Raw genomic sequence first — 109856 nt, 5'->3', positions numbered from 1 at the left:
GGTGGGGATGGCGAGCGCCGTGCACTCGGCGACGGGTCTGGGGAGCAGGGCGTCCAGGGCCGCGCGGATGGTCGCGTTTCTGACGCCTGCAGACGTGAGCAGCAGCTTCATGACAGGCCTCTCCGGTCGACGGACACCCCTCAGACCGCGGCACCGGCGAAGAATCATCGCCCGCCTCCCGCCGTCCGCGGTGCCTATGGTGTCCGGGTGCGGTGGGTGGTCTCGGTCAAGGGCGTGCTGGTGGTCGAGGGGTCCGTCCTGCTCGGCCTCAACGACCGCGGTGAGTGGGAGCTGCCCGGCGGCCAGCTCGAGGAGGGCGAGCAACCTCGGCAGACCGTCGTGCGCGAGCTCGCCGAGGAGACCTCCCTCGTGGTCGACGCGGGGCGGATCCTGCTCGCCGACACGTTCGACGTCGTGCCCGGGCGGACGGTCCTCGTCGTGGCCTACGAGTGCACCGCCGTGGGCAGCCTCGACGTGCGCGCCTCGGCCGAGCACGAAGCGCTGCGCTGGACGCCGCTCGGCGAGCTCGACGCCATCGCGCTACCCGGCATCTATCGGCGCGCCGTCGCGGCGGCCCTGGTCGACGACGCCGAAGCGCTGCGCGACGCCCGCTGAGCCGCGCGGCTCCGAGCGGGTTGCAGCCACGGGTATTCGGTGGCCCGCCTGCCGGCGCGACCCCAGGATGGGGCGCATGCCGTTGGCCACCCCCACGCTGTCCACCGCTCGCCTACGTCTGCGCCCCGTCACCGACGCCGACGGCGACGACCTGTTCGCCCTGCACAGCGACGCCCGCGTGCTGCGGTACTGGGACTCCCCGCCCTGGACCGACCGGAGCCGTGCCGACCGCTTCGTCGCGATGTGCCGGACGATCGAGGAGGACGGGACCGGTGCCCGGGTGGCCGTCGAGCGCGCGTCCGACGGCGCGTTCGTGGGCTGGTGCGGCCTGTTCGACTGGAACCCCGACTTCCGCAGCGCAACGCTGGGCTACGTCCTCGGCGAGGCGATGTGGGGCAACGGTTACGCGACGGAGACGGCGCACGCGCTGCTGCGGTGGGCCTTCGGCACGCTGCCCCTCAACCGCGTCCAGTCCGAGACCGACACCCGCAACGCGGCGTCCGCCCGCGTCCTGGAGAAGCTGGGGTTCGTGCACGAGGGGACGCTGCGCGAGGACTGCGTCGTCAACGGCGACGTCTCCGACTCGTGGGTGTTCGGGCTGCTCCGGCGGGACTGGGACGCGCTCGACCAGGCGTAGTCCCGGGTGAAGTCTTGTCCGGCGCCCGGTCCGAGGTCCGACGTCCCCTACTGTCGCCGGATGAGGACTCGTGCGTCGACCGTCATGCTCGTCGGCGGCACGTCGCTGGCCCTACTGGGGGCCGTCGTGTCCGTCGTCTTCTTCATGCAGCCGTGGCGCACCTGCCCGGACGACGACGTGCCTGCCGCTTGCCCGATGCTTCCCCTCGATGCGTCGATCATGACGGCGGCGATGGTCGTGACCTTGTTCGCGACGGCGGTCGCCGTCGCCGGTGCTGCGGGCAGGAAGCGCACCCCGTACTGAGCACGGACCGATCGGCGTCGGCCGGTTCACCGTCGCGACGATGCCGGATCGGCCCGCTGCATCGCGCTGCGGCTACGTTGAGGACCATGTCGGGCTTTGCCGAGTTCGAACCCCGGGTGCAGAGCGCGCGGGTACCGGTGCTTGTCCGCGCTGCGGCAGACGCTGACATCGACGACATCGTGCGGATCCAGCAGCGCGCGGGTCGGTCGGTGCGTCCCGACGGCTACCGGCGAGCGATCGCCGACCCGGACCGGTGCGTGCTCACCGCCATGGCGACGGCGCCCGACGGCACCTCGGTCGTCGTCGGGTGGGGACAGACCCACCACCGCACGGTCGCGACCGACCCCGCCCCCGTCGGCCACTACCTGGGCGGCGTCACCGTCGATCCTTCCTGGCGGCGCAGGGGCGTCGCCGCGACGCTCACCCAAGCGCGCATCGAGTGGATCGCCGAGCGGGCGCCCGAGGCCTACTACGTCGTCAACGCCCGGAACCGCGCGTCGATCGAGCTGCACAGACGGTGGGAGTTCGTCGAGGTCGCCCGTGCGGCGCGTCTCGCAGGCACGTCGTTCGACGGCGGAGTCGGCCTGCTCATGCGAGCAGCATGGTGAGCGAGTCGCCGCGGTCCCGCGGCGCCCGGAAACGACGAAGGGCCCCACGTCCACATGATGCTGCGGGTGGGGCCCTTCGGGTGGCGGTAGCGGTGGGATTTGAACCCACGGTGGACTTTCACCCACACACGCTTTCGAGGCGTGCTCCTTAGGCCGCTCGGACACGCTACCTCGCCGGACGAACCGGCCCACCGAGGATACCCAACGAACCGGCAGACTCGAAATCGCGGGTCGGTGCCTGTCGGCCCGGGGCGTCAGGTGCCGTCGTTCCCCGGGTCGAAGACACGCTCGTACAGCGCGGCCGCCTCGTCCACGACGGCGCGGTCGATGGACGCCACGGGCACGGTCGTGTCGAGCAGCGGCTCGGAGTCCGGCCCGCGGCCGACGATCTCGCCGGTGAGCACCCACGGGAAGCGCTCGGGCGTCATGAGGTGCGCGTACTGGCACAGCTGCCGCGCCACCCAGTGCTCCACGGGCCGGTCCCACCAGGGCTCGGGGTCCAGCGGGTTCACGCTGAGGCCCGGGAGCAGGCACCCGCTCTCGTGGTCCCGGCTCTCCGTGCCGGCGTCCGCCACGGGGCCGGCGCTGAACCGCACGTACAGCGGCGTCCCGACGGCGAGCAGCTCGACGACGTCCCCCAGCGCGCGGGCGCGGGGGACGTCGTCGAGCGTGACCGGGCCGGACGGCAGGTGCAGTCCCATGGGGCAGCGCTCAGAACACCGGCTTGCCGCCGGTCACCCCGAGCACGGTGCCCGAGACGTAGCTCGCGTCGCGCGGCGACGCCAGGAAGACGAACGCCGGCGCCAGCTCGGCGGGCTGCCCGGCCCGGCCCAGCGGGGTGTCCTGCCCGAACTTCTGCACCTTCGCCTCCGGCTGCGTGGCCGGCTGCAGGGGTGTCCAGATCGGGCCGGGCGCGACGGCGTTGACGCGGATGCCGCGCGGCCCGAGCTCGGCCGCGAGGTTCACGGTCAGGTTGTTGATCGCCGCCTTCGTCGACGCGTAGTCGAGCAACGACGTCGACGGCTCGTACGCCTGGATGGAGGAGTTGTTGATGATGCTCGCCCCCTCCCCCAGGTGCTTCAGCGCCGCCTGGGTGATCCACAGGAGCGCGTACAGGTTCGTCTTCAGCACGCGGTCGATCTCGTCGGTCGTGATGTCCTCGACCGACTCGCGCCGCGCCATCTGAAACCCGGCGTTGTTCACCAGGACGTCGAGCCCGCCGAGCTGCTTCGCGGCCTGGTCGGGCAGCCCGCGCGCGGTGGCCTCGTCGGTGATGTCGCCCGGCAGCAGCACCGCCGTCCTGCCGGCCTCGCGCACCCACCGGGCGGTCTCCTGCGCGTCCTCCTCCTCGGCGGCCAGGTACCCGATCGCGACGTCGGCGCCCTCGCGCGCGAACGCGATCGCGACGGCCCGCCCGATGCCGGAGTCGCCGCCGGTGACGAGCGCACGCAGCCCGTCGAGCCGGCCGGAGCCGCGATAGCTCTCCTCGCCGTGGTCGGGGACGGGGGTCATCGCGCCGGTCAGCCCGGGCGGGTCCTGCTGCTGGGCGGGGAACGACTGCTGGTCGTCGGCCATGCTGTCCTCCTGCTGTGCGATGTGGGGTGCGAGGCCTCGAGGGCGGGGGTTCGACAATCTCGACGCCGGGTGGCGTCAGGCGGCACGACGGCGCGCGAGCTGCGCCTCGTGCACGTGGGGCCGCTTGGCGGGCTGGACGGCGGCGAACGCGTCGCGCACCGACTCCTTGGCGCGGCGGCCGAAGCCGTCGCCGCGGGACAGGGCCGTCATCGTCTGCGCGGCCGCCTCGCGCAGGGTCGCGCCGGCGGCGCCGGCCGCCTCCGTGAGCATCGCCTCGGCCCCGTCCTCGTCCACGCCGTGCACGGCCATGAGCACGCCCTTGGCCCGCTCGATGGCGGCCGCGGAGACGAACGCGCTGTCGAGGGCGCGACGCACGTCGCGCTGCACCGCCTCACGCTGCACCGGCGTCACGTCCACGACGTAGCCCGCGACCTCCGGCGCGCCGTCGCCGCGGGACCGGCGCGCCTGAGCGGTGAGCAGCAGGGTCCGCGTGCGGCCGTGGGAGTCCACCACCCGGCGTGCGGTCACCACGGGAGCGCCCGAGGCCAGGGCGCGTGGCGCGTCGTGCACGATGCGGTCGCGCTCGTCGGGGTGCAGCCGGGCCTCGAGGGCCTCCGGTCCGGGTTCGATCGCGCCGGGCTGCTGGCCGAGCATCGCGTCGACCTCGTCGGACCACCACCAGCGGCCCGTGGCCGCGTCGGCACGGTAGGTGCCGGTGAGCAGGTGGGTGCCGACCGCGAGCGCCGCGGTGACTCGGTCGGTGTCGGCGGGAGTTGTTGTCGTCATCGAGACCTCCGGACGGGAAGGTCGGTGCCGCTTCCTGACGCCGGGCTCCCACGCTAACGCCACCGCACGACGACGGCCACCGTTCGGGCCTCACCCGGCGTCGAAGCGGTCCTCACCCTCCTCGTCGGGGTCGTCCTTCGGCTTCTCGCCCGGCACGGCCTCGACGTCGGCGGGGCGGCCGTCGTGCACGGCTCGCTCCCGGTCGGCCTGGCGCCGCGGGTCGTCCTCGTCCGGACGCTTCCGGTCGGCGGGGTGGTCGCTCATGCCGGTCCTCCTCGGTCTCGACGGGTCGTCCCAGCCTGGTCCGGGACTCGGCTGCCCGCACCCCGTGCCCGCCCCGGCGAGCGCCCGGCACCCGTCCTACGGTCGAGAGGTCGCGACCCGACCGACACAGCCCCGAGGAGGCACGATGCCCGCGCACGAGCCCGCACGACCGTCCACCGACCGACCGCTGCCGCGCCTCGCCGCCGGCCTCGAGCGCGAGCCGCGGCTCGACCCGCTCGCCGGCCTGTACGACCGCATCTCCAGCGCCGTGGTGCCCTCGCCGGGCGGGGTGCGCGACGAGCTCCGCGGGCGCTCCGTCGGCCATCCCGTGCACTCCGTGCTCACCGACCTGCCGATCGGACTGTGGACGGGGGCGGCGACGCTGGACCTCACCCGGCCGCAGGGGCACGCCGCGGCCGCGCGCCGGCTGGTCGCCCTGGGGCTCCTGGCCGCCCCGCCGACAGCGCTGACCGGGCTCGCGGACTACCGGGCGCTGAGCGCACCCGCCCGCCGGGTCGCCGCGCTGCACGCGACGTGCAACGGGGTCGGCACCCTCCTGGCCCTCGCCTCGTGGCGCGCGCGCCGCCGCGGGCGCGACGGCCTCGGGACGCTGCTGACCCTGGCGGGCCTGGGTGCGGTCGGGGCCGGCGGCTACCTGGGCGGGCACGTCGCGCACGCGATGCGCGAGCCCCGGCACGTCCCGGGCGCGGGGTGAGGGACTAGCGCGGGCCGGGCGGCGCCTCCGGCCGGGGCGCACCGGGCCGTGGCACGAGCAGGTCCACCAGCACCTCGGCGACGTGACGCATGTCCCCGTTGCTGCGGGCCGTGCGCTCCACGATCAGCGCGGCGAGCTCCCGCAGCGGCACGTCGGAGCGGGCCGAGGCCGCCGTCAGCCACTCGACGGCACCGTCGACGTCGGTACGGATCGCGCACATGACGATCCCCTTCGCCTGCTCGATCGTGGCGCGCTGGGCGGCCGAGGCCCGAAAGTTCGCCGTCACGCCCGCGTCCACGATCCGCGCGACCGCGACGGTGACGTCGGTGAAGCAGCCGACGAGCTCGCGCACCCTGCCCGCGGCGTCGGTGCGGCCCTCCCCGACGACCGCCAGGGTCCGCTCGTCGCCGTGCGCGTCCATGATGCGGTGCACGCTGCTGAACGGCTCACCGGTCGCGCTCGCGCGCCGCAGCACCTGGCTCACGTGGTCCCGGTCGTCGGGGTGCTTGTGCGCCAGGATCAGCTCGGTGGTCGGCACGACGTCGCCCGGCTCGAAGCCGTGGATGCGGTACGTCTCGTCCGACCACCACCACCGGCCCGTGCCCAGGTCGTACCGGTAGCGCCCGACCGGGTGGTTGGCACCGAGGGCGAGCGTGCCCTCGACGTCCCAGGACGTGGTCTCGGTCATGCGTGGGACCTCCTGTCGTGGCTCGCGCCGCAAGAGATGAGCCGCGTCATGACTCACCCCCGACCGTAGCGCGTCTCACGTCGTGCCGTGCAGGAATCGGGCTCACCCGGACAGCACGTCGGCGCCGCGGCGCAGCACGACGACGAGCGCCCCGGCCACGAGATGGTCGTCGCCGGTGTCCTCCCGCGCGTCGTGCACCACGTCCTGCAGCCCGTCGAGCGACCGGGCGAACGCCGCACCGGCATCGGGGCCGGCATCCGACCCGGCGTCCTGCAGCGTGCGGGCGAACGACCGCAGGGCCGACGCGAGCTCCGGCCGCAGCCGCGGCCCCAGCGCGACCTCGGCGCGCCCCGACCGCTCCCAGCCGACCAGGAGCCGCACCACCTCGTCGACCACCTCCGCCGACGTCCCGAGCACCTCGGCCTGCCGGGCCTGCGACCGGGCGCGCTCGCCGTGCCGCCGGGCTCGCGGGTTGCCGCGGGAGGCCTCCCCGGACCGTGCGACGGCCGCCCGGGCTCCCTCGATCGTCGGGTAGAGCGCGCGCCGACGGCGCTCCCACTCGGCGGCGTCGAGCGGCCCCTCGTCATCGAGCCAGCCGGCGAGGTCGTCGAGCTGCTCCACGAGGGCGTCGCGCAGGGCGCCGAGCGCCAGCGCCGACGGCGTGAGGAGCAGCGGGGGAAGCAGGAGGTTGACCCCCGTCCCGATGGCGGCCCCCACCACGACCAGTCCCGCGAACGCGCCCACGTAGTCGGCGCTCTCCCCCTGGCCGAGCACGAGCACGAAGATGGCCGCGTTCGCGACCCACGCCCCCATGCCCCCGAACACCCGCCAGCCCGCGCACAGCAGCGCCACCCCGACCACCAGGGCGAGCGACAGCGCACCGGGGACGAGCACGCTGTCGGCCGCGAGCGCGATGCCGGCCCCGAGCAGCAGCGCCGCCACCGTCTGCAACGACTCGCGCACCGACCGGGCCAGGGTGCCGGTGGTGGCGATCACCGCCCCCAGCGGCGCGTAGTAGGGGTAGTCGGAGAAGGGCGCGGGCGCGACCACGCCGACCATCCAGGCGAGCGCCGCGGCGAGGGCGCCACGGACCGCGAGCGACCAGCGCGGGTGCCGCACCCAGGCGTGGTGGACGGCGGCAGGGACGCGGCGCCACCGTCCGGTCATCCCAGCTCCGCGGGCAGCTCCGCGTACCCGGGCGCGAGCCGGACGCGCCCGGCGACCCCGCCGCCCGTGGACGGCTCCAGCGACGCGACGTCCTCCCACCGCACGAGGAACGTGCCGCGATGCCGGCGCCGCACGAGCTGCGGGATCGGCCACGGCGACCGGACGCCGGTGCGCTCGTACCCGTGGAACGACCCTGCGCCGCGCGGGCCCACCAGCAGCCCCACCAGCCGCGCGCCGCCCACCGCGTCACGACGCGCCCACGCGCTCAGCGGGGCGTCGTGCTCCGCCTCCTCCCGGTCCTCGCCCCCGCCCGGCCCGCCCTCGGGCTCGTCCACCACCTCGAGCGCGAGGCGGACGTCGACGACCACGCCGAGCGGGGCGCCGTCCGGCCCGAGGACGCGCGCGTCGAGGAGGTCGCCGACGTTCATCCCCCGGCCTCCGGGTCGTGCCGCCCGCCCGGGACGCGGGCGATCAGCCGGTCGCGCACCCAGCCCTCCACCCAGTCGGCGTCGAGCCGGTCGGACGGCACGGTGAGCTCGATCGCCGTCCCCACGTGCCCGACGTCGTCCCACGCGATGCGCGGCAGCCGCCCGTCGGGCACCCGCCCGCCGAAGAGGCGGGTGGCCAGCACGGGGCCCACGAGGATCGCGGACACGTGCACTTCCTGGCCGGCCGTCACCTCGCCGCCGTCCGGCCCGGCGAGCTCCAGGTCGTCCACCGTGCGCACGGGCTCGCCGTCGACGTCGAGCACCTGCCGGCTCAGCAGGTGCAGCCGGGCGTCGACGAGGCGCACCTCTCCCCCGGTACCGGTCATGAGCCCGCTCCCGTCGCGATCATCAGGGGGATCGCCGCGACGGCTGCGACGACCACGATCACCAGGTACACCGTGCCCAGCGCGTTGACCACCCGCCCGTTGACGTGCTCGCCCATGTACTCCGGGTCGTTGGCGACCACGAGGATCGGCACGTACGTCAGCGGCAGCGCGACGGCGGAGAACACCACCGACATCTCCGTGACCGCCACCGGGTCCACGCTGGTCATGAGGATGCCGATGGCGAGCAGCAGGGCGACGATCATCGTGAGGTGGAAGCGCGCGGCCCGGGCGGGGCGCCGGAACTTGCCCCACGACCAGCCCAGGTACTGGGCCAGCGTGTACCCGCTGGAAAGGGCGGTCTCCAGGGCGGCGCCGAACGTCGCCGCGACGATGCCGAGGATGACGAGGGCGAGCAGCAGCACCCCGCCGGCCTGTGCGACGGGCAGCACGATCTGCGACAGCGACGACACCTCGACCCCCGCCGGCAGCAGCACGACGGCGGCGCACGCCGCGATGGAGAGCGACAGCATGCCGCCCAGGGGGAAGCCGAGCAGCACGTTGAGCCGGTTGGTGCCGAGGTCCTTGCGGGTCCAGCGCTCCTCGACGGCACCGGAGGAGAAGAAGAACACCTCGTACGGCGTCATCGCCGCGCCGAACAGCGCGACCGCGTAGTACCAGTACGACGCCGGGTGCTCGGTGCCCGGCGGGGACGGCGGCACGGCCTGCCGCAGCAGCTCGCCCCAGTCCGGGCCGAGCTGGAACAGCGCCACCGCGAACCCCACGAGCAGCAGCCCCATGAGGCCGGCGACGTTCTCCATGATCTGGAACTTGACCCGCCACAGCACCAGCCACACCGCGAGCGCCGCGACCGGGATCCACAGCCGGGGCTCCACGCTGCTCGCGAGGTGCAGCGCGAGCGCGATGCCGCCGACCTCCGCGGTGAGCGTGAGCAGGTTGATGGCGAACGACGCGAGCAGGTTCGCGCCCGCGGCCCGCGGCCCGAGCCGCTCCCGGATGATCTCGAAGGTGGCGCGACCGCTGACGGCCGCGACGCGGCCCGCCATGCTCGCGAACAGGACGATGCCGACCACGCCGAGCACCACCACCCACGCGAGCGACATGCCGAACCGGGACCCGACGACCGCGTTGGTCACCAGGTCACCGATGTCGACGAAGCCGCCGATGGCGGTGAGCACGCCGAGCGCGACGCCCAGGAGCTTCTTCACGGGCCACCCGCCTCGGCCAGGGCGGCGTCCGTCGCATCGGTGGCGGACGCGAGGTCGGCGAGCAGGTCGTCGGTGGTCGCCGGGACGCCGTCGGCGCCGGCGAGGTCGCCGCCCGACCGCGCCGCCGCCCACGCCCGCGCCGCGACCACGGCGTCCGACACCTCGCCCACGGCCTCCAGCCCCGTGGTCCGGCGGGTGGCCGACGCCGCGTCGGGCGGCACCAGCGTGGTCAGGGCGGACTCCGCGTCGTCCAGCACGCGCAGCTGGTCGAGCAGCGCGGTGTCGGCGACCGGCCCGGTGATCTTGCCCTCGTCGAGCAGGCCGACGGTGATGCGGGACGTCTCGCCCGCGGAGCCCGCCTGCGCGAGCGCGTCCGCCACGGCCGCCGTCGCCTGGCCGGGCTCCTGCCGGCTCGCGACGCACCCCGTCCCGGCGAGCACCGCCGGCAGCACGACGGCGAGCGCGACGGCGCGCGCGGCGAGCCGTCGTCGTCCTGTCGCGTGCGTCACGCCCTGATGTTCACCACGACCCGCCGGTCTTCGCACGTCGGACCTGCGACGTCACGCTCCCAGCCCCCGCCCACCGCACGCAGCGCCTTCCCAGGCCTGGCCCAGGGATCGCCGGAGCACGCCGTGTCCACTGGGTGGCGTCCCCATCAACGGACCGTGAACGGTCCCTCACGACACGGAGCCCGCATGCCTCCCGCCGCCCTGTACGCCGTCGACCTCGTCGCCGTGGCGATCCTGACCTTCGCCCTCTACTTCCCCCGGCACCGGCGCCGCGACCTCGTGGTCGCGTACCTCGGGGTCAACGTGGGCGTGCTGGCCGTGTCCGCGGTGCTGGCGTCCAGCTCGATCGCCGCCGGCCTCGGGCTGGGGCTGTTCGGCGTCCTGTCGATCATCCGGCTGCGGTCGAACGAGCTGTCGCAGCGCGAGGTCGCGTACTACTTCGCCGCGCTCGCGCTGGGCCTGCTCGGCGGGCTCGGCACGTCGGGCGGATGGATGAGCCTGGCGGGCTCCGCCCTGATCCTGCTCGTCATGGCCGTGGCCGACCACCCGCGCCTGCTGGCCCGCCATGCCAGCCAGACGATCGTCCTCGACCGCGCGGTCGCCGACCGCGACGCGCTCACCGCCCACCTCGAGGCGCTGCTCGGCGCCCGCGTGACGTCCCTCAGCGTGCAGGAGCTCGACCTCGCCGACGACACGACGCGCGTCGAGGTCCGCTACGCGCTGCCGCGCGAGGGCGCCCACCCGGCCCCTGCCGCCGTCGCCCACGACGACGCGCTGGCGGTGACGCGATGAGCGCCGCGGCCGCCGTCGCCCGGGGCCTGGAGGGGGCCGCGCCCGTCGGCCTCGCCGAGCTCGACGACGCCGCCGCGCTGCAGACCCGCGTGGACCGCAAGTACGTGCTCGCCCCCGCCGAGGTCCGCGAGCTGCTCGCGACGCTGTCCGCGCTCGGCCCCCGCGTGCTGGAGATCGACGGCGAGCGCGCGTTCACCTACGCCTCCACCTACTACGACACGGCCGACCTGCTGACCTTCCGGCTGGCGGCGCGGCGTCGTCGGCGCCGGTTCAAGGTGCGCACCCGCACCTACGTCGACACGGGGAACACGACGTTCCTCGAGGTCAAGACGCGCGCCGCCCGCGGCGTCACCGTCAAGGAGCGCCGCCCGTGGGACGTCGCCGCCCCGCTGGCGGGCGACGGGCTCGACTTCGTCGACGACCGCCTCGCCGCCGCCCGGCTCGACGCTCCCCCGTCCGCGCAGCTCGCCCCCGTGCTGCGCTCCGCGTACCGCCGCACCACCGTGCTGCTGCCGGACGCCCGCATGACCCTCGACACCGGCCTGCGCTGGCGGCTCGCGGGGCCCGACGGCGCCGCCCGCGGCAGCGGCACCGCCGGCGTCGGCGATCTCGTCGTCGTCGAGACCAAGGCGGGCACCGCGCCGTCGTCCGCTGACCGCGCCCTGTGGCGCGCCGGCCACCGCCCCGACCGCATCTCCAAGTACGCGACCGGGCTCGCCACCCTGCGCCCCGACCTGCCCGACCACCCCTGGCGCCGCCTGCGGCGCGAGCGGCTGGGCGCCGCCTGACCGACGCCCCACCCGATCCCCACCAGCGAAGAGGACCCCGAACCATGCGCATCCCCCGCCCGACCATCCCCTGGACCCGCGCCGCGGCGCTCGCCGCCGCCGGCACCCTCACCGTCGGCGCGCTCGCCGCGTGCGACGCGGGCTCCGGCACCTCTGCGTCGTCCGACGGCTCCGCCACCGCCGCGGAGATCTCCGCGACGGACAACTCCGGCCGGTCCGCGCAGGACGTCCTCGCGGACAACCTGTCGTCCGACGAGACCGCGGCCCTGGCCGACCAGACGTGGGACACGGCCGACGAGACCGCGGTCCCGCTCGACGGCGACACCGTGACCCTCACCGAGCCGGGCACGTACCGGATCTCCGGCACGCTCGACGACGGCCAGATCGTGGTCGACTCGCCCGACGACGGCGTCGTCCGCCTCGTGCTCGACGGCGCGGACGTCACCAGCTCCACCGGCGCCGCGATCGACGTGCAGGACGCGGACCAGGTGTCGGTGGTGCTCGCCGACGGGTCGAAGAACTCGCTCGAGGACGCCGCGACGTACGCGGACACGACGTCGGACGACGCCGCGAACGCCGCGCTGTACTCGACCGCCGACCTGGCGATCTCGGGTACCGGGTCGCTCGACGTCGTCGGCAACTCGAACGACGGCATCACGTCGAAGGACGGCCTCGTCATCGCGGACGGCGACATCACCGTCGACGCCGCCGACGACGCCGTCCGCGGCAAGGACTACCTCGTCGTCTCGGGCGGCACGCTCGACGCGACCGCCGGCGGGGACAGCGGCGACGCCCTGAAGTCGGACAACGACTCCGACGACGGCGCCGGGTACGTCGCGATCACCGGCGGCGACGTGACCGCCTCCGCGAGCTCCCAGGGGGTCAAGGCGTTCAGCGACGTCGCGATCACCGGCGGCACGCTGACGGTCACGGACTCGTCCGAAGGCATCGAGGCGGCGACGATCGCGCAGTCCGGCGGCGACGTCGACGTCACGGCGAGCGACGACGGGCTCAACGCGACCGTCGACGAGCCGGAGGACGACACCGCCACCGACGACGCGACCGCCGACCAGAGCACCGACCAGGGCGACACCGATCAGCAGGGCACCGGCGACCAGCCGCAGAGCGACATGCCCCAGCCGCCCGCGGACGGCGAGATGCCGCAGGGCGGTGCCGGCGGCCCGATGGACCAGGTCGAGGACGGCGCGTCGATCACGATCACCGACGGCACGCTGCACGTGGACGCCGAGGGCGACGGCCTGGACTCCAACGGCGTCACCGTGATCAGCGGCGGCGACGTCGTCGTCGAGGGCCCGACCAACGGCGGCAACGGGGCGCTCGACTCCGCCGGCGGCAGCACGATCTCCGGCGGCACGGTGCTCGCGGTGGGCTCGTCGGGCATGGCGGAGGCGTTCGACGAGGACTCGACGCAGGGCTGGGTGGCGCTCACCGCCGACGCGGCGCTCCAGGCCGGCACCGAGGTGGCGGTCGTGGACGCCGACGGCGCGCAGGTCGCCACGATCACGCTGTCCAAGACGGCCCAGTCCGTCGTCTACTCCGGCCCGGAGATCACCGACGGCGCCACCTCCACGCTCACCGCGGACGGCGAGAAGGTCGGCACCGCCACCGCGGGCGAGGCCCCGGCCGGCGGCATGGGCGGCGGCCCCGGCGGCGGCGGCCGGCCCGACGCCGCGAGCTGACCGCGAGGTAGTTCATCTCCTGCCGAGGTAGTTCATTCCGGGCCGAGGTAGTTCACGGCGGACTACCTCGGCACGGTTCGGACTACCTCGGCAGGGCGGGTGGCGGCGGGTGCGCCGTCGTACGCTCGAAGGCGTGCAACCTGTGCCCCGTCCGCTCGCTCCGACGTACCAGGACCGGCGGTGGGAGCTCCCGCCCGACGCCGTGGTGCACCACGGCACGGTGGACGACGCCGTCCGCCTGCTGCGCGGCCGCACCGTCACCGCGCTGACGGGCGCGGGCGTGTCGACGGACTCGGGCATCCCGGACTACCGCAGCCCGGACTCGCCGAAGCGCGCGCCGATGACGTACCAGCAGTTCGTCGCCGACGAGGCGTTCCGGCGCCACTACTGGGCCCGCAACCACGTGGGCTGGCAGGTGGTGCGCCGCACGGAGCCGAACGCGGGCCACCGGGCCCTGGCGCGGCTGGAGGACCGCGGGGTGGTGCGCGGCGTCATCACCCAGAACGTCGACCTGCTGCACGAGGACGCCGGCTCGCGGCACGTCATCGACCTGCACGGCCGCTACGACCGCGTGATCTGCCTGCAGTGCGGGCGCGTCATCAGCCGCGCGCACCTCGCGGAGCGGCTGGACGCGCTCAACCCGGGGTTCGTGGAGTCGCTGCTCGACGACGGCGCGACGGTCGCGGACATCGAGACGGCCCCGGACGCGGACGCCGTCATCGAGCAGACCAGCCACTTCGTGCCGGCCGCGTGCGAGTTCTGCGGCGGGGTGCTCAAGCCGGAAATCGTGTACTTCGGCGAGAACGTGCCGCGCGAGCGGGTGCAGCGCGCGTACGCGCTGGTGGACGACGCCGACGCGCTGCTCGTGGCCGGCACGTCGCTCACCGTGATGAGCGGCCTCCGGTTCGTGCGGCACGCGGCCAAGGCCGACAAGCCGGTCGTCATCGTCAACCGCGGCGAGACGCGCGGCGACCCGCTCGCCACGCTCAAGGTGGACGACGGCGTCACCGAGACGCTCGTCACGCTCGCCGACCGGCTCTGACGGCGCGGGGCGCCGCTAGGACGCCGAGACGAGGCGGCAGCCCCGGACGCTCTCGGCGTCGAGCAGGCCGCCGTCGCCGCCGGGGACCACGGGCAGCGCCCCGCGCGTCAGCCCGTCGAGGTAGACCGCCGCCTCGGTGCCGGCCTCCGCGACCTCGGCCTTGCGGCGCCGCACGTCGATCCGCGTGACGGTCACGGCGTGCTCACCCGTCGGCAGGTGCAGCACGGCCGACTGGCCGGTGCGCACCCACCCGGACGTCACGGTGCCGGTGAACGCGTGGCCGCGCGTCGGCACGGCGAACACGGTGTCCACGACGAGCTCGAACGGCACGGGCACGTCCGACCCCGCCGGGACGGCGGCAGGCGTCCGTCGCGAGAAGATCCCCATGACCGACGACGATATCCGCCGCCGTGCGGCCAGCAGGGAGGCGACGTCGCCGTGGGACGACCGGATCACCACGGTGCGGTCGGCGGGTCGGCCGCTCCCTCGACGGTCGGGCGCCGGGACGGCGTTCACGGCGTCGCGACGCGCGCCCGTCGCCGGTTCCAGAGCTGCCGGGACCAGAGCTGCCGGGACCAGGGCGGGCGCCACGGCAGGCCGGCCGGCACGGCGACCGCCGCGACGGTGAGGACCCAGGCCGAGTAGTCGAGCCCGAGGCACGCCCAGATGCTCGTGTGCATCACCGCGACGGCGACGGCGAACGGGATCCTGGTCCATGCGACGAGCAGCAGGAGCGGGGCCAGCAGCTCGAGGCACAGGGCCCCGGCGGCGAGGAGCTGCGGGAGCGCGGGCAGGTTCGCGACGGCGAGAGTGAAGCCCTCCCCGAACGGGGACGTCCCCTGCCGCAGCACCCATGCCATGTTGTCGCCCAGCGCCCACCCCGGCCCGCTGTGTCGCAGCTTCTGCACGCCGGTGAGGAGGTAGACGACGCCGACGACGGCGAGCGCGGCCCGGGGCGGCCAGCCCCACCGCAGGTGCCGGGCGTCCGCGGGGACGCCCCGGGCGGGCGGGGACGAGAACAGCAGGAGGGTCGCCACGGTCACCGTGAGGACGTCGTTGTGCATGAACTTCCCCGAGCTGCCCCACAGCCCGCTCAGCACGACGTACGCCGTCCAGGCGACGGCGAAGGCGAGCCGGGGGCGCACGCGACCGATCGCCAGCACCGCCGCCGCGAACCCCACCACCTGCAGCGCGACGAGCGCGACGACGGGCAGGTCGGGCACCCAGCCGACCAGGTTGAGGTGGGTCCGCAGCGCGGGCGGGCGGTCGGCGAGCTGGGTCCAGTCCCGCGTCAGCAGCCGGAGGCCGACGACCGCCGCGACCCCTGCGTGCAGCCAGCGCGCCCGCCATGCCGGGCCCGGCGCGATCAGGCGCGCGTCGAGCACGCGGACCCAGGACGCCGCGGCGGGGCGTCCGGTTCGCGTCGTCGTGCTACTCGCGGGCGCACTGCCCGTCGCCGGCGCGCTCACGGCGTCACCACCGCGACGACGGCGTGGCCCGTCTCGTGCTTCTCGCGGGTCTCCGCGTCCATCCGCCACGTCGTGCGCTCGAGCACCACCTGCGACACGTCGGCGGGCCGCATGCCGGCGAGCCCGAGCCAGGCGTCGACCAGCTCCCGGGCGTGGGCGGGGTCGGCGTCCTCGAGCTGCCGGTAGAGGTGGGTGGTCATGCCGAGCACCTCGCCGGCGGCTGGGCGAAGGTCGGTGCGCGTACCGTCAACACCTTCCGCCCAGAGGGTCAAGCTCACGCCATCGGCCGTACGGACAGAGCTGAAGAGCCGGTAGGCCGTCATGGGCCAGGCGTCGAGCTGCAGGAGGGCCGCGGTGAGGAGCACCACCACCGCCGTATAAGTGACGAGGCGGGCCCGGCGCCGTTCACCGGGCGGGGCGTCGGGGACCTGCTCGGAGGCGAACGGGGCCATGTATTCTCCTTTGCGCACGCCACACTCTTCGTTGGGGCAGCGCAGGGAGGATAGCGCTCCCACACCGCGGCGCCGGGCCGTGACAGGGTGTCCGAGCGGGTGAAAAATCGACAGGACGGCGCGGCGAGGTGCGCCGTCGGCGAAGGAGGACGCGGTGGACGACGCGGTCGTGGTCGGTTCCGGCCCCAACGGGCTCGCCGCCGCCGTCACGCTCGCCCGGGCGGGGCTGTCCGTGACGGTGCTGGAGGCCGACGAGACCATCGGCGGCGGGGCCCGCACCCTCGCGCCCGGCGACGACGGCGACCTGCTCGAGGGCCTGCCCGCCGGCGTCGTGCACGACCTGTGCTCAGCGGTGCACCCGATGGCGTGGGCGTCGCCGTTCTTCCGCGCGTTCGACCTGCGGGCGCACGGCGTCGAGCTCCTCACGCCCGAGGTGTCCTACGCGCAGCCGCTGCCCGGCGGCCGGGCCGCTGTCGCGTACCGCGACCTGGAGCGCACGGCCGAGGGTCTCGGCCCCGACGGCGACGCCTGGCGTTCCCTGCTCGGCCCGCTGGCCGAGCAGTGGGAGGCCGTGGTCGCCGTCGGGCTGGGCGACCGCCGGTCGGTGCCGCCCGGGATCCTGGACGGGGCCGACCCGCTGCGGGCCGGGGCGGGCGCCGTCCGGTTCGCCCTGGCGCTGCTCGAGCAGGGCTCCCGGGCGTGGGACGCCCGGTTCTCCGGCGACGGCGGCGCGCTGCTCACCGGCGTCGCCGCGCACACCATCACCCGGCTGCCGTCGCTGTCGGCGGCGGGCACCTCCCTGCTGCTCGGCGCCCTGGCACACGCCACGCCGGGCGCCGGTCCGGCGGGATTCGATGGCGGGTGGGCGCTCCCGCGCGGCGGGTCCGGGGCGATCGTGGCGGCGCTCGTCGCGGACCTTCAGGCGCACGGGGGCACCGTCGTGACGGAGCACCGGGTGCGCACGCCGGCGGACCTGCCCGCCGCCCGCGTCGTCCTCTTCGACACCACGCCGCGCACGCTGCTCGACGTGCTGGGCCCCGCCGTCGGGCCGGGCCTGCGCCGGGCGCTCGAGGGGTTCCGGCACGGCAACTCCGCCGCCAAGGTGGACTACGTGCTGTCCGGCCCGGTGCCGTGGGCCGACCCGGAGGTCGGCCGCGCGGGCACCGTGCACGTGGGCGGCACGCGCGCCGAGATGGCGCGGGCGGAGAACACCGTCGCCGCCGGCCGGCACGCCGAGCGGCCGGTGTGCCTGGTCAGCGACCCGACCGTCGTCGACGCGTCCCGCCGCGTCGTCACCGGGGGCGCGGAGCTGCGCCCGCTGTGGGCGTACACGCACGTCCCGGCGGGCTCCGACGTCGACGTCACCGAGACCGTCGCCGCCCAGATCGAGCGCTTCGCGCCGGGGTTCCGCGACGTCGTCGTCGGCGCGCGCGCGATCCCCGCCGCCCGCATGGCGGAGCACAACCAGAACTACGTCGGCGGGGACATCTCCGCCGGCGCCGCGACGATGTGGCAGATGCTCGCGCGCCCCACGCTGCGCGCGAACCCCTACCGCGTCGCCGGCGGGGTGTACCTCTGCTCCGCGTCGACCCCGCCCGGGCCCGGCGTGCACGGCATGGGCGGCTGGCACGCCGCCCGCCGCGCGCTGCGCGACGTGTTCGGGCTCCGCGTCGCGGCCCTCTGACCCCGCAGGGTGGGAGCGGTCGTCGTCGTCCGTCTCGTCGTCGGGGTCACGCCTCAGCGGCGGGACTCGAAGAAGTCTCGCAGGATCCGGCCGCAGTCGTCCTCGCGCACCCCGCCGACGACCTCGACGGCGTGGTTGGCACGCTGGTCGCGCACGAGGTCCCAGACGGAGCCGGTGGCGCCGGCCTTCGGGTCCCAGGCGCCGAGGACCAGCCGCCGCACGCGCGCCGCGACGAGCGCGCCCGCGCACATCACGCACGGCTCGAGCGTGACGACGAGCGTGCAGCCCTCGAGCCGCCACTCCCCCCGCGTCAGGGCCGCCTGCCGTAGCGCGAGCACCTCGGCGTGCGCCGTCGGGTCGCCGGTCTCCTCGCGGCGGTTGCGGCCGAGCCCGACGAGCCGCCCGTCGGCGTCGACGACGAGCGCGCCCACCGGCACGTCGTCGCTGGCCAGCGCGTGCGACGCCTCGTGCAGCGCCAGGCCCATGAGCGCGTCCCACACCTTGCGTCGCCCGCCGACCGTGGACGGCGGGAACTCGCCGTCGGCCCAGGGCAGCGCGAGGCCACGAGTTTCGGCGTCCGAGGTCATGGCGCCAGGCTAGGCGGGTTTCGACGGGCTCAACCAGCGGGGGTTCGCGGGTACCGTGGGGCCCATGCGCCTGCACGTCGCCGACCACCCGCTGGTGGACCACAAGCTCACCGTCCTCCGCGACGAGAAGACCCCGTCGGCGACGTTCCGTCTCCTCGTCGACGAGCTCGTCACCCTGCTCGCCTACGAGGCGACGCGCCACGTGCGCACGGAGCCGAAGGAGATCCGCACCCCGGTCACGACGACCACGGGCGTGCGCCTGAGCGACCCGAGCCCCATCGTCATCCCGATCCTGCGCGCCGGGCTGGGGATGCTCGAGGGCATGACCCGCATGATCCCGACGGCGGAGGTCGGCTTCCTCGGCCTGCAGCGCGACGAGACGACCTACGAGGCCGTCACGTACGCGAACCGCCTGCCGGACGACCTCACCGACCGGCAGGTCTTCCTGCTCGACCCGATGCTCGCCACCGGCGGCACGCTGGTCGCGGCGATCGACTACGTGCTGGAGCGCGGCGCCCGCGACGTCACGGCCGTGTGCCTGCTCGCCACGCCCGAGGGGCTGAAGGTGCTCGAGGACGCCATCGGCTCCCGCGTGGACGTGCAGATCGTGGTGGCCGCCGTCGACAAGCGCCTCAACGACCAGAAGTACATCGTCCCCGGCCTCGGCGACGCCGGGGACCGGCTGTACGGCATCGTCTGACACTCCGCTGGTCGAGCCTGTCGGGTTTCGACAAGCTCAACCAGCGGGACGGTACTCGCAGTCCCCGACCCGCTCCCAGGACCGGCCCCAGCGGTGGCCGCGCTGCCCGTCGTCGGCCTGCTGCGCGTCGCGCCCGACGTAGCGGTAGTTCGCCCCGCGCCACGACGCTACGTCGCCCACCTCGTACCCGCCGCCCCAGCGGACCCGGTCCGAGCACCAGCCGGACGTGCCGGTGAACGGCTCGACGGCGAGCTCGGTGGCCCGGTCGCCGGCGCGCACGGTGTAGGTGGCGCCGTCGCGCCCGGTCACGGTGCCGCCGTCGGCGGTCGCGCTCTGCCGGGCGCCGACGGTCACCGAGGCGGACGCGCCGTTGGAGCCCTGCACGGTGAAGTCCTGCGGCACGGACGAGCCGGTGTTGTCCAGCACCACCGTCACCGGCCGGGTGGACGTCGAGCGCCACCGCTGCTTCTCCACCTGCACGGCGCCCGGGTCCAGGCGCGCCTGCGGGTCGACGACGACGCACGACACGGCGTCGTGGTCGACCGTCCGCTCGACGGCGAGCGGTCGCTCCTCGACGGTCCGCGTGAGCCGCACGCTCGCCGAGCCGGCATCCGCCTGGACACCGCCGACCGTCGCCACGAGGGCCGCGGCGGAGCCGGGCTCGACGACCGCGGCGTCGCCGCCGGCGAGCGTTGCCTTCCAGGCGACGGCGCCGCGGTTGCGCACGTCGACGACGACCTGCGCCCGGTCGTCGACGCACCGCGTCGCGACGTCCAGGCGCACGTCCACCGTGCCGGGCCAGCTCGCGGTCGCGCAGCTCTCGAACGCCGGGACGTCGACCCGCGCGAGGTCGCGCCCGTCGGCGGTGAGCGCCAGGGTGCGCGTGCCCCAGGGCACGGACACCGTGATGGACCCGGTGGCGCCGGCGTCGACCGTGGCGGCCCGACCGTCCACGGACTCGCCGCTCACCGCGAACCGCACGGCGTGCGTGGAGCCGGTGTTGTCCACCGGGACCGTCACGGTGCGCCACGACGTGTCGGCGGACTCGTCGAACCGGCACTCGGCGGCGGCGAGCGTCACCGGCCCGCCCGCGGCGGGGGCGAGTGCGGCGGCCGCGTACGACGCCGTCGGCGCGACGGCGGGGACGACGCCCTGCGCGGGCTCGTCGCCGTCGGCGTCCGCCACCCACCGGTACAGCTGGAACTCGGCGGCACCCGCGGCGAGCGAGGTGCGGTCCGTGGCGGCGACGAACGTGGCGCTCTCCCCCGGCGCGAGCCGCTGGGCGTCCGTGGTGACGCCGGCGGCGGCCATCCCGGCGCGCATCGCCTCGTCGCTGGTGTTCGTCAGCGTGCCGCGCACCTGCAGGCGGCCGTCGACGTTCACCGTCTCGACGGACGTCGAGACGGCCCAGCTGGGGTCGTAGCAGTCCGCGGACCCGTGCGCTCCGGCGGGCACGCTGGTGCGGTACGTCTCGCCGCCGAGGGTCGTGGCCACGGTCCAGGCGGCGCTGCCCGCGGGGACGCGGAGACCGTCGGGCACCCGGAGCGTGACCGCCGACCCGGGCGCGACCTCCTGCGCCGCCGCGGCGGTGCTCCCGGCGGCGTCCAGCCGCACGCTCAGGGTCTGGTCGGTGGTGTTGACGTAGGTGCCCTCGACGACGACGGAGGCACTGTTCACGCCCCCGACGGCGGTGCACCGGGCCTGGACGTCGCGCGCGCCCGCGGCGGCGCCCGCCCACGGCTGCGCGACCGTCACCGCGGCGTTCCCGCCCACGGTGTGCGGGGACCCCGGCAGCTGCGGGGCGGCCGCGACCGTCATCGACCCGGGCGTCACCGAGCCGTCCGCCACCACGCGCAGCCGCACCGACCGCTGCTCCCCGGGCGCCAGCGCGGGCGCGCCCGGCGTGGCGACGCAGGTCCAGACGGCGCCGGACGACGGCTCGCCGGCCCCGCCCGGCACGCACACGAGGTCGCCGTCGGACGTGACCGGCCGCAGCCCGGCGGGCACGCCCAGCTCGACCGACCAGGCGGCGGCAGGCTGGTCGCCGGTGTTCCGCACGGTCACGGGCACCCAGGCGGCGCCCGGGTTGGAGACGGGCACGGTGTCGCCGGCGGAGGCCGTGAGCTCGGCGCCGTAGGGCCGCACCGTCGTGGGCGGCAGGCCCGCGTCCTCCCGGCCGACGCCGTCCGCCCAGACGGCGGCCCCGATCGCGTAGCTGCCGCCGGCGTGCATGCGCACCGGCACCGCGACGTCGCGCGACTCGCCCGGCTCGAGCGTGCCGACCGCACAGCGCGCCGACCGGCCGCCGGAGTCCCCTGGCGTGCACGACAGGGCGTCGGCGCCGAGCACGCCGAGCACGCCGCCCACGGCGGCGCCCGCCGGAGCCTGCGGCAGCGCCAGGTCGACGCCGTCCGGGAGCGCGACCTCGACGACCGTCGCGCTCGCCGTCGCCTCGCCCGTGTTGCTGACGGTGAGCACCAGCGGCTGCGCCGTGCGCGGCTCGAGCGGTGCGGGGGCGGCCGTGACCGTGAGGTCCGCGACGGGCGCGAGGAAGGTGGTGCCGACCAGGTTGACCGGGCTCGTCGGGTCGGCTGCGGGGTCGACGGGATCGACGGGGTCGACCGGATCGATGGGGCCGACCGGGTCCTTCTCGGCGGGCTGCACCGCGCCGGTGCCGGGCTGCTCGCCGTCCACCGTCCACGGGGCGCCCTGGACGGCCACGGGAGCGGGCGGGGCGGCCTCCGGCGGCTCCTGGGCGCCGCCGAGCGCGTTGAGCACGGTGGCGACCCCGACCGCCGCGACGGCCACCGCGCCCGCGGCGGCGGCGACGCCCGCCGTGCCGACGGCCGCGCCCGCGGCGGCGGCCGTCCCCGCCGTCGCCGCGACCGTCGTGCCCGCGGTGGCGGCGGTCGCCGCGGTGGCCGTGGCCGCTCCGGCCGCCGTCGTGCCCGCGGTCGCCGCGGCCGTGGTGCCGGCGGTCGCCACCGCCGTCGTGCCCGCCGTGCCGGTGATGCCCGTGGCCGCTCCGGCCGCGCCCGCGGTGGCGCCGACGGTGCCGCTCGCGGCGGTGCTCGTGCCCACGACCGTGCCGACGGTGGCGCCGGTCCCCGCACCCGCCGCGCCCCCGGCGGCGGCGCTTCCGGCCGCGGCCGTGCCCCCCGCGACGGCCGTGCCCCCGGCCACCGCCGCGCCACCGGCGCTCGCCGCACCGCCGAGGATGCCGCCGATCGGAAGCGCTCCCACGACGGCGAGGCCCGCCATCCCGACGATCAGCGGCGCGACCACCGCGCGCATGCCGTGCGCGATGTCGCCGAGCTCGAGCACGAGGGCGCGGCACTCGGCGCAGGTCTCGAGGTGCGCGTCGACCTTCGCGACCTCGCGCTGGGCGAGCCCACCGCGCACGTACGCGCCGAGCAGGGCGTTCACCCCCCGGCAGCCGTCGGTGGGCGCGTGCGTGAGGTGCTCCTGCAGGTAGCCGACCCGCAGCCCCTCGCGGGCCCGGTAGGCGAGCGCGGACACGCCGTTGGGCGTCAGGCCGAGGATCGGCGCCACCTCCGCGGGCGCCCGCCCCTCGATCTCCGTGTACCAGAGCACGGCCTGCCAGCGCTCCGGCAGCGCCTGGTAGGCGTTCTTGACGACGGAGTGCTCGAAGCCCTCCAGCGTGGCGACGTCGGTGGGGTCCACCAGGCCGAGCGCGGCCTCGAACGTGCCGTCGTCGGCCGTCGGCCGGGTGCGCTGCACTCCGCGCGCGAGGTCGGCGGCGAGGCGCCGCACCACGGTGAGCAGGTACGCCCGGAACGTCGCGTCGGGCCCGCCGCCGTGCTGCAGCACGGCGAGCACGCGGTGAAACGCCTCGGCGACGAGGTCGTCGGCGTCGGACGGCGAGCGCACGTACTGCCGCGCCACGGCCCGTGCGGCGGGGACGTGACGGGTGTACAGCGCCCCGAACGCCTCGAGGTCTCCGCCACGCACGTCGAGGATCAGCTCGGCGTCACTGCGCGCCGAGTCGTCCGATCCCACGTAGACGTCCGTCATGGCCGACCTCGCTCCGCAACCGCTGCGCGAGCGCCCCACGCAGACCCCCTGTACCTTACGCGCCCGGAGCAGCGCTCGAGAGGGTGAATTCACCCCGGCGGAACCGCGATATCCCGTGCCTCGGGCAGCCTTCGCGGGGTACGGGCGAATTCGCCCGGTGAAATCCCGCGCATCTGCGTCATGATGGACACCTATGGGGGTCCCTTCATCATGAACCGGTCCACGAGCGGGCCCGCGGGTGCGCCCGGTCACGTCGCCGACGTGATCGATCGTTGGCGCGCCACGAGCCTCGCCGAGGTGTGGCTGCGCCCCGACGACTGGTACCACCCCGCCGTCGACGCCCTCGTCGAGGCCCTCGACGAGGGCCGGTCGCCGCATGCCGCCGCGCACCGCCTCGGCGCCGCGCGGGGACGGGCGGGTGTCGGCCTGGGCGAGACGCTGGACGACGTCGAGTGCCTCTACCGCACCGCCCACCACCCGGCGGACCCGGACGCGATCCGCGCGGTGGCCGTCGGGTGGGTGCGCGGCCGCGACGCCGAGCCGGCCCTCGGCGCCCTGCGCGACCCCTCCTCCGGGCTACCGACCCGCGAGTACCTGGCCGAGCGGCTGCGCGAGACGTACGGCGCCGCGGTCGGCGCCGCCGAGGGCGTGCCGGAGACGCACTGTCTCGTCGTCGTCGACGTCGCCGTCGACGGGCTCGCCCCGTGGGACCGCGCCGCGCGGTCGGCGACCGTGGGTCGCGCCCTCGAACAGGTCTTCGGGGAGGGGCACCCGATGGCCGCCCTCGCGGACGGCGTGTTCATCGTGCTCGCGCGGCGCGACACCGGGGTGCCCGACCTCGCCAAGGCCACGCGCGGGGTCGTGGAGCGCAACGGCGCGCTCATGGGGCTCGGCGACGCGCTGAGGCGCCCCACCCGGGTGTGGGTGGAGCGCCTCCCGACGTCTCACGGCGCCGCGGTCGAGCTGCTGACCCAGCTGGCTCGCTGACGTCTCCGCCGGTCGAGCTTGTCGAGGCCCCGCACGGGTTTCGACAGGCTCAACCAGCGATGTGGTCAGTGCTGCGCGTAGGTCAGGCAGTCGGCGTGCGCGTCGTCGTCCGGGCCGGGCCCGACGCGGATGGCCGACGCCGCGCACTCGAGATCGGTGTTGTGGACGCAGTCCCCGCGCTGGCACGCGCCCACGTGGGCGACGACCTTCTCCAGGCCGCCCTTGGCGCTCAGCGGGATGAAGGTGGCGCACGACGCGTCACCGCTGTGCCCCGCGATCGTCACCGCCCCGGCGTGGCAGCCGTGGTCGTGGTTGTAGCCGCAGCCCTCGACCGTGCACTCGGTGACCTCGGGCATCTCCATCAGCGTGCTCATCGTGCGCTCCTCGCCGCTCGACGCCGGCTCTCGCCGCCTTCGACCACGATATTCCTCTCGCACGGAAATGCACAGCGAATGCGAGATCGAATTCATCGCGCACCGGATAAGGAATACCTTACCTATTGCCTGCGAGAATCAGATCGAGCGAATTAACGAAGAATTGCCTTGCGGAAATCCGCTCAGCCCCGGCGGGTGGGGCGCCAGAGCACGAGCGCGCCCTCCTCGGCCTCCAGGTCGGCACGCTCGGCGCGGCGGACGCGCTGCCCCCGCCGCACGACGACGACGTCGCCCGTCGTCCCGGCCGTGAACACCCGGCCGCCCGGCTGCATCGCGAGCGCCGCGAGCCGCCCCTCGAGCTGGGCCACGTGCTCCTGCAGGTCGAGGATGCGGCGGATGCCGGCGAGGTTGATGCCCTCCACCTGCGCGAGGCGCTGCACCTCGAGCAGCCGCGCCACGTCACGCTGGGAGTAGCGACGGCCGCGCCCCGCGGTGCGGCGGGGCGTGACCAGGCCGAGGCGGTCGTACTGCCGCAGCGTCTGCGGGTGCATCCCCGCGAGCCGGGCCGCCTGCGACACGGTCAGCACCGGTGCGTCCTCGGTGACCATCGCTACCTCCCTCGCCGCTGCTGCTCGACGTGCCGGCGTCACTCCGCCGCGCGCTCGGCGAGCCCCGCCCGCACGTCCTCGTGGTCGCTCTCGGCGGCGAACGCCTCGAGCGCCTCCCTCGCCTTCTTGCTGAGCTTCTGCGGCACGGCCACCTGGACCGTGACCAGCAGGTCGCCCTGCGTCTTCGCGGTCTTCACGCCGCGACCCTTGACCCGCAGCACGCGGCCGGTGGGCGTGCCCGCCGGCACCTTGAGCCTCACCGTGTGCCCGTCGAGCGTCGGCACCTCGACCGTCGTGCCCAGCGCCGCCTCCGCGAACGTCACGGGGACGTTCATGCGCAGGTTCGCGCCGTCGAGCGTGAACACGGGGTGCGGCGCGACGTGCACGGTGACCACGAGGTCGCCGGCCTCGCCGCCGCCCGAGCCGGGTCGGCCCTTGCCGCGGATGCGCAGCTTGCGGCCGTCGTTCACCCCGGCGGGGATCTTGGTCTTGACCTTGCGGCCGTCCACCGTGAACTCCACGGTGGCGCCCTCCACGGCCGTGCGGAACGGCAGCGTGGTCTCGGCCGCGACGTCCGGGCCCTTCTGCGGCGTCGTGAAGCCGGCACGCTGCCGGCCGCCGCGGAAGCCGCCCTGGCCGCCGAGCATCGAGCTGAGGATGTCCTCGAACCCGCCGCCGCCGGCACCCCCCTGGGGGTACTGCTGGTAGCGCACGTTCGGGCCGGCGCCGCCGCCGAACATGGAGCCGAAGACGTCCTCGAAGCCGTTGCCGCCGCCGCCCGGGCCCGCCGCGAAGCGGGCACCGCCGCCGGCCATGGCGCGCACGGCGTCGTACTGCTGGCGCTGCTCGGAGTCGGACAGCACGGCGTACGCCTCGCCGATCTCCTTGAACTTCGCCTCCGCCGACGCGTCGCCCGGGTTCTGGTCCGGGTGGTACTTGCGGGCGAGCTTGCGGTACGCCTTCTTGATGGTCGCGTCGTCCGCGTCCTTGGGGACGCCGAGAGCGGAGTAGAAGTCCTTCTCGATCCAGTCCTGACCTGTCACGACGCCCCCTTCCTGGTCATGCTCGTGATCTCATCATCCTCGGGTTCGAGTCCTGGAGCCGGAGCCCCGCTGGTTGAGCCTGTCGAAACCCGGCGACGGGTTTCGACAAGCTCAACCAGCGGGGGCGGGTGTCACTCCGGTCCGACGACGCCCACGCGGGCGGCGCGGACGACCTTGTCGCCGATGCGGTAGCCGGGCTCGACCACCAGGCTGACCGTGGTGGCCGTGGCGTCGGCGTCGACGTTGTGCATGAGCGCCTCGTGGACGTTCGGGTCGAACTCCTCCCCGACCTGTCCGAACCGCTCGATGCCGAACTTCGCCAGCGACGCGTCGAGCTTCTCCGCGATGGCCGCCATGGGCCCGGAGAGCTCGGCGTGCTGCTTGGCGCGCTCGATGTCGTCGAGCACCGGCAGCAGCGCGGTGAGCACGTCCTGCGTGCCCTGCGTGCGCGCCGCCTCCTGGTCGCGCAGCGACCGGTTGCGGTAGTTCGTGAACGACGCCCGCTCACGCTGCAGCGCGTCCAGGTGCTCGGCCGCCTCCGCCTTGGCCTTGAGCACCTCGGCGCTCTCGGCCGCCTCGCCCTCGGGCTCGAAGTCGAGCGCCGCGAGCGGGTCGGAGGGCTCGCCGGCCTGCTGCTCGGCGTCGCCCGAGCCGCGGGCCTCGCCCGAGGTGGGATCGACCTTGCGCTTGTCGGTGAACTGGAAGGGGGTCTCCCCCGAGCCCTCCGGGTTCTCGGAAGGCTCGGGGGTCCCCTGCGGGTTCTGGTCCGTCACTTCTTGTCGTCCTCGTCGTCGACGATCTCGGCGTCGACCACGTCCTCGTCGGCGGTGGAGCCCTGCGCCGACTCACCCTGGGGGGCGTCGTCGGCCGGAGCGCCCTCGGCGCCCGCCTGCTGCTCGGTGGCGTACAGCGCCTGGCCGATCTTCTGCGAGGACGCGCCGAGCTTCTCGTACGCGGTCTTCACGGCGTCGGCGTCCTCGCCCTCCAGGGCGGTCTTGACGCCGGCGATGTCGGCCTCGACCTCGGTCACGACGTCGGCGGGGAGCTTGTCGCGGTTGTCCGCGATCTGCTTCTCCATCGAGTACGCGAAGGCCTCGGCCTGGTTGCGGGTCTCCGCCTCCTCGCGCCGCTTCTTGTCCTCGGCGGCGTGCTCCTCGGCGTCCTTCACCATGCGGTCGATGTCCTCCTTGGGGAGGGCCGACCCGCCGGTGATCTTCATCGACTGCTCGGTGCCCGTGCCGCGGTCCTTGGCGGACACGTGCACGATGCCGTTCGCGTCGATGTCGAAGGTGACCTCGATCTGCGGGACGCCGCGCGGCGCCGGGGCGATGCCGGTGAGCTCGAACGTGCCCAGCGGCTTGTTGTCGCGGGTGAACTCGCGCTCGCCCTGGAAGACCTGGATCGCCACGGACGGCTGGTTGTCCTCCGCCGTGGAGAAGATCTCGCTGCGCTTGGTCGGGATGGCCGTGTTGCGCTCGATGAGCTTGGTCATCACGCCGCCCTTGGTCTCGATGCCGAGGGACAGCGGGGTGACGTCGATGAGCAGGACGTCCTTGCGCTCGCCGCCGATGACGCCGGCCTGCAGGGCCGCGCCCACGGCGACGACCTCGTCCGGGTTGACGCCCTTGTTGGGCTCCTTGCCGCCGGTGAGCTCCTTGACGACCTCGGTCACGGCCGGCATGCGGGTGGAGCCACCCACGAGCACGACGTGGTCGATGTCGGAGACCGAGATGCCGGCGTCGCGGATGACCGCGTGGAACGGCGCCTTGGTGCGGTCGATGAGGTCCTGCGTCATCTGCTGGAACTGCGCCCGTGTGAGCTTCTCGTCCAGGTGGACCGGGCCGTTCTCGCTCATCGACAGGTACTGCATCGAGACGTTGGTGCTCGTCGCGGACGAGAGCTCCTTCTTGGCCTGCTCGGCCGCCTCGCGCAGACGCTGCAGGGCGATCTTGTCCTTGGACAGGTCGACGCCCGCGCTGTTCTTCACCTGCTTGATGAGGTGGTCCACGATGCGCTGGTCCCAGTCGTCGCCGCCGAGGCGGTTGTCGCCGGACGTCGCGCGCACCTGGATGGTGGAGAAGTCGTCCTCGTCCTTGCCGACCTCGAGGAGCGAGACGTCGAACGTGCCGCCGCCCAGGTCGAAGACCAGGATGAGCTCGTCCTCCTTGCCCTTCTCCAGGCCGTAGGCGAGGGCCGCCGCGGTGGGCTCGTTGACGATGCGCGTCACGTTGAGGCCCGCGATCTGGCCGGCGTCCTTGGTCGCCTGGCGCTCGGCGTCGTTGAAGTACGCCGGGACCGTGATGACCGCGTCGGTGACGGGCTCGCCCAGGTACTCCTCGGCGTCGCGCTTGAGCTTGCCGAGCACGCGCGCGGAGATCTCCTGCGCGGTGTACTTCTTGTCGTCGATCTCGACCGACCAGTCGGTGCCCATGTGGCGCTTGACCGACGAGATGGTGCGGTCGACGTTGGTGACCGCCTGGCGCTTGGCCACCTCACCGACGAGGACCTCGCCGGTCTTGGAGAACGCGACGACGGACGGCGTCGTGCGCGACCCCTCCGCGTTCGCGATGACGGTGGGCTCGCCGCCCTCCAGGACGGCGACCACCGAGTTGGTGGTACCCAGGTCGATACCGACTGCTCGAGCCATGTGTGCTGCCTCCATGCATACGTCCGGGCGCCCGTGCGCCCGAGGTTGAGTCAACTGCACTCAACGTAAATCTCGGCGTCCCTGCCTCGCAAACGGCGGGCGCCAAAGTTGAGTCTGCATGGCTCAACCTTGCTGTCGGCGCGGATATTCCCGCAGGCAGACCCGCCCGTTCGCTCTGAGCGAACAGGCCCCGTCATCCACGGATACCGGTGGCGGCGAACGCCTCCAGCTCGCGGACGAAGGAGCGCGGCCGCGTCATGGGCAGGTAGTGGCCGCCGCGAGGGTCGACGACGACGCTGCCCCGCGTGGCCGCACCCAGGAAGCGGCGCTCGTCGGCGCGGAGATGGTCGAAGCGGCCGTTCACGAACCGCACCGGGCCCGGGTAGGCCGCGAGGCGGTCGAGCGGCCGCTGCGCACGCAGGGCGGCGACGGCGTCAGGGATCACCTCCGACGCGATGCCGGCGCGCGCGACCGCGTCGGCCGTCCGTCGAGGAAGGGCGGCGCGCAGGACGCGGGCGCTCACCCGCTCCCCGCCGTCGGCCCAGCCCGACAGCGCGCGGTGCGCGACCAGGAACGGGGCCGTGCCGCTCCGCGTCGGCACGGCCGTGGCGCCGGCGACGACGAGCGCTGCGACGCGCCGAGGCTCGCGGGCCGCGAACGCCATCGCCGCGTACCCCCCGAGCGAGTGGCCGACGACGAGGGCGCGCCCGCCGACGGAATCGACCGCCTCACCCAGCACGTCCGCGGCCGCCTCGAACGAGAACCGCTCACCGCGGCGAGCGCCGTGGCCCGGGAGATCGACGGCCACCGCGGGCCGCCCGGCGGGCAGGTGCTCGACCACCTCGGTCCAGGCGGCGCGGTTCAGCCTGATGCCGTGGACGAGCACGAGAGGCAGGGACGGGACCACGGGCTTCCCCGTTCGTCGAGAGTGGAGCCGATGCCCGGGCCGGCATCGAATGCAACGCACCGTTGCGTTGTGTGAGTCTGGCACGCGAGGACCCGTATCGCAACGCAACGGTGCGTCGTAGAGTGCGACCGTGAAGAGACCAGCCGCGCAGGGGTCACGCGAGCCGAGGCCAGGCGGTCCGCGGCGGGCGCACGACATCTTCCAGGCGGCGCTCGACCTGCTCGTCGAGCGCGGCTACGAGGGCCTCGCGATGGAGGCGGTGGCGAGCCGCTCCGGCGTGAACAAGACCACGCTCTACCGCTGGTGGCCGTCCAAGGACGCGCTGCTCGCCGCCGCGCTCACCGACAGCGACGCGCTGTCGCTGTCGGTGCCCGACACGGGATCGCTGCGGGGCGACCTGCGTGCGCTCACGGGGCGCATCGCCGAGCTGCTGACCGACCCGGTGACGGCGCCGATCGCCGCGGCGCTGCTGTCCGCCGGCGTCGAACGCCCCGAGCTCGCCGCGCTGTCCCGCGCCTTCTTCGGCGACCGCCTCGTGCGCGAGCAGCCCGTGCTCGAGCGGGCGGCCCAGAGGGGCGACCCCGTCGCGGACGTCGACCTTCGCACCGTCATGGACCTCCTGGCCGGGGCCGTCTGGTTCCGCGTCTTCGTCCGCGGCGGGGAGGCCCCGACCGGAGCGGAGCTCGACGAGATCGTCCGCACGGTGCTCCGCGGGGTCGAGGGGCGCGCCGAGCCCTCGTCGTGAGGCCCGGCGGGAGCGCCCCTCACACGGGGCCGCTCACACCAGGCCGCTCACACCAGCTCGACACCGTCGGCCTGCGGCCCTCGGTCGCTCTGACGGACCTTGAAGCGGACCCGGTCGCCCTCCTCCAGGAACTCGACGTCCCGCACCACCGACACGTGCACGAACAGGTCGTCACCGCCGGCATCGGGGGTGATGAAGCCGAAGCCGCGGTCCGCGTCGTAGCGCGCGACGGTGCCCTCGCCGCCGCGCACCGGCCCGCCGGACGACCGGCCAGACGATCCCGGACGGCCCGGACGGCCGCGGTCAGCGCCCCCGCGCGCGTTCCCACCACGAGAAACATGCCCATCGCGAGAGCCACGCCCCTCACGAGAACCGTGCACGAGCCGGACGTCGCGGGCGTTCGGACCCTTGTCGCCGTCGACGACGTCGAACGTCACGCGCGCCCCCTCGGGCAGCGTCGTCAGCCCGCCGCCGAGCGCCTTGACGTGGACGAAGACGTCGTCGCCGCCCGCGTCGGGCGCGATGAAGCCGAAGCCCCGGACGTCGTCGAACCAGGACACCGTGCCGTCCGCGCCGTCGGACGCCGGCCCCGCGGATCCCGACGGCCCGGCCGCCGCGACGAGCGGGAGCAGGTGGTCCGCCTGCGGCCCCTTCTCGCCGTCGACGACGAGGAACGCCACCCGCTGCCCCTCCGCGATCACGCCGCCGGTGACGATGGCCGAGCTGTGCACGAAGATCTCCGCACCGCCGTCGTCGGGCGTGACGAAGCCGTACCCCTTGGCCGGCTCGTACCAGGCGACGGTGCCGAGCACACCCAGGGGTGTGTCGGCGGCCAGGTCGCCGGTCACACGGACGCGCCGGGCCTGCGGGCCGCGGTCGCCCTCGCCCACCTCGAACTCGACGGTCTGCCCCTCACGGAGCTGCTTCGGGCCGTCGTCGCCGACGATCTCGGACGCGTGCACGAACAGGTCCTCGGCCTCGTTCCCGAGGTCGATGAAACCGAACCCTCGGTCGGCGTCGAACCATCGGACAGTTCCCTGGGGCACCTAGGACTCCTACTCTCGGCAGACATTGCTTCCCCCAGTGTCCCCCGAGAGCGACGGTCCCCCGACAGCGGCGGCGACGGGGCCGCCGTCAGAGGGGCTTGCGCATCTGCTGCGTGACGACGGCGTACCCCGCGGAGTCGTAGAGCGACACCGCGGCGGCGTTGCGGCCGAAGACGTTCAGCTCCAGTGCCGCCGCGCCCGCCTGCCGGGCGGCGTCCTCCGTCGCGGCGAGCAGCGCCCGCCCCAGCCCCTGCCCACGACGGGACTCCACGACCTCGATGTCGTAGAGGAACGCGATCCCGGGCATGCCGTGCGGCGGGTCCAGCGCCACCCAGCTGCGGCCGACGGTCTCGCCGTCGGCGTCCACGGCGACCCGCAGGAGCATCCGCCGCGTGTCCGGCCCCTGGGGCAGCAGCCGCGCCGACTCGTCGCGGGCACGTCGCACAGCGCCCTCGTACGGCCACCGGCCCGACGCGACCTGCTCCGCCGCGTAGTCCTCGGCCAGCGCGTCCTGCCACTCGTCGAACTCGGCCGGGGTCATCGGGCGCAGCGTCACCGTCGTCATGTCGCGCATGCTGGCACAGGCAGGGACCCGCGCACGCCTGGACCGGCCCCGGGTCAGAAGGGCGGCGGGCCAAGATCCGATACCCCCGGAGCGGGGGCGCGGGTCCGAGCGTCGCGACGCTCCGCGCCGGAGCCCTCGATCCGTGGGTGCGTCTTGCGTCGGCCGGTCGGGCGGGTGTCCGGCCGCTCGCCGTCGGTTCGTCGACCCTCCGGTCGCGCGCGATGGTTGCGGCCGGTGGGCGAGGTCCAGGTCAGGACGCCGTCGGGGGCGCGGGCGACGCGCCATCCCGTCTGGTGCTTCACCACGTGATGATGGCGACACAGATGAGTGAGGTTGTCGGCGGTCGTGGTGCCGCCGTCGACCCACGCGCGGACGTGGTCGACGTCGCAGCCCGCCGCGGCGCGGGTGCAGCCCGGGAACGTGCAGGTGAGGTCGCGCGCCTGCAGGAGGGCGCGGAGGGCGGCGGGCACGGCGTACGTGCCCGGGTCGGCGGTCAGCACCGTCCCGTCGACGGGGTCGACGAGGAGCCGGCGCAGCGACGGGGCGTTCGCGGTCAGGCGGAGCGCGGTCTCGGGGTCGACAGGGACCTGCCCGTCGAGCTCCGCCACGCCGCACGTGGCGTCGTCGCCGAGCAGCGTGAGCACGGGAACCGTGACCCGCACCGTCGGGGCGATGCGACGCGCCAGGCCCACCAGGTCCGGTACGCCGCCTGCGGCAACGCCGGAGCCAGCATCGGAGTCGGCGGTGCCGGAGGTGACATCGGACTCGGCCTCATCGGGCGCCGTACCGGCAGGCCCGTCGCCTCCGGCGAGGAGGAGCGCGGCCAGCGCGTCGGCGCGCAGCTGCCCGGTCTCGCGCGGGTCGCCGCCGGATCGGGCGACCCTGGCCGCGCGGGTGAGCCGGTCGTGGATGGCGTGCGCCTGGGCGACGGGCAGGTGCGCGGTGAGCCACGCCATGCCGTCGGCACCGGGGCCGAGGTAGACCGCTCGCTTCTCGACCGCCTCGCGGTGTCGCACGACCAGCGGCACCGGGTGCACGCGGTCGCGGGCGCGTCGCAGACGGCGACGGAACTGCGGCGCCGTGACGTGCCCGGCGACGGGCAGCACGGCCGCTTCGACCCTGCGCCGGGCCTCGGCGTCCGGCAGGTCGGCGAGGGTGTCGGCGAGCGCCCGCGCGTGCGTCGCCGAGAACCGCCCCCGGCACAGCCGCACCAGCGCGGGCTCGGCGGCAGCACCGACGGCGTCGCCCGCGGCGTCCGCCGCGGCCTCGGTCAGGACGCGGGCGGTGTCGACGAGGTGCGACGCCTCCTGCTCGGGCAGCCGCAGGGCCGTCGCGAGGTCCGCCGTGAACGCGCGCACCGCGAGCTCGTGCCGCCGCGCCGACGACGCACGACGCAGCTCGGGGTCGCTCTCGTCGAGCAGGGCTCGCTCGCTGCCGGCGGCCGCCCGCCGCGCCCGCTCGACCGCGAGCAGCTTGGCGCCCTCCAGTGCATCGATCCGCGCCTGGATCGCCACCGCCTCGTCGATCGCCGACGAGATGTCGTGCACCGACGGCCGAGGCCCCGGATCGACGCGGCGCAGCACCTCGGCACCGTCGTCGCCATCCCCCGACTCGTCGTCGAACATGTGTTCGATTCTACCCGTCGCCGATCAGGCCCCGCAAGGGTCTTGTCGCAGGACACGGGCTGGATCGAGGCTTCGGGCAGTCCGTCACGCCGGAACGTGCGAGGGCCGACAGCGCAGCGCCACCGCCCCGGACCGGAACTCCTGGCGCCCCACGAGCTCGAGCTGGATCCGCTCGCGCAGGCCGGCGAGCAGCGTCGGCCCGTGTCCGGCGAGGACCGGCTGCACGAGGAACTCGTACTCGTCGATCAGCCCCAGGTCCGCCAACGCCAGGGGCAGCGTCACGCCGCCCACCCACAGCCCTTCGCCCGCCTCCTGCTTGAGCCGCTGCACCGCCGGACCCAGGTCGCCCCGCACCAGCTCGGCGTTCCAGTCGACCTCACGGAGCGTGCTCGACACGACGTGCTTCTTCGCCCGGTCCAGGCTCTCCGCGAACGGCACCTGCCACGCGTCCACCCGGTCGGGCCACGCGCCCGTGGCCGGCCTCCGCCAGGCCGACTCCATCATCTGGTAGGTCACCCTGCCGAAGAGCAGGGCGTCGGCCCGCTCCATCTGAGCGGTCCAGTAGCGCATCGACTCCTCGTCCGGTGGGAGCCCTGCCTCGTGATGGCAGCAGCCGTCGAGCGTGACGTTGATCGAGTAGCGAAGCGGTCTCATCGATGTTCTCCCTGGCGTGCCCGAGCTCACCGGCCAGTACGTCCGACCACCGTCGGCGCCGTTTCTCATCGGCGCGACCGCCTCGGGGATGACCTACGTTCGGGACATGCCCTCCCGTGCCACCGCCCCCGACCGGACCGGACACCTGCGGCGGGAGGACGGTGTCGAGCTCTACTACGAGGCGGTCGGCAACCCCGACGGACCCGCGGTGCTCTGGCTGCACGGCGGACCGGGGAGCGGGGCGGACGACGGCCACCGGCACCGCATCGACCCCCGCCGGCAGCAGTCGATCACGTTCGACCAGCGCGGCTGCGGACGCAGCCGGCCGCTCGCCACGGCACTGGTCGCGCAGGGCCGCCCGGACCTGCTGGACCGGAACACCACGCCGGCGCAGATCGAGGACATCGAGGCGCTGCGCCGCCACCTCGGCGTCGAGCGGTGGACGGTGACGGGCGCGTCCTGGGGCGCCACCCTCGCCCTCGCCTACGCGCAGGCGCACCCGGACCGGGTGACCGGGATCGCGCTGTTCGCCGTCACGAACACCTCGACCGCCGAGGTCGAGTGGATCACCGAGGCGATGGGCCGCGTCTTCCCCGAGGAGTGGGAGATCTTCGCCGGCGCCGTCGACCGTGCGCCCGGCGAACGGGTCGTGGACGCCTACGCGCGGGCGATGCGCGACCCGGCGCCGGAGGTGCGGGCCCGCGCGGCGGGGGCGTGGGGTCGCTGGGAGGACGTGCACGTCTCCCTCGGTCCCGGCTGGCGACCGGACCCGCGCTGGCAGGACCCGCCGGTCCGGGACACCCTCGCCACCCTCGTCACCCACTACTGGTCGCACTCGGGGTTCGGCGGCGACGAGATGCTGCACCGCGCGGACCGCCTCGCCGGCGTGCCGGGCGTGCTCATCCACGGCCGGCACGACGTCTCCAGCCCGCTGGTGACGGCCTGGCGCCTCCACCGCGCCTGGCCCGGCAGCGAGCTCGTCGTCCTCGGCGACGGGCACGGCGGGACCGACTCGGTCGGCCGGCTCGAGCAGGCGATCGCCCGCCTCGCGGTCGAGGCGTGACGCCCGCGGCCGCAGCCGTGCACACCCGCGCCGGACCGGGCCAGGTCCCGGTGCCTAGACTCGGGCGATGAGTCTTCTTGCTGCCGAGCACGCGCTCCAGGCCGCCCAGCGCGCCGGCGACGTCGCCGCGCTGGAGGCCTTGCTGCATCCTCGCTGCGTCGGCGCCGGCCCCGAGGGGACGGTGTTCTCCAAGGAGGACGACCTCGAGAGCTACCGCTCGGGCTCGTTGCGCATCACCCGCCTGGAGAAGGAGTCGCTGGACGTCCAGGAGGACGGCGCGAGCGGAGTGACCAGGCTGGTCGCCGCCGTGGAGGCGGTCCAGGACGGCACGGCCGTCTCGGCGCGGTTGATCTACACGCGCCTCTGGGTGCGCGCTCACGAGGGATGGGTGGTCCTGGCCGCCACGCTCGCACCGGCCGGCGAGCCTGCCTGACCGGCCCCGGGCCGCGGTCAGTCGACGGGCTCGCCGGTGGGGTCGTGGGCGACGACGGCGTCGAGCCGCGCGCCGCCCACCGGCTCGCGCCGCCAGTCCACGAGCCGCCAGCCCGACGCGGGGTCGCCGTCGACCTCGATGAGGCCGGTGTTGGCGAGCGGGGTGTGCGCCAGCTCCTCGACGTCGAGGCCGCGGACGCGGGCGCCGCACCACGAGCGGATCGCAGCGCCGTGCGAGACGGCGAGGACGACGTCGTGGCCGTCCGCCGCGAGCGCCGCGACGGCGTCGTCGTACCGGGCGAGGAACGCGTCGCCGTCGGGCCCGCCGGGCATGCGGCGCGACCGGTCGCCGCGCGACCAGGCGAACACGGTCTCGAGGTAGGTGTGGTGGTCGGCGAGGTCGGAGGACATCTCGAGGGAGCCGGCCTCGATCTCGCGCAGCCCGTCGAGCACCGCGGGCCGCAGGCCCCGGTCGGCGGCGAGCGGCCCGACCGTGAGCGACGTCCGCACCAGGGACGACGCCGCCAGGGCGTCGATCCGCCGCCCCTCCAGCGCTCCCGGTACGGCGCCGGCCTGCTCCTCGCCCAGCGGGGTCAGCCCGGGGCCGGGGGCGCCGGTGTCGAGCAGCCCCGCCACGTTGGAGGGGGTCTGGCCGTGTCGCAGCAGGAGGAGACGCATGGTCCTAGCCTCCGCCATCGGACGCCTGCCGCGCGCACCGGCTGGGAGGATGTCCGGATGCCGATCGTCGTCGTCCCCTCCTCCCCCGAGTGGCCCGCCGCCTTCGAGCGGGTCGCGGCCGCCCTGCGCGCGGCGCTCGCCGACCTGCCGGGCGCCGCGGTCGAGCACGTCGGGTCGACGGCGGTGCCCGGCCTGGCGGCGAAGCCGATCCTGGACGTCGACGTCATCGTGCCCGCCGACGACGTCCCTGCGGCGCTGCGCGCTCTCGAGGGGGTCGGCTACGTCCACCGCGGCGACCTGGGCCTCGCGGGCCGCGAGGCGCTGGACGCACCGGACGACGACCCCGCCCGCCACGTGTACGTGTGCGCGGCCGGCACGCTGCACGTGCGCAACCACCTCGCGGTCCGCGACGTGCTGCGCCGCCGGCCCGACCTGCGCGACGAGTACGGCGCCGTGAAGCGCGCGCTCGCCGCCGACCCGTCGATGGACATCGACCGCTACCTGGCCGGCAAGTCGGCCGTGCTGCAGCGGGTGCTCGCCGAGTCCGACCTGACGCCGGACGAGCTCGCGCACGTGCTGGCGGTCAACGACCCGGCCTGACCCGCCCGCCGCGCACGGGCCCCGACCCGCCACGCGGCCAGCAGCCCGACGACGGCGGCCACGACCTGCACGGCGCCGGCGAGGACGAGCACCGGCCCGGCGCCCACCCACCCGATGACGGCGCCGCCGACGAGCAGCCCGAGCGAGGCACCGCCCGAGTGGAGCACGGTCTCCGCGGTGAACGCGGCGCGCCGCTCGGCGCCCGACGTCCGCTCGCTGATCAGCGCGTTGAGCGCGGCGATGCCCCACGGCGTCGCCAGGCCGCCGACGGCGGACACGAGCGCGACGCCCGCCACGCTCGGCACGACCGCCGGCAGCGCCGCGAACGACAGGCCCAGCACCGCCCAGGTCCCGACGGCCGTCGGGAGCCGAGGCAGCCGGTCGACCAGCAGGGGTGCGGCCAGCGACGCCGCCACCGACCCCGCGCCGTACCCGCTCATCCCGGCGGCGATCAGCGCACCGGGCATCCCGTGCTCGACGCCGAGCACGGCCAGCCCCAGGCTGAAGGCAAACCAGCACAGGCCGCCGACGCCCGCCGTCGCGATCCCCACCGCGACCTGCGGGTGGGTGCGCAGGACGGCGAGCACGCGGACCGTCGGCCCCGCCTCGCCGCGACCCGCGGCGCGGCCGCCCGCCCGGGGGACCCCGAGCATCGCCGCCGCGGCGGCCAGCACGACGACCGTCTGGCACCACAGCAGCGGCTCCGCGCCCCACGCCACGACCAGCCAGGCCCCGAGCGGCGGCGCGAAGATCATCGACACGCGGTGGGCCAGGTCCTGCCACGCGAGCCAGCGCGCGGCGGGCAGGGCGCCGGCGTCCGCGAGGTCGGCGACGAGCGCGCGCTCCGCGGGGCCGAGCAGCGCTCCGGCGACGCCGGTCACCAGGCCCGACGCGCACAGGCTCACCGCGCCCACCTGGCCGACGAGCGCCGCGACCGGGACGATCGCCAGGCCGGCGACCTGCACCAGCATGACGACGGCGAGCGCCCGCCCGGAGACGAGCCGCTCGCGCAGCCCGCGCCCCCACCACCCGACGGTCAGCAGGGGCAGGCCGGACATGCCGCCCACGAGGCCGGTGGCCCACGCCTCCCCCGTCTCGGCGAGCGCGACGAGCGGCAGCGCGACGGCGGTGACCCGCGCACCGATCCACGTGAGGAAGGTGATCGCGGTGAGGACGAGCAGGGGGCGGCGCATACGTCGATCCTCGGCAGCGGCGGGCGACGCCGGTAGACGCCGTCGCGGGTGCCGCGCTCATACGCTGGGGACATGACCTCCCGTCTGACAGTGGACGACCTGCAGCTCGCCGAGGCGGTCGCACGCCACGGCTCGGTGGGCGCCGCGGCGCGCGAGCTGCTCCTCGCGCAACCGTCGGCGAGCCGGCGCCTGGCCACCCTGGAGCGCCGCCTCGGCACGCCGCTGTTCGACCGCGACACCACCGGCGCCCGGCCCACCCCGGCCGGCCGCGAGCTCGCCCGGCTGGCGGCGCGGCTCCTGGCGGACCTGGACGCCCTGCCCGACCAGGTGCTCGCGGCCGTCGACGCGCCGACCCTGTCGGTCGGCACCATCCAGGCGCTGAGCCCGATGGTGCTCACGGCCGTCGAGCTCGAGCTGCCCGGCGTCACGATCCTGCCCGAGGTCGACCACGGCCCGAACCTCGTGCGGCAGGTGCACGAGGGCGCCCTGGACGCCGCGATCGTCACCGTCGCGGAGCAGATGGCCGTCCCCCGCGGCCTGCAGCGCACTCCGCTGGGCGAGTCGCCACGCGTCGTCGTGCTGCCCGACGGCGCCGCCTCGCTCGCGTCCGGGAGCCGGCCCTTCGCGGGCCGCACCGTCGTCTACAGCCTCATCGACCTGGCCGGCGAGACGACGCACCGGCGGCTGTCCGCGCTGGGCGCCGTCCCGCGCCGCGGCCCCACCACCGAGGCCACGCTACGGATCGCGCGCGAGCTGGGCTGCCCCGCCCTCATGCCCGAGCTCACCGCCCGCTGGTACGCGGCGCCGGGCGACCGCATCGTGGCGTCGCCGGTGCCCGGCGCCGTGCGGGTCACGCTCGTCACCCGCACGCCCGTGCCCGCCGTCCTGACCGACGCGCTGCCGCGGATCATGGCGCGCGTGCTGGGCTCGGCGGGGCCCACGACGTCGGCTCAGCGCAGCCGGTAGCGGCGCTCGGGGCGCCCCGCGGTGCCGTAGTTGAGGCGCACCGCGGCGCGCCCCGTCGTCGCGAAGTGCTCCAGGTAGCGGCGGGCGCTGACCCGGCTGACGCCGACGGCGTCGGCGCACTCGGTGGCGCTGAGCTCGGTCGTGCCGTGCTCGTCGCCGGCCGCGAGCGCGGCGAGCACGGCGTCCGCCGTCTCCTGGCTGAGGCCCTTGGGCAGGGGCTCGCGCGTGCCCACCGCCTGCGGCGGGCGGGCGAAGGCGGCGTCGATGCCGGCCTGGATGTCGGCCGGGCTCCCGGCGACGCCGTCGTCGTCCAGGCCCTCGAGCGCGGCCCGCGCGCGGCGGAACTCCTGGAGGCGCGCCGTCAGGTCGTCGGAGGCGAACGGCTTGACGAGGTAGTGCGCCGCGCCGCCCGCCGCGGCGGCGCGCACGGTGTCGGCCTCGCGGGCCGCGGTGATGACGACGACGCCCAGGTCGTGGCCGGCGGCGCGCAGGCGGCGCAGCACCTCGATGCCGCTCATGTCGGGCAGGTGCACGTCCAGCAGCACGAGGTCGGGGCGCAGGGCCTCGACGGCGGCGAGCGCGTCGGCGCCCGTGTGCGCCTCGCCGACCACCCGGAACCCCGGGACCCGCTCCACGAAGCGGCGGTGGATGGACGCGACCATGAAGTCGTCCTCCACCACCAGCACGTCGAGGCTCACGCCTGCTGCACCCCCAGCTCGTCGTCGGGCCCGGCGGCCCGTCCGCCACCCGTGACGGCCCGCGGCAGCCGTGCGATGAACACGGCGCCGGTGCCTCGACGGTCGCTCTCGCCACCGTCGCGGGCGCCGCCATTGTGCACCGTGACGTGACCGCCGCGGCGCCGCACCAGCACGTGCACCAGCGCCAGACCGACGCCCCGGCCGGTCGCGCCGTGCGGCTTGGTGCTCCACCCGCGCCGGAAGATCGCGTCGGCCTGCTCGGGCGGCACCCCCGGCCCGGTGTCCGCGACCTCCACGAGGACGTCGTGCGCCGGCCCGTCCAGCGCCAGGCGCACCCGCACCATGGCGGGCGACGCGACGCCCTGCGCGTCGGGGCCTGCGGCCCACGCCGCGGCGTCGACGGCGTTGTCGACGAGGTTGCCGAGCACCGTGCCGACGTCGGCCGACAGGTCCGGGTCCAGCCGCGGCAGCGCGCTGGCCGGGTCGACGACGAGCTCCACGTGCCGCTCGTCCGCGAGCGTCGCCTTGGCGATGAGCAGCGCCGCCACCGCGGGGTCGGCGACCCGCGTCGTGACGACGTCGCTGAGGTCCGCGCGCCGCCGCGTGAGCCGCTCCACGAACCGCCCCACCTCGTCGTACTCCCCCAGCTCGATGAGCCCGGACACGGTGTGCAGCTGGTTGCTGAACTCGTGCGTCTGCGCGCGCAGCGTCTCGGTGACGCTCTCGCGGGCGTGCAGCTCGCTCTGCAGCGCCAGCAGCTCGGTGCGGTCGCGCAGCGTCGTCACCGTGCCGGCCGGGCGGCCGTCGTGCAGCACGCGGCGGCGGTTGAGCACCAGCACGGTGTCGCCCGCGACGAGCACCGCGTCGCGCACCTCGTCCGTGCCGCGCAGCAGGTCGAGCACGGCGGGGTCGAGGCCCAGGTCTTCCAGCGGGCGGCCGGCGGGGTCGGGGGCGCCGGGGTCGGTCGCAGGGGGCAGCCCCAGCAGCTCGCGCGCGCTGTCGCTCATCAGGCTCACGCGGCCGTCGTCGCCCACCACGACGACGCCCTCGCGGATCGAGCGCAGCACGCCCTCGCGGTGGTCCGCGAGCGCCGCGATCTGCGCCGGCTCCAGGCCGCGCGTCCGCCGCTTGACCAGGCGCGCCAGCAGCCACGACCCGGCGGCCGCGAGCGCGGTGCCGATGCCGAGCACCACGAGCACGTCGCCGCCGGCGTCCGAGAGCCGCTCCGTCAGCGGCGGGTACGGGTCGGCCAGCACGACGACGGCCACCGGGTGCGGCGTCTCGCCCCCGTAGACCGGCACCCAGGCGGCGATGGACCGGCCGCCGACGTCGGCCACGTCGCCGCTGCCCGCGACCGTGCCCGCGTCGGCGGGCAGGGCCAGTCCCTCGCCGACGCGCGTCGGGTCGGTCGCGGCGACGACGCGGCCGTCGAGGTCGGTGACGTACGCGTTCTTCGCGTCGACGTACGCGGCCCGCGTCTGCAGGTAGGACGCGAGCGCCCGGGTGTCGGGCGCCTCCTGCGTCAGCGCGCCCTGCACCGCCGGGATGCCCGCCAGGCCCTCGGCCGCCACCTCGAGGCGGTCGGCCCGGTCGTCGCGGAACGCCGCGTCGGCCTGCCCGAGGAAGACGACGGCGGCCGCCGCGACCACGACGAGCAGCACGGCGAGCTGCAGCGCCAGCACCTGACCGCCGAGCGTCAAGTGGCGCCGGGCGCCCCGCGAACGTCGTGACCGCAAGTTCCACAACCTCCTTTGGTTGCCCAATGATGACGCGCCCGGCGGTCACCTGTGACCATCGTCGCGGGGCACAGCCGCCCCGCAGCACCGACAGTCTGGAGTACCCGGTGTCGACGACGACATCCCGCCGACGACGCGGCGCGCGCGCCGCGGTCGCCGCCGCCCTCGCCGCGACCCTCGTGGCGGTCACCGCCGCGTGCGGCGTGACGCGCGGCGACGACTCGACCGACCTCGACATGTGGATCCCCAACAGCCCGGGCGGCGGCTACGACCAGACCGGCCGCGCCGCCGTGGGCGTCCTGGACCGCGACGACATCACCGGCGGCGACATCCAGGTCACCAACATCCTGGGCGCGGGCGGCTCGGTCGCCATGTCGCGGCTCATGGGCGAGGCGGGCAACGAGCGGCTCATGATGACGCTCGGGCTCGGCGTGGTGGGGTCCACCTACTCGTTCGGCGTGGACGCCCGCCCGCACGACGCCACCCCCCTCGCGCAGCTCATCGAGGAGCAGGAGGGCGTGCTGGTCCCCGCCGACTCGCCGTTCGAGACCATCGACGACCTGGTCGCCGCGTGGGAGAAGGACCCGGGGTCGGTGGTCGTGGGCGGCGGGTCGTCGCCCGGCGGCCCCGACCACCTGTTCCCCATGCAGCTCGCCAAGGCGACCGGCGTCGACCCGAAGGACGTGCGGTACGTGTCCTACGACGGCGGCGGCCCGCTGACCAGCGCCCTGCTCGGGCACAAGATCCAGGTCGGGTTCTCCGGCCTCGCCGAGTTCGAGGGGCAGATCGAGGCGGGCGAGCTGCGCGTGCTCGCCGTCTCCGGCGAGGAGCGCGTGGCCGGCGACGCCCTCGCCGACGTCCCGACCCTCACCGAGTCCGGCATCGACCTCGTCTTCACCAACTGGCGCGGCGTCGTCGCCCCGCCCGGCATCAGCGACGAGGCCCGCGCCCGGCTCATCGACTACCTCACCCGCATGCACGACTCGCCCGAGTGGGAGCAGGCCCTGGCCGACAACGGCTGGACCGACGCGTTCGCCACCGGCGACGACTTCGAGCAGTTCCTGCGCGAGCAGGACGAGCGGGTGTCGACCACCCTGAAGGAGCTGAACCTGCTGTGAGCGCCGAGACCGAGGCCCCCGACGCGGGGGCTCCCGACCAGCCCGCGCCGCGCGTCGACGCCGCCCAGTACGGGCTGGCGGCCGTGCTCCTCGCCGTCGGCGCGTACACCGTGGTCGACGCCGCGACCCTCGAGGTCGGCTTCGCGGACCCCGTGGGGCCGCGCGTCTTCCCGTTCGTCATCGGCGCCGGCCTCGTCGTCACCAGCGTGCTGCTGGCCGTGGCGACCGCCCGCGGCTCGCGGCCCGAGCCGGAGGCGGGCGAGGACGTCGACGTCACGACGCCCGCCGACTGGCCGACCGTGCTGAAGCTGGTCGGCGTCATCCTCCTGACCGTCGCCACCGTGAGCTGGCTCGGGTGGGCGCTCGCGGGCGCGATCCTCTTCGCGGGCGCGGCGTGGGCGCTGGGCTCCCGCACCCTCATCCGGGACGTCCTCGTGGGCCTCGTGCTCGCCGTGGGCAGCTGGTACGGCTTCGTCGTCGGGCTGGGCATCCCGCTCACCCCCGGCGTCCTCGACGGGATCCTGTGAGGCGATGAGCTGATGGAGAACCTCGGACTGCTGTGGGACGGCCTCGGCGCCGCCCTCACCCCCATGAACCTCCTGTACGCCGCGGTGGGCGTGCTGCTCGGCACGTTCGTCGGCGTCCTGCCCGGCATCGGCCCGGCGATGGCGATCGCACTGCTGCTGCCCGTGACGTTCGGGCTCGAGCCCACGCAGGCGTTCATCATGTTCGCCGGGCTGTACTACGGCGGCATGTACGGCGGGTCGACGACGTCGATCCTGCTCAACACGCCCGGCGAGTCCGCCTCGGTGATGACGGCCCTCGAGGGCAGCCTCATGGCCCGCGCGGGGCGGGGCGCGCAGGCGCTCGCGACGGCGGCCATCGGGTCGTTCGTCGCCGGCACGATCGGCACGCTGCTGGTCGCGATGTTCGCGCCCGCGCTGGCCGACGTCGCCGTCGAGATCGGCGCGCCGTCGTACTTCGCGCTCATGGTGCTGGCGCTGGTCATGACGGCCACCGTGCTGGGCGCGAGCCCGCTGCGCGGCCTGCTCTCCCTGTTCCTGGGCCTGACGATCGGGCTCGTGGGCCTCGACCTCAACACCGGGCAGCCGCGGCTGACGTTCGGCGTCACGCAGCTCGTGGACCGCCTCGACATCGTGGTGGTGGCCGTCGGCATCTTCGCCCTCGGCGAGGCCCTGTGGGTGGCCGCGCACCTGCGTCGCAAGCCGGCGAGCGTCGCGCCCGTCGGGCAGCCGTGGATGGGCCGCGACGACTGGCGCCGCTCCTGGAAGCCCTGGCTGCGCGGCACCGTGTACGGCTTCCCGTTCGGTGCGCTGCCCGCCGGCGGCGCGGAGCTGCCGACGTTCCTGTCGTACGTCACCGAGCGCAGCCTGGCGAAGCGCGGCGTGGCCCGGCGGCGCGCGGACGCCAAGGACGAGTTCGGCCAGGGCGCCATCGAGGGCGTCGCCGGCCCGGAGGCCGCGAACAACGCGTCGGCCGCGGGCATGCTCGTGCCGATGCTCGCGCTCGGCCTGCCCGTGACGGCGACCGCGTCCGTGATGCTGTCCGCGCTGCAGGGGTACGGCATCCAGCCCGGTCCGCAGCTCATGACGGAGCACGCGGACATGGTGTGGACGCTCCTGGCGAGCCTGCTGATCGGCAACCTGCTGCTGCTGGTGCTGAACCTGCCGCTCGCGCCGCTGTGGGCCCGGCTGCTGCGCATCCCGCGGCCCCAGCTGTACGCGGGCATCCTGTTCTTCGCCTGCCTCGGCGCCTACGCCACCAACCTCGACCCGTTCGACATCGCGCTGCTGCTGGTGTTCGGCCTGCTCGGGATGGCGATGCGCCGGTTCGGGCTGCCCGTGCTGCCGCTGATCCTCGGCGTCATCCTCGGCCCGCTCATGGAGACCAAGCTGCGCGAGGCGCTCACCATCTCCGGCGGCGACCCCGCCATCCTGTGGAGCGAGCCGCTGGCCATCGCCATCTACGCGGTGCTGGCGCTGGTGCTCCTGGCCCGGCCGCTGCTGTCGCGGTGGCGGGCGCGGACGGAGTCGCAGGTGGTGGCCGAGGCGCACGAGGCCGAGACCGTGTCGGAAGGAGCACAGCGGTGACGACGGACGAGACGACCCCGGCCGACGGCTGGGTGGTGGTGGCGTGGACGCCGGACGAGTTCGGCGACGCCGCGCTGGAGCACGCGATCGCGTGGGCCCGCGAGGGCGGGCGTGGCGTCGCGGTGGTCAACGGCACCCGCGGCGACGCCCTCGTGGACGAGCGGTACGCCGCCCCCGCCCGGCTGGCTGACCTCGCCGAGCGGTTGCGCGGCACCGGGCTGCCGCACGTCGTGCGGCAGGAGATGGGGCGCGACGTCGCGGAGCAGGTGCTCGACGTCGCCGCCGAGCTGTCTGCGCGCCTCGTCGTCGTGGGGCTGCGGCACCGCAGCCCCGTGGGCAAGCTGCTCATGGGCTCCGTCGCGCAGCGCATCCTGCTCACCGCCGCCTGCCCCGTGCTCGCCGTCAAGCCCGGCACCTCCGCCGGTTGAGCCTGTCGAAACCCCGATCGCCAGGTTTCGACAGGCTCAACCGGCGAAGGGGAGGCGGGTAAGTCCTCGCCCGGCCGGGACACTACGTCGTGTGAGCACCCCCGACGACGCTCCCGACGGCGCTGCCGCACGGCGCGAGCGACTGTCCGCGCTGTGGAGCGCGCACGCCGTCCGCGTCCAGGCGTACCTGTGGCGGCACACCGACCCCGACACCGGCCAGGACGTGCTCTCCGAGACGTTCCTCGTCGCGTGGCGCCGCCTCGACGACGTCCCCGACCCGGCGCTGCCGTGGCTGCTGGTCGTGGCCCGCAACCTCGTGCGCAACGCGCACCGTGCCGCCCGGCGGCGACGCACGCTCGACGACGAGCTCGCCGGCCTCGAGGCCTCCGCGCCCCTGCCCGAGGCCGCCCCCGAGGCCCTCGCCGTCGAGCGCGACGCGCTGCTGCGCGGCCTCGCGCGGCTCAGCGAGCGAGAGCGCGAGGCGATCCTCCTCGTCGCGTGGGACGGCCTCGCACCGGCGGACGCCGCCGACGTCGCCGGCTGCAGCACCGCGACGTTCCACGTCCGCCTGCACCGCGCCCGACGGCGGCTGGCCGGCTACGCGGACAGCACCGTCGACGGTCCCGTCGACAGCCCCGCCGTCCGCTCCGCCGCGCCCTCGAGGAGGTCCGCATGAGCCCCGCAGGCAGCACCTCAGGCATCGACGAGCGGCTCGCCCGCCTCGCCCCCGCCTCGTCGCCCGACCCTGAGCGGCTCGCCGCCGCCCGGACCGCCCTCGACACCGTGCTCGACGAGGCCCTCGACGGGACCGGGCCCTCCCGCAGCCGGCGCGTCGGTGGCGCGCACGTCCTCGACCTCGACGACGCCCGCGCCCGCCGCGGCGACGGCGACGGCGACGGCGACGCCCCGTTCCCCCTGGTCGCCGACGACGTCGTCGTGCCGCTCGGACGCGGTCGCACCGCCCGCGAGCGCCGCCGGCGTCGCGTGCAGCTCGGCGCCGCCGCGGCCGGCGTCGTCGGCGTCGTCGCCGTCGGGCTGGTGCTGGCGCCGCAGCCCGCACCGGGGCCCGCGTCACCCGAGTCGTCGTGCGCCGAGCAGCTCACGGCATCGCTGCCCGAACGGCTCGAGCTCGACCCGGCCTGGTCGTCGCTCGCCCACGAGAGCGCCGGCGGGGCGGACCTGACGCTGCTGCGGTCTCCTGAGGAGCTGACCGGCTTCTGCGCGGACACGAGGGGCGCCGGCGGCTTCACCTCGACGAGCACGCTGTGGACCGATCCCGCGCCCGCGGCGGCAGACGGCGAGGTCACGCTCGGCGGTGTGTCGGACGACGACTGGTACGTCGCCTGGGGGGACGTCGGCCCTGGCGCCCGGGCCGTCCGGCTCCAGGTGGATCCGCCGCACGGCGGCGGTGCTCCCGGTTCTGTGCTCGTCGTCGACGCCGTACAGGACGGCGCCGGCTGGACCGTCATGATGCCCGGCGACCGCGTCCCGGCAGACGCACAGGTCTCGCTCCTCTGGCGGGAGCACGGCGCCGAGCGGTCGCTGCCGCTCGACAGCGCCTGGCCCGAGGACGGGGAGCCGGCCACGGCGCTCACCGAGCGACGGCGGCGGGCGTGCACGGACGGCCCGGACATCCCCGGCCTCCGGCCCCTGTTCGAGAAGCGGTACGGCGACCTCGGGCTCACCGCGATGATGAACGGACGGCGCGAGCTCGTCATGTGCGTCCAGGAGACCGACCCGCCGTACCAGTCCTTCACCATGACGAACGGCAAGGCCGACGCCGCCCCTGCACGGGGTGTGGCGAGGGTGGAGATCGGCACCTCGACGGACGGGGCCCGGATGCTGACGGGCTTCGCGGGCGCGGACGTCGCGAGCGTGGAGCTGGAGACCGAGGACGGCGACGTGATCCCCGCCGAGCTGAGAGACGGGTACTGGGTGGCGTGGAGCACGGACGTGAGCGACGAGACCTGGGACGAGGCGCAGCTGGTCTGGTACCTCCACGACGGCTCGCGGCACGAGGAGTGAGCGCGTCGCGCGCTAGCATGCCCGCCGCCCTCGTCCCGACGCATGGTGCTGGCCGACGCCGGCGGCGCCCGCCGGACGATCCCCTGATCGCCCGGCGGGCGACGCCGGCAGCTCAGCGCGGAGCGGCGAGGCGCTCCTCCCACGGCAGCAGCGTGACGGGGTGCGGCGGGTGGTCGGACGCCCGGAGGGTCAGGTCGACGACGGCCGCGCGCACCCGCGCCCACTCCGTGTCCCCGCCGGCCCCGCCGGTGCCGCCGGAGCCGTCCGGACCCTGCGCGACCTCGAGGATCTGCTGCAGCACAAGCACCGCCCGTGCACGGTCGATCCGGTGCGCGGTCTCGGGCCGGGTGGCGGCCCGCACGACCTGGGCGGCGAGTGCCTCGCCCCGTGACCCGGGCGCGAGCGCCGAGGAGCTCGCGAGCCGCACGGGCACCGGCGCCGCGCGCAGCGACCAGTGCGCACCGGAAGGGTCGTGCGCGACGATCCGCGTCGGACCGCGCAGCAGCGACGCCACCAGCAGCGCGACGGCGACCAGCACCGTCACCCCGCCGACTGCCAGCGCCCAGCCGGCCGTCTGCGGCCCCGAGACGTCGGTGAGCATCAGCATGCCGAGCCACACGACCCAGACCGTGGCGCAGCCGAGCGCCACGAGCGCGAAGATCAGGGGCGCGGAGGCGTCCCCAGGGCGTCGGCGTCGAGTGCTCATACCTCTGAGTTGCCGGCACGAGGGCGATCGCTACCGACCACCGAAGAAAATGCACGGGCTCCGCCCCGCGACCGCACGTAGGGTCCGGCCGTGACCACCCGACGACTGACCACCGCCCGGGCTGCGCCACGGAGGTCGAGGCGGTGGTATTCGTCGCCGAGAGCATCGCCTTCGCCCGCGTCGACTGAGGCCGGTCCCGCGAGACTCGGCGTGTCGTGCGGTGTGTCGTCGTGCCGCAGGAGTTGTCGTTTGGGGCACTGTCGGCGAAGCAGGAGTCACGCCTGCGCGGCAGGAGCCGATTCGGCCCTGACCGCAGCTCCCGCCCACCAGGAGCGGCGCGCGTCATGCGGGCCCGGCTCCCGCCGAGCGAGCGGCGATGGCAGGGACGGACCCGTGCGCGGAAAGCGGCCGCCGCTCCCGACGAGCGGACAGTGCTCGACATGACAACCCGTTCGCGGTGACGACTCGCCGGGGTCGCGACACGCCGCGGCACTACCGCCGGTTCATGGGCGCCAGTCCTGCAGCACCTGGACGAGGAGCGCCTTCTCTGCGGCCTGTACCCGGGCACGCAGGGCGGGCACGTCGTCACCGGCGACCGCCCGGTAGAGTCGCCCGATGCTCAGAACCCTGCGCCGAGCGCTCGCCGGCACGTACTGGCGGCTCAGCCGCTGGACCCTGCGCAGCGAGCCCGTCCCAGCGCAGGCGAGCGTGCTCGTGGGCGCGCCGCACACGTCCAACTGGGACTTCGTGATCATGCTCGCGATCGCGTGGCGCCTCGGCCTGGACGTGCGGTGGCTCGGCAAGCACACACTCTTCGCCGGGTGGCGCGGGCCGATCATGCGCGCGCTCGGCGGCATCCCCGTGGACCGTCGCGACCCCAGCCGCGTGGTCGAGGACGTGCTGTCGCGGGTCCGCGCCGGCGAGGTCTTCCACCTCGTCGTCACGCCCGAGGGCACGCGCTCGGGCGACGGGTGGAAGTCCGGCTTCTACCGCATCGCGCGGGCCGCCGACCTGCCCGTGACGCTCGGGTACGTGGACCGCACCACGATGACCACGGGCCTCGGCCCCACCATCCGTCTCTCCGGCGACGTGCGTGCCGACATGGATGAGATCCGCGCGTTCTACGCGGACAAGGCGGGCCTGCGGCCGGCCCTGCGCACCGAGCCGCGCCTGGCGGACGAGGACCGGCCGGGCTGACGCCCGACCGGCCGCAGCCGCCGTCCGATCTCGTCAGCCGCGCGCCACGTGGTCGTAGGCGCCGGCGGCGAGGTCCTCGAGCAGGGTCGGGCCCGTCGGCACCCACCCGAGACGCTCGCGCGTGCGCTCCGACGAGGCGACGATGTCGGTGCTCCAGAACCCGCCCAGCCAACCGAAGTGGTCCATGGCGTCCGCGGGGTCCACCGACGCGACCGGGAGCCCGAGGGCGTCCCCGATCGCCGCGGCGATGTCCCGCGTCGCGATGCCCTCCTCAGCCACGACGTGCGCGGCTGTCCCGCCGGTGGTGGCCTTGTCGACCGCAAGCGCTACGGCCCGCCCGGCGTCGGAGACGTGGACGGCGGGCCACCGGTGCGTGCCGTCGCCGACGTAGCCGGACACGCCGCGCTCGCGCGCGGTCCGCGCGAGGATGTCGACGAAGCCGTGGTCGCCGGCGCCGTGCACGGAGGCGGCGAACCGCAGGGCGACACCCGCGACGCCACGCTCGCCCGCCGCGAGCACGAGGCCGTCGGAGCCGCCGCGCGGCGCCTCCGGCCCGGTGAACGCGGTGGGGTCGTCCTCGGTGATCACCTGGCCGGGCTTGCCTGCCAGACCGGACGCGAGGAGGAGCGCGCGCCCGCTGTCCGCGAGCTCGTCGAGGAAGCCCTGGACGACGGCGCGCTCGGTGCGCCCCGCCCCCTCGTAATCGGTGAAGTCGTGCTTGAACGCCAGGTGGACCACGGCGTCGGCGTCGCGGGCGGCGGCACGCAGGACGCTCGGGTCGTCGAGGCCGCCCCGGACCGCCGTGGCACCCAGCTCCTCGATCCGGCGGGTGGAGGCGTCGGACCGGGCGAGCCCGACGACGTCGTGCCCCGCCGCCAGCAGGTGCGGGACGGTGTGGGAGCCGATCCATCCGGACGCTCCGGTGACGAACACGCGCATGAGTTCTCCTCTCGGCCCGCGAGACCCGGACCAGGTGATGTCAGTTGCTGACATCACTGACGGTACACCCGGATGTCAGGAACTGTCATCACTAGACTGTCCCGCATGGCCCGATGGGAACCCGACGCGCGCGGGCGCATGACGCGCGCCGCGCTCGACCTCTATGCCGAGCAGGGGTTCGAGCAGACGACGACCGCCCAGATCGCCGAGCGCGCCGGCGTGACCGAGCGCACGTACTTCCGGCACTTCGCCGACAAGCGGGAGGTGCTGTTCGACGGCTCGCACCGGCTCGAGGAGCGCGTGGTCGACGCCGTCGTCGCCGCGCCTGTCGACGCCGCACCGCTCGCCGTCGTCGGCGAGGCCTTCGCGACCGTCGCCGCGTCGCTCGAGGAACGCCGCGAGTTCGCCGCTCGCCGCGCCGCCGTCGTCGCCGCGACCCCCCGCCTGCGGGAGCGGGAGCTCCTGAAGCTCGCCGCGCTGCGCGACGCCGCCGCGGCCGCCCTGCGCGCCCGGGGCGTCCCGGAGCCCGACGCCTCGATGGTGGCCGAGGCCGGCCTCGGCGCCTTCCGCATCGGGTTCGACGCCTGGATCGCGTCGGGGCAGGCGCGCCCGGTCACCGACGAGGTGCGGGCAGCCCTCGCGGCGCTGCGCGACCAGGCCCGAGGCTAGGCTCGCCGTCGTGCCCGCCACCACGTTCCTCCCCGCAGTGCTGCCGGCTGGCGTCACCCTGCGCCCCCTGCGGCACGACGACGGCCCGGCGCTCGCCGCCGCCTACACCCGCAACCGCGCGCACCTGGAGCCGTGGGAGCCCGTGCGGCCGCCCGCGTTCTACGACGCCGAGCGGCAGGCCGACCTGGTCGCCACGGAGCTCGGCGCGCACGAGGCCGGCCGGTCGGTGCCGCTGATCCTGGAGCGGGCCGGCGCGATCGTCGGGCGCGTCAACCTGTCCGACGTCGTGCGCGGGGCGTTCTGCAACGCCCACCTGGGCTACTGGGTCGACGGCGCGCTCGCGGGGCGCGGCGTCATGACCGCCGCGGTCGAGGCCGCGTGCGCACATGCCCGCGACGACCTCGGGCTGCACCGCGTCCAGGCCGCGACGCTGCTGCACAACGCCGCGTCGCAGACGGTGCTCGCGCGCACCGGGTTCGACCGCATCGGCACCGCGCCGTCCTACCTCCGGATCGCCGGACGCTGGCAGGACCACGCCCTGTTCCAGCGCATCCTCCACGACGACTGACACGAGCCGTCCGGGTGCGCGACGTCGTCCCGTGCGGTAGACCGGGACCGTCGGGCCGCGGAGGGGGACGCCATGGGTACTGACAGCACGGACGCCGGGTCGCTGACCATCGCCCTGCTGACGGCGTGCTCGGAGCCGGACCTCGGCATCCGCTCGCGCGTGGTGCAGGAGCTCCTCGACGAGGCAAGCGTCGACCCGCGCCTCGCCCGCGAGGTCATCACCACGATGCTCACGGCGTCGGTGATGTCGCTGCGCGCCTACACGGAGGCCACGGCGCGCGACCCGCACGACGTCCTGCGCGCCCTGGGCGCGAGCTGGTCGCGGCGCTCCCTCAACGCCTGAGGCGTCCTGCCGCCGCGCGCCCGCCGGGGGAGTCGACGGGCGCGCGACCGCAAGTCCTACTCGTGCACCACCGTCACGGCGCACGGCGCGTGCCGCACGAGACGGTCCGGCACGGAGCCGCGCACGCGGCCGACCCGGCGCGCGCGCTCGTGCCCGCCGGTGACCACGAGGTCGTCCGAGCGCAGCACCGCCAGGAGGGCGCCGGGGGCCCCGCGCTGCTCGATCGACCAGCGCACCTCCGGGTACTTCTCCCCCCAGCGCGCGGCCTGCGCCTCCAGGTCCGCCCGGGCCTCTGCACGGAGGCGGCCGAGCCAGGCCAGGTCGCCCTCGGTGACGCCCACGAACATCCCCTCGTCGATCGCGTGCGCCGCGACCAGCGGGAGGCCCGCCCGGTCGGCCTCGTCGAACCCGGCCTCGAACACGCGCTCCGACGGGTCCCGCGGGTCGACGGCCACGACCACGCGCCGCGGGGTCAGGACGCGGGCGGCGCGCGGCACGACCACCACCCGGCCCGGCGCCAGCGCCGCGACGGCGGAGGAGATCGACCCCATGGGGACGCTGTCGAACGTGCCGACACCCCGCCTGCCCACGACCACGGAGGCGCCGCGGCGCGCATGGTGCACCAGGACGGCGGAGGCGTCCCCGCGCACGGCCGCGAACCCGACCGCGGCCGGCCCCGCCGGGAGCGCCCGGGTCCGCGCCGTGCGCTCGTACCGGGCCCGGGCCCGCGCGACCAGCGCCTCGGCCTCGGCGCGCTGCTCCGGCCCGCGGGCCGCGACGACGGCCCCGACGCCCAGGGGCTGGGCGTACGCGTGCACGACGACGAGCCGCGCCGCGAGGCGCTCGGCCTCCCCCGTCGCCCACGCCATCGCGTGGTAACCGCCCTCCGAGCCGTCGACGCCCACGACGACGTCCCGGACCGGCCCTCCGGCGCTGGCGAGCTCCTCGACGTTCCCTGGCACGTCACCAGTCGGCCACGCGAGCGGGGCCGGGCGCGAGTGCCGAACGCCCCGACCCTCGGGCCGGGCGTCCTGCACCCCAGGGCCGAAGGTCCCGATCGGGGCCATCGGCGGCATCCGGGGCATCGGCGGCATGCCGGACGTCCGCGGGCCCGCCGTACTACCGTGAAGAGGTGAGCGCTCGGCAGGACCGCCGGGACCGGGACATGGACGTCCTGCTGGACGCCGTCGTGTCCGTGGGCCGCGGCCTCGAGCTGGAGACGACGCTGCACCGGGTGGTCCGGGCCGCCGCCGCGATGGTCGACGCCCGCTACGCCGCCCTCGGCGTGCTCGGGGAGGACGGCCGCATCGCCCGGTTCCTCACCGTGGGGATGTCCGAGGAGGAGACCCGCGCGGTCGGCCCCTACCCGACGGGGCACGGGCTCCTCGGCGAGCTCGTGCGCGACCGGCGCCCCCTGCGCGTCCCCGACATCACCGCAGACCCGCGCTCGACCGGCTTCCCGCCGCACCACCCGACGATGCACAGCTTCCTCGGGATGCCGCTGCAAGTGCACGGGGAGCCGTTCGGCACCCTCTACCTCACCGAGAAGCGCGGCGGCGGGGAGTTCACCGAGGACGACGAGCGGCTGCTGGAGGCGTTCGCGTCGGCCGCGAGCGTGGCGGTCGAGAACGCCCGACTGTACGAGGAGGCGCGGCTGCGCGAACGCTGGTCGCGCGCGGACGACGAGATCGCCCGCCGGCTGCTCGCCGGCGAGGACCCCGACGCGGTGCTCGACCTCGTCACCACCGGCGCGACCACCGTCGCGGCGGCGGACACCGCGGGGATCGCCGTCCCGTCGGACGACGGGCCGGCGGGCGGTGTCCCGATCCTCACCGTCCGGGCGGCCGTCGGGATCCGGGCGGAGTCGCTGCGGGGCCGGGCGCTGCGCACCGCAGGGTCCTTCCTCACGATGGCGTTCGTCGAGGGGCGGTCGATCATCTCCGCCGACGCCTCGGCGGACGACCGGGCACAGCTCGTGCTGCACCCCGTCGGCACCGTCGGCCCACTCGCCGTGTTCCCTCTGGTCGGGCGGGGGCGGCGCGTGCTCGGCGTCCTGGCCGTCGGGAGGGTCCGGGGGGCGGAGCCGTTCCGCGACGTCGTGATCGAGGCGCTCGGCGCGTTCGCGAACCAGGCCGCGGTGACGCTCGAGCTGGCGGAGCGGCGCGCGGACGCCGCCCGGCTGGCCGTGGTGCGCGACCGGGACCGCATCGCCCGGGACCTGCACGACCTGGCCGTGCAGCGCCTGTACGCGACGGGCCTCTCCCTGCAGTCCGTGGACCGGCGCCTCGGGGACGCCCAGCCCCTCGACCTGGACGACAGGCAGGAGCTGGGGTCGCGGGTGGGCGAGGCGATCGACCAGGTCGACGAGACGATCGACCTGATCCGCACCACCATCCGGGACCTGCGCGACCCGGGGAGCGACGCCCCGCGCCGGGTCGCCACCCGGTCGCTGCTGCTCGCCGAGGTGGAGGCGGCGGCGCACACCCTCGGCTTCACCCCGACCGTCCGCCTGGACGGGCCGATCGACTCGCACGTGCCCTCGACGACGACGGCGCACCTCGTCGCGGTGCTGCGCGAGACGCTGTCGAACACGGCGCGCCACGCGCGGGCCACGCGGGCCCACGTACGGCTGCGGGTCGCGGACGACCTGGTGCTCACCGTGTCGGACGACGGCACCGGGATCACCCCCGACGCCCCGCGCAGCGGCCTCGCCAACCTCTCCCGGCGGGCCACGGAGCTGGGCGGGTCGTTCGAGGTCGGGCCCGGGCCCGCCGGGGGCACCACGGTGCACTGGCGCGTCCCTCTCCCGACGACGAGCAGCTGACGCCTCCGCCCGGGCCCCTCAGAGCGGGGGCGCCGGGTGGTCCGCCTCGCCGGGCCGGCCGGTCTGCTCGAGCCGCGCCGCGAGCACGGCGGCCTGCACCCGCCGCTCGAGCCCGAGCTTGGACAGCAGGCTCGACACGTAGTTCTTCACGGTCTTCTCCGCGAGGAACAGCTCGGCGCCGATCTGCCGGTTCGTCATGCCCTCGCCCACCAGCCCGAGGATGCGCCGCTCCTGCGGCGTGAGGTCGCCCAGCGGGTCCTCGTCCTCGCCCTGGTGGCGCAGGCGCGCCATCACCCGGCTCGCGGCGCGCGGGTCGAGCATGGACCCGCCCGCCGCCACCGTCCGGATCCCGGAGACCAGGTCGCTGCCGCGCACCTGCTTGAGCACGTAGCCCGACGCGCCGGCGAGGATCGCGTCGAACAGCGACTCGTCGTCGTCGAACGAGGTCAGGATGAGGACCGCGGCGTCCGTGCGCGACCGCAGCTCCCGGCACACCGTGACGCCGTCGCCGTCGGGCAGCCGCACGTCGAGGACGACGACGTCCGGACGCACGGCCGGCACCCGGGCGAGGGCCTCGGCCGCCGTGCCCGCCGTGCCGACCACCTCGAGGTCGTCCTCCATCCCGAGCAGGTCGGCGACGCCGCGGCGGACCACCTCGTGGTCGTCGACGAGGAACACCCGCACGGGCGCGCCGGTCATGACCTCACGCTAGACCCCCCGCGCCCCGCACGGGCGGCCGTCAGCCGTCGAGGTCCGCGATGCGCGCGACGCTCGGCTCCCGCTCCGCCTGCAGCCGGGCCGCGACGTCCTCCGCGCCGCGCAGCGCGCGCAGCACGTTGCCGCTCGTGAGGCCCGCCAGGTCGGCGTCCGACCAGCCACGGTCCGCGAGCGCCGCCAGCAGGTTCGGGTAGCCGGAGACGTCCCGCAGCTCCTCGGCGAAGCCGCCCGCGCCGTCGTAGTCGCCGCCGAGACCGACGTGCGCGGCGCCCGCGACCTCGCGCACGTGCTCGACGTGGGCGACGACGTCGTCGAGCGTCGTCGGCGGCTGGGGGTGGGCCTTCGCCCACTCGGTCGAGAACGCGGCGAACTCCGCGTAGTCGTTCGGCGCGATCCCGGCCGCCCTCGCCGCCTCCCCGGCCTGCGCGCGCCATTCCCCGATCGCGGGGGTGACGAAGCTCGGCACGAAGGTCACCATGCACACCCCGCCGTTGTCGGCGAGGCGCGCGAGCACGTCGTCGGGCACGTTGCGCGGCACGTCGCAGACGGCGCGGGCGGAGCTGTGCGAGAAGATCACCGGCGCCTCGGCGACGTCGAGCGCGGCGCGCATCGTGCCCGCCGACACGTGCGACAGGTCGACGAGCATCCCGAGCCGGTTCATCTCGCGCACCACCTCGCGGCCGAACGCCGTCAGGCCGCCGTGCTCGAACCGGCCGTCCGCGGGCGGCTCGTCCGTCGCGGACTCCGCCCACGGGGTGTGGTGGTTGTGGGTGAGCGTCATGTAGCGCACGCCCAGCTCGTACAGCATGCGCAGCGCGCCCATCGACGAGTCGATCGACTGCCCGCCCTCGGCGCCCATGAGCGACGCGATCTTGCCCTCCGCCCAGGCGGCGACGACGTCGTCGGCGCTCGTCGCGAGCCGGAAGTGCTCCGGCCAGCGCGCCACCATGCGCCGGACGGCGTCCACCTGCTCGAGGGTCGCGGTGACCGCCCCGCTGCCGGGCAGGTTGGACGGCACGTACACCGACCAGAACTGGGCCCCCACTCCCCCGGCGCGCAGCCGCGGCACGTCCGTGTGCGTTCGGCCCTCCGTGCCGGCCTCGAGGTCCAGCCGGGACCAGTCGTACGCGACCTGGTCGCGCGCCTCCCACGGCAGGTCGTTGTGCCCGTCCCAGACGGGGTGGTCGTGCAGGAGGGCGGCGACGCGCTCGGCGGTGCTGGTCATGCCGGCGAGCCTATCCAGCGCGGTCAGCCCCGGCGCGCGCCGGGCCGCACCGCCACCGCGACCCGCCCCGTGCGCAGCGACGTCGTGGTCGCGCCGGGGACGCCGAGGTCGGCGGCGGGCCCGGACAGGTCGCCGTCCGCGACGACGTCGAATCCGTGGGAGCGCAGCAGCGCCGCCATCCGTCGCGGCGCCCAGGCCGCGCGCCAGGGCTCGCCGGCGGTCATCGGCCGGTGCCCGCCCGCCGCGGCGAGCACCCCGGCGACGCGGCGCCCCACCGTCGCCCGCAGCGAGGGCGCCTGGTAGTTGACGACGAGGGCGCTGCCGGGGGCGGACAGCGCGGCGACCTGCCGCACGGTGTCGGCGGCCTGGGCGCGGGTGAGGTACGGGACGACGCCCTCCCACACCCAGGTGGTCGGCTCGCCCGCCCGGTGCCCCGCGGCGGCGAGCCCGTCGGCGAGACGGTCGCGCGCCAGGTCGACGGGCGCGTACGCCAGCCGCACCGGCGGCACCGCGTCGCCCACCCGGCGGCGCTTGTCCCGCTGCGACGCCGGGTGGTCGACCTCGAGCACGTCGACGTCCGCGAGCTCCGGCATCCGCCAGGCACGGGAGTCCAGGCCGGCGCCCAGCAGCACGACCTGCGGGTTCGCGTGGGCGCGCACGGCCTCGTCGATCACGACCGTCCGGGCAGCCATGAGGTCGGCGCACGCCCGCACCTGCTCGTACGCCGTGCGCGGCCCCCACCCCTCGGGCGGCCGGCCCTCGCGGACCTGGCGCACGGGCACCAGCTCCTCGGCGTCGAGCAGCCGCTGCGCCATCGGGTCGTCGAAGCGGCCGGGGCCGAGCCGTCCCTGCGCGGCGGCGCGGCCCTGGCAGACGAGGACGGCGGTCCGGCTCGCCGCGCGGGAGGTGTCGGTCATGGGGACAAGCCAAGCACGCCGGCGGACCGTTTCACCTGCCGCGACGGGTGCCGCGCAGCCGGTCGATCTCGCGGCGCTCGCGCTTGGTGGGGCGGCCGGCGCCACGGTCGCGGACGCCGACGGCCTCCCGCTCCTGGCGCGTGGGCATCGGCGGGCTCTCGTCGCGGTACGCCTTGACCGCCAGCGGCGCGCCCACGCGCTTGGGCAGCAGCTCGACGACGACGACCTTGCGGTCGCGCAGCGGGTCGCGCCAGGTGATCGTGTCGCCCACCGCGACGGACGTGGCGGGCTTCGCCACCGTGCCGTTCACCCGCACCCGGCCCGACCGGAGCAGGGCGGCCGACGACGACCGGCTCTTGAAGAGCCGCACCGCCCACAGCCACACGTCCGCTCGCACGACGTCAGCCTCTCACGACGCCCCCGGCGCCCGGCGTGCTCGCGCGGTGGCTACTTGGCCGACGCCGGGTCGCTGTCGCCGATGTGCCCGGGCGCGGTGACGGCGAGCACCCGCTGCACGAACGCGCAGTACTCGTCCATGTAGTGGCGCAGGAAGCCGGCCGTGCTCTCGTTCGTCACCTCGCCGTCGGCGCCGAAGTCGTCGGCGACGTAGGTGATGTACGCCTCCGGGGAGTTGAGCTGCGGCGCGTCGAGGAAGCTCAGGACGGCGCGCATCGACGACTGCATGACGGCGGTGCCGATGCCGCCCGGGGAGGCGCCGATGATGCCGACGGGCTTGCGGGCGAAGGAGTTCTGGCCCCACGGGCGCGAGCCCCAGTCGATGGCGTTCTTCAGGGCGCCCGGGATCGACCGGTTGTACTCCGGGGAGACGACGAGCAGCCCGTCGGACGCCTCGACCGCCGCCTTGAAGGCCCGCCCCTCGGGCGGGTAGTCGGCGTCGTAGTCCCAGCTGTAGAGCGGGAGGTCCCCGATGGGGATCTCCGTGAACTCGAGGTCCGCGGGCGCCAGCCGGACGAGCGCCCGGGACAGCGTCCGGTTGATGGAGCCCTTCGCGAGGCTCCCGACGATGTAGCCGATCTGGTACGTCATGACGACTCCCTGCTCCTCCGGTCCGACGACGGCACCTGTTCCAGGATCGCCTCTGCCGCGGCCAGGTCGCGACCGAGAGCCGGGTCGGGCCGACGCCGCCCCGACCCGAGGGCCGGCGGGTCGCGGTCCACGCGGACGCGGACGACGGGCGCCGCCCGCACGTTCGGGGACGAGCCGGGGGGCGGGTCCACGGACGGCAGGTCGCCGTCGCTGATCGCGACGACCCCCTCCACCCGCAGCAGGCGGATCCTCAGCAGCCGCGCGAGGAGCTGGATCCGGACGATCATCCCGGCCCCCGGCTAGCCGCCGAGGCGGATGTCGCCGTACGGGTCGGCGTCCGCACGCGACGACCGCCGCCGCCCGTCCCCGCCGTCGGCGCCGCCGTCGCTCACGCCGTCCATCCGCGCGCGCAGGCCCGCGACGACGGCCCGCGCGCCGGCCTCGATCTGCGCGTACCGCTCCCGCCCGGCCCGCGTGCCGACGACGTATCCCAGCCCGAAGAACAGCGCGCGGCCGAGCGTCCTACGACCGAACATCCTGGCCCCCTCCTCCAGCCGAGCCCTGCCGCGTGCGGATCGCCGACGCGACCGCGCTCGCGGCCGTCACGCCGGCGACCGACCCGAGCGCGATCAGCCCGGACCGCACCGCCGTGCCGCCCGACCGCCGCGGCCTGCGCCCCAGCGCCTCCGCGACCCGGTCGGTGAACGTCTTCCTGCGCCACCACGTCATCGTCGTGCTCCCGTCTCTCCCGGTCGTGCTCTACCGGTCGTGCTCGTCCTGGTGCCTGCGGATCCTCGTGACGATCTGCTCCTTGCGGAGGGACGTCGGCAGGTCGAGGCCCATCTCCACCCCGAGCGCGCGCAGCTCGTCCTTCGTCATCTCCTCGAGGTCCAGCGGGCCGGTGTCGGCGTCCGCGCCGAGCTGCCGCCCCTCGGACGCCACCTCCTGCCGGCGCCTGTCGGCCTCCTCGACCCGCCGGCGGGCCTGCTTCGCCTCCTCCTCGGCCTCCCCGGCCAGCCGGTCGGCCCGGGCCCGCGCCTCCTCGGCCGCGCGCCGGGCGTCCTCCGCCGCCGCCTCGGCCAGCTCCCGCGCCCGGGTCATCTGCCGGCGTGCCTGCTCGACCGCCTCCTCGGCCCGGGCGCGCGCCCGGTCGGCCTGCTCCCGGGCGTGTTCCACCCGCTTGCCGACGTCGGCCTCCGTCTCCTCCACCTGCCGGGCGGCGAGCTCGGTCGCCCGGCCCCGTTTCGCCGCGACGTACTCGTCCGCCTCGCGCTGCGCCTCGGTGGTGACCCGCTCCACCTCGCGCTCGCCCTCCGCGCGGGCCTCGGCGACCCGGCGGTCGCCCTCCGCCTCGGCCGCGGCCACGGCGTCCGCCTGCTCCTTCGCGTGGCGGGCCTCGTCGTGGGCGCGCACCTCGAGCTCGTGCGCCCGCTCCATCGCCGCGTCCACGCGGTTCAGCCGGCGGTCCCCGCCGCCGTCGCCCGAGAGGGGGTTGGCGTCCGCCAGGGTGGCGACCGCCTGCTGCCCGGCGGACTGCACGGTGCGGCCGGCCGACCGGGCCGGGTTCTTCACCCCCGCGTCCAGCACCCACTGGACGTTGCGCGGCAGGTCGGTCACGCCGCGACGCGCCTGCCTCCCCAACCACGTCATCGGGTTGGTCCTCGTCATGGGCTCCTCCTCGGGTCGGGCAGCCGAACGACCACCGGTGGCGCCCCCTGACTCCTCCTGCCCCCTCAGCACACGCCCGACTCCCGATGCACGCATCCGCACCCCACCGGGTGCCCGACCGCCCGCGTTGCTAGCGTCAGGCCCATGGCTGACCCCATGGCTGACGTGCGCGTCGAGGAAGACCTGCTCGGACCGAAAGAGGTCCCTGCGCAGGCGTACTACGGGATCCACACCGTCCGGGCGATCGAGAACTTCCCCATCTCCGGGACGACCATCAACGACGTGCCGGAGATGATCCGCGGCATGGTGATGGTGAAGAAGGCGGCGGCGCTCGCGAACCGGGAGCTGCGCGCCATCCAGCGGGACGTCGCGGACGCCATCATCGGCGCCTGCGACGAGGTGCTGGTCAAGGGGCGGTGCATGGACCAGTTCCCGATCGACGTGTTCCAGGGCGGCGCGGGCACCAGCGTCAACATGAACACCAACGAGGTGGTGGCGAACCTCGCGCTCGAGCTGTCCGGCTTTCCCCGAGGCCGCTACGACGTCATCAACCCGAACGACCACGTCAACAAGTCCCAGTCCACCAACGACGCCTACCCCACCGGCTTCCGCCTGGCCGTGCACGCGCTCGTCGACGCGCTGATCGTCGCCGTGCGCCGCCTGTCGCGGGCGCTGGACGAGAAGGCGTCGGAGTTCGCGGACCTGCCGAAGATGGGCCGCACCCAGCTGCAGGACGCGGTGCCGATGAGCCTGGGCCAGGAGTTCGCCGGCTTCTCCGTCAACGTCGCGGAGGAGATCAAGCGCCTGCGGAACGCGGCCGACCTGCTGCTCGAGGTGAACCTGGGCGCGACGGCGATCGGCACCGGCCTCAACACCCCGCCCGGCTACCCGAAGGTCGCGGCGCGGCGGCTCGCGGAGGTGTCCGGGCTCGGCACGGTGCCGGCGGAGAACCTCGTCGAGGCCACCTACGACAACGGCGCCTACCTGGCCGTGCACTCCGCGGTGAAGCGGCTCGCGACCAAGCTGTCGAAGATCTGCAACGACCTGCGCCTGCTGTCCTCCGGGCCGCGCGCCGGCCTCAACGAGATCAACCTGCCCGAGCTGCAGGCGGGGTCGTCGATCATGCCCGCCAAGGTGAACCCGGTGATCCCCGAGGTGGTCAACCAGGTCTGCTTCAAGGTGATGGGCAACGACGTCACCATCACGCACGCCGCCGAGGCCGGGCAGCTGCAGCTCAACGTCATGGAGCCCGTGCTCGCGCAGTCGCTGTTCGAGTCGACCCGCCTGCTCACCAACGCGTGCGACGCCCTGCGCACCAAGTGCGTCGTCGGGATCACCGCGAACGCCGAGGTGATGCGCGAGCACGTGCTCGGCTCCATCGGCATCGTCACCTACCTCAACGAGGTGATCGGGCACCACAACGGCGACCTCGTGGGCAAGGAGGCGGCCCGCACCGGCGCCTCGGTGCGGGACGTCGTCGTCGCGCGCGGCCTGCTCACCGCCGAGGACGTCGACCGGATCCTCACCACCGAGAACTTCCTGCACCCGCGCTACAGCGGGCGGTTCTACGCCCCGGACGAGCGCGGCATCCCGCCGCTGGGCGAGGAGGGCGACGCGTCGCGCGTCGTGGAGTCCGACGACGCGACGGGCGCCCCGTCCGACCCCGAGCACGAGCACGACGACGCCGACGAGGAGGGTGAGGCCACCCGGTGATCGTCGTCCAGTTCGCCGTCGTCCTGGTCTTCGTCTTCATCGGCGCGCGCCTCGGCGGGATCGGGATCGGGCTGGCGGGCGGGGCCGGCGTCATCGTCCTCGGGCTGCTGGGCCTCGAGGTCGATCCGGCGACGGGCGTCCCCTGGGACGTGCTGGGCATCATCATGTGCGTCATCGCGGCCATCGCCGCGATGCAGGCCGCCGGCGGGCTGGACTACCTCGTCGCGAAGACGGAGGTGCTGCTGCGCGCCCGCCCGCGCAGCATCACCTTCCTCGCGCCGCTCGTCACCTACGTGATGACGGTGTTCTCCGGCACCGGGCAGGTCGCCTTCTCCACGCTCCCGGTGATCGCGGAGGTGGCGAAGGAGTCGAACGTGCGGCCGTCGCGGCCGCTGTCCATCGCGGTCGTGGCGTCGCAGATGGCGATCGCCGCGTCACCCATCTCGGCCGCGGTGGTGGCGATGGCCGCCGTCGTCGAACCGCTGGGCGTCGACTACCTCACGCTGCTCACCGTGGCGGGCGTCTCGACCCTGGTGGGCTGCATGGTCGGCGCCGTCGTCGCGTCCCGGCAGGGCGTGGAGCTGCAGGACGACCCGGTGTACCAGGAGCGGCTCGCCAAGGGGCTGGTGAAGCGGCGCGAGCGCACCGCGTTCGTCGCGAAGCCGAGGGCGCTGCTGTCGCTGCTCATCTTCGCGGCGGCGCTGCTCGTCGTCGTGCTCTACTCCACCGCGGTGTCCGACTCGGTGGGCCTCATCGAGAACCCGACCATCACCCGCAGCGGCGCCATCATGACGTTCATGCTGCTGGCGGGGCTGCTCATCGCCGTCTTCTGCAAGATCGACGTGAGCACCGTCATCACGCAGCAGACGTTCCGCAGCGGCATGAGCGCCGCCGTCTGCATCATCGGCGTCGCGTGGCTGGGCAACACGTTCGTGCAGGGCCACACCGCCGAGATCGAGGAGCTGGGCGGCGACATCATCCAGCGCTACCCGTGGATGCTCGCCGTCGTGCTGCTGCTCGCCTCCGCGCTGCTGTACTCGCAGGCCGCGACGACGATCGCCCTCATGCCGGTGGCCGCCGGCATGGGCGTGGCGGCGACGACGATGGTCGCGTCGTTCCCCGCCGTCACCGGCCTGTTCCTGCTGCCGACCTACACGACCGTGGTCGCCGCCATCGAGCTCGACGACACCGGCACCACCCGCATCGGGAAGTACCTGTTCAACCACTCGTTCATGGTGCCCGGGCTGGTGTCCGTCGCGACCGCCGTCGCCATCGGCTTCGGCCTGGCGCCGCTGCTGATCTGAGCAGGTGGGCGGTCAGACGTCGAGCCACGGCGCGCGGGCGTACTCCTCGTCCGTGACGTGCTCCAGCCAGGTGGTCGTGGTCGCCGGGTCGTCGGCGTTCTCGAGCATCGCCAGGTGCTCCATGAAGTCGTCCGGCGACGCGCCGTGCCAGTGCTCCTCCCCCGGCGGGCAGTACACCGTCTCGCCGGGCCGCGCCTCGACGACGACGCCGTCGCGCGTGCCGACCAGCGCCACGCCGGAGACCACGTGCAGCGTCTGGCCGCGGGCGTGCGAGTGCCAGGCCGTGCGCGCCGCGGGGGCGAACCGCACGAGCGCGACGACCATCCGCTGGTCGGCCTCCTGCGGCGCCGCGATCGGGTCGAGCCACACGTCGCCGCGGAACTGCTCGGGCGGGTTCTTCGTGGTCGCGGGGCGGGGAAGCTTCTTCATCGGTCGGTGACTCCTTCTCGGGTCGGGTCGTTCGCCGCGGGGGCGGCGGCGGGGGCCGCGAGCGTGGTCGCCGCCCACGACGCGAGCAGCTTGAGCCCGTCGTCGGACGGCGAGCCGGGCGGGGCCGTGTACACGTTGAGCTGCAGCCCGGCGTCCGCGGGCAGCACGAGCGCCTCGAAGTCCAGCTCGAGCAGCCCGACCACGGGATGGTGGAAGACCTTCGTGCCGCTGCGGTGCAGCCGCACGTCGTGGGAGGCCCACAGGGTGCGGAAGCGCTCGCTGCGGGTGGACAGCTCGCCCACCAGGTCGGTCAGCCCCTTGTCGTACGGGTTGCGGCCGGCGTCCGCGCGCACGATCGCGACGGCGTCGTGCGCCATCCGCTCCGCCCTGTCGCCCCACAGCTCGCGGGCGCCGTCCGGGTCGAGGAAGTGGAACCGCGCCAGGTTGACCGGCTTGTGCGGGTCGCGCCGCGGCGAGTCGTACACCGGCGCGTACAGCGCCCGGGCCATGAGGTTCGCGCCCAGGATGTCGAGGCGGCCGTTGCGCACGAACGCCGGCGTGTCGCCCATCGCGTCGAGGATGCGCTGCACGGCGGGCCGCAGCCGGCCGGGTGGGGTGCGCTTCGCGCGCGACCGGGCCGCGCCGGACGCGTTCGCGGCGCGCGCGAGGTCGAACAGGTGGGTCCGCTCGGCGTCGTCGAGCTGCAACGCCTCCGCGAGCGCCTCGAGCACCTCCTCGGACACGCCGCCGAGGTTCCCGCGCTCCAGCCGCGTGTAGTAGTCGACGCTGACGCCCGCGAGCATCGCCACCTCCTCGCGGCGCAGCCCCGGCACGCGCCGGTTGCCGCCGTACGCGGGCAGGCCGGCCTTGTCCGGCGTGATCCGCGCCCGGCGGGTGGCCAGGAACTCGCGCGTCTCGGCTTTCAGGTCCATACCCTCGAAGGTACGTCCGGCCTCCGCGGCGCGGGAGGTACTGCCGTTACCCGGGACGCCCGGGGCTCCCCCCGCCCGCCGCGGCAGCATGCCGTGCAAGAACGGGTCAGGCCGTCCAGAGCACGTCCATGGGCACGGCGCTGACTCGGTCGCCGAACGGCCCGCTCGTCCCGCCGGTGTGCAGGATGACTCCGGCGACGAACCGGTCGCCGAGCTTGTCGCGAAGCTTGAGCAGCCACTTCGCGTCGCGCAGCCCGATGGAGGCAGATGCTTTCACCTCGATTCCTGCGACGCGGCCGTCGTCGGACTCGATGATCAGGTCGACCTCGTCACCGGCCCGGTCGCGGTAGTGGCTGATGCGCGCGGACTCCGCCGACCAACCGAGCTGACGACGGAGCTCGCCGGCGACGAAACCTTCGAGCAGGTGGCCGGCCGCTTCGCCGTTCTTCGACGGAGAGACGCCCGCCGCGGACACGTTGAGCAGACGCGCGGCCAGCCCGGAGTCGAGCAGCGCCGTCTTCGGACGTGACACGACCCGCTTGGAAAGACTGGTCGACCAGGCGGGGATCCGCTGGATCAGATACAGCGTCTCCAGGAGCTCGAGGTGCGGGACCAGTGTGCTCGCAGGGATCCCCGTGTCGCTGGCGACCTTGGCGATATTGAGCTCGCCACCGTCCCGGGCAGCCAGGACTCGCAAGATCAGCGGGAGCTCCCCGAGCCGCTGAAGGTTCGAGACGTCCGGGGCATCCCGTTCCACGATGCGTGCCAGATAGTTCTCCAGCCACAGGTTGCGACGGCGTCCAGCCGGACGACCGAGAGCTTCCGGATAGGCGCCCGCGACCGCCCGCTCGAGATAGTCGTTGCGGGCCAGATCGCTGGTTGCCCCGAGGAAGGTGTCACCAGCCAGGAGGCGGTCGACGAACTGCTCCTTGTGACCGACGATCTCGCCCTGGCTGAACCCGTGCAGCTCGATCGATTCCGCACGTCCGGCGAGACTGTCCTCCGTCGCCGGCAGCCGCAAGAGATTGGCGGATCCGGTCAGGAGGAAGCGTCCAGGTCGGGGATCGCTGTCGACGACGAGCTTGAGGGCCAGCACCAGCTCCGGAACGCGCTGGACCTCGTCGATGGCAAGCAGGCCGTCAGACGTCTGGCGCAGGAATCCCACGGGGTCCGCCTGCGCTGAGGCACGGGTGAGGTCGTCGTCGAAAGTGACCAGGCGACCTCGGTTCTCCGCGACGACCTCACGCAGCAGGGTCGTCTTTCCCACCTGACGCGCGCCCTGGACGACGACGACTCGTGTGTCGCTCAAGGCCTCGAGCACTCGCGGCCTCACGTGTCGGGACACAGTTGTCATGGTGAACGACGATAGCCTCTGCTCGTGGATTCGCCGCGTCCAGCTCGTGGATTCGCCGGATGATGCTCGCGGATCCGCCGCATGAGGCTCACTGATCCGCCATCGATGCCAGGTTGCGCCGAGCGGGGTACCAGCAGGGCCTCCCGCGCGGCCGGGACTGCTCGTAGCGTGGACGGCATGACGAACCCCGTCCCCACCCTCACCCTGAACAACGGCGTCACCATGCCGGCCCTCGGGTACGGCGTCTTCCAGACCCCGCCGGACGAGACGGTCGCGGCGACCGCTGAGGCGCTGCGCGTCGGCTACCGGCACATCGACACCGCGGCCGCGTACGGCAACGAGCGCGAGGTCGGCGAGGCGATCCGCCGCTCCGGCGTCGACCGCTCCGACGTCTTCCTGGAGACCAAGGTCTGGATCAGCGACTACGGCTACGACACGACCCTGCACGCGTTCGACAAGAGCGCCGGCAAGCTCGGCGTCGACACCATCGACCTGCTGATCCTGCACCAGGCGCTGCCCAGCCGCTTCGACCTCACCGTCGACGCCTACAGGGCCCTCGAGACCCTCCTCGCCGACGGGAAGGTCCGCGCCGTCGGCGTCAGCAACTTCATGCCCGACCACCTCGACCGGCTCCTGGCCGAGACGTCCGTGGTGCCCGCCGTCAACCAGGTCGAGGTGCACCCCTACTTCCGTCAGCCCGACGTCCTGGCCGCCGACGCGAAGCACGGCATCCTCTCCCAGGCGTGGTCGCCCATCGGCGGCATCACGTTCTACCGCGACGGCGAGCACACCAGCACCCTGCAAGACCCTGCGATCCTGCGCATCGGCGAGGCGCACGGCAAGAGCGCCGCCCAGGTCATGCTGCGCTGGCACCTGCAGCAGGGCCGCTCCGCCATCCCCAAGTCCGTCACCCCGCACCGCATCGCCGAGAACTTCGACGTGCTCGACTTCGAGCTCACCGCCGACGAGCTCGCCGCGATCGACGCCCTCGACACCGGCGTGCGCGGCGGCCCCGAGCCCGACGCCATCACGCTCGAGACCTTCGGCCGCGACATCCCGGAGGCCTGAGCCATGCCCCTCGCCGCCACCCACCTGGCCGCCACCGACCCGGAGCTGGTGTCCGTCGTCGACCGGTTCGCCGACGACGTCGAGCGCGACGCGCCGCTCGACCCCCGTGTCCGGTCGCTGGTCCGGCTCGCCGGGCTCGTCGCCACGGGCGGCACGGCCGCCTACCGGGTCGAGCTCGAGGACGCCCTCGCCGCCGGCGTGACGCCCGTCCAGCTGAAGGAGCTGCTGTACCAGGCCGTGCCGTACGTGGGGCTCGGGCGCGCGGTCGACGCCGTCGTCGTGGCGAACGAGCTGCTCGCCGACCGCGAGATCGAGCTGCCCCTGCCCGGGCAGGCCACCGTGACCCGCGAGACGCGGGCCGACGACGGGCTCGCCGTGCAGAAGCGGCTCGTCGGCGGCGACGCCGTCGACGCGATGTACGCGAACGCGCCGGCCGACGAACAGCACGTGCAGCGCTACCTCTCGGCCCACTGCTTCGGGGACCACTACACGCGGGGCGGTCTCGACCTGCCCGCCCGCGAGCTGATCACCCTCGCGTTCCTCACCGCGCTGGGCGGCGCCGACCCGCAGGTGGTCGGCCACATCCGCATGAACCTCACCGTGGGCAACGACCGCGCCACCCTGGTCGCGGTGCTCACGCAGCTGCTGCCCGTCGTCGGCTACCCGCGCACGCTCAACGCGCTGCGCGACCTCGACGACGTCATCCCTCCCACCACCACCGAGCCCACCACCGAGGAGGAGTCATGACCGACTGGAACCTCGCCGACCTGGCCGCGATCGACGGCGACGGCGAGCTGCGCGTCGCCGCCCACCGCCCGGACGGCTCGCTGCGCACGCCCCGGATCGTGTGGCACGTCGTCGTCGACGGCGCGCTGTTCCTGCGCTCGGTCCGCGGGGAGGAGGGCGCCTGGTACCGCGGCGTGCAGCGCACCGGCACCGGCGAGATCGACGCGGGCGGCGTGCGCGCCGAGGTGACCTTCACCCGCGACGACGGCCACGACGCCGCGATCGACCGCGCGTACCACGCCAAGTACGGCGACGGCCCGGCGGTCCGGTCCATCACCACCGCGCAGGCCACCGCGACGACGCTGCGCGTCGAGCCCCGCTGAGACGACAGGAGAGCACCGTGCACACCCGCACCCTCGGACAGGGTCTCGAGGTCTCGGCCGTCGGCCTCGGCGCCATGGGCATGTCCCAGAGCTACGGCCCCAACCCGGGCAGCCGCGACGACATGATCGGCGTCCTGCGCGGCGCCGTCGAGCGCGGCGTCACGTTCGTCGACACGGCCGAGGTGTACGGCCCGTACGTCAACGAGGAGCTCGTCGGCGAGGCCCTCGAGCCCGTGCGCGACCAGGTCGTGATCGCCACCAAGTTCGGCTTCGACATCGAGGGCGGCCAGGGCGGGCTGAACAGCCGGCCCGAGCAGATCCGCCGCGTCGCCGACGCGTCGCTGCGGCGGCTGCGCACCGACCGGATCGACCTGTTCTACCAGCACCGCGTCGACCCGGACGTCCCGATCGAGGACGTCGCCGGCACGGTCGGCGAGCTGGTCGCGGAGGGCAAGGTGCGACACCTGGGCCTCTCGGAGCCGTCGGCCGCCACGGTCCGCCGGGCGCACGCCGTGCACCCCGTGACCGCCGTGCAGAGCGAGTACTCGCTGTGGACGCGGGACCCGGAGGCCGAGGTGCTGCCCACGCTCGCCGAGCTCGGCATCGGGTTCGTCCCGTTCAGCCCGCTCGGCAAGGGCTTCCTCACCGGCACCGTGGACACGGCGACGGCGTTCGCCGAGGGCGACATCCGCCGTCGCGTCCCCCGCTTCGAGCCGGAGAACCTCGCCGCCAACCAGGCGCTCGTCGACCAGGTGCGGGCGCTCGCGGCGGGCAAGGGCGTCAACCCCGGCCAGGTCGCGCTGGCGTGGCTGCTCGCGCAGCAGCCGTGGGTCGTGCCCATCCCCGGCACCCGGCGGCTGGAGCGGGTCGAGGAGAACGCCGCGGCGACCGCCGTCGCGCTGTCCGCGGACGAGCGCGCCGACCTCGACGCCCTCGCCACCCGGGTGGGCGTGCGCGGCGACCGCTACGACGCCCAGCACATGCGGCTCGTCGGGCGCTGACCCCGCCGATGCGCGGCGCGGGCGGCTACTCGAGGTAGCGCTCGACGACGTCTGCGGGCCGGGCCTTCGCCTGGTCCGGGTCGCCGCCGAACTCCCGCGCCGCCTGCCGCTGCCGCAGCAGGTCCCAGCACTGGTCGAGGCTCGTCTCCGCGGCGGCGAGCTCCTCGTGCTCGGTGCTAGCGTCGATCTCGCCCCGGGCCAGGCGTTCGCGCAGCTCGCGCTCGCGGTCGATGAGGTCGCTGATGGTCTGGTGGATGTCGCCGTCGGTCGTCATGCCGGCCTCCCGTCGCTCTCCCGGGTGCCCTACCCGGGGGACTCGATCGTCTCGCGAGCGGGTCGAGCCGGCAGCGCAGGCTGCGCTCAGGCCGGCTCCTCCGCCGACGGCGGCGCCGCGGCGCGCACGGGGTCGCGGGGCAGGTCGGGGCCGCCGTCGTCCAGCACCGGCCGGGGGTTCCGTGCCGCGGGAGCCAGGAACGCGGCCGCGGCGACGAGCACGAGCACGACGACGAGCGCGGCGCGCAGCCCGTAGTGCTCGCCGAGGAAGCCGAGCACCGGCGGCCCGACGAGGAACGCGACGTAGCCGAGGGTGGCCGCGAGCGAGACGCGGGCGGCGGGGTTCTCGCCCGAGTCGCCGGCCGCCGAGATCGCGACGGGGAAGCCGAGCGAGGCGCCCAGGCCCCACAGCACGGCCGCGCCGGCGGCCACCCACTGGTGGTCGACGAAGACGACGAGCGCGAGGCCCGCGGCGCTGACGAGCGAGCTCGCGCACAGCACGGCCGCGCGCCCGTACCGGTCCACGAACCGGCCGCCGACGAACCGCCCGACCGTCATCGAGGCGGCGAAGACCGCGTACACCGCGGAGCCGAGCGCGGCGTCGAACCCGTGCCCGTCCACCATGACCAGCGGCAGCCAGTCGTTGGCCGTGCCCTCCGCCATCGCGAGCGCCAGGATGATGCCGCCGATGAGCAGCAGCCGCGTGTCCTTCCAGACGGCGGGCGCGCGCTCCCCGCCCGCGTCGTGCGCGTCGCGGGCGGCGTCGGCCGCGCGCCGGCCGACGCCCGACGGTACCGCCCGGATCGCGACCGCGAGCCCGGCGAGCATCACGGCGGCGGCGATCACCAGGTGCGCGACCACGGGGAACGCGACGGCGGTGAGCGCCATCCCCGCGACGGCGCCGACGACGGTGCCGAAGCTGAAGAAGCCGTGCATGGTCGGCATCGCCGAGCGGCCGAGGAGGCGCTCCACCTCGGCCCCCTCGATGTTCAGGGCGATCTCGCCGCCGCCCATGCCGCAGCCCACCAGCCCGAGCCCCAGGGCGACGACGGGCCCCGAGCCGGCGGCGGCGCCCAGCCCGACCACGGCGACGCCGACCGCCATCGCGGCCACCCCCACGGCCATGACGGGCCGGGTGCCCCACCGCGACACGAGCGGGCCGGACACGAGGATGCCGATCATCGACCCGACGGACAGCCCGAAGAGGATGAGCCCCATCTGCCCGGTGGAGGCGCCGACGAGGTCGCGCACGTCGGGGGTGCGCGTCACCCAGGACGAGATGGCGATGCCGTTGAGGAAGAACAGCGCGAACAGGGCGTTGCGGCGCGCGCGCAGGCTGGCGGTCACGAGGGGAGGGCTCCGGCGGAACGACGGGACGGGGCTCCCCGAGCCTACGGGGTGCGCGTCACCGCTCCGGTGCGGGGTCCTCCGCCGTCAGCACCACGCGCGCCACGCGGACGACGTCGACCGCGGCGACGGTGATGCCGTCGGGGATGTCGCGCACGGACGGGTCGACCCAGACGCCGGTGTCGCGGCGCCATGGGAGCAGCTCGAGCGTGAGGCCGTCGCGGGCGACGGCGTCGCGGTGCGGGGTGAGGTCGACGTCCCAGTCGCGGCCGTGCCAGAAGTGGTCGCTCACCACATGCTCGCCGACCAGCGCACGGCCGACGTCGCCGGTCCAGGAGACGCGCAGCAGGGCGCGGTCGACGCCGGCGAGCGCGTCGGCGGGCACGTCGAGGCGCACGCGCGCGGCGCCGGAGAAGTCGGTCGGCGCGCTGAGGCGGCCCATCGGGCCGCCCGTGGTCGGCTCCGGCGGAGCCGAGGCGGTCGGGTGCAGGTCGGCCGCGACGCGGCGGGCCCCGGCGCCCGGGACGGACAGCGTCCACGAGGTCCACAGCGCGCCCTCCCCGGCGGTGGGCGCGACGTCGGCGCCGTCGGTCGACGCCCGTAGTGCCGCCGGCGCGGGCAGCAGGGACACCGTCGCCCTCGGGTGCTCCGTGTGCGCGACCAGCGCACCGTCGAGCGAGAACACCGGCACGTCCGAGAGCACCAGCCGCTCGCGGCCGAAGACGTCGAGGCGGTACAGGCGGTTCGCGGTCGCCTCGTCGAGCACCAGGACGTCGACGCCTCCCGATGCACGGCGAAGCCCCACCATCGTGTCCGGGCCGGGTGTCGCCGTCAGGTCGAGGACGGTCGTGCCGTCCTCCCGCCGGGCGGCGACCGGGCCCGTCGCGTCGACGTCGCCCTCCAGGACGAGCTCGACGGGGACGCCGTCGGTCGCGACGAGCACCACCACGTCGCTGCCGCCCGACCCGCCGTCGATCCGGGTGAGCAGCTGCGCCGTCGCGCTGCGCAGCACCAGCCCGTCGGCGAGCGGGTACCGCACCGGCCACGCGACCGAGACCCCGGCGGGCAGGTCCACCGGCCGCGACGGCACGACGACGACCCCGTCGTCGAGCCCGACCTCCAGCTGCACGCCCGGCTGCGCCGGCAGCGGGCGGCGTGCCGGCTGGTAGGTGGTGGCGAAGACGTACCCGCGGCGGCCGTCGGAGCGCACCGCCCAGCGCAGCTCCGCGGAGTCGTCGCTGCCGCCGCCCACGGTCGTCGTCATCGCCGCCAACGCCGCGCCGTCGGCCTGGAGCCACAGGTGCTGGCGCCGCAGCAGGTGATGATGCGCCCGCACCTGCCCGTGCTCGCCCACCGGCGCCCCGAAGTCGTACGTCCGCGTGGGCACGTCGTTCGGGTACCCCGTGGCGTGCGACTCCTGCTCCGTGCCGTGCGGCCCCACCCGCTGCGTGCCGCCCGCGTACATGTAGTACCCCTGCCACACCGACCCGCTGCCCACCTTCGCCAACGCCAGCGCGGCCACGTCCCGCGGCGTCACCAGCGGACGCCGGTGGTAGGCCACGTGCATCCCGCCGCCCAGCTCGCACGTCGCGTACGGCAGCGCGTCGTCATCCGCCGGCACGGGTCCGGAGCCGTCGTCGTCGAGCACGATCCCGTCCAACGCCTCGCGCAGGTCCGCACCCACCGACAGGTCGTCACGCACCGTGGAGTACCGGAAGTGCACCGGCGAGAACGCCGGCCACTCGACGTCGGAGTCCTCCCAGAACCCGTCCGCGTACGCGCTGTACACCGGCAGCAGGGAGGGCGGCACCTGCGCCCCGCCCCAGCCCGTCGCCGTCCACACCGGCACCCGCAGCCCCAGCCCCTCCGCCATCGTGCGCAGCGTCGCCAGGTGCTCCGGCTGGTCGTACAGCTCGTTCTCGATCTGCACGCCCACCACCGGCCCGCCCTCGGCGTGCGTGAGCCCGGCCAGCTGCGCCACCGCCTGCCCGTAGAACGCCCGCACGAGATCCAGGTAGGCCGGGTCGTTCGTCCGCGTGGCGACCCCGCGCCCCACCAGCCAGTCCGGGAACCCGCCGTAGCGCGCCTCCCCGTGCGCCCACGGCCCCATCCGCACCACCACGTCCAGCCCGTGCCGCCCGGCCAGCTCCACGAACGCCCGCAGGTCCAGGTTCTCGCCCCACCGGAAGTCCCCGGGCGCCGGCTCGTGCGCCTGCCAGAACACGTACGTCGCCACGGAGTCCAGCCCGCCGGCCTTCGCGTGGCCCAGCACCTCCGACCACCGCTCGCGCGGGATCCGCGCGTAGTGCACCTCCCCCGTCACCGGGAACCAGGGGCGCCCCCCGCGCTGGAGGTACCGGCTGGTGACCTCGACCCGGTCGGCGGAATCGACGGGGTCGTTCACTTCGGGGTGACCCTGCCGGGGCGCGCGCGGGCAAGAATGGACGACGGACGGCCGACGGCTCGACAAGACATGCCTCCTTCGGGGAACAGCTACGCGGTAGCGTCGCCGCGGAGCAGCCGACGGTTCCACACCTGCTGCCAGGCGACGTTCTGCCATCCCGGGTGGTGGGGGGCCGAGTTCGACCCGACAACGGCCCCCCAGGCTCCCTGCTCGATGCATCGCACGAGGGCATGCTCCGCGAGTGACTGTCCCACGGGCCCGTCCTCGAACTCAGCAAGCAACGGTGTGTAGCCGATCCAGCCCTCGCCGATGACGAGCGGCGCACCATGACGCTGTCCGAGGCGCGCGAGGACGTCGATCCGGTCGTCGATCGCCTGAAGCATCGCCTCACGCCACTGGCCGTAGTTCTCGTAGAGCCACCGGTCCCAGCGCGCGGTGTCCACCCAGTCGTAGCTATAGAACATCGTGGTGGACACGCCGGTCGCTGCCAGCCGCCATGGTTCGACCTTGCCCTCGTACGTCGCGACGTCGGGTGCGTCGTCCCGCAGCAGGGAGCGTAGTTCGGCGGTCGGGAACCCTTCGGTCTCACGGACCCCGGCCCAGCGCTCGAGGGCTCCGAGCACCCCGTAGACGTAGACGTGGAAGTGGGCGACGTCGCCGTTGCCGGCCATGGAGTCCGTGTCGAGATGCGGTGGGATCCCATAGCAGCTGGCGGCCATGATGTCGGGATGACGCTCTCGCATGCGGCGTACGGCGTCTTCGACGAAGGGCTTCTGCGGCCGATAGGGGTCGTCCTGGGTGCCGCCGCCCGCGAGCACGAGGCGGCTGAGGTCGACCTCGTTGTGGACCTCGGCGTAGGCGATGCGGCCGGCCAGGTCGTGGTCCTTGAGGTACTGCACGAGGTCGGACATCGCGTCGGCGAGAACTGCGTGGCGGTCGTCGGGAGCGACGGCCATGAGCGCGTCGTACCACTCCGGCCCCGCCAGGAACGCGGGGCTCTGCTGGTACTCCCAGGACGACAGGATGATGTAGCAGTTGTGACGCTCGGCTGCGCGGAACAGCTCCAGCAGGTGGGCCCTGCCGTCGATGACGGCGCCGCCCGCGACGTCGTACCAGCGGGTCCTGACGCCGACGTCGCCGCCAAGTTTCGTGAACTGCAGCGCCGTGGTGTCGATCCCGTGGTCCCCGAAGAGCAGGAACGGCATCGCGCAGATGCGCACGGTGTTGTAGCCGCGCTCGACCGCCTCGGAAAAGGCGACGTCAAGGTCGGCGAACGGCTCGCCCGGCATGGTCTGGGTGTACCAGGTGAAGTCCCACAGCGAGATGGTCAGGCGCGGTGGGAGGTGCGTGGGGACTCCCGGAGGGTGCTGGACGGACGGCGTGTCGATCACGGTGCTGCCTTTCGGTCGGAGGGTGCGGGGTCGTGTGTCTTGCTGACGTCGCGGTAGACGTCGTAGGCCAGGCGGCGAGTGGTCGAGTCCCAGCCCAGCAGCCCCATGACGGAGATGCCGTTCAGGTCGGCGTTGTACCCGGCGCGCTGCTTGTAGTCCTTCAGGACCCAGTAGGTGTACCCGGCGACAAAGGGCCTCTCCGTCGCCTGGTCCCAGTGGGACTCGAGATTGGCCGCCTGCCAGTCCTCGGTGCCCTCGTCGAGAGCGCTGCCGCGTCTGCCCAGGTATGACCACGACCCGTTCTCGGTGATGAGGAGCGGCGTGTCGGGATGCCGGGCGTGCACGCCGTCGAGAGCAGGTCCGAGGTCCTCGTTGGCGCCATAGAAGTACCCGAAGTACTCGTTGAAACCGATGACGTCCGCGATGTCGAAGGCTGGGTCGTCCGTGGTGCTGGACGCCCAGGTGACCGGGCGGTGCTGCAGGTCGAGCGCGAGGATCGCGTCCTTCATGTCGCGCAACCACGCCCGGTAGACAGGTGCGCCGTCGGGATCGATCTCCGACTCGTTCTGCAGTCCCCACAGGATGACCGACGGGTGGTTGTGCTGGTTCCACGCCATGCTCGCCGCGAGGGCGCGGGACAGACCGTAGCTCGCGGTCTGCAACCGTTGCTGGTCGGTGTTGAGCCACATGTTGTCGGTGTCGTCCATCATGAACACGCCGTGGCGGTCAGCCCAGTCGTACGCGTAGGGATGCCGGTTGTAGACGGAGTTGCGTAGGAGATTCACTCCGAGGTCGAGCGCATGACCCAGTTCGTGGTCGTACTCGTCGAGGGTGAGCGACCGGCCGCCGCGACCTGTCTCCTCGTGCCAGTTCAGCCCTTTGAGGAAGACCTCGTCGCCGTTGACCTGCAGCAACGCGCCGGCGATGTCGACGGACCGCATCCCGTAACCGGTCGACAGCTGGTCGACGGTCTGCCGCCGTGACGTTCCTGGCCCGGTGCGCAGCTCGGCTGTGGTCGTGTAGGTGCGTGGGTCGTCGGTGCTCCACCGGACGGCACGGGGAATGCGCATCACGGCGCGCACCACGCGGGTCTCACCGGGCCCGACCGTGACGGGTCGGGACGTGACGGACCCGCCGGTCGGGCGTCCGGGATCCCACCGGACCGACCCTCTGAACGGGCGGCTGCCCGTGTTCTCGACCACGGCACGGGCGTCGAGCACGCCGTCAGCAGCCGCGACCAGGACCTTGGCGACGCTGACCCGGGGAACCGCCTCCAGCCAGGCCGACCGGGTGAGGCCGGCATAGGGCCAGTAGTCCACGGGCTTCCAGGGCACCGCGTAGCGGTCGGTCACGGGACCCGTGCCGCCGACGTAGTCCTCGAACGACGCTCGACGATCCACGCGCACGGCGATGGTCGCCTCCGTGCCTGGGCGCAGCAGGTCGTCCACCGGGAGCGCGAACGGGGTCTGCCCGCCCTCGTGTGCCCCGGCGTGGACGCCGTCGATCCAGACGTCGGACCGGTAGTTCACCGCGAGGAACGACAGGCGCACGTGCTCGTCGTTCCACGACCGGGGCACCGTGATCGTCTTGCGGTACCACGCGTACCCGTCCTGGAACGCAGTCCCCTCGCCGAAGTCGGTGCCGTCGTACCCGTCGAAGCCGGGCGTGTCCTTGAGGTCCCAGGACGAGGGCACCCGGATCGTGTCCCACCCTTCCAGCGGACGATCTGGGCGCGCCCAGCCGTCGGAGAGCCCTCGCCCCTCGGGGTCGAAGCGGAACGACCACGTACCGTCGAGCGAGATCCTGTCACGTGTGGGTTCCGCCGCGTCCCAGTCGTCGAACGACGGGACGACGTGGTCGTACTGGAACAGCACACCCGTACCGTCGACTGTCTCGATGCGCGTGCCGGCCGGTTCGGCCCGGAGCGCGTCCGGCGTCCGGGGGTCGTCCACGGCGGACGCAGGAGGCGAGGCGACAGCTGGCGCGGCGAGCAGGACGACGGAGGCGGCGAGGGCGCCGAGTCTTCTCATCAGCTTCTTTCGCGATGCGTAGAGGTCGGGAGACGAGTCCGGTCAGCCCTTGACGCTGCCCTCGGCGAGCCCCCCGCGCCAGAACCGCTGCAGCACGACGATCGCGATCATCAGGGGGATGACGGAGAGGAACGCGCCGCCGACCGTGAGCTGGTAGAGGTCCGGCTCGCGGTCAGCGAACGACTGCCATGAGGTCAGCCCGAGGGTGATCGGGTACAGCTTCGGGTCCGAGAGCATGACCAGCGGGAGGAAGTAGTTGTTCCAGATCCCGACGAACTGGAAGAGGAACACGGTGACCAGCGCGGGAGTCATGAGCCGCATGACCAGGGTGCGGAAGATGCGCGCCTCGCTCGCACCGTCGATCCGCGCGGCTTCGAGAACCGAGTCGGGCACTCCGGCGGACGCGTAGATGCGGCAGAGGTACAGCCCGAACGGGCTGACGAGAGAAGGGAGCAGGACCGCGAGATAGGTGTTGGCGAGCCCCCACTGGCTGAAGAGCAGGAACAAGGGCAGCGCAAGCGCGGTGCCCGGGATCATCACCCCTGCCAGCACGGTGTTGAAGATCGCCTCGCGCCCACGGAACTCAAACTTTCCGAGGGCGTACCCGCCCCACGCGGCGAGCAGGGTCGCCGCCGCCGCGCCCACACCCGCGTAGAGGACGCTGTTCAGCACCCAACGCACGTAGATTCCGTCGTCGTAGGTCAGCACGTGCTGCAGGTTCTGCAGCAGCTGGGGGTCGGAGAACCAGAACCCGAACGTGCCGAAGAGGTCGCCGGTGGACTTCGTCGCAGCGACGAGCAACCAGTAGACCGGCACCAGGAAGTACAGGGCGAAGACGACCAGCAGGCCGACCGTCACAATCCGCCAGGTACGGGACGATCTCGAGTTCCCCCGGTCGGGCCGGCCTCGGCCTCGTCTGCCATGTCCTTCCTGCCTGACATCACCTCGAGCCGACGACTCGGGCGGTTGGGTGGATGGATCCGTGGTGACTCGCACGGTGCTCATGCGTCGGGCCCCTTTCGTCCGACGATTCGCAGGAAGCCGAACGAGAGCACGCACGCCAGGAGCGCGAGCAGCACGGACTGCGCAGCCGCCAGGCTGTAGTTGTTGTTGACGAACGCCTCCGTGTAGGCGGCGAGGTTCGGCGTGTACGTCATGCTGATCGCGTTGGAGATCGGCCGGAGCACGAGCGGCTCGGCGAAGAGCTGCAGGCTGCCGATGATCGTGAAGACCGCCGTCAAGGTGAGCGCCGGCCGGATGAGCGGGAGCTTGATGTGCCGCACCGTGTGCCAGGCGTTCGCCCCGTCGATCCTCGCCGCCTCGTACAGGTCGCGGTCGAGGGACTTCAGCTGCGCCACGATGATCAGCACGTTGTAGCCCGCGAACTGCCAGGTGACGATGTTGAGGATCGACCACAGGACGGAGGACCCGTCGAGGAAGTTCACGTCGATCCCCACGGCACCGAGCATGTCGACGATCGGGCTCACACCGGGGACGTAGAGGAACCCCCACAAGATCGACGCGATGACACCGGGCACGCCGTACGGCAGGAAGTACGAGCTGCGGAAGAAGTGGACGCCACGGGCCGAGGCGGAGTCCAGCATGAGCGCGAGGAGCGTGGCCAGGCCCAGCATCACCGGGACCTGCACGAGTCCGAAGACGGTGACCCGCACGATGCTGTCGACGAACGCGTGGTCGCTCAGAACGGCCTGGTAGTTGCTCAGGCCGGCGAAGACGCGCTCGGAACCACCCATTCCCAAGGGACCCGAGCGCACTGTCGTGATCAGGCTCTGGTACAGCGCGTATGCGATCGGCAGCAGGAAGAACGCTGCGTAGAGCACGAGGAAGGGAGCGAGGAACCAGAGCGCCGTGCGCCCTTTGCGCTTGCCGGGTGTGGCGCTCATGGCGCACTCACCGGCAGGCCCTTGGCCTTGAGGTCGGCGACCGTCTTGGCCTGGGCGTCCTCGACTGCCTCGACGAAGGTCCCGTCGCCGGCGATCGCGCTCTGGAAGCCGTCGTTGAGGCTCTGGTATGTCGCCGCTGTGGTCGGGATCCATGACCAGTCGCGGTCGATCGCCGCGTCGGCGTCGGCGAAGACGTCGTTGATGCGCTGACCACCGAAGAACTCGTTCTTCTTGTCCAGCGCAGAACCGTCGAAAGCGTCGGCGGCCGCGGGCCATCCATAGCCCCCACCGATCAGCAGGTCGATGCTCTCAGGGTCGGTGTTCAGCCAGACGGCGAAGTCCTTGGCCTCGGCCGGATGCTCCGATCCGGTCAGCACGGCGGTCGACGAGCCACCCCAGTTGGCCGACCGGAAGTCGCCACCCTCGTCCCATTGCGGCATCGGCGCCACCCTCCACTTGCCCGCTGTGTCCGGCGCGTTGCCGGAGATGATCGCGTCGCCCCACTGGGCGCCGACCCATGCGGTGATCCGTCCGTCCTGCAGGTCGCTGTACCAGCCGTTCGCGAAGTCGGGCTCGGTCTTCACCAGGTCGTCGGCGACCATCTGGTCCCAGTACCGGGCGACCTCTCGCGTCTGCTCGTTGTCGATGTCCACCGTCCACGAGCCCGAGTCGGTGCCGAACCAGCTACCTCCGTTCTGCCAGGCCAGTGAGGCGAACCATGCGGAGTTGCCCGGCGGGAACGTGGAGATGTAGGCGTCCGGGTCAGCCTCACGGACCTCCTGAGCGGCGGTGCGGAACTCGACCCACGTGGTGGGCACGTCGATCCCCCACTTCGTGAATAGATCCTCGCGATAGAACAGCGCCATCGGCCCGGAGGCTTGCGGCACGGCGTACACGCCGTCCCCGAAGACCCCCTGTTGCCACTGCCAGTCGACGAACTTGTCCCTGTCCTTCTGGACCCCGTACTGCGTGAGGTCGACCAGGCCGCCGTCGAGCAGGAATCCAGGGATCTCCTGGTACTCGATCTGAGCGAGGTCCGGCGCGCCCGTCCCGGCCTCGAGGGCCGAGTGCATCTTGGCGTAACCGCCGGCGCTGCCCGAGGGGATCTGCTCGAGGGTGACCTGGACATCCGGGTTCTCGGAGTTCCACAGGTCCACGGCCTTGTCGACTCCTGGCACCCAGGACCAGAACGTGAGCTCGACCTTCTCACCCGGAGCCTTCGACGGGACGGCGTGGGCGGCCGAGACTGCTGCCTGGTCACCGCCCGATCCGCCGCTGCAGGCAGCGATCAACCCCGTCAGGACCATCCCCGCGACGAACGTCACCGCTCGTCGTCGGCCTCGCCGCAGGGGCGGCCCGCCGGTGGGTCGTTCCGTCATCGGAATCTCCTCTCGGTCCGCCGGGCTCCCTCACCCGGGCAGGACATCTGTCGCGAACCTGTGGTCGACGCAGGTTCGGCCACGGGTTCGCCGTCAACCCTCAGCGCGCGGACCCCGCCGAAAGACCGGCGAGCTCGCGTCGCATGTCCAGCGCCCGTACCTGGCTGGGATCACGGTCGAGGACGTCGTCGATCAAGGCTCCGGCCGTAGCCCTGTCGCCAGCCAGCAGCGCGACCTGCGCCTCCAGCAGCAGCACCGTCGTGTCGCGCGTGGCCTGGACGTCCTCGGTGAAGAGCAGCATCGTCGGCAGCGAGGTGGCGAAGTAGTCGACCACGGCAGGCTCCTCACGCAGCGTCCGGACGAACGACTCGAGCCCGGCGACCAGGTCCGCTTCTCTCTCGGTATCACCGAGGCGCCGGCTCGCCAGCACGGAGAAGTAGGTCATCTCCGAATACGGCAACGTGTTCATCGACTGGAAGTCGCCCGCGGACGTCGCCGCTCGAGTCCACGCCTCGCGAGCACCGTCGGCGTCCCCGTCCTGCTGCCGAGCATCGCCGAGCGCGAGCAGCAGGTGCGAGAAGTTGGCGAGCGGGTGCCGTGCCTCACCGAGATTCCGCGGAGGAGACAAGGCCTCGTCCAGGAACCCGACGGCTGCGCGGGCATCACCGACGGCCATGGCGTCGCGCGAGCGGGAAAGCAGCGCCTCGTCCCGCGCGTTGATCACGCGTCCCTCGCCGCCTTCCCATGGCTGGAAGCGACGCTCGCGGAGAATCTCCAGAGCCTCTGCCGCCCGGTCGGTCGCGGTCAGCAGCTCGACCAGCTCGACGGTGAGGTCGTCCCGGTGGTCGACGACATCGCGGAACTCCGTCATCCGGTCCAGGCGCACCGTCGGCGGAACTCCGATCCGCTTGGCCAGCTGGTCGGACTCGTAGACCAGTCTCGGGTCACGGGGAGACGCCTCGAGAGCGCGCTCGTACCAGGCCGCTGCCTCGGCAGGGCGGCCGAGCACGTTGAACTCGGCGACAGCGAGGTTGCGCCGCACCACAGCATCGCCTCCGTCGATGTCGACGGCGGACCGCCACAGGGCGATGGCCTCGTCGTAGCGCCGCTCGAAGTACATCCAGTGCCCGAGCAGGGCCCGAGCCCGCGAGTCCTCGGGATGATCCGCGACGATGCGAGTCAGCATGTCGACGTCATCCAGCCTGGACGCCAGGCAGTACGTGAGGTCAGCCTCCCGTGCGTCTTGAAGGGCAAGCGCCGCCGCGTCCGTCCGCCCGGCCCGCAGCAGAAGGTCGGCGCGGTGATAGTGCGCCAGCGGCGCCACCGCCACCTGCCCGGGCACCGTCGGTAGTGCGGCGGCGCGCTCGAGCATCCGCACGGCGTCGTCCAGCTCCCCGAGGGAGGCGTACTCGAGAGCCACGTCGACGAGGATCGGGGCGTCGGCGTCCACCTCGTCGCCGGCAAGGTCACGCATCCACCAGTCCAAGGGATCGGCTTCCAACGTCGAGCGCAGCACGTCCTTCGCCTCGGCCTCCGTCCCGAGGCGTCGCAGCATCAGCACGACGATCGCTCGTGCCTGCAGCTGACCCGGCTCGGCCGCGAGCACGTCGCGAGCCCTGCCGAGCGCGTCGAGGTCACGACCACGCGCAGCGTCGAGACGGGCCATGGCGAGCCATGCAGGAGCGCGCCAGGCCGCAGCCCAGGCCGCCTTGCCATAGGTGTCGTACGCCTCGTCGCTGCGACTCGTCCGCTCCAGCACGCGTGCGAGCTGGTAGGAGACCTCGCCGTCCGCAGGGTTCGGATTGAGCCGCGTCTGCCGGGACAGTGCGGTACGCAGAAACCTCTCCGCCTCCTGGTATCGACCGGCGCGCAGGCGTCGGACGCCGAGCGCGAGGTTGGCACGGCTGTCCTCAGAGTCTCGTCGCAGCACCTCTTCCCAATAGGGTTCGGGCGACCTGGTCGCGTGCCGGTACTGCTCGAGGTGCACGGCGGTGAGATGGAGCTCGTCCGTCGACGCGATGGACTGCGGTGCCGAGGGCTCCCTTGCCGGATCGGGGACGACGACGTCGGCCGGTGCCTCCCGATGGGTCCAGCGGATGAGCTCTGCACTGTCGTGCACGACCACCAGGGTCAGGTCCGTCACGCCGTAGGAACCGTCGAGCTCCACCGACTGCTCGATCGGGTGCGCAGGATCGACATCGGCGCGCACGCTCCACAGCACCTCGCCGTTTCGGTCGATGAGGCGGGCCTCCACGTCCCTGCGCGCGGCGGTGAACGCAGACCCGACGCCGACCCGGGTGGACGGGGCGGTGTCGGTGTCAGGTCGGCCCACGGGGACGTCGGCGCGGCTCACGTCGAGGCGCACGGCGACGTCCAGGTTCGCCTGGTGCACCGGGCCGATCTGCCGGAAGGGATACCAGTACTGGCTGAACGACTTCGTCTCGCCCGGTGCCAGGAAGGTGAAGTCGGGCTGGTTGTCCGTGTACACACCGGCCATGAGCTCCACGTATGGCCCGTCGCCGTCCGTCAGGTTGTCGTCCCACGCCCATCCGAACGGGGAGTTGCCCCAGGTCCACTGCTTCTTCCCCGGCGCGATGCGATGGTCGGCCCAGTGCACGAAGCCGGCGCGGACCCCGTGGTCGTAGCCGCCAAAGAAGTCGTCCTGCGTCCCCAGGCACATGTACGACGTCGGCACAGGAATGTTGCGGTACCAGTCGAGGCCGTCCGCATCCGGGGCGTCAGGACCCACCCGGCCGGGGTAGTCGATGCCGTAGTAGGGCCGGTCGGCCCGCGGGAACGCGGTGACGGCCCGCTTGGCGTGGTCGGCAACGAAGTGCACGTCGGTGGGGAAGAACGACTGGTAGTCGTCGTTCACGAGCGCCGCGGCGTTCGCCCACCACAGGAAGGTCTGCACGTCCTCGGTGCGGTTGAAGAGCCGCACCCGTAGCTCGATCAGGTTGCTTGCTGGCCTCAGCCGGATACCGTGCATGCCCTTCATGCGGGCGAACGGGTCGAGGTCCGCACACCACACGGTCACGGAGCCGTCGGCCTCGTGCTCGATGTGGGTCTCGACGGGCAGGAAGGTCGCCGGGCGATGGTGTTGGGGCCAGTTGAACTCGACACCGCCAGAGATCCACGGGCCGGCAAGGCCTACCAGGGCGGGCTTGATGACGTTGTTGCGGTAGAAGAAGTCGTAGCCGTTGGACTTGTCGAGGCCGACGTGGATGCGGCCGCCGAGCTCTGGGAGCACCATCAGCCGGACCCACTCGTTCTCGATGTGGATCGCGTCCCACTGACGGGGGCGCTTGGACTGCTCGATCCGCTCGTGGAAGGGCAACGGGTAGATGCGGCCCGACGAGCCCTGGTAGACGCGGTTCTCGAGGTATGCGGGATACCGGTCCGGTGCGGCCGGCAGGTACGTGTCGATCGTGACGGCTTCACGCCACGCGGCGACGGCGTCACCTGCCTGAGCGGCGGGGACGGCGGGCAGTCGCAGGAAGGACTCTTCGTCGAGCATGCGCATCAACCTACGAGCGCTCGCTAGGCTCTGAGAATGTCCGATCCTGCGGAGTATATGGACGATTCTATGGGAAGCATCGAACGTCAGCGGATCCGTCTCCGCGACGGGTTTCCAGGGCAGCGGATGCGGGTCCTGCCCTCACCGTTGGTCGCGCACGCGCAAGACCGGCCGGCGACGGCGCAGATACTGGTCACCGACGTGGGCTACTTCCCGAAGGCCGCGATGCACGGGCGCGCGCGGCCGAAGGGCGCGCTGCAGGACATCGTCATGATCTGCGTGGCCGGGAGGGGCATCTGCTCCACCCCGTCGGGCGATCACCAGGTCCGCGCCGGGGACGCCCTGATCATCCCTGCCGGCACGCCCCACCGGTACGAGGCACATCCCACCGACCCCTGGACGATCTGGTGGATGCACATCACGGGCCTGGCGGTGGGCGCCCTGCTCATGGCGGCGGGTGCCACCGCACGGCGCCCGGTCGTGCCGCTCAGCGACACGTCGCGCGTCGTCGCCCTGATGGAGACCGTGCTGCGCCGGATGGGACGCGACGAGACGGAGTCGTCCCTCGTCGCCGCGTCAGGAGCGGCATGGCATGCGCTGGCCCTGATCGCCGCGGACCCGCACACCGCGCACACCCGCGGGGCGAACCCGATCGAGGCCACCCTTGAGTTCTTGCAGACCAACTTCGCGGAGCACGTCTCGGTTCCGGAGCTGGCCAGGATGGCGGGGCTCAGCCAGTCCCACTTTGCGGCACTGTTTCGCAAAGCGACCGGGTTCGGGGTAATCGAATACCAGACCAGGCTGTGCATGGCGAGCGCCCGCGAGCTGCTCGACACCACCGACCGAAACATCGCGTCGATCGCCCAGCAGGTCGGCTACTCAGACCCTCTCTACTTCTCACGCCAGTTCCGGCGCATCCACTCCCTCAGCCCGAGCGAGTATCGAACCCGCGAGAGTCGATGGGCGGCCCGCGCGAACGGTCCTCAGCAGGCATCGCCCGCCCGCTCCAGCCGGAACAGCCGCACCACGCGCCCCGACTCCCGCTCGTAGGCGCGGTACCCCGGCCACTGCGCCTCGATGCGCGCCCACAGCGCGTCGCGCTCGGCGTCGTCCCGGACCGGGGTCGCGCGGACGTCGAACCGCCGGCCGCGGATGCTCACGGCGGCGTCGGGGTGCGCGAGCAGGTTGTACGTCCACGCCGGGTGGCGGCCGCGCGCGAACGACGTGCCCGCCACCACCAACCGCCCGCCCCCGACAGGCGTGTACATGAGGTACGTGTCGCGCGGCTCCCCCGACCGGGCGCCCCTGGTGTGCAGCACCAGCGACGGCACCAGGACCGCGGAGAGCTGGAACCGGCCGCGCGTCAGCCACGCCAGCGCACGCTCCACCGGCGGCAGCGCGACCGGGGCCACGGCGCGGAACGCGCGCGTGCGGGTCACGGGGGCGACGACGGACCTGATCACGTGCAGCGCGCTGGCCATCCTTCATTCTGAGGGTCTCGTACGATCGGCGCGTGGACACCGCCGCGGCCCCCGGGTCGACCGCCCCCGCCCCGCCCGCACGACCGCGCCGACGGCGCGCGATCCTCGCCGCCGCGGGGGTGCTCGTCCTGGCGGCGGCCGTCGCGGTGCCGTGGACGATGTCGCAACGGTCGGCCGCCCGCGAGGCCGCCACGTCGGCCGCGGTGGAGGAGTGTCTCGCGGTCCAGACCGCCGACGACCCTGCCGACAACACTGGCAGCGCTGCCGGTCAGATGCAGGTCATCGCCTCCGAGGTGCGCGGCGACGCCGTGCTGACGCTCGCCGCCGCCGGGTCCTCTCCCGACCGCGCGGCGCTCTGCGAGCACGACCTCTCCGGCCCTGTCTCGCAGGGCGGCATCGGCTTCGGCGAGGTGGGCGCGGCCGAGCGGCCCGGCGCCGGCGAGGCCGTCTGGCTGGGCATCGGCGGTGGTGGCGTGAACGCGTGGACCGGCGTCTGGGGGTACGCCGGCGAGGACGTCGTGGCCGTCACCGTCACGACCGACGCCGGGACGGATGCGAAGGCCACGCTCGCCGACGGCTACTGGGTGGCCTGGTGGCCGAGCGACGAGGGCGACGAGCTCGCGGCGGCGAGCGCACGCACCCGCGACGGCGGCACCGTCGCCGTCGACCTCGGGGCCTGACTCCCGCGGCCCTGTCGCGCGCAGCCGGGCCCGAGGTGCTCCCCGGGCCCGGCTCGCGCTCACGCGACGACCGACGTCACCACCCGCGGGTCGGCCACCGTCACCTCGTAGGTGTCGCCGGTGACGACGAGCGTCGCGCGCGACGTCGCCGTGCCGGGCAGGTCGCGCTTCTCGGAGCGCCGGGCGCTGGTGATGGCGCCGCCGGTGGCGTCCTGCACGTCCTCGGCCTCGGCGTCGGGCGTGGCGGCGACGTGCGACCCGACCCATACCTCGACGTCGCCCGGCTCGACGACGCGCACCAGGCGCCGGTCGGCGAACGCGAGCCGCGTCGTCGGCACCGCGAACGTCACGACGGCCGACTCCCCCGGCTCCAGCGCGACCCGCCGGTAGGCGAGGAGCTGGGCCACGGGCCGGGTGACGGACCCGACGAGGTCGCGCCCGTACAGCTGCACGACGTCGGAGCCGGCGACGGTCCCGGTGTTGGTCACGCGGACGGCGGCGCTGAAGGTGCCGCCCGCGGCCGCCTCGGCGTCGACGGCCAGGTCCGTGTACGCGAACGTCGTGTACGACAGCCCGAAGCCGAACGGCCGCAGCGGCGTCGAGTCCGTCGACGTCACGTCGGACGGGCCGCCCAGCACGGGGTGCAGGTACGAGTACGGCTGCGCCCCCGCCGACCGCGGCATCGACACGGGCAGCCGGCCCGACGGGTTCATCGCGCCCGCGATCGCCTCGGCGACGGCGGTGCCGCCCTCCTCGCCGGGGAAGAACGCCTGCAGCACGGCGCCGGGGCGCCGGTCGTCGGAGTCGCCCGCGACGTCCAGCGCCCAGTCGATCGCGTACGGCCGGCCGCTGAGCACCACCATGACCACCGGGGTGCCGGTCGCCAGCACGGCCTCCACGAGCCCGCGCTGCACACCGGGCAGCTCCAGCGACTCGGCGTCGTTGCCCTCGCCGACGGTGCCACGGCCGAACAGGCCCGCGTGGTCGCCCACGACGACGACGGCGACGTCGGCCGACGACGCGGCGGCGACCGCCTCCGCGAAGCCGGACGTGTCCTCGCCCTCGACGTCGCACCCGGCGGCGTGCACGAGCTCGGGCTGCGGCAGGCCCGCCGCCCGGAACGCGCCGCCGAGCGACTCGAAGACGGTGGGGATGTGGAACCCCTTGGGCACCTCGGGGTGGTGCGCCAGCACGTGGTTGGCGAACGAGTAGCAGCCCATGAGGGCGTCGCTGCGGTGCGCGTTCGGCCCGACGACGGCGACGCGCGCCGGTGCGGCGCTCCACCGCGTCAGCGGCAGCAGGTCGTCGTTGGTGAGCAGGACGAGCGACTCCTGAGCGAGCCGGCGGGCCACGTCGCGGTGGGCCGGCGAGTCCAGGTCGACGACCGCGGGCGGCTCGCCGGCGAACGCGTCGTCGTCGAGCAGCCCCAAGTCCTCCTTCTGCGCGAGGGCGCGCAGCACGGCGCGGTCCACGAACCGCTCGTCCAACCGGCCCTCGCGGACCAGCTCCGCGAGCGGCTCGAGGAACGCGTCGCCCGACGGGAGCTCGATGTCGAGCCCCGCCTCGAGCGCCCGGGCGGCCGCCTCGCCGCGGTCGGCCGCGACCCGGTGCATCACCTCGAGGAACGCGACGCCGAAGTAGTCGGCCACGACCGTGCCGTCGAAGCCCCACTCGTCGCGCAGGATCCGCGTGAGGTACTCCTGGCTGGCGTGCATCGGCTCGCCGTCCACGTCCACGTAGGTGGCCATCACCGACCGCACGCCGCCGTCGCGCACCGCCATCTCGAACGGCGGCAGGAAGACGTCGGCCATCTCGCGCGGCCCGGCCGAGACGGGCGCGTGGTTGCGCCCGGCGCGCGACGCCGAGTACCCGGCGAAGTGCTTGAGCGTCGCGTGCACGCCCGCGTCCTGCAGCCCGCGCACGTACGCCGTGCCGACCGTGCCGACCAGGTACGGGTCCTCGCCGATGCACTCGTCCACACGGCCCCAGCGGGGGTCGCGCACGACGTCGAGCACGGGTGCGAGGCCCTGGTGGACGCCCAGCTCGCGCATCGACGAGCCGATGACGGCACCCATCTCCTCGACGAGGTCGGGGTCGAACGACGCGCCCCAGGCCAGCGGCGTGGGGAACGTCGCGGCCTTCCAGGCGGACAGCCCGGTGAGGCACTCCTCGTGCACGAGGGCCGGGATGCCGAGCCGCGTCTCGCGGCGCAGGCGCTGCTGCTCCGCCCACAGCCACGCGGCGCGCTCCGCGGGGTCGACGGGCCGCGTGCCGTACACCCGGGTGTAGTGGCCGATGCCGTGCCGGGTGACCTCCTCGAGCCGCCCGCCGCCGCCGGCGGCCATCTCGCCCTGCATGGGGGCGACGACGTCGCCGCCCTGGTCGAGCCAGTAGCCGACCAGCTGCGCGAGCTTCTCGTCGAGGGTCATGCGGGCGTGCAGCGCGCGGACGCGCTCGGACACCACGGGCATCGCAGGGACCTGGGTCACGGACTCTCCTTCGGTCATCCCTTCACGGCTCCCTGCAGGCCGTTGACGATGCGCTTCTGCATCGCCAGGAAGAACACCAGCGCAGGGATCATCGCCAGCGTCGTGAACGCGAACACGCCCGCGGTGTCGGCCGAGTGCTCCGAGGAGAAGTCGGCGACGCCCAGCGGCAGCGTCCGCATGTCGCCCTGCAGCAGCAGCAGCGGGAGGAGGTAGGCGTTCCAGGACCCGACGAACGCGAGCACGCCCACGGTCACCATGCCCGGCCCCGACAGGGGCAGCAGGATCCGCCAGAAGAACCCGATCCGGCTGGCGCCGTCGAGCTGCGCCGCCTCCTCGAGCTCGGTGGGCAGGGCCTGCAGGAACGGACGCAGGATGACGACCGTCATCGGCAGCGCGAACGCGGCCTGCGGCAGCGCGACGCCCCACCAGGTGTTGCCCATCTGGTAGTTCTGCGTGATGAGGATGAACAGCGGGATGATCGCGACCGTGGCGGGGAACAGCAGCCCGATGACGAACACCATGAACAGCGCCTCGCGGCCCTTGAACCGGTACCGCGCGAGGGGGTAGGCGGCCATGATGCCGAACACCACGACGACGGCGGTCGTGACCACGGCGATGATCGTCGAGTTGAGGAAGTAGCCCCAGAACGGCGAGTCCGCCGCGAGCACGCCGGCGTAGTTGTCCCACACCCACGGGCTGGGCAGCCCCGCCGGGTCGTCCGCGAGCTGGGCGTTGGTGCGGAAGCCGCCGAGCACGCCGTACAGCACCGGGCCCAGGGTCACCACCACCACCACGAGGGCGATCGCGTAGACCAGCGGGCTCCCGCCGGAGAACGACCTCTTGGTCTTCCGCTGGTCGAGCCCGTCGGCCCCCTGGCTCCGGCCGACGGCCCTGTCCGTGACGGCGCTCATCGCCCGCCCTCCTTGCTGTCCCGGCTCAGGATGAACTTCTGGTACGCCAGCGCGAGCACCAGCGCGATGACGAAGAGCACCACGGAGGCGGCGCCGGCGATGCCGAAGTTCTGCCGCTTGGTGCCCTCGTTGACGAGGAAGGTCGCCATCGTCGTGGTGGCGTTGGCGGGCCCGCCTCCGGTGAGGATCCAGACCATGTCGAAGAGCTGGAGCGAGCCGATCATGGACAGGAAGCCCCAGGTGCGCATCGTCGGGCCCAGCAGCGGGATCGTGATCCTGCGCTGCACCTGCCACCAGGAGGCGCCGTCGAGCTGGGCCGCCTCGTACAGCTCGTCGGGCACGCCCTGCAGGCCTGCGAGGAAGAGGATCACGGCCAGGCCCAGGTACTTCCAGGTGAGCACCACGAGCACGGTCCACAGCGCGTACTCGGGTGTACCGAGGAAGCCCTGCTCGGGCCCGTGCAGGCCGACGGCGGCGAGCATCGTGTCGATGACGCCGTACTGCGGCTGCAGCAGCTGGAACCAGACGACGCCGGCGATGACCTCGGCCAGCACGTACGGGACGAAGATGATCGTGCGCAGCAGGCCCTGGCCCCACATCTTGCGGTTGAGCAGCAGCGCGATCGCGAGCCCGATCGGCAGCTGCAGCACGATCGACCCGACGACGATGATCAGGTTGTGCACGACGGCGTCCGTGAAGACCTCGTTGGTCAGCACGGAGACGTAGTTCCGCAGGCCGACGAAGTCGACCATCGGGCCGAAGCCCTTCCACTTGTACAACGACATCTGCACGGCGGTGGCGACCGGGACCACGACGAACGCGACCAGCAGCGCGAGGGCCGGCGCCACGAAGAAGGCGATCTCCGCCCGCTTGCGCCACGCCCCTGCTCGGCCGCGACGCTCCGGACGGCGGTCCGCCGACCGTGCCTGGGCACGGTCGGCGGACCGGACTGCGATATCCGTCATCGGTCGGTCACTGGTCCGCTTCCGCGGCGGACTGCACCGCGTCGACGACGTCCTGCGGGGTCGCCTTGCCGGCGAACTGGAGGGCGATCGCGTCGTTCATCGCTCCGCCCACGGAGGCCCCGAGCAGCGTGTCGAGGTAGAGCTGGATCTCGGGGGCGTTGTCGCGCACGTCGAGCAGCTCGGCCAGCGACGGGTCGGTCACCGACGCGGACGCCGACGGGTTGGTCGGCAGGCCCATGTCCCGCTCGGCGAAGCCCTGCTGGACCTTGTCGCTCAGGAGGTACTGCGCGAACTCGACCGCGACGTCGGGCGCGTCCTGCGACACGGCCCACGCGTCACCGCCGCCCATCTGGGCGCCCTCGGTGCCCTGCTGGCCGTCGATGGACGGGTACGGGAACCAGCCGGCGTCCTCGCCCAGCCCCTTGCCGTCCTCGGTGAGGCCCTGCATGACGCCGGGCTCCCAGTGGCCGGCGAGCTCCATCGCGACCTTGCCGGAGGCGAGCAGGCCGGACGCCGACGTCGGGCCGGTCTGCGACGGGGTGGTGAGGAAGCCCTTGTTGAAGGGCTTCGTGGCGATCGTCTCGTCGAGGGTCTCGCCCGCCTTGACGAAGCACGGGTCGGAGTAGTCGACGTCCGCGATCGCGGCATCCAGGGTGTCCGCGGAGCACTGACGGACCACGTTGTAGTACCAGTAGTGCGCGGCCGGCCACTTGTCGCCGGCGCCCACGGACGCCGGCGTGATGCCCGCGGCCTCGAGCTTGTCGAAGACGTCGTACAGCTCGTCCATCGTGGTGGGAGTCTTGGTGATCCCCGCCTTCTCGAAGAGCGACTTGTTGTACCAGAAGCCGACGACGCCGATCGAGAACGGCAGCGCGTACGACGCGCCGTCCACCTGGAAGCCCGGCATGTACGCGTCGAGCTTGCCGATGGTGTCGGCCGCGGGCTGGGAGATGTCCTTGAGCAGGCCGGCCTCGACGTGGTCGGCGAGCTCGCCGCCGCCGCGCTCCATGAACACGTCCGGCGCGTCGCCGCTCTGGAACGCGGCGTCGAGCTTGGTGAGCATGTCCTCGTGGGCCATGGCGCTGACCTCGACGGTCACGCCGGGGTGGTTCTTCTCGAAGTCGGCGGCGACCTGGTCGTAGTACTTCTTGCCCTCGCCGGTGTTGGAGTTGTGCCACCAGGTGATCGTCTTGGCGTCTCCGCTGTCGCCGCCGTCGCTGCCGCCCTGGGAGCCGGTCCCCTGGCCCGCGCAGGCGGCGCCCAGGAGCGCCACGGTGGTCGCGAGCGCGACCGCGGTGGCGCCGCGCATGATCCTCGTCCTCGTCATCATCGATCCCTTGTCCTCGTCGACGGGCACGGCAGCGGCGCTGCCGCGAGGTGGTGAGTGCCTGGGCACGAGAGTGGCAGGCGACCGCACCGTTCGTCAATCGTTGTCGATAACGATTTCGACATCTCACCCGCAAGGGCGCTCGACGGCGGGACCGGCGCGTGACGGGTGGCGGCATGGCGCATACTGTCGACTCGTGAGCACCGCCGCCGACCCGCCCGCCGCGGGCCCCTCCGTCCCCGTCGGGCGCGTCACCATCTCGGACGTCGCGCGCGTCGCCGGCGTCTCGGTGGCCACCGTCTCGAAGGTGGTCAACAACCGGTACGGCGTCGCCGCCGGCACCTCGGAGCGCGTGCTGGCGGTCGTCGAGGAGCTCGGCTACGAGTCGTCCCTGGTGGCCCGCAGCCTGCGCCGCACCAGCACCAACGTCATCGGCGTGCTCGTCGCCGAGTTCGAGCCGTACTCCACCGAGCTGCTCAAGGGCATCTCCGCCGCCGTCGACGGCACGGGCTACGAGCTGCTCGCCTACGCCGGGCGCACGGACGGCGGCGCGCAGGCCGGCTGGGAGCGGCGGTCGCTGTCCCGGCTCGCCGGCACCCTGGTCGACGCGGCCATCGTCGTGACGCCCACGATGGTGATGTCCCCGGACTCCCCGGTGCCCGTGGTCGCCGTCGACCCGCACACCGGCCCCGAGGGCACGCCCACCGTCGACTCCGACAACACCACCGGCGCCCGCGAGGCCGTGGAGCACCTCATCGCGCTCGGCCACCGGCGCATCGCGCACCTGGGCGGCCGCGCCGACCTGGAGTCCGCCCGTCTCCGCGAGCTCGGCTACCGGCAGGCGCTCGAGGGGGCCGGGATCGCCGTCGACCCCCTGCTCATCAAGGTGGGCGGCTACCGCCCCGACCTGGCCGACGCGCCGGTCCGCACCCTGCTCGACCGGCCCGACCGACCCACCGCCGTCTTCGCCGCGAACGACCTCTCCGCCATCCACGTGCTCGAGGTGGCCGCCGAGCTCGGCCTGCGCGTGCCCGAGGACCTGTCCGTCGTCGGCTTCGACAACATCCCCGAGTCGTGGGGCAGCGCTCCCCCGCTGACCACCGTCGCGCAGCCTCTGCACCGTATGGGCGCCGAGGCCCTGCGCATGGTGCTCGACCTCCTCGAGGGCACCGCCCGCGAGCGGCACCTGCGCCTGCCGACGTCGCTCGTCGTCCGCGCGTCGACGGCGCCCCCGCCGAGGTAGTCCGAACCCCCGCGAGGTAGTCCAGGTCCCCGCGAGGTAGTCCAGGTCCCCGCGAGGTAGTTCAGGTCCCCGCGAGGTAGTTCAGATCCCCGCGAGGTAGTTCAGGTCCCCGCGAGGTAGTTCAGATCCCCGCGAGGTAGTTCAGGTCCCCGCGAGGTAGTTCAGGTCCCCGCGAGGTAGTTCAGGTCCCCGCGAGGTAGTTCAGGTCCCCGCGAGGTAGTTCGAAGTCTCGCGAGGTAGTTCGAAGTCCCGCGGGGTAGTTCTGTCGACGGCGAACACCTCAGCATCCGGAATCTCACGGGTGGCGCGTCGACGACGACGGCGAGGCAGCGGCCCTTCGGAGCGGCCGCAGCGCGTGGCACGACGGACGGGCTCGTCGTGGAGGTAGCGCCTAAGCTCCGCGCCCGTCACGGGAACGCAGGCCTGACATGCCCCGTGGTCACGCCGCACGGCCTCACAAGATCGGGAACTACCTCGGCGTGGCTCGAACTACCTCGCCGAGACCTGGACTACCTCGGCACGATTGGTACCTCCCGGGTCAGCGCTGGCGACCGTGCCGGCGCTCGGGCTCGCGGGGGCCGCGGCGGGCGAGATAGCGCTGCCGCAGCCGCACCACGACGAACCACAGCACGAGCAGGCCGATGACCACGAGGACGGCGTCGGAGATGATGCCGCTCCACTGCTCCAGCACGGGCTCGATGGCGGGGCCGAACGCGTAGCCGAGCCCCACCCAGATGCCGTTCCACACGCCGGAGCCGATGGCGGTGTACATCGTGAACGACCAGAACGGCATGCGTTCGATGCCCGCGGGGATGGAGATGAAGCTGCGCACCAGGGGCACGCAGCGCCCCACGAGCACGGCGACGCGGCCCCACTTCGCGAAGAACGCCTCGGCCTTGTCGAAGTCGGAGCCGTCCATGAGGGGGATGGCGTCGACGATGGCGCGGGTGCGGTCGCGCCCGAGCAGCCACCCCAGGTACCACCAGATCCAGGCGCCGACGACGGCGCCCGCGGTGGCCGCGAGGATCGCGAGCCAGGCGTTCATCTGCCCGTCGTAGGCGAGGAAGCCCGCGGCGGGCAGCACGGCCTCGGACGGGATGGGCGGGATGAACGTCTCGAACAGCACCGCGGCGCCCACGCCGACCTCGCCCAGCGTGACCATCAGGTGCAGCACCCAGCCGATGAAGCCGTCGTACCCCGCGGCCGGGTCGGTGGCCGAGGCGGCCGCGGCGACGGCCGTGCCGGTCGACGACGCGAGGCCGGTCATGCGCCGGCCCCGGCGTCGAGGGCGGCACGGGTCGCGGCGACGACGTGCGGGTCGGTGACGTCGTAGCCGCCGGTGCCGCCGCCACCGGGGCCGCCGTCGGCGACCACGGTGCGCCGGGCGGAGAGGTGCACGGCGTGCACCCCTGCGCCGACGAGCGCGGGCACGTCCTCGACCCGGACGCCGCCGCCCGCCATGATCTCGACGCCGAGCTCGCGGCCGCGGGCCGCGAGCGCCGCCAGCACGTCGAGGGCCTCCCCGGCGCGCGGGGCGCCGCCGGAGGTGAGCACGCGGCGCACGCCCGCGGCCGCGAGCGTGTCGAGGACGGCGACCGGGTCGGGCACCTGGTCGATCGCGCGGTGGAACGTGACGTCGGCGCCGCCTGCCGCGGCGACGAACGCCGCGAGCGCCGCGGTGTCGACCACCCCGTCCGCCGTCATGGCGCCGACGACGACGCCGTCCGCGCCCGCGTCGAGCGCCGAGCGCACGTCGCGCACCTGCACGTCGACCTCGTCGTCGGCGAAGACGAAGCCGCCGGCCCGCGGGCGCACGAGGACGTGGACGCCGACGCCCGCGCCGCGCAGCGCGTCCGCGACGGCGGCGACCATGCCGGTCGACGGCGTGAGGCCGCCGGTGCCGGCGAGCGCCGCGCACAGCTCGAGCCGGTCCGCGCCGCCCGCCGCGGCGACCCGCGCGCCCGCGACGTCCTGCACGGCGATCTCGAGGGCGACACCCCGCTGCGCGGGGGCGACGGGCGCCAGGACAGGCTCGGGGACGGGGTCTGTCGCGGGGCCGACGGACGCCGGAACGGGCACGTCGTCTTGCAGGCGATCGGTCACGGCCGCGAGTCTACGGGGGCGCAGGTGTGCACCACCGGGGCGACCTGTGACGGGACCGTGCCCGTCGAGGTGCCCGTCGACGTGTCCGTCCGGGATGGCAGGATCGCCCGGTGCCCTCCTACCGCGTGAGCCTCGCCGTCGGCCTGCTGCAACCGGGCGTCGACCCCGCCGACGTGCTGCCCGCCGCGGCGGACGCGGCCCGCGAGCTGGTCACCGTCGAGGCGTACGACGTCGGCGTCGTGCGCGGCCGGGCCCGCATCACGGTCCGCTTCACCGCGGACGACGACGCCGCCGCGCACCGCGTGGCGGACGCCGTGCACGACAGGGTCGACGCGCTCGCCGACACCTTCGGCGCCACGCTCACCCGGCGGTGGGGCGGCCGCTGGCAGCCCGCCTGACACGGCCGAGAGCACGGCCGAGCCCGCCGGCCCCGGCAGGGCGGCGGGCTCGTCGTGCGGGCGGTGCCGGGTCTCCCCGGTGCTCACTGCCCGAAGGCCTCCAGCAGGTTCCGGCGCTCGGCGTCCGTGAGGTTGGTGCTGACCAGGGTCGCGTCGACCCCGTGCAGCCGCTCCGCCAGCCGGTCGGGGTCGATCGGCTCGGTGACGACGAACAGCGCCGACGTGCCGGGCACGATCTCCTTCTTCATCGTCTCGAGGTCCTTCGCGGTGATGCCCACGTCGGACAGGGACTTCGAGATGCCGGCGATGGCGGCGCCGGCGGCGGCGCCCAGGATCGGCAGGAAGAACAGGGCCCCGAGGAGCAGACCCCAGAACGCGCCCCACCCCGACGCCTTCGCCGTGTCGTCGTGGTCGCCGTGGGTGCTCGGCTTCTTCGCGTCCTCGGGCCAGCTCACGACCGCGTGGTCGATGATCTTCACCAGGCCGTCCGCCTCGCCGCCCTTGACCGCCTGGAAGGCGCGGTCGGCCGCACCCGGGTCGTCGAACTTCCAGACCGTGAAATTCGCCATGCGTTCCTCCCCAACCCAGTCCGGGCCCGTTCCCGGCTGGTGGTCATCCTGGCAGCGTGAGCAGGCCGCGCAACCGGGCCGGGCGGTCAGTACCGTGGGCCCATGACCTCCTCCCCCGTCGATCCCACCACCACGACGTCCTGGGGCGACCTGTACGCCCACTACCAGGAGTTCCGGGGCGACCTGCGCGGCTGGTTCGCCGACGACCCGGGCCGCGCCGAGCGCATGACCCACGTCGCCGGCGACCTGCACGTGGACCTCTCCAAGAACCTCGCGACCGACGAGACGCTCGGCCTGCTGGTCCGCCTCGCCCAGGAGGTGCGCCTGCCCGAGCGCATCGAGGCGATGTTCGCCGGCGAGCACATCAACGCCACCGAGGACCGCGCCGTCCTGCACACCGCCCTGCGCCGCGCGCCCGGCACGCAGCCGCCGCTGGTCGTGGACGGCCAGGACGTCGACGCCGACGTGCAGGCCGAGCTCGACAAGGTGAGCGCGTTCGCCGACCAGGTCCGCGACGGGTCGTGGACGGGCGTCACGGGCAAGCCCGTGCGCACCGTGGTGAACATCGGCATCGGCGGCTCGGACCTGGGCCCGGTCATGGTGTACGAGGCGCTGAAGCCGTACGGCCGCACGGGCAGCGACGCCCTCGAGGTGCGCTTCGTCTCCAACATCGACCCCACCGACGTCGCGCAGAAGACGGCGGACCTCGACCCCGAGACCACGCTGTTCATCGTCGCGTCCAAGACGTTCGGCACGCTGGAGACCCTGACCAACGCGCGCCTCGCCCGGGCGTGGCTCTGGGAGCGCCTCATCGCGGCCGGCGTCATCGAGGACGACCCCGACGCCAAGCAGGCCGCCGTCAAGGCGCACTTCGTGGCCGTGTCCACGGCCCTGGACAAGGTCGCCGACTTCGGCATCGACCCCGCCAACGCGTTCGGCTTCTGGGACTGGGTGGGCGGCCGCTACTCGGTCGACTCCGCGATCGGCACCTCGCTGGCGATCGCCTTCGGCCCGGACGTCTTCCGCGACCTGCTGGCCGGGTTCCGCGCCGTCGACGAGCACTTCCGCAGCACCCCGTTCGAGGCGAACGTCCCCGTCCTCATGGGCATGCTGAACGTCTGGTACGTCAACTTCCTCGGCGCCCACACGCACGCCGTGCTGCCGTACGCGCAGCAGCTGCACCGCTTCCCGGCGTACCTGCAGCAGCTCACGATGGAGTCGAACGGCAAGTCGGTGCGCTGGGACGGCTCCGCCGTCACCACGCAGACGGGCGAGGTCTTCTGGGGCGAGCCGGGCACCAACGGCCAGCACGCCTTCTACCAGCTCATCCACCAGGGCACGCGGCTCATCCCGGCCGACTTCATCGCCGTCGCCACCCCGGCCTACCCGCTCGCGGACGGCGGCACGGACGTGCACGAGCTGTTCCTCGCCAACTTCTTCGCCCAGACCAAGGCGCTCGCCTTCGGCAAGACGGCGGACGAGGTGCGCGCCGAGGGCACGGCCGAGGAGATCGTGCCCGCCCGCGTGTTCTCCGGGAACCGGCCGACGACGTCGATCATCGCGCCGGCGCTCACGCCGTCGGTGCTCGGCCAGCTCGTCGCGCTGTACGAGCACATCACCTTCGTGCAGGGCGCGGTGTGGGGCATCGACAGCTTCGACCAGTGGGGCGTGGAGCTGGGCAAGAAGCTGGCGCTGGAGGTCGCGCCCGCCGTGTCGGGCGACGACGCCGCCCTGGCCGCGCAGGACTCCTCCACGCAGGCCCTCATCCGCTACTACCGGGAGCACCGCGCCTGACCGCGGCGGTCGAGCCTGTCGAAACCCCCGCGGCAGGTTTCGACGGGCTCAACCAGCGGGGACCTGGCACCGCACGTCGTCGTAGCTTGCCTGGTTGGGCAGCTCGCCCGGCGCGTAGACCAGCCGGACGACGCCGGTCGGGAAGGCCTCGGAGGCCAGCAGGGTGAGCGGGTAGATCGGCTCGCCCTCGTCGAAGAGGCGCTCGCCGTGGCGGGCGGCGACGGGGTGCACCAGCAGGCGCAGCTCGTCGAGCAGGCCGGCGGCCAGGAGCTGCCGCACGACCGACAGCGAGCCGGGCACGAGGATCTTGTTCACCCCGTCCTCGGACTTCAGCGCCTCGACGGCGGCCGCGAGGTCGCCGTCGAGGCGTTCGACGTGGCGCCAGCCCAGGTCGTGGTCGGACCGGGTGACCACCACCTTGCGCATGTTCCCGAGCCGCTTCGCGAACGCCGCGTCCTCCTCGCCCGCCTCCTCCCGCTCGGGCCAGGCGCCGGCGAAGCTGTCGTACGTGACCCGGCCGATCAGCAGCACGTCGGTGCCGGCGTAGTCGTCGTCGACGGCGCGCGACATGTGGTCGTCGAAGTACGGGAAGTGCCACGCGGGATCGATCTCCGCGACGCCGTCGAGCGAGATGAAGAGGGTCGAGACGACCGTGGCCATGGGGGTGCCCTTCCGACGACTCCGGCGGAGGGACGACCTCCGGCCCTGGGGACATCATCGAGGCGGCGCCCGCCGCCCGCACCTAGGATCAGGGGCCATGCCCGCCCTGGACCCCCGCGCGATCCTGGACGCGCGTCCCACGGGTCGCCCGTCGGTGGGCGTCATCGTGGCGATCGCCGTCTCGTCGGTGTGCCTCCTCGTCGCGCTCGTCGTGACCTCGGCGGAGGGACCGACGTTCGTCGAGGGCCTGCTCCTCGCCCTGCTGCCGCTCCCGCTGCTCCTGGCGGGCGTGCTCGCCCTCGACCGCCTCGAGCCGGAGCCGCCGGACGCCCTGGTACTCGCGTTCCTGTGGGGCGCGGGCGTGTCCGTGCTGGTCGCGATGGGCATCAACACCGCCGGGCTCACCCTGCTGTGGACGCCGCTGCTCGGCCAGGAGGAGGGGTTCGTCGCGACCGCGGTGCTCACCGCGCCCGTCGTCGAGGAGACCCTCAAGGCGCTGGTGCTCGTGGGGATGCTGTGGTTCCGCCGGCACGAGCTCAACGGGCCCACCGACGGCATCATCTACGGCTCGCTGGTGGGCCTCGGGTTCGCCACGGTCGAGAACATCCACTACTACACGACCGCGGGCCCCGACGGCCTGGCCGCGACGTTCGTCGTGCGCGGCCTCCTGTCGCCGCTGGTCCACCCGCTGTGCACGTCGCTCACCGGCCTGGGGATCGCGACGGCGGCGCTCGCCCCGCGCGGCTGGGCCCGCGTCCGGCCGGTGCTGCTCGGCCTCCTCGGCGCGATGACCTACCACGCGCTGTGGAACGGTGCCGCGTCGCTCGGCCTCGCGGCCGTCGTCGCCGTGTACCTGCTGGGCCTGGGGATCGTGGTCGGGCTGCTCGTCGTCGTGCGCCGCGACCGTGCCCGCATCGTGGCGCTCATCGGCCAGCACCTGCCGCAGTACGGGCCGCTCGGCGCCGTCGCGCTGCCGGACGTCGTGATGCTCACGTCGCTGGCGCGGCGCCGCCGCGCCCGCGCCCAGGTCCGCGCCGCGGGCGGCCCCGGCCCGGCCCGCGCGATGCGGGACTACCAGCAGGCCGCGACCGAGCTGGCGATGCTGCACCGCCGCCTCGACCGCGGGGCGGTGGACCGGGCCGCGTTCGAGCGGCAGCGCGGCACCCTGGTCGCGCTCATGCTCGCGGCACGCACCGTCGTCACGCCGCTCTGGCGCCCCGACGCTCCGCCCCGCTGAGACCCAGCATGATCACGCCGCCCACGGCGAGGTGCTCGGCCAGGAGCAGCACCGTCGCGCCGGCGTTCGCCGCCCCCAGCGGCCCCAGGAGGGACACCAGGAGGACGGCGCCGCTCAGCCACAGCCAGGCGGCACGACCGCCGTGCGGGCGGCGCAGCAGGAGGGCGCGCACGCCCCAGCCGCCCAGGGCCGCCGTGAGGCTCGTGGCGATCACCAGGGAGATCGTGACCTCGAGCGTGCCGGACCCGGCCCGCACCTGCGGGTCGACGCCGGCCAGCGTGCCGACCAGGAACACCACCGCCCCGGTCAGCACCGCTCCCACGACGACGGTCCGCGGGCGGTTCCACCAGGACCGGTCGCGCCACGTGCGCCCGGCCGGCCCGCCCGGCGTGCGGCCCTGCGTCGTCCGGCCGTCGGTCGTGCTCCGCGTCGCGTCCATGTCGTCCCCTCCTCGGCGCCGGCACCCTGCCGACACCCCGACGCTCCCGCACGCCGGGCCCCGCGCGCGCCCTGCCGTGGTCGGTCGTGCCCGGGACGTCGGGCGGCCGCACCCCCGACTTTTGTCGGTGTCGCGGCACGACGGCCCGCCGTAGCGTCCCGGTCATGACCACCACCGCCACCGCATCGCACGCCGCCGGGCCGCCGCCCGACCAGGGCCCGCCGCCGGTCCCGCGCGGCGTCCTCGCGACCGCCTGGGGGCTCGTCGCCGTCCTCACCGCCGCCGCGACGGCGGCCGTCGTGACCGCCACGCCGGACACAGGCTCCGTCGTGGGCACGACGCCGCAGGTGCCGGCGGCCGTCGACGTCGCCGTCGCCCTCGCGGCGGTCGCGCTGGTCCCGCTGCTCATGACGCGCCGCAGCGTGGCCGCCGCGCTCGCCCTCGCCGCCCTGGCCGCCGTCTCGGGGGCGGCGACGCCCGCCTCCACGGTCGCGACGCTGCAGGTCGCGCGCTGGTACCCGGTGCGCACGGCGGCGTGGGTGGCGGGCGCGGGGGTGCTGGGGCACGCCGTCCAGGCGCTGTGGCGGCCGGTGAGCCTGCCTCTCGGCTGGTGGCTGCTCTGCGACGTCGCGGTGCACGCGGCCCTGTTCGGGTGGGGCGCGTACGGTCGCGAGCGCGCCCTGGTGCTGTGGTCGCTGCGCGACCGGGCGCGGCGCGCCGAGGCGGAGCAGGAGCGGCGCGTCGCGGAGGCGCGGACGGCCGAGCGCACCCGCATCGCCCGCGAGATGCACGACACCCTCGCGCACCGCCTCTCCCTGCTGGCCGCGACCGCCGGCGCGATGGAGTACCGCCCGGACGCCGACCCGGCGCAGCTCGCCGCCGCCGCGGGGCGGGTCAGGGCCGGCGTGAGCGACGCCCTCGAGGACTTGCGGCAGGTGATCCGCCTGCTCCGCGCCGGCCCGGAGGACCTCGGCCCGGTGCCGGTGCTCGACGACGTGCGCCGCCTCGTCGACGACGCCCGAGCCGCCGGGAACGACGTGACCTACGAGCGCGTGGGGGACGACACCCCGCCCCCGGCCGTCGCGACGGCCGTGTTCCGCGTGGTCCAGGAGGCGCTGACCAACGCGCGACGGCACGCGCCGGGCGCCGCCGTGCGGGTGTCGGTCACGACGGGGTCGGGCGAGGCCCGCGTCCGGGTCGTCGACGACGGCGCCGCGCCGGGCGCCGTCGCCCCGGACGGGGTCGGCACGGGCACGGGGCTGGTCGGCCTGCGGGAGCGGGCCACGCTGTTGGGCGGCACCTTGTCCACGGGCCCGGACGCCGGCCCCGACTCGGGCTCCGAGGTGTCGCGCGGCTTCGCGGTGGAGGCGTGGCTACCGTGGGACGCGTGACGACGACGCCCGGTCCAGGCCCGCTCCCCGCCGCCGGCCCGGCGGACGGTGCCGCAGCGGGGGCCGCTCCCGTGCGGATCGTGCTGGTGGACGACGACGCCCTGGTGCGCGCGGGCCTGCGGCTCATGCTCGACGGCGCGCACGGGATGCGGGTCGTGGCGGAGGCGGCCGACGGCGCCGACGTCCCCGCCGTGCTGGACGCGCACCCGGCCGACGTCGTGCTCATGGACCTGCGGATGCCCGGCGTGGACGGCATCGCGGCCACCCGGCGCGTCCGCGCCCGCCCGTCGCCGCCCGCCGTCGTCGTGCTCACCACCTTCGACACCGCCGAGGAGGTCGGCGGCGCGCTGCGCGCCGGGGCCGCGGGCTACCTGCTCAAGGACATGCCGCCGGCCCGCATCGCCGCCGCCGTGCACGCCGCCGCCTCGGGCGAGCCGGTCCTGGCGCCCGACGTCGCGCGCCGCCTCATGGCCGCCGTCGCCGGGTCGGACGGGTCGCGCGACCGCGCCCGCGCCGCCCTGGACGCCCTCACCGCGCGCGAGCGCGACGTCGCCGTCGAGCTGGGCCGTGGAGCGTCGAACGCCGACATCGCCGCCACGCTGTACCTCAGCGTGCCCACCGTGAAGGCGCACGTGTCGAGCGTGCTCGAGAAGCTGGGGCTGGAGAACCGCACGCAGGTCGCCCTGCTCGTGCACGACGCCGGCGAGGCCTGACGATCAGCCCGCGGTCGTCCGCTCCGCGCGGGCGAGCCCGTCGGCCTCCGGCGCGAGTCCGAGGAACTCCGCGACGCGCGGGCCGGCAGGCGCGCGCAGGAGCACGTCGGGCGCGTCCACCTGCAGCAGGCGCCCGGCGTCCATGACGGCGACGCGGTCGGCGACGGTGAACGCCTCGTCGTGGTCGTGCGTCACGAAGACGGCGGTGGTGCCGGTGGCCTTGAGGGTGTCGCGGACGTCGACGGCGAGCCGCTCGCGCAGGCGGCGGTCGAGCGCGGACAGCGGCTCGTCGAGCAGCAGCAGCCGCGGCCGCGGCGCGAGCGCGCGGGCCAGGGCGACGCGCTGCTTCTCGCCCCCGGAGAGCGTCGCGACGGAGCGTCCCTGGTAGCCGGCCAGGCCCACGTCGTCGAGCAGCGCCGCGACCCGTGCGGACCGCTCCGCACGCGACAAGCCCTGCGTCTCGAGCCCGTAGGCGACGTTGCGCCCGACGTCGCGGTGCGGGAACAGCTGGCCGTCCTGGAAGAGCAGCCCGAAGCCGCGCCGGTGCACGGGCACCCCCGCGAGGTCCTCGCCGTCGAAGGCGACGGTGCCGCCCGCCAGCGGCTCCAGCCCGGCGACGGCGCGCAGCAGCGACGACTTGCCGCAGCCGCTGGGCCCGAGCAGCGCGACGATCTCGCCGGCGGCGACGTCGAGCGACACCCCGTCCACCGCGACCGACCCCGGCCGGCGGCGCGTGGCGCCGTACCGGACGACGGCGTCGCGCACGGCGAGCCCCGCAGTCTCGCGGACCTGCTCCATCAGAACTCCCCTCCGGGCCGGTCGCCGCGCAGGCGCTCGGCCACCATCATGACGGTCGCGGTGAGCACGGCCAGCACCACGGACGCCGCGAGCGCCATGCCGTAGTTCTCGGCCCCGGGCCGCCCGATGAGCCGGTAGATCACCACGGGCAGCGTCGCGGTGTCGGGGCGGGCGAGGAACGACGTCGCGCCGAACTCCCCCAGCGAGACGGCGAACGCGAACCCGATCGCCAGCCCGAGCGACCGCGCGCCCAGCGGCCCGTCCACCGTGCGCAGCACGCGCCCCGGCGCGGCGCCCAGCGTGGCGGCGGCCTCGCGCAGGCGCGGGTCGATGGCCCGCAGCACGGGCAGCATCGTGCGCACCACGAGCGGGATCGCCACCACGGCCTGCGCGATCGGCACCAGCGCGCCCGACGTGCGCAGGTCGACGTCGAGCCCCAGCGGACGGTCCAGGGTGATGAGGAAGCCGAAGCCCACCGTCACCGCGGAGACGCCGAGCGGCAGCATGAACGCGGCGTCGAGCACGCCGACGGCGCGCCGCAGCCCCGCCCGGCGCGGGCGGCGCGACACGACGAGCGCCACGAGCCCGCCCACCACGACGGCGATCACCGCCGCCCACGCGGCGGTGCGCAGCGAGTTGCCGAGCGCCTCCCACACCGTGACGGTCAGCGCGTTGCGCCCGCCGGTGGTGCCCAGCGCCACGTAGTTGTCCAGGCCCCAGGACCCGTCGGGCGCCCGCAGCGACCGCGAGACGAGCCCCGCCATGGGCAGCACGAGCAGCCCCGCCACCACGACGGCGGTGGCGAGCGCGGGCCAGAGGTCCCCGCCGGCCCGCAGCCGCAGCCGGTGCGCGGACGCGCGGTCGCCGGTCAGCTGCAGCGCGCGCTCCCGCCGCGCCCGGGCGCGGGAGCTGACCAGCAGCGCCCCGGCGACGACGACGAGCTGCAGCACGGACAGCACCGCCGCCGAGCGCAGGTCGAGGAACTGGGTGGTGCGGGTCCAGATCTCCGTCTCGATGGTGCCGTAGCGCAGGCCGCCGAGCACCAGGACGACGCCGAACGCCGTCGCGCAGAACAGGAACACCACCGCCGCGGCGGACGCGATCGCCGGGCCGAGCGCCGGCAGCGTCACGGTGCGGAACGCGCGCCACGGCGTCGCGCCGAGCGCGCGGGCCGCCTGCTCGGCCCGCGGGTCCAGGCGCTCCCACATGCTGCCCACGGTGCGGACCACCACGGCGTAGTTGAAGAACACCAGCGCGAGCACGATGCCGGCGAAGCTCTCCTCCAGGTGTGCCCAGCCGAGCAGGCCGCCGGGCGCGAAGAGCGCGCGGAACGCGACGCCGACGACGACGCTCGGCAGCACGAACGGCACGGTCACCAGGCCGCGCACCAGCGTGCGGCCGGGGAACCGGCACCGGTACAGCACGTACGCGCCGGGCAGCCCCAGCAGCACCGACAGCACCGTGCCGGCGAGCGCCTGGGCGAGCGTCTGCCCGACGATCCGCCACGTGCGCTCCTGGGACAGCACCTCGGCGAACCCGGACAGGTCGAGCGTCCGCCCCGCCGCTGTCTCGGTGAAGAACCCCTGCAGGACCAGCGACACCACCGGCCACGCGAAGAAGACCGCCAGGAAGCCCAGCGGGAGCGCGACGGCCGCGCCCCAGCCGAGCCACGCGCCCCAGCGGCCCGCGCGGACCCCGCGCGTCAGCCGACGACGGTCGACGTCCACTGCTCGATCCACTCGTCACGGTGCGCGGCGACGTCCGCGGGCGCCACCTCGAACGGCTCGTCGGCCAGGGGCGCGAACTGCTGCCAGTCGGCGGGCAGCTCGACGTCGGGGTCGGCCGGGTACATGTACATCTGGCCGGGGACGTCGGCCTGGAACTCGGGCGAGGTGAGGAAGTCGACGAGCTGCTTCGCGCCGTCGACGTTGTCGGAGCCGGCGAGGACCCCCGCGTACTCGACCTGCCGGAAGCAGGTGTCGAGCATCGCGCTCGTCGTGGAGGACTTCCCGTCGTCGCTCAGCGTGAACGCGGGCGAGGTGGCGTACGACAGGGCGATCGGCCGCTGACCGCCCTCGCCGGCCCCGGAGAAGTCCACGTAGTACGCGTCCTCCCAGCTCTCCGCCACCTTCACGCCGTTGTCGCGCAGGTCGGCCCAGTAGGCCTCCCAGCCGTCCGTGCCGAAGGCGCCGACCGTCGCGAGCAGGAAGGCGAGGCCGGGCGACGACGTCGCCGGGTTGGTGACCACGGTCAGGTCCTTGTACTCCGGCTTCGCGAGGTCCTCGAGCGTCACCGGCGGGGCGACGTCGTGCTTCTCGAACCACCCGTCGTCGAGGTTCATGCAGACGTCGCCCATGTCGATCGGCGTCAGCGTGCCGGCCAGGTCGTCCGGGGCGTACGCGGCGACCGCCGGGTCCAGGTCCGCCGGCTGGTACGCCTCGAACACGCCCGCGTCCACGGCGCGCGACGCGTACGTGTTGTCGACGCCGAAGACGACGTCGCCCAGCGGCGCGTCCTTGGTGAGGACGAGCTGGTTGACCAGCGTGCCGGCGTCCCCCGGGGCCACCTGCTCGACCGTCAGGCCCGACTCCTTCTCGAACGCGGCCAGCACGTCGTCCGAGACGGCGAACGAGTCGTGCGTGACGAGCGTCAGCGTCGACGACGCCGTCGCGCTCCCGTCCGGCGACGCCCCGCCGCCGCACGCCGCCAGCAGCGGCAGCAGGGCGACGGCTCCGGCGGCCGCGGCCACCCGGGTGGTCCTGTGGATCATGCTGTCCTCCTCACGGTGCGAGAAGGGGGTCCTGCGGGCGCCCGGCACCGTCGTGGTGCGGCCTCCCGCAGGGAACGAGATTCCCGACTTCCTCCACCGGTGCTAACCGGGTCAGGTTCGAGGGTCTGCGGCGGTCCGCACTCTCAGCGCCGGTGGCGCTCCCCTGTCGTATCAGCACGAGCCTACCCGTCGACGCCGCGCTACCGTGGTCCCGTCCTCGGCTCCGGGGTGTGACGTGCCTGACGTGCCGTGACACCGCCCGACGGCCGTGGGCGCCGTACGACGCGCGGGCCACACCGTGGCCGCGTGGGGACCGACCGAGGGAGAGCACGTGACGGACACCGAGCAGCCGCTGGGCGTGAAGGTCGGCACGGTGGTGCTGACCATCGCCGCCGGATGGGTCGCGCAGAAGCTCATCGGCGTGGTCTGGGAGAAGGCGACGGGCAACGCTGCCCCCACCAACGTGGACGACGACGAGCTCTCCGTCGTGCAGGCCGTCACCTTCGCCGCGGTGTCGGGCGGCGTCGCGGTGCTCGCGAAGCGCCTCGCCCGCCAGGGAGCCGTGCGCGCGGCGGCGCGGTTCGTCCCCGGTCGCTGACCGACGGCGGCCCCGGCCGCCGGCCGAGCCCTCCCCGCTGGTCGAGCCTGTCGAGACCCGTCAGTGGCTCGCGCGGGGCCGCCGACGGGCGAGCTGCGCGTCGTGGCCGTGCGGCCGGTCCACCGGCCGGACGGCGGCGAGCGCCGCGCTGAGCCGGTCCGCCGCGTCCTTCGCGGGCGGCGCCGCGCGCACCACCTCGGCGGCGGTGAGCGGTGCGTCACGGTCCCCGACGGGCCGCGCGAGCATCTTCATCACCTGTTCCCCCGCCGACTGGGCGGAGACGCCGACCTGTGCGCCGACGTCGCCGAGCACCTCGGTGGCGACGGACTCGTCCACGCCGCAGACCGCCATGATGGCGCCCTTGGCCTGCTCGGAGGCCGCGGCGGCGACGAACGCGCGGGAGACGGCGCGGTGCGCCTCCCGTTCCAACGCGTCCCGGACGACCGGGCTGGCGTCGATGACGTAGCCGACGATCTGCGACGACGCGCCGTCGGCCCCGTGCCGGGCCTGGCCGGTCACGACGACGGTGTGGGTCCGGCCGTGGTCGTCGACCACGCGGTGCGCCCCGGAGAACGGTCGCCCGGCCCCGAGCGCGACGGCTGCCGTCCGGGAGAGCCGTTCGCGGTCGTCGGGGTGCAGGTGAGCGCGCAGCACTTCCGGCCCGGGCGTGACGGTGCCGGGCTCGCGGCCGAAGATCCGGAAGACCTCGTCGGACCACCACCACTCGCCCGTGCCGACGTCGACCCGGTACTGGCCCACGAGCAGCTGGCTCCCGGCACCGAGCAGCTCCGCGAAGGCGACGAGCTCGCGGCGCGGTGCGTCGTTCGGCGTGGACATCGAGGCTCACCTCCCAGTGCCGTGCAGCTGGGTCGGGGGCGCGATGCTCCCGGCTTCACCACGGTACCGGGACGGCACGACGATGCCACCCCACGGTGCACGTCGGCGCGGGTGGAATCGTGGCCGCACCCCGGCGGGGTCCGTGCCGCGGTCCCACCCGCGCCGGCGGGCGTCGACCTCCGCGCCTGATCAGGCGGGGGTCGCGGCCGCCGCCTCCCGCTCGCCCGCGAGCTCGGCCTTCTCGGCCGCGACCGCCTTGCGGTGCTGCCCGAACGAGTACACGACGGCGGCCGCCCAGGCGACCGCGACGATCCCGAGCACGAGGGTGCGCACGCCGTCGCTCACCGGGAAGGAGTCGAGGCTCAGCAGGGTCCGCACGTTGGTGAGCACGATGATCCCGCCGACGGCGGAGCCGAGGACGCGCGGCGGCACCAGGCGCACGAGCCACGCGGCGATCGGCGCGGCGATGAGGCCGCCGATGAGCAGCGCCAGGGCCCAGGTCGGGTTGATGCCCGCCGTGCCGAGCCCGAAGAGGAAGCCGAGGCTGGCGGCGACCGCCACGAAGAACTCGCTGGTGTCGATGGATCCGATCACCTTGCGCGGCTCCATGCGGCCGCTCGCGAGGATGGCGGGCGTGCCCACCGGGCCCCAGCCGCCACCGCCCGTGGCGTCCATGAACCCGGCGACCAGGCCGAGGGGGGTGAGGAACCGCTTGCGCAGCGGCTGCCCGAGGCGGTCCGTGCGCAGCCCGCGGAGCGTGAACCGCAGCAGCACGTACAGGCCCAGCCCCAGCAGCAGGATCGACATCAGCGGCTTCGCGATCTCGGTCGAGAGCCACGACAGGAACGTCGCGCCGGCGAACGCGCCGACGGCGCCGGGGATGCCGATCTTGGTCACGACCTTCCAGTCGACGTTCCCGAACCGCCAGTGGGAGACGCCCGACGCCAGGGTCGTGCCGACCTCGGCGAGGTGGACGGTCGCGGACGCGGCCGCGGGGTTCGTGCCGATCGCGAGCAGCAGGGTCGTCGAGGTGACGCCGTAGGCCATGCCCAGGCTGCCGTCGACGAGCTGCGCACCGAGGCCCACGAGGGCAAGGAGGACGAGTGTCCGCACGGGTGTTCCCTCCGTTTCGGCGCGGCAGCGGGTCCGCCGCGACTGAGACGAAGTTACCCGATCGGCTCTATCGGATTCAACGGTCTCACGAAACTGCCCGCATGCCGAGACGAGGATCTGGACGGCGTTCGCTCCGGCGTGGAGCGTCAGGCCTCGAGCGTGCCCGTCAGGGGTTGAGCCACGCCGACTCCTGCTCGGTGAGCCGTCGCACGACGTCGGGGATGTTCCCGGCGGCCAGGTCCGCCAGGGTCACCTGCTCCAGCACGGCCCGGACGTTCACGCGCAGCGCCACCCACACGTGCAGCAGCGACGCCGCCGCGCCGGTGTACTCGAGGTCGGACGGCCGCGCGTCGCGCACGAAGACGAGGGGCCCGTCCACGGCGCGGACGACGTCGGCGACGGTCACGCGGTCGGCCGGCCGGGCGAGGACGTAGCCGCCTCCGGCCCCGCGGCGGCTCGCGACGATGCCCTCGCGCCGCAGGTCGCTGAGGATCGCCTCCAGGAACCGGTGGGGAACCTGCTGCGCGCGGGCGAGCGCCTCGGCCGGGACCGGACCCTCGTCAGACGCGGCGAGCTCGGCGGCCGCGCGCACCGCGTAGTCCGCCTTCGCGGAGATCCTCACGGCGTCGCCTCCGCGGCCGCCAGGCTCGAGCCCGCGAGCAACGGCCCGGCGGCGCGGGCGGAGGCCGCGAACGACCCGGTCAGCGGCAGGTCCGGAAGAATGACGGCCTGGGCCGCGTGGTAGACGTCGGGCTTGCCGATCCACGTCCGGCCGGAGGGGGCGTTGTCCGTGTCGAGCTCGTGGAACCAGGAGCCGCGCTCGTGGTCCACCAGGTGGGCGTCGATCCAGGCCCACCACTCGCCGGCGAGCTCGGCATAGCGCCCCTCGTCCGTCGTGCGGTGCAGGACGTCGGCAGCGGCCGCGGCCTCGGCGGCGACCCAGTGGAAACGGCGGGCCTCCACAGGAGCGCCCGACCAGTCCGTGGTGTAGACGAAGCCGCCCTGGGGCCCGTCCCAGCCGTCGTCCACCGCCTGCGCGAACAGCTGCCGTGCCGCCTCGGTGCGCTGCCCCTCGGTCCCGCCGGCGACGTCCACCTGCAGCAGCAGGCGTGCCCACTCCAGGCCGTGCCCTGGCGTGGCGCCGTACGGCTTGAACGGGTCGTGCGGGCGGTCGGCGTTGTACTCGAGCTGCGGCTGCCAGGCCGTGTCGAAGTGCTCCGGGATGCGCCAGCCGTTGCCCGACGCCCACCCGATCACCCGGTCCGCGACCGCGGCGGCGCGGTCGAGCCAGCGGCGCTCCCCCGTGGCGTCGTGCGCCGCGAGCAGCGCCTCGACGGAGTGCATGTTGGCGTTGACCCCGCGATACGGGTCCACGTCGGACCAGTCCCGCGACCGCTCGTCGAGGTGCAGCTGGTGCTCAGCCTCCCAGAAGCGCCGGTCCAGGACGGAGAGGGCCGCCTCCAGCAGCGTCACCGCGCCCGGCGTACGCGCGACCGTGCCGGTCGAGCCGGCGAGCACGACGAACGCGTGCCCGTACGCCTGCTTCGTCCCGTCGACCGCGCCGCCCGGGCCCCGGGCGGCGAGCCAACCGCCGTGCTCGGCGTCCGCAAGGGTGCGCGTCAGGCCGCGGATCCCCCGCTCCAGCAGCTCCCCAGCTCCCTCGACGCCCAGCAGGTGCCCCAGGCCGAAGGAGTGCGTCATGCGGCACGTGATCCACAGGTGCGCGGGCTGCGTCGGGTCGACGGCGCCGTCGTCGTCGAGCCACCCTGCGGCGCCGTCCGCGCCGAGAGAGGGCCGCGCAAAGTCGAGCAGGCTCACGAAGTGTCGGGCGCGCCACGAGGGCGTGGGCCCGGTGGCAGGAAGGTGCGGTGCTCCAGTCACCCGACGAGCCTATCGGCACCGCCCCCGCAGGAGCACGGACGGCATCCCCGGGAGGACACGCGGGCCCGGCGCAGCGGTGT

Annotated in this window: 113 protein-coding genes, 1 tRNA gene and 1 riboswitch (1 of these 115 running past the window's edge); of the genes, 43 read left to right on the top strand and 71 right to left on the bottom strand. The window is 74.2% G+C overall.

Translation table 11 applies throughout. The features are described 5' to 3' along the window. A protein-coding gene (locus AAG589_RS11040) for a Type 1 glutamine amidotransferase-like domain-containing protein (RefSeq protein WP_430567310.1) crosses the window boundary here: on the bottom strand, window positions 1-111 show its start. The gene continues 558 nt to the left of window position 1, outside the view; 111 of the gene's 669 nt are visible here — the first part of the coding sequence; its start codon is at window positions 109-111; its stop codon lies beyond the left edge, outside the window. Window positions 112-207: 96 nt separating this feature from the next. Here AAG589_RS11040 and AAG589_RS11035 point away from each other — a divergent pair, with 96 nt between their 5' ends. The 4 genes from AAG589_RS11035 to AAG589_RS11020 all read left to right on the top strand — a co-directional run bounded on the left by AAG589_RS11035 (window position 208) and on the right by AAG589_RS11020 (window position 2163). After that, complete coding sequence (locus tag AAG589_RS11035; protein WP_430567309.1) at window positions 208-615, top strand: NUDIX domain-containing protein; 408 nt, start codon at window positions 208-210, stop codon at window positions 613-615. Window positions 616-691: 76 nt separating this feature from the next. Further along, window positions 692-1252, top strand: a complete 561-nt coding sequence (locus AAG589_RS11030) for a GNAT family N-acetyltransferase (RefSeq protein WP_430567308.1) — start codon at window positions 692-694, stop codon at window positions 1250-1252. A gap of 60 nt (window positions 1253-1312) precedes the next feature. Beyond that, entirely contained in the window at window positions 1313-1555 is a 243-nt protein-coding gene (locus AAG589_RS11025) for a hypothetical protein (protein WP_430567307.1), read from the top strand. Between the two features lie 86 nt (window positions 1556-1641). Beyond that, a complete protein-coding gene (locus AAG589_RS11020; RefSeq protein ID WP_430567306.1) occupies window positions 1642-2163 on the top strand; it encodes a GNAT family N-acetyltransferase in 522 nt (173 codons plus the stop codon). 81 nt (window positions 2164-2244) lie between these two features. Here AAG589_RS11020 and AAG589_RS11015 read toward each other — a convergent pair. From AAG589_RS11015 to AAG589_RS10995, 5 genes are all read right to left on the bottom strand, one after another. Further along, window positions 2245-2334: transfer RNA gene (locus tag AAG589_RS11015), tRNA-Ser, on the bottom strand. A gap of 83 nt (window positions 2335-2417) precedes the next feature. Next, complete coding sequence (locus AAG589_RS11010) at window positions 2418-2864, bottom strand: DUF6098 family protein (RefSeq protein WP_430567305.1); 447 nt, start codon at window positions 2862-2864, stop codon at window positions 2418-2420. A gap of 10 nt (window positions 2865-2874) precedes the next feature. Then, a complete protein-coding gene (locus AAG589_RS11005; RefSeq protein WP_430567304.1) occupies window positions 2875-3738 on the bottom strand; it encodes an SDR family oxidoreductase in 864 nt (287 codons plus the stop codon). Window positions 3739-3813: 75 nt separating this feature from the next. Then, the gene (locus AAG589_RS11000) at window positions 3814-4524 is read right to left on the bottom strand and encodes a PAS and ANTAR domain-containing protein (RefSeq protein WP_430567303.1); all 711 of its coding nucleotides are present in this window, start codon (window positions 4522-4524) and stop codon (window positions 3814-3816) included. Window positions 4525-4614: 90 nt separating this feature from the next. Continuing rightward, the gene (locus AAG589_RS10995) at window positions 4615-4788 is read right to left on the bottom strand and encodes a hypothetical protein (RefSeq protein WP_430567302.1); all 174 of its coding nucleotides are present in this window, start codon (window positions 4786-4788) and stop codon (window positions 4615-4617) included. 145 nt (window positions 4789-4933) lie between these two features. Between AAG589_RS10995 and AAG589_RS10990 the strand changes: the two genes are divergently transcribed. Further along, the gene (locus tag AAG589_RS10990) at window positions 4934-5503 is read left to right on the top strand and encodes a DUF2231 domain-containing protein (protein ID WP_430567301.1); all 570 of its coding nucleotides are present in this window, start codon (window positions 4934-4936) and stop codon (window positions 5501-5503) included. Between the two features lie 4 nt (window positions 5504-5507). Here the strand turns inward: AAG589_RS10990 and AAG589_RS10985 are convergent, their stop codons facing one another. From AAG589_RS10985 to AAG589_RS10960, 6 genes are all read right to left on the bottom strand, one after another. Beyond that, on the bottom strand, window positions 5508-6191 hold the full coding sequence (locus AAG589_RS10985) for a PAS and ANTAR domain-containing protein (protein ID WP_430567300.1): 684 nt from the start codon (window positions 6189-6191) through the stop codon (window positions 5508-5510). A 102-nt stretch (window positions 6192-6293) separates the two neighbouring features. Continuing rightward, complete coding sequence (locus tag AAG589_RS10980; RefSeq protein ID WP_430567299.1) at window positions 6294-7358, bottom strand: FUSC family protein; 1065 nt, start codon at window positions 7356-7358, stop codon at window positions 6294-6296. Further along, window positions 7355-7786, bottom strand: a complete 432-nt coding sequence (locus tag AAG589_RS10975; protein ID WP_430567298.1) for a hypothetical protein — start codon at window positions 7784-7786, stop codon at window positions 7355-7357. Before AAG589_RS10975 ends, AAG589_RS10980 begins: the two co-directional genes overlap by 4 nt. After that, a complete protein-coding gene (locus AAG589_RS10970; RefSeq protein WP_430567297.1) occupies window positions 7783-8172 on the bottom strand; it encodes a hypothetical protein in 390 nt (129 codons plus the stop codon). Before AAG589_RS10970 ends, AAG589_RS10975 begins: the two co-directional genes overlap by 4 nt. Further along, window positions 8169-9398: an NRAMP family divalent metal transporter gene (locus tag AAG589_RS10965; protein WP_430567296.1), complete on the bottom strand. Its 1230-nt coding sequence runs from the start codon at window positions 9396-9398 to the stop codon at window positions 8169-8171. The genes AAG589_RS10970 and AAG589_RS10965 overlap by 4 nt, the downstream gene beginning before the upstream one ends. Continuing rightward, entirely contained in the window at window positions 9395-9907 is a 513-nt protein-coding gene (locus AAG589_RS10960; protein WP_430567295.1) for a hypothetical protein, read from the bottom strand. Before AAG589_RS10960 ends, AAG589_RS10965 begins: the two co-directional genes overlap by 4 nt. A gap of 186 nt (window positions 9908-10093) precedes the next feature. Between AAG589_RS10960 and AAG589_RS10955 the strand changes: the two genes are divergently transcribed. From AAG589_RS10955 to AAG589_RS10940, 4 genes are all read left to right on the top strand, one after another. Continuing rightward, window positions 10094-10699, top strand: a complete 606-nt coding sequence (locus AAG589_RS10955) for a DUF4956 domain-containing protein (protein ID WP_430567294.1) — start codon at window positions 10094-10096, stop codon at window positions 10697-10699. Next, on the top strand, window positions 10696-11487 hold the full coding sequence (locus AAG589_RS10950; RefSeq protein ID WP_430567293.1) for a polyphosphate polymerase domain-containing protein: 792 nt from the start codon (window positions 10696-10698) through the stop codon (window positions 11485-11487). The genes AAG589_RS10955 and AAG589_RS10950 overlap by 4 nt, the downstream gene beginning before the upstream one ends. A gap of 44 nt (window positions 11488-11531) precedes the next feature. Further along, window positions 11532-13187, top strand: coding sequence for a carbohydrate-binding domain-containing protein (locus tag AAG589_RS10945; RefSeq protein WP_430567292.1), 1656 nt, complete (start codon window positions 11532-11534; stop codon window positions 13185-13187). 133 nt (window positions 13188-13320) lie between these two features. After that, a complete protein-coding gene (locus AAG589_RS10940) occupies window positions 13321-14229 on the top strand; it encodes an NAD-dependent protein deacetylase (protein ID WP_430567291.1) in 909 nt (302 codons plus the stop codon). A gap of 15 nt (window positions 14230-14244) precedes the next feature. On the opposite strand, the gene AAG589_RS10935 is transcribed toward AAG589_RS10940, so the two are convergent. The 3 genes from AAG589_RS10935 to AAG589_RS10925 form a co-directional block, all read right to left on the bottom strand. Then, on the bottom strand, window positions 14245-14616 hold the full coding sequence (locus tag AAG589_RS10935) for a hypothetical protein (protein WP_430567290.1): 372 nt from the start codon (window positions 14614-14616) through the stop codon (window positions 14245-14247). 125 nt (window positions 14617-14741) lie between these two features. Next, window positions 14742-15614: a hypothetical protein gene (locus tag AAG589_RS10930; RefSeq protein ID WP_430567289.1), complete on the bottom strand. Its 873-nt coding sequence runs from the start codon at window positions 15612-15614 to the stop codon at window positions 14742-14744. 80 nt (window positions 15615-15694) lie between these two features. Further along, a complete protein-coding gene (locus tag AAG589_RS10925; RefSeq protein ID WP_430567288.1) occupies window positions 15695-16150 on the bottom strand; it encodes a hypothetical protein in 456 nt (151 codons plus the stop codon). A gap of 154 nt (window positions 16151-16304) precedes the next feature. Between AAG589_RS10925 and AAG589_RS10920 the strand changes: the two genes are divergently transcribed. Continuing rightward, window positions 16305-17834 (top strand): phytoene desaturase family protein, encoded by a 1530-nt coding sequence (locus AAG589_RS10920; RefSeq protein ID WP_430567287.1) that lies wholly within the window; start codon window positions 16305-16307, stop codon window positions 17832-17834. A gap of 53 nt (window positions 17835-17887) precedes the next feature. Here AAG589_RS10920 and AAG589_RS10915 read toward each other — a convergent pair whose 3' ends face one another. Next, on the bottom strand, window positions 17888-18319 hold the full coding sequence (locus tag AAG589_RS10915) for a nucleoside deaminase (RefSeq protein ID WP_430568007.1): 432 nt from the start codon (window positions 18317-18319) through the stop codon (window positions 17888-17890). Between the two features lie 166 nt (window positions 18320-18485). On the opposite strand from AAG589_RS10915, the gene upp reads away from it, so the two are divergent. After that, the gene (gene upp, locus AAG589_RS10910) at window positions 18486-19121 is read left to right on the top strand and encodes a uracil phosphoribosyltransferase (protein ID WP_430567286.1); all 636 of its coding nucleotides are present in this window, start codon (window positions 18486-18488) and stop codon (window positions 19119-19121) included. 36 nt (window positions 19122-19157) lie between these two features. On the opposite strand, the gene AAG589_RS10905 is transcribed toward upp, so the two are convergent. Beyond that, window positions 19158-23156 carry a sigma-70 family RNA polymerase sigma factor gene (locus tag AAG589_RS10905; RefSeq protein ID WP_430567285.1) on the bottom strand — a complete coding sequence of 1333 codons (3999 nt, stop codon included), beginning with the start codon at window positions 23154-23156 and terminating at the stop codon, window positions 19158-19160. Between the two features lie 261 nt (window positions 23157-23417). Between AAG589_RS10905 and AAG589_RS10900 the strand changes: the two genes are divergently transcribed. Further along, entirely contained in the window at window positions 23418-24143 is a 726-nt protein-coding gene (locus AAG589_RS10900; protein ID WP_430567284.1) for a hypothetical protein, read from the top strand. Between the two features lie 65 nt (window positions 24144-24208). On the opposite strand, the gene AAG589_RS10895 is transcribed toward AAG589_RS10900, so the two are convergent. The 6 genes from AAG589_RS10895 to AAG589_RS10870 form a co-directional block, all read right to left on the bottom strand. Beyond that, the gene (locus AAG589_RS10895) at window positions 24209-24517 is read right to left on the bottom strand and encodes a DUF1540 domain-containing protein (RefSeq protein WP_430567283.1); all 309 of its coding nucleotides are present in this window, start codon (window positions 24515-24517) and stop codon (window positions 24209-24211) included. A 182-nt stretch (window positions 24518-24699) separates the two neighbouring features. Continuing rightward, window positions 24700-25125, bottom strand: a complete 426-nt coding sequence (locus AAG589_RS10890) for a heat shock protein transcriptional repressor HspR (protein WP_430567282.1) — start codon at window positions 25123-25125, stop codon at window positions 24700-24702. A 38-nt stretch (window positions 25126-25163) separates the two neighbouring features. Next, window positions 25164-26168, bottom strand: a complete 1005-nt coding sequence (locus tag AAG589_RS10885) for a DnaJ C-terminal domain-containing protein (protein ID WP_430567281.1) — start codon at window positions 26166-26168, stop codon at window positions 25164-25166. A gap of 131 nt (window positions 26169-26299) precedes the next feature. After that, window positions 26300-26941 carry a nucleotide exchange factor GrpE gene (gene grpE / locus AAG589_RS10880; RefSeq protein ID WP_430567280.1) on the bottom strand — a complete coding sequence of 214 codons (642 nt, stop codon included), beginning with the start codon at window positions 26939-26941 and terminating at the stop codon, window positions 26300-26302. Then, a complete protein-coding gene (gene dnaK, locus AAG589_RS10875) occupies window positions 26938-28815 on the bottom strand; it encodes a molecular chaperone DnaK (protein WP_430567279.1) in 1878 nt (625 codons plus the stop codon). The genes grpE and dnaK overlap by 4 nt, the downstream gene beginning before the upstream one ends. A 193-nt stretch (window positions 28816-29008) precedes the next feature. Further along, window positions 29009-29722 carry an alpha/beta fold hydrolase gene (locus AAG589_RS10870; protein ID WP_430567278.1) on the bottom strand — a complete coding sequence of 238 codons (714 nt, stop codon included), beginning with the start codon at window positions 29720-29722 and terminating at the stop codon, window positions 29009-29011. Window positions 29723-29852: 130 nt separating this feature from the next. Between AAG589_RS10870 and AAG589_RS10865 the strand changes: the two genes are divergently transcribed. Beyond that, window positions 29853-30467, top strand: a complete 615-nt coding sequence (locus AAG589_RS10865; RefSeq protein WP_430567277.1) for a TetR/AcrR family transcriptional regulator — start codon at window positions 29853-29855, stop codon at window positions 30465-30467. Window positions 30468-30514: 47 nt separating this feature from the next. On the opposite strand, the gene AAG589_RS10860 is transcribed toward AAG589_RS10865, so the two are convergent. The 4 genes from AAG589_RS10860 to AAG589_RS10845 form a co-directional block, all read right to left on the bottom strand. Further along, complete coding sequence (locus tag AAG589_RS10860; protein ID WP_430567276.1) at window positions 30515-31513, bottom strand: cold-shock protein; 999 nt, start codon at window positions 31511-31513, stop codon at window positions 30515-30517. An 88-nt stretch (window positions 31514-31601) separates the two neighbouring features. Then, window positions 31602-32078 (bottom strand): GNAT family N-acetyltransferase, encoded by a 477-nt coding sequence (locus AAG589_RS10855; RefSeq protein ID WP_430567275.1) that lies wholly within the window; start codon window positions 32076-32078, stop codon window positions 31602-31604. Window positions 32079-32131: 53 nt separating this feature from the next. After that, complete coding sequence (locus tag AAG589_RS10850) at window positions 32132-33703, bottom strand: HNH endonuclease signature motif containing protein (RefSeq protein ID WP_430567274.1); 1572 nt, start codon at window positions 33701-33703, stop codon at window positions 32132-32134. Window positions 33704-33787: 84 nt separating this feature from the next. Continuing rightward, complete coding sequence (locus tag AAG589_RS10845; RefSeq protein ID WP_430567273.1) at window positions 33788-34357, bottom strand: dihydrofolate reductase family protein; 570 nt, start codon at window positions 34355-34357, stop codon at window positions 33788-33790. 106 nt (window positions 34358-34463) lie between these two features. Here AAG589_RS10845 and AAG589_RS10840 point away from each other — a divergent pair, with 106 nt between their 5' ends. Further along, on the top strand, window positions 34464-35420 hold the full coding sequence (locus tag AAG589_RS10840; RefSeq protein WP_430567272.1) for an alpha/beta fold hydrolase: 957 nt from the start codon (window positions 34464-34466) through the stop codon (window positions 35418-35420). Window positions 35421-35487: 67 nt separating this feature from the next. Next, entirely contained in the window at window positions 35488-35853 is a 366-nt protein-coding gene (locus tag AAG589_RS10835; protein ID WP_430567271.1) for a nuclear transport factor 2 family protein, read from the top strand. A 17-nt stretch (window positions 35854-35870) separates the two neighbouring features. On the opposite strand, the gene AAG589_RS10830 is transcribed toward AAG589_RS10835, so the two are convergent. Beyond that, a complete protein-coding gene (locus AAG589_RS10830; protein ID WP_430567270.1) occupies window positions 35871-36530 on the bottom strand; it encodes a histidine phosphatase family protein in 660 nt (219 codons plus the stop codon). A gap of 57 nt (window positions 36531-36587) precedes the next feature. Here AAG589_RS10830 and AAG589_RS10825 point away from each other — a divergent pair, with 57 nt between their 5' ends. Further along, the gene (locus AAG589_RS10825) at window positions 36588-37130 is read left to right on the top strand and encodes a GrpB family protein (protein ID WP_430567269.1); all 543 of its coding nucleotides are present in this window, start codon (window positions 36588-36590) and stop codon (window positions 37128-37130) included. Here AAG589_RS10825 and AAG589_RS10820 read toward each other — a convergent pair. Further along, a complete protein-coding gene (locus AAG589_RS10820) occupies window positions 37028-38323 on the bottom strand; it encodes an MFS transporter (RefSeq protein ID WP_430567268.1) in 1296 nt (431 codons plus the stop codon). The genes AAG589_RS10825 and AAG589_RS10820 overlap by 103 nt on opposite strands. A 72-nt stretch (window positions 38324-38395) precedes the next feature. On the opposite strand from AAG589_RS10820, the gene AAG589_RS10815 reads away from it, so the two are divergent. Next, window positions 38396-39289: a LysR family transcriptional regulator gene (locus tag AAG589_RS10815; protein WP_430567267.1), complete on the top strand. Its 894-nt coding sequence runs from the start codon at window positions 38396-38398 to the stop codon at window positions 39287-39289. Here AAG589_RS10815 and AAG589_RS10810 read toward each other — a convergent pair. Together AAG589_RS10810 and AAG589_RS10805 are read right to left on the bottom strand one after the other, a co-directional pair. Continuing rightward, a complete protein-coding gene (locus AAG589_RS10810; RefSeq protein ID WP_430567266.1) occupies window positions 39274-39987 on the bottom strand; it encodes a response regulator in 714 nt (237 codons plus the stop codon). The two genes, AAG589_RS10815 and AAG589_RS10810, sit on opposite strands and share 16 nt — an antisense overlap. Then, the gene (locus AAG589_RS10805; RefSeq protein WP_430567265.1) at window positions 39984-41669 is read right to left on the bottom strand and encodes a sensor histidine kinase; all 1686 of its coding nucleotides are present in this window, start codon (window positions 41667-41669) and stop codon (window positions 39984-39986) included. The genes AAG589_RS10810 and AAG589_RS10805 overlap by 4 nt, the downstream gene beginning before the upstream one ends. Window positions 41670-41830: 161 nt before the next feature. Here AAG589_RS10805 and AAG589_RS10800 point away from each other — a divergent pair, with 161 nt between their 5' ends. The 6 genes from AAG589_RS10800 to AAG589_RS10775 all read left to right on the top strand — a co-directional run bounded on the left by AAG589_RS10800 (window position 41831) and on the right by AAG589_RS10775 (window position 47405). Next, the gene (locus AAG589_RS10800) at window positions 41831-42841 is read left to right on the top strand and encodes a Bug family tripartite tricarboxylate transporter substrate binding protein (RefSeq protein WP_430567264.1); all 1011 of its coding nucleotides are present in this window, start codon (window positions 41831-41833) and stop codon (window positions 42839-42841) included. Beyond that, a complete protein-coding gene (locus AAG589_RS10795; RefSeq protein WP_430567263.1) occupies window positions 42838-43368 on the top strand; it encodes a tripartite tricarboxylate transporter TctB family protein in 531 nt (176 codons plus the stop codon). Before AAG589_RS10800 ends, AAG589_RS10795 begins: the two co-directional genes overlap by 4 nt. A 12-nt stretch (window positions 43369-43380) precedes the next feature. Further along, window positions 43381-44952, top strand: coding sequence for a tripartite tricarboxylate transporter permease (locus AAG589_RS10790; protein ID WP_430567262.1), 1572 nt, complete (start codon window positions 43381-43383; stop codon window positions 44950-44952). Beyond that, window positions 44949-45380, top strand: coding sequence for a universal stress protein (locus AAG589_RS10785; protein WP_430567261.1), 432 nt, complete (start codon window positions 44949-44951; stop codon window positions 45378-45380). Before AAG589_RS10790 ends, AAG589_RS10785 begins: the two co-directional genes overlap by 4 nt. A 91-nt stretch (window positions 45381-45471) precedes the next feature. Then, window positions 45472-46056: an RNA polymerase sigma factor gene (locus AAG589_RS10780; protein ID WP_430567260.1), complete on the top strand. Its 585-nt coding sequence runs from the start codon at window positions 45472-45474 to the stop codon at window positions 46054-46056. Then, entirely contained in the window at window positions 46053-47405 is a 1353-nt protein-coding gene (locus AAG589_RS10775) for a hypothetical protein (RefSeq protein WP_430567259.1), read from the top strand. Before AAG589_RS10780 ends, AAG589_RS10775 begins: the two co-directional genes overlap by 4 nt. 112 nt (window positions 47406-47517) lie before the next feature. On the opposite strand, the gene AAG589_RS10770 is transcribed toward AAG589_RS10775, so the two are convergent. Continuing rightward, entirely contained in the window at window positions 47518-48111 is a 594-nt protein-coding gene (locus AAG589_RS10770; RefSeq protein WP_430567258.1) for a hypothetical protein, read from the bottom strand. A gap of 615 nt (window positions 48112-48726) precedes the next feature. Between AAG589_RS10770 and AAG589_RS10765 the strand changes: the two genes are divergently transcribed. Continuing rightward, window positions 48727-49308, top strand: coding sequence for a 1-acyl-sn-glycerol-3-phosphate acyltransferase (locus tag AAG589_RS10765; protein ID WP_430567257.1), 582 nt, complete (start codon window positions 48727-48729; stop codon window positions 49306-49308). Window positions 49309-49341: 33 nt separating this feature from the next. On the opposite strand, the gene AAG589_RS10760 is transcribed toward AAG589_RS10765, so the two are convergent. Beyond that, the gene (locus AAG589_RS10760; protein ID WP_430567256.1) at window positions 49342-50247 is read right to left on the bottom strand and encodes an NAD-dependent epimerase/dehydratase family protein; all 906 of its coding nucleotides are present in this window, start codon (window positions 50245-50247) and stop codon (window positions 49342-49344) included. Between the two features lie 105 nt (window positions 50248-50352). Between AAG589_RS10760 and AAG589_RS10755 the strand changes: the two genes are divergently transcribed. The 3 genes from AAG589_RS10755 (at window position 50353) to AAG589_RS10745 (ending at window position 51826) form a co-directional block, all read left to right on the top strand. After that, window positions 50353-50916, top strand: a complete 564-nt coding sequence (locus AAG589_RS10755; RefSeq protein ID WP_430567255.1) for a TetR/AcrR family transcriptional regulator — start codon at window positions 50353-50355, stop codon at window positions 50914-50916. A 10-nt stretch (window positions 50917-50926) separates the two neighbouring features. After that, a complete protein-coding gene (locus AAG589_RS10750; RefSeq protein ID WP_430567254.1) occupies window positions 50927-51484 on the top strand; it encodes a GNAT family N-acetyltransferase in 558 nt (185 codons plus the stop codon). 72 nt (window positions 51485-51556) lie between these two features. Continuing rightward, window positions 51557-51826 carry a hypothetical protein gene (locus tag AAG589_RS10745; protein ID WP_430567253.1) on the top strand — a complete coding sequence of 90 codons (270 nt, stop codon included), beginning with the start codon at window positions 51557-51559 and terminating at the stop codon, window positions 51824-51826. A gap of 56 nt (window positions 51827-51882) precedes the next feature. On the opposite strand, the gene AAG589_RS10740 is transcribed toward AAG589_RS10745, so the two are convergent. Beyond that, window positions 51883-52788: a universal stress protein gene (locus tag AAG589_RS10740; protein WP_430567252.1), complete on the bottom strand. Its 906-nt coding sequence runs from the start codon at window positions 52786-52788 to the stop codon at window positions 51883-51885. Between the two features lie 170 nt (window positions 52789-52958). Here AAG589_RS10740 and AAG589_RS10735 point away from each other — a divergent pair, with 170 nt between their 5' ends. Further along, window positions 52959-54650, top strand: a complete 1692-nt coding sequence (locus AAG589_RS10735; protein ID WP_430567251.1) for a GAF domain-containing sensor histidine kinase — start codon at window positions 52959-52961, stop codon at window positions 54648-54650. A gap of 18 nt (window positions 54651-54668) precedes the next feature. Here AAG589_RS10735 and AAG589_RS10730 read toward each other — a convergent pair whose 3' ends face one another. From AAG589_RS10730 to AAG589_RS10695, 8 genes are all read right to left on the bottom strand, one after another. Continuing rightward, the gene (locus tag AAG589_RS10730; protein ID WP_430567250.1) at window positions 54669-55349 is read right to left on the bottom strand and encodes a response regulator transcription factor; all 681 of its coding nucleotides are present in this window, start codon (window positions 55347-55349) and stop codon (window positions 54669-54671) included. 40 nt (window positions 55350-55389) lie between these two features. Next, window positions 55390-56592 carry a dipeptidase gene (locus AAG589_RS10725; RefSeq protein ID WP_430567249.1) on the bottom strand — a complete coding sequence of 401 codons (1203 nt, stop codon included), beginning with the start codon at window positions 56590-56592 and terminating at the stop codon, window positions 55390-55392. 23 nt (window positions 56593-56615) lie between these two features. After that, the gene (locus tag AAG589_RS10720; RefSeq protein WP_430567248.1) at window positions 56616-57509 is read right to left on the bottom strand and encodes a class I SAM-dependent methyltransferase; all 894 of its coding nucleotides are present in this window, start codon (window positions 57507-57509) and stop codon (window positions 56616-56618) included. 31 nt (window positions 57510-57540) lie between these two features. Next, window positions 57541-57906, bottom strand: coding sequence for an RNA-binding S4 domain-containing protein (locus AAG589_RS10715; RefSeq protein ID WP_430567247.1), 366 nt, complete (start codon window positions 57904-57906; stop codon window positions 57541-57543). 50 nt (window positions 57907-57956) lie between these two features. Then, a complete protein-coding gene (locus tag AAG589_RS10710) occupies window positions 57957-58556 on the bottom strand; it encodes an NADPH-dependent FMN reductase (protein WP_430567246.1) in 600 nt (199 codons plus the stop codon). Further along, window positions 58553-58843 (bottom strand): hypothetical protein, encoded by a 291-nt coding sequence (locus AAG589_RS10705; RefSeq protein ID WP_430567245.1) that lies wholly within the window; start codon window positions 58841-58843, stop codon window positions 58553-58555. The genes AAG589_RS10710 and AAG589_RS10705 overlap by 4 nt, the downstream gene beginning before the upstream one ends. Before the next feature lie 12 nt (window positions 58844-58855). Further along, the gene (locus tag AAG589_RS10700) at window positions 58856-59092 is read right to left on the bottom strand and encodes a hypothetical protein (RefSeq protein ID WP_430567244.1); all 237 of its coding nucleotides are present in this window, start codon (window positions 59090-59092) and stop codon (window positions 58856-58858) included. Between the two features lie 223 nt (window positions 59093-59315). Beyond that, window positions 59316-60224: a Rho termination factor N-terminal domain-containing protein gene (locus AAG589_RS10695; RefSeq protein WP_430567243.1), complete on the bottom strand. Its 909-nt coding sequence runs from the start codon at window positions 60222-60224 to the stop codon at window positions 59316-59318. A gap of 144 nt (window positions 60225-60368) precedes the next feature. On the opposite strand from AAG589_RS10695, the gene aspA reads away from it, so the two are divergent. Together aspA and AAG589_RS10685 are read left to right on the top strand one after the other, a co-directional pair. Further along, a complete protein-coding gene (gene aspA, locus AAG589_RS10690; protein ID WP_430567242.1) occupies window positions 60369-61937 on the top strand; it encodes an aspartate ammonia-lyase in 1569 nt (522 codons plus the stop codon). Next, entirely contained in the window at window positions 61934-63241 is a 1308-nt protein-coding gene (locus AAG589_RS10685) for an anaerobic C4-dicarboxylate transporter (protein ID WP_430567241.1), read from the top strand. Before aspA ends, AAG589_RS10685 begins: the two co-directional genes overlap by 4 nt. A 12-nt stretch (window positions 63242-63253) precedes the next feature. On the opposite strand, the gene AAG589_RS10680 is transcribed toward AAG589_RS10685, so the two are convergent. The 3 genes from AAG589_RS10680 to AAG589_RS10670 all read right to left on the bottom strand — a co-directional run bounded on the left by AAG589_RS10680 (window position 63254) and on the right by AAG589_RS10670 (window position 65956). Then, window positions 63254-63670, bottom strand: coding sequence for a (R)-mandelonitrile lyase (locus tag AAG589_RS10680; protein WP_430567240.1), 417 nt, complete (start codon window positions 63668-63670; stop codon window positions 63254-63256). Further along, window positions 63667-64602, bottom strand: a complete 936-nt coding sequence (locus tag AAG589_RS10675) for a helix-turn-helix transcriptional regulator (protein ID WP_430567239.1) — start codon at window positions 64600-64602, stop codon at window positions 63667-63669. The genes AAG589_RS10680 and AAG589_RS10675 overlap by 4 nt, the downstream gene beginning before the upstream one ends. Window positions 64603-64708: 106 nt before the next feature. Next, on the bottom strand, window positions 64709-65956 hold the full coding sequence (locus tag AAG589_RS10670) for an ATP-binding protein (protein ID WP_430567238.1): 1248 nt from the start codon (window positions 65954-65956) through the stop codon (window positions 64709-64711). A gap of 177 nt (window positions 65957-66133) precedes the next feature. Here AAG589_RS10670 and AAG589_RS10665 point away from each other — a divergent pair, with 177 nt between their 5' ends. From AAG589_RS10665 to AAG589_RS10650, 4 genes are read left to right on the top strand one after another with little or no spacing between them, the layout of a single operon-like run. After that, window positions 66134-67024, top strand: a complete 891-nt coding sequence (locus AAG589_RS10665) for an aldo/keto reductase (protein WP_430567237.1) — start codon at window positions 66134-66136, stop codon at window positions 67022-67024. Window positions 67025-67027: 3 nt separating this feature from the next. Continuing rightward, entirely contained in the window at window positions 67028-67771 is a 744-nt protein-coding gene (locus AAG589_RS10660; protein ID WP_430567236.1) for a carboxymuconolactone decarboxylase family protein, read from the top strand. After that, window positions 67768-68133: a DUF2255 family protein gene (locus AAG589_RS10655; protein ID WP_430567235.1), complete on the top strand. Its 366-nt coding sequence runs from the start codon at window positions 67768-67770 to the stop codon at window positions 68131-68133. The genes AAG589_RS10660 and AAG589_RS10655 overlap by 4 nt, the downstream gene beginning before the upstream one ends. A gap of 17 nt (window positions 68134-68150) precedes the next feature. Then, window positions 68151-69134 (top strand): aldo/keto reductase, encoded by a 984-nt coding sequence (locus AAG589_RS10650; protein WP_430567234.1) that lies wholly within the window; start codon window positions 68151-68153, stop codon window positions 69132-69134. A 25-nt stretch (window positions 69135-69159) separates the two neighbouring features. Here AAG589_RS10650 and AAG589_RS10645 read toward each other — a convergent pair whose 3' ends face one another. The 9 genes from AAG589_RS10645 to AAG589_RS10605 form a co-directional block, all read right to left on the bottom strand. Then, window positions 69160-69408, bottom strand: a complete 249-nt coding sequence (locus tag AAG589_RS10645; protein WP_430567233.1) for a DUF2630 family protein — start codon at window positions 69406-69408, stop codon at window positions 69160-69162. 86 nt (window positions 69409-69494) lie between these two features. Next, complete coding sequence (locus tag AAG589_RS10640) at window positions 69495-70754, bottom strand: MFS transporter (RefSeq protein ID WP_446719726.1); 1260 nt, start codon at window positions 70752-70754, stop codon at window positions 69495-69497. A 58-nt stretch (window positions 70755-70812) separates the two neighbouring features. Then, complete coding sequence (locus tag AAG589_RS10635; RefSeq protein WP_430567232.1) at window positions 70813-73158, bottom strand: beta-galactosidase; 2346 nt, start codon at window positions 73156-73158, stop codon at window positions 70813-70815. An 89-nt stretch (window positions 73159-73247) separates the two neighbouring features. Beyond that, window positions 73248-74549 (bottom strand): cellulase-like family protein, encoded by a 1302-nt coding sequence (locus tag AAG589_RS10630; RefSeq protein ID WP_430567231.1) that lies wholly within the window; start codon window positions 74547-74549, stop codon window positions 73248-73250. Further along, window positions 74546-76579 carry a glycoside hydrolase family 2 protein gene (locus AAG589_RS10625; RefSeq protein ID WP_430567230.1) on the bottom strand — a complete coding sequence of 678 codons (2034 nt, stop codon included), beginning with the start codon at window positions 76577-76579 and terminating at the stop codon, window positions 74546-74548. The genes AAG589_RS10630 and AAG589_RS10625 overlap by 4 nt, the downstream gene beginning before the upstream one ends. 42 nt (window positions 76580-76621) lie before the next feature. Beyond that, a complete protein-coding gene (locus AAG589_RS10620) occupies window positions 76622-77584 on the bottom strand; it encodes a carbohydrate ABC transporter permease (protein WP_446719725.1) in 963 nt (320 codons plus the stop codon). Continuing rightward, the gene (locus AAG589_RS10615) at window positions 77581-78483 is read right to left on the bottom strand and encodes a carbohydrate ABC transporter permease (protein ID WP_430567229.1); all 903 of its coding nucleotides are present in this window, start codon (window positions 78481-78483) and stop codon (window positions 77581-77583) included. The genes AAG589_RS10620 and AAG589_RS10615 overlap by 4 nt, the downstream gene beginning before the upstream one ends. Further along, a complete protein-coding gene (locus tag AAG589_RS10610; protein WP_430567228.1) occupies window positions 78480-79808 on the bottom strand; it encodes an ABC transporter substrate-binding protein in 1329 nt (442 codons plus the stop codon). The genes AAG589_RS10615 and AAG589_RS10610 overlap by 4 nt, the downstream gene beginning before the upstream one ends. A 154-nt stretch (window positions 79809-79962) precedes the next feature. Further along, window positions 79963-83379, bottom strand: a complete 3417-nt coding sequence (locus AAG589_RS10605) for a DUF5107 domain-containing protein (protein WP_430567227.1) — start codon at window positions 83377-83379, stop codon at window positions 79963-79965. Window positions 83380-83415: 36 nt separating this feature from the next. Between AAG589_RS10605 and AAG589_RS10600 the strand changes: the two genes are divergently transcribed. Further along, on the top strand, window positions 83416-84429 hold the full coding sequence (locus tag AAG589_RS10600) for a helix-turn-helix domain-containing protein (RefSeq protein ID WP_430567226.1): 1014 nt from the start codon (window positions 83416-83418) through the stop codon (window positions 84427-84429). On the opposite strand, the gene AAG589_RS10595 is transcribed toward AAG589_RS10600, so the two are convergent. Next, window positions 84363-84860, bottom strand: a complete 498-nt coding sequence (locus tag AAG589_RS10595) for a nitroreductase family deazaflavin-dependent oxidoreductase (protein WP_430567225.1) — start codon at window positions 84858-84860, stop codon at window positions 84363-84365. The two genes, AAG589_RS10600 and AAG589_RS10595, sit on opposite strands and share 67 nt — an antisense overlap. 32 nt (window positions 84861-84892) lie before the next feature. Between AAG589_RS10595 and AAG589_RS10590 the strand changes: the two genes are divergently transcribed. Further along, window positions 84893-85540 carry a hypothetical protein gene (locus AAG589_RS10590; RefSeq protein WP_430567224.1) on the top strand — a complete coding sequence of 216 codons (648 nt, stop codon included), beginning with the start codon at window positions 84893-84895 and terminating at the stop codon, window positions 85538-85540. Window positions 85541-85599: 59 nt separating this feature from the next. Here AAG589_RS10590 and AAG589_RS10585 read toward each other — a convergent pair whose 3' ends face one another. Genes AAG589_RS10585 through AAG589_RS10570 form a run of 4 tightly spaced genes read right to left on the bottom strand, consistent with a single transcriptional unit; the run spans window position 85600 to window position 91232 of the window. After that, window positions 85600-88047: a beta-xylosidase/alpha-l-arabinosidase gene (locus AAG589_RS10585; protein WP_446719724.1), complete on the bottom strand. Its 2448-nt coding sequence runs from the start codon at window positions 88045-88047 to the stop codon at window positions 85600-85602. Beyond that, window positions 88044-88940, bottom strand: a complete 897-nt coding sequence (locus tag AAG589_RS10580) for a carbohydrate ABC transporter permease (RefSeq protein ID WP_430567223.1) — start codon at window positions 88938-88940, stop codon at window positions 88044-88046. Before AAG589_RS10580 ends, AAG589_RS10585 begins: the two co-directional genes overlap by 4 nt. Beyond that, window positions 88937-89905 carry a carbohydrate ABC transporter permease gene (locus tag AAG589_RS10575; protein ID WP_430567222.1) on the bottom strand — a complete coding sequence of 323 codons (969 nt, stop codon included), beginning with the start codon at window positions 89903-89905 and terminating at the stop codon, window positions 88937-88939. The genes AAG589_RS10580 and AAG589_RS10575 overlap by 4 nt, the downstream gene beginning before the upstream one ends. 7 nt (window positions 89906-89912) lie before the next feature. Beyond that, the gene (locus AAG589_RS10570) at window positions 89913-91232 is read right to left on the bottom strand and encodes an ABC transporter substrate-binding protein (protein ID WP_430567221.1); all 1320 of its coding nucleotides are present in this window, start codon (window positions 91230-91232) and stop codon (window positions 89913-89915) included. A gap of 196 nt (window positions 91233-91428) precedes the next feature. Here AAG589_RS10570 and AAG589_RS10565 point away from each other — a divergent pair, with 196 nt between their 5' ends. Then, entirely contained in the window at window positions 91429-92475 is a 1047-nt protein-coding gene (locus tag AAG589_RS10565; protein ID WP_430567220.1) for a LacI family DNA-binding transcriptional regulator, read from the top strand. 538 nt (window positions 92476-93013) lie between these two features. Here AAG589_RS10565 and AAG589_RS10560 read toward each other — a convergent pair. Further along, on the bottom strand, window positions 93014-93742 hold the full coding sequence (locus AAG589_RS10560; protein ID WP_430567219.1) for a DedA family protein: 729 nt from the start codon (window positions 93740-93742) through the stop codon (window positions 93014-93016). After that, complete coding sequence (locus tag AAG589_RS10555; RefSeq protein ID WP_430568004.1) at window positions 93739-94500, bottom strand: copper homeostasis protein CutC; 762 nt, start codon at window positions 94498-94500, stop codon at window positions 93739-93741. Before AAG589_RS10555 ends, AAG589_RS10560 begins: the two co-directional genes overlap by 4 nt. Window positions 94501-94688: 188 nt before the next feature. On the opposite strand from AAG589_RS10555, the gene AAG589_RS10550 reads away from it, so the two are divergent. After that, window positions 94689-94976 (top strand): hypothetical protein, encoded by a 288-nt coding sequence (locus AAG589_RS10550; protein ID WP_430567218.1) that lies wholly within the window; start codon window positions 94689-94691, stop codon window positions 94974-94976. An 83-nt stretch (window positions 94977-95059) separates the two neighbouring features. On the opposite strand, the gene AAG589_RS10545 is transcribed toward AAG589_RS10550, so the two are convergent. Next, window positions 95060-95545, bottom strand: a complete 486-nt coding sequence (locus AAG589_RS10545; protein ID WP_430567217.1) for a DUF1269 domain-containing protein — start codon at window positions 95543-95545, stop codon at window positions 95060-95062. Between the two features lie 102 nt (window positions 95546-95647). Here AAG589_RS10545 and pgi point away from each other — a divergent pair, with 102 nt between their 5' ends. Further along, a complete protein-coding gene (gene pgi, locus AAG589_RS10540; RefSeq protein ID WP_430567216.1) occupies window positions 95648-97339 on the top strand; it encodes a glucose-6-phosphate isomerase in 1692 nt (563 codons plus the stop codon). 48 nt (window positions 97340-97387) lie between these two features. On the opposite strand, the gene AAG589_RS10535 is transcribed toward pgi, so the two are convergent. Continuing rightward, window positions 97388-97999, bottom strand: a complete 612-nt coding sequence (locus AAG589_RS10535) for a dihydrofolate reductase family protein (RefSeq protein ID WP_430567215.1) — start codon at window positions 97997-97999, stop codon at window positions 97388-97390. 97 nt (window positions 98000-98096) lie between these two features. Here AAG589_RS10535 and AAG589_RS10530 point away from each other — a divergent pair, with 97 nt between their 5' ends. After that, a complete protein-coding gene (locus AAG589_RS10530) occupies window positions 98097-99236 on the top strand; it encodes a PrsW family intramembrane metalloprotease (protein WP_430567214.1) in 1140 nt (379 codons plus the stop codon). On the opposite strand, the gene AAG589_RS10525 is transcribed toward AAG589_RS10530, so the two are convergent. Then, window positions 99199-99675, bottom strand: coding sequence for a DUF6069 family protein (locus AAG589_RS10525; RefSeq protein WP_430567213.1), 477 nt, complete (start codon window positions 99673-99675; stop codon window positions 99199-99201). The genes AAG589_RS10530 and AAG589_RS10525 overlap by 38 nt on opposite strands. Before the next feature lie 164 nt (window positions 99676-99839). On the opposite strand from AAG589_RS10525, the gene AAG589_RS10520 reads away from it, so the two are divergent. Next, window positions 99840-101066 carry a sensor histidine kinase gene (locus tag AAG589_RS10520; protein WP_430567212.1) on the top strand — a complete coding sequence of 409 codons (1227 nt, stop codon included), beginning with the start codon at window positions 99840-99842 and terminating at the stop codon, window positions 101064-101066. Continuing rightward, the gene (locus AAG589_RS10515; RefSeq protein WP_446719723.1) at window positions 101063-101779 is read left to right on the top strand and encodes a response regulator; all 717 of its coding nucleotides are present in this window, start codon (window positions 101063-101065) and stop codon (window positions 101777-101779) included. The genes AAG589_RS10520 and AAG589_RS10515 overlap by 4 nt, the downstream gene beginning before the upstream one ends. 3 nt (window positions 101780-101782) lie before the next feature. Here the strand turns inward: AAG589_RS10515 and AAG589_RS10510 are convergent, their stop codons facing one another. Genes AAG589_RS10510 through AAG589_RS10500 form a run of 3 tightly spaced genes read right to left on the bottom strand, consistent with a single transcriptional unit; the run spans window position 101783 to window position 105347 of the window. Next, the gene (locus AAG589_RS10510) at window positions 101783-102577 is read right to left on the bottom strand and encodes an ABC transporter ATP-binding protein (protein ID WP_430567211.1); all 795 of its coding nucleotides are present in this window, start codon (window positions 102575-102577) and stop codon (window positions 101783-101785) included. After that, entirely contained in the window at window positions 102577-104304 is a 1728-nt protein-coding gene (locus AAG589_RS10505; protein WP_446719722.1) for an ABC transporter permease, read from the bottom strand. The genes AAG589_RS10510 and AAG589_RS10505 overlap by 1 nt, the downstream gene beginning before the upstream one ends. Further along, window positions 104280-105347: a thiamine ABC transporter substrate-binding protein gene (locus AAG589_RS10500; RefSeq protein ID WP_430567210.1), complete on the bottom strand. Its 1068-nt coding sequence runs from the start codon at window positions 105345-105347 to the stop codon at window positions 104280-104282. The genes AAG589_RS10505 and AAG589_RS10500 overlap by 25 nt, the downstream gene beginning before the upstream one ends. 71 nt (window positions 105348-105418) lie before the next feature. Beyond that, window positions 105419-105522: riboswitch (TPP riboswitch) on the bottom strand. 156 nt (window positions 105523-105678) lie between these two features. Between AAG589_RS10500 and AAG589_RS10495 the strand changes: the two genes are divergently transcribed. After that, entirely contained in the window at window positions 105679-105945 is a 267-nt protein-coding gene (locus AAG589_RS10495) for a DUF4235 domain-containing protein (protein ID WP_430567209.1), read from the top strand. A 60-nt stretch (window positions 105946-106005) separates the two neighbouring features. Here the strand turns inward: AAG589_RS10495 and AAG589_RS10490 are convergent, their stop codons facing one another. From AAG589_RS10490 to AAG589_RS10475, 4 genes are all read right to left on the bottom strand, one after another. Beyond that, on the bottom strand, window positions 106006-106782 hold the full coding sequence (locus AAG589_RS10490; protein ID WP_430567208.1) for a PAS domain-containing protein: 777 nt from the start codon (window positions 106780-106782) through the stop codon (window positions 106006-106008). A 189-nt stretch (window positions 106783-106971) separates the two neighbouring features. Beyond that, on the bottom strand, window positions 106972-107895 hold the full coding sequence (locus tag AAG589_RS10485; protein ID WP_430567207.1) for a sulfite exporter TauE/SafE family protein: 924 nt from the start codon (window positions 107893-107895) through the stop codon (window positions 106972-106974). A 166-nt stretch (window positions 107896-108061) separates the two neighbouring features. Then, window positions 108062-108517, bottom strand: coding sequence for an RrF2 family transcriptional regulator (locus AAG589_RS10480; RefSeq protein ID WP_430567206.1), 456 nt, complete (start codon window positions 108515-108517; stop codon window positions 108062-108064). After that, the gene (locus tag AAG589_RS10475) at window positions 108514-109776 is read right to left on the bottom strand and encodes an AGE family epimerase/isomerase (RefSeq protein WP_430567205.1); all 1263 of its coding nucleotides are present in this window, start codon (window positions 109774-109776) and stop codon (window positions 108514-108516) included. Before AAG589_RS10475 ends, AAG589_RS10480 begins: the two co-directional genes overlap by 4 nt. Window positions 109777-109856 lie beyond the last annotated feature (80 nt).

Source organism: Isoptericola sp. F-RaC21 (assembly GCF_038593535.1).
In the GTDB taxonomy this organism is placed as follows: Bacteria; Actinomycetota; Actinomycetes; order Actinomycetales; family Cellulomonadaceae; genus Isoptericola.
Note: the sequence above shows the minus strand (reverse complement) of the source record. Positions and strands in the feature narration are given on the sequence as shown.

Bases quoted from the DNA above. Each gene is read 5' to 3' on its own strand.
- AAG589_RS11030 (WP_430567308.1), top strand. From the start codon at position 692: ATGCCGTTGGCCACCCCCACGCTGTCCACCGCTCGCCTACGTCTGCGC.
- AAG589_RS11025 (WP_430567307.1), top strand. From the start codon at position 1,313: ATGAGGACTCGTGCGTCGACCGTCATGCTCGTCGGCGGCACGTCGCTG.
- AAG589_RS11020 (WP_430567306.1), top strand. From the start codon at position 1,642: ATGTCGGGCTTTGCCGAGTTCGAACCCCGGGTGCAGAGCGCGCGGGTA.
- AAG589_RS11010 (WP_430567305.1), bottom strand. From the start codon at position 2,864: ATGGGACTGCACCTGCCGTCCGGCCCGGTCACGCTCGACGACGTCCCC.
- AAG589_RS11005 (WP_430567304.1), bottom strand. From the start codon at position 3,738: ATGGCCGACGACCAGCAGTCGTTCCCCGCCCAGCAGCAGGACCCGCCC.
- AAG589_RS11000 (WP_430567303.1), bottom strand. From the start codon at position 4,524: ATGACGACAACAACTCCCGCCGACACCGACCGAGTCACCGCGGCGCTC.
- AAG589_RS10995 (WP_430567302.1), bottom strand. From the start codon at position 4,788: ATGAGCGACCACCCCGCCGACCGGAAGCGTCCGGACGAGGACGACCCG.
- AAG589_RS10990 (WP_430567301.1), top strand. From the start codon at position 4,934: ATGCCCGCGCACGAGCCCGCACGACCGTCCACCGACCGACCGCTGCCG.
- AAG589_RS10985 (WP_430567300.1), bottom strand. From the start codon at position 6,191: ATGACCGAGACCACGTCCTGGGACGTCGAGGGCACGCTCGCCCTCGGT.
- AAG589_RS10980 (WP_430567299.1), bottom strand. From the start codon at position 7,358: ATGACCGGACGGTGGCGCCGCGTCCCTGCCGCCGTCCACCACGCCTGG.
- AAG589_RS10975 (WP_430567298.1), bottom strand. From the start codon at position 7,786: ATGAACGTCGGCGACCTCCTCGACGCGCGCGTCCTCGGGCCGGACGGC.
- AAG589_RS10970 (WP_430567297.1), bottom strand. From the start codon at position 8,172: ATGACCGGTACCGGGGGAGAGGTGCGCCTCGTCGACGCCCGGCTGCAC.
- AAG589_RS10955 (WP_430567294.1), top strand. From the start codon at position 10,094: ATGCCTCCCGCCGCCCTGTACGCCGTCGACCTCGTCGCCGTGGCGATC.
- AAG589_RS10950 (WP_430567293.1), top strand. From the start codon at position 10,696: ATGAGCGCCGCGGCCGCCGTCGCCCGGGGCCTGGAGGGGGCCGCGCCC.
- AAG589_RS10945 (WP_430567292.1), top strand. From the start codon at position 11,532: ATGCGCATCCCCCGCCCGACCATCCCCTGGACCCGCGCCGCGGCGCTC.
- AAG589_RS10935 (WP_430567290.1), bottom strand. From the start codon at position 14,616: ATGGGGATCTTCTCGCGACGGACGCCTGCCGCCGTCCCGGCGGGGTCG.
- AAG589_RS10925 (WP_430567288.1), bottom strand. From the start codon at position 16,150: ATGGCCCCGTTCGCCTCCGAGCAGGTCCCCGACGCCCCGCCCGGTGAA.
- AAG589_RS10915 (WP_430568007.1), bottom strand. From the start codon at position 18,319: ATGGGCCTGGCGCTGCACGAGGCGTCGCACGCGCTGGCCAGCGACGAC.
- upp (WP_430567286.1), top strand. From the start codon at position 18,486: ATGCGCCTGCACGTCGCCGACCACCCGCTGGTGGACCACAAGCTCACC.
- AAG589_RS10905 (WP_430567285.1), bottom strand. From the start codon at position 23,156: ATGACGGACGTCTACGTGGGATCGGACGACTCGGCGCGCAGTGACGCC.
- AAG589_RS10895 (WP_430567283.1), bottom strand. From the start codon at position 24,517: ATGAGCACGCTGATGGAGATGCCCGAGGTCACCGAGTGCACGGTCGAG.
- AAG589_RS10890 (WP_430567282.1), bottom strand. From the start codon at position 25,125: ATGGTCACCGAGGACGCACCGGTGCTGACCGTGTCGCAGGCGGCCCGG.
- dnaK (WP_430567279.1), bottom strand. From the start codon at position 28,815: ATGGCTCGAGCAGTCGGTATCGACCTGGGTACCACCAACTCGGTGGTC.
- AAG589_RS10855 (WP_430567275.1), bottom strand. From the start codon at position 32,078: ATGACGACGGTGACGCTGCGCCCGATGACCCCGGCCGAGTTCGACGAG.
- AAG589_RS10850 (WP_430567274.1), bottom strand. From the start codon at position 33,703: ATGTTCGACGACGAGTCGGGGGATGGCGACGACGGTGCCGAGGTGCTG.
- AAG589_RS10845 (WP_430567273.1), bottom strand. From the start codon at position 34,357: ATGAGACCGCTTCGCTACTCGATCAACGTCACGCTCGACGGCTGCTGC.
- AAG589_RS10840 (WP_430567272.1), top strand. From the start codon at position 34,464: ATGCCCTCCCGTGCCACCGCCCCCGACCGGACCGGACACCTGCGGCGG.
- AAG589_RS10835 (WP_430567271.1), top strand. From the start codon at position 35,488: ATGAGTCTTCTTGCTGCCGAGCACGCGCTCCAGGCCGCCCAGCGCGCC.
- AAG589_RS10830 (WP_430567270.1), bottom strand. From the start codon at position 36,530: ATGCGTCTCCTCCTGCTGCGACACGGCCAGACCCCCTCCAACGTGGCG.
- AAG589_RS10825 (WP_430567269.1), top strand. From the start codon at position 36,588: ATGCCGATCGTCGTCGTCCCCTCCTCCCCCGAGTGGCCCGCCGCCTTC.
- AAG589_RS10820 (WP_430567268.1), bottom strand. From the start codon at position 38,323: ATGCGCCGCCCCCTGCTCGTCCTCACCGCGATCACCTTCCTCACGTGG.
- AAG589_RS10815 (WP_430567267.1), top strand. From the start codon at position 38,396: ATGACCTCCCGTCTGACAGTGGACGACCTGCAGCTCGCCGAGGCGGTC.
- AAG589_RS10790 (WP_430567262.1), top strand. From the start codon at position 43,381: ATGGAGAACCTCGGACTGCTGTGGGACGGCCTCGGCGCCGCCCTCACC.
- AAG589_RS10775 (WP_430567259.1), top strand. From the start codon at position 46,053: ATGAGCCCCGCAGGCAGCACCTCAGGCATCGACGAGCGGCTCGCCCGC.
- AAG589_RS10770 (WP_430567258.1), bottom strand. From the start codon at position 48,111: ATGAGCACTCGACGCCGACGCCCTGGGGACGCCTCCGCGCCCCTGATC.
- AAG589_RS10765 (WP_430567257.1), top strand. From the start codon at position 48,727: ATGCTCAGAACCCTGCGCCGAGCGCTCGCCGGCACGTACTGGCGGCTC.
- AAG589_RS10760 (WP_430567256.1), bottom strand. From the start codon at position 50,247: ATGCGCGTGTTCGTCACCGGAGCGTCCGGATGGATCGGCTCCCACACC.
- AAG589_RS10755 (WP_430567255.1), top strand. From the start codon at position 50,353: ATGGCCCGATGGGAACCCGACGCGCGCGGGCGCATGACGCGCGCCGCG.
- AAG589_RS10745 (WP_430567253.1), top strand. From the start codon at position 51,557: ATGGGTACTGACAGCACGGACGCCGGGTCGCTGACCATCGCCCTGCTG.
- AAG589_RS10730 (WP_430567250.1), bottom strand. From the start codon at position 55,349: ATGACCGGCGCGCCCGTGCGGGTGTTCCTCGTCGACGACCACGAGGTG.
- AAG589_RS10725 (WP_430567249.1), bottom strand. From the start codon at position 56,592: ATGACCAGCACCGCCGAGCGCGTCGCCGCCCTCCTGCACGACCACCCC.
- AAG589_RS10720 (WP_430567248.1), bottom strand. From the start codon at position 57,509: ATGACCGACACCTCCCGCGCGGCGAGCCGGACCGCCGTCCTCGTCTGC.
- AAG589_RS10710 (WP_430567246.1), bottom strand. From the start codon at position 58,556: ATGACGTACCAGATCGGCTACATCGTCGGGAGCCTCGCGAAGGGCTCC.
- AAG589_RS10705 (WP_430567245.1), bottom strand. From the start codon at position 58,843: ATGATCGTCCGGATCCAGCTCCTCGCGCGGCTGCTGAGGATCCGCCTG.
- AAG589_RS10700 (WP_430567244.1), bottom strand. From the start codon at position 59,092: ATGTTCGGTCGTAGGACGCTCGGCCGCGCGCTGTTCTTCGGGCTGGGA.
- AAG589_RS10695 (WP_430567243.1), bottom strand. From the start codon at position 60,224: ATGACGAGGACCAACCCGATGACGTGGTTGGGGAGGCAGGCGCGTCGC.
- aspA (WP_430567242.1), top strand. From the start codon at position 60,369: ATGGCTGACCCCATGGCTGACGTGCGCGTCGAGGAAGACCTGCTCGGA.
- AAG589_RS10680 (WP_430567240.1), bottom strand. From the start codon at position 63,670: ATGAAGAAGCTTCCCCGCCCCGCGACCACGAAGAACCCGCCCGAGCAG.
- AAG589_RS10675 (WP_430567239.1), bottom strand. From the start codon at position 64,602: ATGGACCTGAAAGCCGAGACGCGCGAGTTCCTGGCCACCCGCCGGGCG.
- AAG589_RS10670 (WP_430567238.1), bottom strand. From the start codon at position 65,956: ATGACAACTGTGTCCCGACACGTGAGGCCGCGAGTGCTCGAGGCCTTG.
- AAG589_RS10665 (WP_430567237.1), top strand. From the start codon at position 66,134: ATGACGAACCCCGTCCCCACCCTCACCCTGAACAACGGCGTCACCATG.
- AAG589_RS10660 (WP_430567236.1), top strand. From the start codon at position 67,028: ATGCCCCTCGCCGCCACCCACCTGGCCGCCACCGACCCGGAGCTGGTG.
- AAG589_RS10655 (WP_430567235.1), top strand. From the start codon at position 67,768: ATGACCGACTGGAACCTCGCCGACCTGGCCGCGATCGACGGCGACGGC.
- AAG589_RS10645 (WP_430567233.1), bottom strand. From the start codon at position 69,408: ATGACGACCGACGGCGACATCCACCAGACCATCAGCGACCTCATCGAC.
- AAG589_RS10625 (WP_430567230.1), bottom strand. From the start codon at position 76,579: ATGAGAAGACTCGGCGCCCTCGCCGCCTCCGTCGTCCTGCTCGCCGCG.
- AAG589_RS10620 (WP_446719725.1), bottom strand. From the start codon at position 77,584: ATGAGCACCGTGCGAGTCACCACGGATCCATCCACCCAACCGCCCGAG.
- AAG589_RS10615 (WP_430567229.1), bottom strand. From the start codon at position 78,483: ATGAGCGCCACACCCGGCAAGCGCAAAGGGCGCACGGCGCTCTGGTTC.
- AAG589_RS10605 (WP_430567227.1), bottom strand. From the start codon at position 83,379: ATGCTCGACGAAGAGTCCTTCCTGCGACTGCCCGCCGTCCCCGCCGCT.
- AAG589_RS10600 (WP_430567226.1), top strand. From the start codon at position 83,416: ATGTCCGATCCTGCGGAGTATATGGACGATTCTATGGGAAGCATCGAA.
- AAG589_RS10595 (WP_430567225.1), bottom strand. From the start codon at position 84,860: ATGGCCAGCGCGCTGCACGTGATCAGGTCCGTCGTCGCCCCCGTGACC.
- AAG589_RS10585 (WP_446719724.1), bottom strand. From the start codon at position 88,047: ATGACCGAAGGAGAGTCCGTGACCCAGGTCCCTGCGATGCCCGTGGTG.
- AAG589_RS10580 (WP_430567223.1), bottom strand. From the start codon at position 88,940: ATGAGCGCCGTCACGGACAGGGCCGTCGGCCGGAGCCAGGGGGCCGAC.
- AAG589_RS10575 (WP_430567222.1), bottom strand. From the start codon at position 89,905: ATGACGGATATCGCAGTCCGGTCCGCCGACCGTGCCCAGGCACGGTCG.
- AAG589_RS10570 (WP_430567221.1), bottom strand. From the start codon at position 91,232: ATGACGAGGACGAGGATCATGCGCGGCGCCACCGCGGTCGCGCTCGCG.
- AAG589_RS10560 (WP_430567219.1), bottom strand. From the start codon at position 93,742: ATGACCGGCCTCGCGTCGTCGACCGGCACGGCCGTCGCCGCGGCCGCC.
- AAG589_RS10545 (WP_430567217.1), bottom strand. From the start codon at position 95,545: ATGGCGAATTTCACGGTCTGGAAGTTCGACGACCCGGGTGCGGCCGAC.
- pgi (WP_430567216.1), top strand. From the start codon at position 95,648: ATGACCTCCTCCCCCGTCGATCCCACCACCACGACGTCCTGGGGCGAC.
- AAG589_RS10535 (WP_430567215.1), bottom strand. From the start codon at position 97,999: ATGGCCACGGTCGTCTCGACCCTCTTCATCTCGCTCGACGGCGTCGCG.
- AAG589_RS10530 (WP_430567214.1), top strand. From the start codon at position 98,097: ATGCCCGCCCTGGACCCCCGCGCGATCCTGGACGCGCGTCCCACGGGT.
- AAG589_RS10525 (WP_430567213.1), bottom strand. From the start codon at position 99,675: ATGGACGCGACGCGGAGCACGACCGACGGCCGGACGACGCAGGGCCGC.
- AAG589_RS10520 (WP_430567212.1), top strand. From the start codon at position 99,840: ATGACCACCACCGCCACCGCATCGCACGCCGCCGGGCCGCCGCCCGAC.
- AAG589_RS10510 (WP_430567211.1), bottom strand. From the start codon at position 102,577: ATGGAGCAGGTCCGCGAGACTGCGGGGCTCGCCGTGCGCGACGCCGTC.
- AAG589_RS10500 (WP_430567210.1), bottom strand. From the start codon at position 105,347: ATGATCCACAGGACCACCCGGGTGGCCGCGGCCGCCGGAGCCGTCGCC.
- AAG589_RS10490 (WP_430567208.1), bottom strand. From the start codon at position 106,782: ATGTCCACGCCGAACGACGCACCGCGCCGCGAGCTCGTCGCCTTCGCG.